The organism is Jejuia spongiicola (assembly GCF_023502325.1).
GTDB lineage: Bacteria > Bacteroidota > Bacteroidia > Flavobacteriales > Flavobacteriaceae > Wocania_A > Wocania_A spongiicola.
The window spans coordinates 1-115,343 of sequence record NZ_JAMFLZ010000009.1 but is presented as its reverse complement, the minus strand read 5'-3'; the positions used below and the strand labels follow the sequence as shown (position 1 = coordinate 115,343).

Annotated in this window: 102 protein-coding genes and 6 tRNA genes (1 of these 108 running past the window's edge); 65 read left to right on the top strand and 43 right to left on the bottom strand. The window is 30.9% G+C overall.

Annotation, left to right across the window (positions count from 1 at the left end; translation table 11 throughout):
• The 6 genes from M3P09_RS16195 to M3P09_RS16170 all read left to right on the top strand — a co-directional run.
• Nucleotides 1-1,326 carry the 3' portion of a class I SAM-dependent methyltransferase gene (locus tag M3P09_RS16195; protein ID WP_249973920.1) on the top strand. 63 nt of this gene lie to the left of the window's left edge, so 1,326 of the gene's 1,389 nt are visible here — the last part of the coding sequence; its start codon lies off the left edge, out of view; its stop codon occupies nt 1,324-1,326.
• Nucleotides 1,327-1,564: 238 nt separating this feature from the next.
• On the top strand, nt 1,565-2,809 hold the full coding sequence (locus tag M3P09_RS16190; protein ID WP_249973919.1) for an alkaline phosphatase family protein: 1,245 nt from the start codon (nt 1,565-1,567) through the stop codon (nt 2,807-2,809).
• Nucleotides 2,810-2,968: 159 nt separating this feature from the next.
• Nucleotides 2,969-4,267, top strand: a complete 1,299-nt coding sequence (locus tag M3P09_RS16185) for an O-antigen translocase (protein WP_249973918.1) — start codon at nt 2,969-2,971, stop codon at nt 4,265-4,267.
• A 45-nt stretch (nt 4,268-4,312) separates the two neighbouring features.
• Entirely contained in the window at nt 4,313-5,611 is a 1,299-nt protein-coding gene (locus M3P09_RS16180; RefSeq protein WP_249973917.1) for an O-antigen translocase, read from the top strand.
• Between the two features lie 151 nt (nt 5,612-5,762).
• Nucleotides 5,763-7,223, top strand: coding sequence for a phosphoethanolamine transferase (locus M3P09_RS16175; protein WP_249973916.1), 1,461 nt, complete (start codon nt 5,763-5,765; stop codon nt 7,221-7,223).
• 6 nt (nt 7,224-7,229) lie between these two features.
• Nucleotides 7,230-8,324: a glycosyltransferase gene (locus M3P09_RS16170; RefSeq protein WP_249973915.1), complete on the top strand. Its 1,095-nt coding sequence runs from the start codon at nt 7,230-7,232 to the stop codon at nt 8,322-8,324.
• Here M3P09_RS16170 and M3P09_RS16165 read toward each other — a convergent pair.
• Both M3P09_RS16165 and M3P09_RS16160 read right to left on the bottom strand, forming a co-directional pair.
• Nucleotides 8,317-9,258 carry a glycosyltransferase family 2 protein gene (locus M3P09_RS16165; RefSeq protein ID WP_249973914.1) on the bottom strand — a complete coding sequence of 314 codons (942 nt, stop codon included), beginning with the start codon at nt 9,256-9,258 and terminating at the stop codon, nt 8,317-8,319. The two genes, M3P09_RS16170 and M3P09_RS16165, sit on opposite strands and share 8 nt — an antisense overlap.
• Before the next feature lie 24 nt (nt 9,259-9,282).
• Nucleotides 9,283-9,966 (bottom strand): cell division ATP-binding protein FtsE, encoded by a 684-nt coding sequence (locus M3P09_RS16160; protein ID WP_249973913.1) that lies wholly within the window; start codon nt 9,964-9,966, stop codon nt 9,283-9,285.
• A gap of 227 nt (nt 9,967-10,193) precedes the next feature.
• Here M3P09_RS16160 and M3P09_RS16155 point away from each other — a divergent pair, with 227 nt between their 5' ends.
• The 5 genes from M3P09_RS16155 (at nt 10,194) to M3P09_RS16135 (ending at nt 17,773) form a co-directional block, all read left to right on the top strand.
• The gene (locus M3P09_RS16155; RefSeq protein ID WP_249973912.1) at nt 10,194-13,235 is read left to right on the top strand and encodes a tetratricopeptide repeat protein; all 3,042 of its coding nucleotides are present in this window, start codon (nt 10,194-10,196) and stop codon (nt 13,233-13,235) included.
• A gap of 26 nt (nt 13,236-13,261) precedes the next feature.
• The gene (locus M3P09_RS16150) at nt 13,262-14,998 is read left to right on the top strand and encodes a TonB-dependent receptor (protein ID WP_249973911.1); all 1,737 of its coding nucleotides are present in this window, start codon (nt 13,262-13,264) and stop codon (nt 14,996-14,998) included.
• Between the two features lie 44 nt (nt 14,999-15,042).
• The gene (locus tag M3P09_RS16145) at nt 15,043-15,621 is read left to right on the top strand and encodes a DUF1287 domain-containing protein (protein ID WP_099562939.1); all 579 of its coding nucleotides are present in this window, start codon (nt 15,043-15,045) and stop codon (nt 15,619-15,621) included.
• A gap of 67 nt (nt 15,622-15,688) precedes the next feature.
• Nucleotides 15,689-17,302: an amidohydrolase gene (locus M3P09_RS16140; protein WP_249973910.1), complete on the top strand. Its 1,614-nt coding sequence runs from the start codon at nt 15,689-15,691 to the stop codon at nt 17,300-17,302.
• A 3-nt stretch (nt 17,303-17,305) separates the two neighbouring features.
• Entirely contained in the window at nt 17,306-17,773 is a 468-nt protein-coding gene (locus M3P09_RS16135; protein ID WP_099562937.1) for an arsenate reductase/protein-tyrosine-phosphatase family protein, read from the top strand.
• 3 nt (nt 17,774-17,776) lie between these two features.
• Here the strand turns inward: M3P09_RS16135 and M3P09_RS16130 are convergent, their stop codons facing one another.
• Complete coding sequence (locus M3P09_RS16130; RefSeq protein WP_249973935.1) at nt 17,777-18,475, bottom strand: class I SAM-dependent methyltransferase; 699 nt, start codon at nt 18,473-18,475, stop codon at nt 17,777-17,779.
• Nucleotides 18,476-18,535: 60 nt separating this feature from the next.
• Between M3P09_RS16130 and M3P09_RS16125 the strand changes: the two genes are divergently transcribed.
• Genes M3P09_RS16125 through M3P09_RS16115 form a run of 3 tightly spaced genes read left to right on the top strand, consistent with a single transcriptional unit; the run spans nt 18,536 to nt 20,790 of the window.
• A complete protein-coding gene (locus tag M3P09_RS16125) occupies nt 18,536-19,030 on the top strand; it encodes a YkgJ family cysteine cluster protein (protein WP_099562936.1) in 495 nt (164 codons plus the stop codon).
• Between the two features lie 42 nt (nt 19,031-19,072).
• Complete coding sequence (locus tag M3P09_RS16120; RefSeq protein WP_249973909.1) at nt 19,073-19,909, top strand: sterol desaturase family protein; 837 nt, start codon at nt 19,073-19,075, stop codon at nt 19,907-19,909.
• Entirely contained in the window at nt 19,909-20,790 is an 882-nt protein-coding gene (locus tag M3P09_RS16115; protein WP_249973908.1) for a glycerophosphodiester phosphodiesterase family protein, read from the top strand. The genes M3P09_RS16120 and M3P09_RS16115 overlap by 1 nt, the downstream gene beginning before the upstream one ends.
• A 49-nt stretch (nt 20,791-20,839) precedes the next feature.
• On the opposite strand, the gene M3P09_RS16110 is transcribed toward M3P09_RS16115, so the two are convergent.
• The gene (locus M3P09_RS16110) at nt 20,840-22,036 is read right to left on the bottom strand and encodes an exo-beta-N-acetylmuramidase NamZ family protein (protein WP_249973934.1); all 1,197 of its coding nucleotides are present in this window, start codon (nt 22,034-22,036) and stop codon (nt 20,840-20,842) included.
• Nucleotides 22,037-22,176: 140 nt separating this feature from the next.
• On the opposite strand from M3P09_RS16110, the gene M3P09_RS16105 reads away from it, so the two are divergent.
• Nucleotides 22,177-23,412, top strand: a complete 1,236-nt coding sequence (locus tag M3P09_RS16105) for an ABC transporter permease (RefSeq protein ID WP_249973907.1) — start codon at nt 22,177-22,179, stop codon at nt 23,410-23,412.
• Nucleotides 23,413-23,451: 39 nt separating this feature from the next.
• On the opposite strand, the gene M3P09_RS16100 is transcribed toward M3P09_RS16105, so the two are convergent.
• The gene (locus M3P09_RS16100; protein ID WP_099562932.1) at nt 23,452-23,655 is read right to left on the bottom strand and encodes a hypothetical protein; all 204 of its coding nucleotides are present in this window, start codon (nt 23,653-23,655) and stop codon (nt 23,452-23,454) included.
• Between the two features lie 213 nt (nt 23,656-23,868).
• On the opposite strand from M3P09_RS16100, the gene M3P09_RS16095 reads away from it, so the two are divergent.
• Nucleotides 23,869-25,227, top strand: coding sequence for a pyridoxal-phosphate dependent enzyme (locus M3P09_RS16095; protein ID WP_249973906.1), 1,359 nt, complete (start codon nt 23,869-23,871; stop codon nt 25,225-25,227).
• A 90-nt stretch (nt 25,228-25,317) separates the two neighbouring features.
• Here M3P09_RS16095 and M3P09_RS16090 read toward each other — a convergent pair whose 3' ends face one another.
• The 3 genes from M3P09_RS16090 to M3P09_RS16080 all read right to left on the bottom strand — a co-directional run bounded on the left by M3P09_RS16090 (nt 25,318) and on the right by M3P09_RS16080 (nt 27,234).
• On the bottom strand, nt 25,318-25,869 hold the full coding sequence (locus M3P09_RS16090) for a hypothetical protein (protein WP_249973905.1): 552 nt from the start codon (nt 25,867-25,869) through the stop codon (nt 25,318-25,320).
• 56 nt (nt 25,870-25,925) lie between these two features.
• Nucleotides 25,926-26,321, bottom strand: a complete 396-nt coding sequence (locus M3P09_RS16085) for a DUF2721 domain-containing protein (protein ID WP_249973904.1) — start codon at nt 26,319-26,321, stop codon at nt 25,926-25,928.
• Between the two features lie 82 nt (nt 26,322-26,403).
• Nucleotides 26,404-27,234, bottom strand: a complete 831-nt coding sequence (locus M3P09_RS16080) for a cyclase family protein (protein WP_099562928.1) — start codon at nt 27,232-27,234, stop codon at nt 26,404-26,406.
• 99 nt (nt 27,235-27,333) lie between these two features.
• Between M3P09_RS16080 and M3P09_RS16075 the strand changes: the two genes are divergently transcribed.
• The 24 genes from M3P09_RS16075 to M3P09_RS15960 all read left to right on the top strand — a co-directional run bounded on the left by M3P09_RS16075 (nt 27,334) and on the right by M3P09_RS15960 (nt 49,075).
• The gene (locus tag M3P09_RS16075; RefSeq protein ID WP_249973903.1) at nt 27,334-28,605 is read left to right on the top strand and encodes a DUF2851 family protein; all 1,272 of its coding nucleotides are present in this window, start codon (nt 27,334-27,336) and stop codon (nt 28,603-28,605) included.
• Nucleotides 28,606-28,621: 16 nt separating this feature from the next.
• Nucleotides 28,622-28,849 carry a PspC domain-containing protein gene (locus M3P09_RS16070; RefSeq protein WP_099562926.1) on the top strand — a complete coding sequence of 76 codons (228 nt, stop codon included), beginning with the start codon at nt 28,622-28,624 and terminating at the stop codon, nt 28,847-28,849.
• The gene (locus tag M3P09_RS16065) at nt 28,846-29,859 is read left to right on the top strand and encodes a potassium channel family protein (RefSeq protein ID WP_099562925.1); all 1,014 of its coding nucleotides are present in this window, start codon (nt 28,846-28,848) and stop codon (nt 29,857-29,859) included. The genes M3P09_RS16070 and M3P09_RS16065 overlap by 4 nt, the downstream gene beginning before the upstream one ends.
• 109 nt (nt 29,860-29,968) lie before the next feature.
• Nucleotides 29,969-31,615 (top strand): alanine/glycine:cation symporter family protein, encoded by a 1,647-nt coding sequence (locus M3P09_RS16060; protein WP_099562924.1) that lies wholly within the window; start codon nt 29,969-29,971, stop codon nt 31,613-31,615.
• Nucleotides 31,616-31,631: 16 nt separating this feature from the next.
• The gene (locus M3P09_RS16055) at nt 31,632-32,501 is read left to right on the top strand and encodes a ComEA family DNA-binding protein (protein WP_249973902.1); all 870 of its coding nucleotides are present in this window, start codon (nt 31,632-31,634) and stop codon (nt 32,499-32,501) included.
• A 29-nt stretch (nt 32,502-32,530) separates the two neighbouring features.
• On the top strand, nt 32,531-33,697 hold the full coding sequence (locus tag M3P09_RS16050; RefSeq protein ID WP_249973901.1) for an acyl-CoA dehydrogenase family protein: 1,167 nt from the start codon (nt 32,531-32,533) through the stop codon (nt 33,695-33,697).
• Between the two features lie 85 nt (nt 33,698-33,782).
• On the top strand, nt 33,783-33,977 hold the full coding sequence (rpsU, locus tag M3P09_RS16045; RefSeq protein WP_249973900.1) for a 30S ribosomal protein S21: 195 nt from the start codon (nt 33,783-33,785) through the stop codon (nt 33,975-33,977).
• A 153-nt stretch (nt 33,978-34,130) separates the two neighbouring features.
• Complete coding sequence (locus M3P09_RS16040) at nt 34,131-35,021, top strand: tyrosine-type recombinase/integrase (protein ID WP_249973899.1); 891 nt, start codon at nt 34,131-34,133, stop codon at nt 35,019-35,021.
• A 37-nt stretch (nt 35,022-35,058) separates the two neighbouring features.
• Complete coding sequence (hpf, locus tag M3P09_RS16035; protein ID WP_099562920.1) at nt 35,059-35,361, top strand: ribosome hibernation-promoting factor, HPF/YfiA family; 303 nt, start codon at nt 35,059-35,061, stop codon at nt 35,359-35,361.
• 100 nt (nt 35,362-35,461) lie between these two features.
• Nucleotides 35,462-35,535 (top strand) — tRNA-Thr (locus M3P09_RS16030).
• Between the two features lie 34 nt (nt 35,536-35,569).
• Nucleotides 35,570-35,651 (top strand) — tRNA-Tyr (locus tag M3P09_RS16025).
• A 63-nt stretch (nt 35,652-35,714) separates the two neighbouring features.
• Nucleotides 35,715-35,787 (top strand) — tRNA-Gly (locus tag M3P09_RS16020).
• A gap of 91 nt (nt 35,788-35,878) precedes the next feature.
• Nucleotides 35,879-35,950: transfer RNA gene (locus tag M3P09_RS16015), tRNA-Thr, on the top strand.
• 72 nt (nt 35,951-36,022) lie between these two features.
• On the top strand, nt 36,023-37,210 hold the full coding sequence (gene tuf / locus M3P09_RS16010) for an elongation factor Tu (RefSeq protein ID WP_099562919.1): 1,188 nt from the start codon (nt 36,023-36,025) through the stop codon (nt 37,208-37,210).
• A 66-nt stretch (nt 37,211-37,276) separates the two neighbouring features.
• Nucleotides 37,277-37,349: transfer RNA gene (locus M3P09_RS16005), tRNA-Trp, on the top strand.
• A gap of 20 nt (nt 37,350-37,369) precedes the next feature.
• Complete coding sequence (gene secE, locus M3P09_RS16000; RefSeq protein ID WP_099562918.1) at nt 37,370-37,567, top strand: preprotein translocase subunit SecE; 198 nt, start codon at nt 37,370-37,372, stop codon at nt 37,565-37,567.
• Between the two features lie 10 nt (nt 37,568-37,577).
• Nucleotides 37,578-38,132 (top strand): transcription termination/antitermination protein NusG, encoded by a 555-nt coding sequence (nusG, locus tag M3P09_RS15995; protein ID WP_099562917.1) that lies wholly within the window; start codon nt 37,578-37,580, stop codon nt 38,130-38,132.
• A gap of 71 nt (nt 38,133-38,203) precedes the next feature.
• On the top strand, nt 38,204-38,641 hold the full coding sequence (gene rplK / locus M3P09_RS15990; RefSeq protein WP_099562916.1) for a 50S ribosomal protein L11: 438 nt from the start codon (nt 38,204-38,206) through the stop codon (nt 38,639-38,641).
• A 20-nt stretch (nt 38,642-38,661) separates the two neighbouring features.
• Entirely contained in the window at nt 38,662-39,351 is a 690-nt protein-coding gene (gene rplA / locus M3P09_RS15985; protein ID WP_099562915.1) for a 50S ribosomal protein L1, read from the top strand.
• 20 nt (nt 39,352-39,371) lie between these two features.
• A complete protein-coding gene (gene rplJ, locus M3P09_RS15980) occupies nt 39,372-39,893 on the top strand; it encodes a 50S ribosomal protein L10 (protein ID WP_099562914.1) in 522 nt (173 codons plus the stop codon).
• 62 nt (nt 39,894-39,955) lie between these two features.
• Complete coding sequence (rplL, locus tag M3P09_RS15975) at nt 39,956-40,330, top strand: 50S ribosomal protein L7/L12 (RefSeq protein WP_099562913.1); 375 nt, start codon at nt 39,956-39,958, stop codon at nt 40,328-40,330.
• Between the two features lie 190 nt (nt 40,331-40,520).
• Nucleotides 40,521-44,333 carry a DNA-directed RNA polymerase subunit beta gene (gene rpoB, locus M3P09_RS15970; protein ID WP_099562912.1) on the top strand — a complete coding sequence of 1,271 codons (3,813 nt, stop codon included), beginning with the start codon at nt 40,521-40,523 and terminating at the stop codon, nt 44,331-44,333.
• Nucleotides 44,334-44,364: 31 nt separating this feature from the next.
• Complete coding sequence (gene rpoC / locus M3P09_RS15965; RefSeq protein ID WP_099562911.1) at nt 44,365-48,666, top strand: DNA-directed RNA polymerase subunit beta'; 4,302 nt, start codon at nt 44,365-44,367, stop codon at nt 48,664-48,666.
• A 91-nt stretch (nt 48,667-48,757) separates the two neighbouring features.
• Entirely contained in the window at nt 48,758-49,075 is a 318-nt protein-coding gene (locus tag M3P09_RS15960) for a DUF3467 domain-containing protein (RefSeq protein ID WP_099562910.1), read from the top strand.
• Between the two features lie 81 nt (nt 49,076-49,156).
• On the opposite strand, the gene M3P09_RS15955 is transcribed toward M3P09_RS15960, so the two are convergent.
• Both M3P09_RS15955 and M3P09_RS15950 read right to left on the bottom strand, forming a co-directional pair.
• Nucleotides 49,157-49,384: a (4Fe-4S)-binding protein gene (locus M3P09_RS15955; protein WP_249973898.1), complete on the bottom strand. Its 228-nt coding sequence runs from the start codon at nt 49,382-49,384 to the stop codon at nt 49,157-49,159.
• A gap of 144 nt (nt 49,385-49,528) precedes the next feature.
• Nucleotides 49,529-51,118, bottom strand: a complete 1,590-nt coding sequence (locus M3P09_RS15950) for a peptide chain release factor 3 (protein ID WP_249973897.1) — start codon at nt 51,116-51,118, stop codon at nt 49,529-49,531.
• Between the two features lie 127 nt (nt 51,119-51,245).
• Here M3P09_RS15950 and idi point away from each other — a divergent pair, with 127 nt between their 5' ends.
• The 4 genes from idi to M3P09_RS15930 all read left to right on the top strand — a co-directional run bounded on the left by idi (nt 51,246) and on the right by M3P09_RS15930 (nt 52,716).
• Complete coding sequence (idi, locus tag M3P09_RS15945; protein WP_249973896.1) at nt 51,246-51,785, top strand: isopentenyl-diphosphate Delta-isomerase; 540 nt, start codon at nt 51,246-51,248, stop codon at nt 51,783-51,785.
• On the top strand, nt 51,769-52,176 hold the full coding sequence (locus tag M3P09_RS15940) for a 6-pyruvoyl trahydropterin synthase family protein (protein WP_099562906.1): 408 nt from the start codon (nt 51,769-51,771) through the stop codon (nt 52,174-52,176). The genes idi and M3P09_RS15940 overlap by 17 nt, the downstream gene beginning before the upstream one ends.
• Nucleotides 52,177-52,313: 137 nt before the next feature.
• Nucleotides 52,314-52,583, top strand: coding sequence for a hypothetical protein (locus M3P09_RS15935; RefSeq protein ID WP_099562905.1), 270 nt, complete (start codon nt 52,314-52,316; stop codon nt 52,581-52,583).
• Nucleotides 52,584-52,642: 59 nt separating this feature from the next.
• Nucleotides 52,643-52,716, top strand: a tRNA-Thr gene (locus M3P09_RS15930).
• Between the two features lie 56 nt (nt 52,717-52,772).
• On the opposite strand, the gene M3P09_RS15925 is transcribed toward M3P09_RS15930, so the two are convergent.
• Entirely contained in the window at nt 52,773-53,477 is a 705-nt protein-coding gene (locus M3P09_RS15925) for a DUF4369 domain-containing protein (RefSeq protein ID WP_249973895.1), read from the bottom strand.
• Between the two features lie 597 nt (nt 53,478-54,074).
• Here M3P09_RS15925 and M3P09_RS15920 point away from each other — a divergent pair.
• Nucleotides 54,075-54,740: a M15 family metallopeptidase gene (locus tag M3P09_RS15920; RefSeq protein ID WP_249973894.1), complete on the top strand. Its 666-nt coding sequence runs from the start codon at nt 54,075-54,077 to the stop codon at nt 54,738-54,740.
• A 56-nt stretch (nt 54,741-54,796) separates the two neighbouring features.
• Here the strand turns inward: M3P09_RS15920 and M3P09_RS15915 are convergent, their stop codons facing one another.
• A complete protein-coding gene (locus M3P09_RS15915; RefSeq protein ID WP_099562902.1) occupies nt 54,797-55,144 on the bottom strand; it encodes a DUF6249 domain-containing protein in 348 nt (115 codons plus the stop codon).
• A 155-nt stretch (nt 55,145-55,299) separates the two neighbouring features.
• Between M3P09_RS15915 and M3P09_RS15910 the strand changes: the two genes are divergently transcribed.
• The gene (locus tag M3P09_RS15910) at nt 55,300-55,890 is read left to right on the top strand and encodes an RNA polymerase sigma factor (protein WP_249973893.1); all 591 of its coding nucleotides are present in this window, start codon (nt 55,300-55,302) and stop codon (nt 55,888-55,890) included.
• Nucleotides 55,871-56,269, top strand: coding sequence for a hypothetical protein (locus tag M3P09_RS15905; protein ID WP_249973892.1), 399 nt, complete (start codon nt 55,871-55,873; stop codon nt 56,267-56,269). The genes M3P09_RS15910 and M3P09_RS15905 overlap by 20 nt, the downstream gene beginning before the upstream one ends.
• Before the next feature lie 5 nt (nt 56,270-56,274).
• Here M3P09_RS15905 and M3P09_RS15900 read toward each other — a convergent pair whose 3' ends face one another.
• From M3P09_RS15900 to M3P09_RS15865, 8 genes are all read right to left on the bottom strand, one after another.
• Complete coding sequence (locus M3P09_RS15900; RefSeq protein ID WP_249973891.1) at nt 56,275-56,778, bottom strand: cupin domain-containing protein; 504 nt, start codon at nt 56,776-56,778, stop codon at nt 56,275-56,277.
• A gap of 10 nt (nt 56,779-56,788) precedes the next feature.
• Nucleotides 56,789-58,030 carry a DEAD/DEAH box helicase gene (locus M3P09_RS15895; RefSeq protein WP_249973890.1) on the bottom strand — a complete coding sequence of 414 codons (1,242 nt, stop codon included), beginning with the start codon at nt 58,028-58,030 and terminating at the stop codon, nt 56,789-56,791.
• Nucleotides 58,031-58,072: 42 nt separating this feature from the next.
• Nucleotides 58,073-58,486, bottom strand: coding sequence for a DUF4440 domain-containing protein (locus M3P09_RS15890; RefSeq protein WP_099562897.1), 414 nt, complete (start codon nt 58,484-58,486; stop codon nt 58,073-58,075).
• A gap of 23 nt (nt 58,487-58,509) precedes the next feature.
• Entirely contained in the window at nt 58,510-59,145 is a 636-nt protein-coding gene (locus M3P09_RS15885) for an MOSC domain-containing protein (RefSeq protein WP_249973889.1), read from the bottom strand.
• Nucleotides 59,146-59,193: 48 nt separating this feature from the next.
• Nucleotides 59,194-59,886: a helix-turn-helix transcriptional regulator gene (locus M3P09_RS15880; protein ID WP_099562895.1), complete on the bottom strand. Its 693-nt coding sequence runs from the start codon at nt 59,884-59,886 to the stop codon at nt 59,194-59,196.
• A gap of 57 nt (nt 59,887-59,943) precedes the next feature.
• Nucleotides 59,944-60,321 carry a VOC family protein gene (locus M3P09_RS15875; protein ID WP_099562894.1) on the bottom strand — a complete coding sequence of 126 codons (378 nt, stop codon included), beginning with the start codon at nt 60,319-60,321 and terminating at the stop codon, nt 59,944-59,946.
• A 75-nt stretch (nt 60,322-60,396) separates the two neighbouring features.
• Nucleotides 60,397-61,179, bottom strand: a complete 783-nt coding sequence (locus M3P09_RS15870) for a class I SAM-dependent methyltransferase (protein WP_249973888.1) — start codon at nt 61,177-61,179, stop codon at nt 60,397-60,399.
• A gap of 1 nt (nt 61,180) precedes the next feature.
• Nucleotides 61,181-61,417, bottom strand: coding sequence for a hypothetical protein (locus tag M3P09_RS15865; RefSeq protein ID WP_249973887.1), 237 nt, complete (start codon nt 61,415-61,417; stop codon nt 61,181-61,183).
• A 148-nt stretch (nt 61,418-61,565) separates the two neighbouring features.
• On the opposite strand from M3P09_RS15865, the gene M3P09_RS15860 reads away from it, so the two are divergent.
• Genes M3P09_RS15860 through M3P09_RS15845 form a run of 4 tightly spaced genes read left to right on the top strand, consistent with a single transcriptional unit; the run spans nt 61,566 to nt 66,751 of the window.
• Nucleotides 61,566-63,518: a peptidylprolyl isomerase gene (locus M3P09_RS15860; protein WP_249973886.1), complete on the top strand. Its 1,953-nt coding sequence runs from the start codon at nt 61,566-61,568 to the stop codon at nt 63,516-63,518.
• A 3-nt stretch (nt 63,519-63,521) separates the two neighbouring features.
• Entirely contained in the window at nt 63,522-64,376 is an 855-nt protein-coding gene (locus M3P09_RS15855; protein WP_233192419.1) for a peptidyl-prolyl cis-trans isomerase, read from the top strand.
• On the top strand, nt 64,339-65,793 hold the full coding sequence (locus M3P09_RS15850; RefSeq protein ID WP_249973885.1) for a peptidylprolyl isomerase: 1,455 nt from the start codon (nt 64,339-64,341) through the stop codon (nt 65,791-65,793). The genes M3P09_RS15855 and M3P09_RS15850 overlap by 38 nt, the downstream gene beginning before the upstream one ends.
• A 4-nt stretch (nt 65,794-65,797) precedes the next feature.
• Nucleotides 65,798-66,751, top strand: a complete 954-nt coding sequence (locus M3P09_RS15845) for an AAA family ATPase (protein WP_099562889.1) — start codon at nt 65,798-65,800, stop codon at nt 66,749-66,751.
• 13 nt (nt 66,752-66,764) lie between these two features.
• On the opposite strand, the gene M3P09_RS15840 is transcribed toward M3P09_RS15845, so the two are convergent.
• Nucleotides 66,765-68,450, bottom strand: coding sequence for a DUF8201 family protein (locus M3P09_RS15840; protein WP_249973884.1), 1,686 nt, complete (start codon nt 68,448-68,450; stop codon nt 66,765-66,767).
• A 293-nt stretch (nt 68,451-68,743) separates the two neighbouring features.
• On the opposite strand from M3P09_RS15840, the gene M3P09_RS15835 reads away from it, so the two are divergent.
• A complete protein-coding gene (locus M3P09_RS15835; protein ID WP_099562887.1) occupies nt 68,744-71,011 on the top strand; it encodes an aconitate hydratase in 2,268 nt (755 codons plus the stop codon).
• 132 nt (nt 71,012-71,143) lie between these two features.
• Here M3P09_RS15835 and M3P09_RS15830 read toward each other — a convergent pair whose 3' ends face one another.
• Complete coding sequence (locus M3P09_RS15830; RefSeq protein ID WP_249973883.1) at nt 71,144-72,016, bottom strand: LamG domain-containing protein; 873 nt, start codon at nt 72,014-72,016, stop codon at nt 71,144-71,146.
• Nucleotides 72,017-72,323: 307 nt separating this feature from the next.
• Here M3P09_RS15830 and mazG point away from each other — a divergent pair, with 307 nt between their 5' ends.
• A complete protein-coding gene (gene mazG, locus M3P09_RS15825) occupies nt 72,324-73,100 on the top strand; it encodes a nucleoside triphosphate pyrophosphohydrolase (protein ID WP_249973882.1) in 777 nt (258 codons plus the stop codon).
• A gap of 67 nt (nt 73,101-73,167) precedes the next feature.
• On the opposite strand, the gene M3P09_RS15820 is transcribed toward mazG, so the two are convergent.
• The 15 genes from M3P09_RS15820 to M3P09_RS15750 all read right to left on the bottom strand — a co-directional run bounded on the left by M3P09_RS15820 (nt 73,168) and on the right by M3P09_RS15750 (nt 91,390).
• Entirely contained in the window at nt 73,168-75,186 is a 2,019-nt protein-coding gene (locus tag M3P09_RS15820) for a DUF349 domain-containing protein (RefSeq protein ID WP_249973881.1), read from the bottom strand.
• Between the two features lie 108 nt (nt 75,187-75,294).
• The gene (locus M3P09_RS15815) at nt 75,295-76,032 is read right to left on the bottom strand and encodes a shikimate dehydrogenase family protein (RefSeq protein ID WP_099562883.1); all 738 of its coding nucleotides are present in this window, start codon (nt 76,030-76,032) and stop codon (nt 75,295-75,297) included.
• Nucleotides 76,029-77,045 carry a DUF368 domain-containing protein gene (locus M3P09_RS15810; protein ID WP_249973880.1) on the bottom strand — a complete coding sequence of 339 codons (1,017 nt, stop codon included), beginning with the start codon at nt 77,043-77,045 and terminating at the stop codon, nt 76,029-76,031. The genes M3P09_RS15815 and M3P09_RS15810 overlap by 4 nt, the downstream gene beginning before the upstream one ends.
• On the bottom strand, nt 77,045-77,965 hold the full coding sequence (locus tag M3P09_RS15805; protein ID WP_249973879.1) for a polyprenyl-phosphate transporter: 921 nt from the start codon (nt 77,963-77,965) through the stop codon (nt 77,045-77,047). The genes M3P09_RS15810 and M3P09_RS15805 overlap by 1 nt, the downstream gene beginning before the upstream one ends.
• A 53-nt stretch (nt 77,966-78,018) precedes the next feature.
• Nucleotides 78,019-79,407, bottom strand: coding sequence for a tetratricopeptide repeat protein (locus M3P09_RS15800; protein ID WP_099562880.1), 1,389 nt, complete (start codon nt 79,405-79,407; stop codon nt 78,019-78,021).
• A 151-nt stretch (nt 79,408-79,558) separates the two neighbouring features.
• Nucleotides 79,559-80,746 carry an aspartate aminotransferase family protein gene (locus tag M3P09_RS15795; protein WP_249973878.1) on the bottom strand — a complete coding sequence of 396 codons (1,188 nt, stop codon included), beginning with the start codon at nt 80,744-80,746 and terminating at the stop codon, nt 79,559-79,561.
• The gene (locus M3P09_RS15790) at nt 80,747-82,564 is read right to left on the bottom strand and encodes an OstA-like protein (RefSeq protein ID WP_249973877.1); all 1,818 of its coding nucleotides are present in this window, start codon (nt 82,562-82,564) and stop codon (nt 80,747-80,749) included.
• Between the two features lie 83 nt (nt 82,565-82,647).
• Nucleotides 82,648-83,583 (bottom strand): M28 family peptidase, encoded by a 936-nt coding sequence (locus M3P09_RS15785; RefSeq protein ID WP_249973876.1) that lies wholly within the window; start codon nt 83,581-83,583, stop codon nt 82,648-82,650.
• A 99-nt stretch (nt 83,584-83,682) separates the two neighbouring features.
• Nucleotides 83,683-84,087: a hypothetical protein gene (locus M3P09_RS15780; protein ID WP_249973875.1), complete on the bottom strand. Its 405-nt coding sequence runs from the start codon at nt 84,085-84,087 to the stop codon at nt 83,683-83,685.
• Between the two features lie 48 nt (nt 84,088-84,135).
• A complete protein-coding gene (locus M3P09_RS15775) occupies nt 84,136-85,464 on the bottom strand; it encodes a hypothetical protein (protein ID WP_249973874.1) in 1,329 nt (442 codons plus the stop codon).
• 75 nt (nt 85,465-85,539) lie between these two features.
• The gene (locus M3P09_RS15770) at nt 85,540-86,682 is read right to left on the bottom strand and encodes a helix-turn-helix domain-containing protein (RefSeq protein ID WP_249973873.1); all 1,143 of its coding nucleotides are present in this window, start codon (nt 86,680-86,682) and stop codon (nt 85,540-85,542) included.
• Nucleotides 86,683-86,754: 72 nt separating this feature from the next.
• Nucleotides 86,755-88,041, bottom strand: a complete 1,287-nt coding sequence (locus M3P09_RS15765) for an adenylosuccinate synthase (protein WP_249973872.1) — start codon at nt 88,039-88,041, stop codon at nt 86,755-86,757.
• Nucleotides 88,042-88,053: 12 nt separating this feature from the next.
• Complete coding sequence (locus M3P09_RS15760) at nt 88,054-88,506, bottom strand: Fur family transcriptional regulator (protein WP_249973871.1); 453 nt, start codon at nt 88,504-88,506, stop codon at nt 88,054-88,056.
• Between the two features lie 26 nt (nt 88,507-88,532).
• Nucleotides 88,533-90,746 (bottom strand): RelA/SpoT family protein, encoded by a 2,214-nt coding sequence (locus M3P09_RS15755; RefSeq protein WP_099562874.1) that lies wholly within the window; start codon nt 90,744-90,746, stop codon nt 88,533-88,535.
• Between the two features lie 71 nt (nt 90,747-90,817).
• Entirely contained in the window at nt 90,818-91,390 is a 573-nt protein-coding gene (locus M3P09_RS15750; RefSeq protein WP_249973870.1) for a non-canonical purine NTP diphosphatase, read from the bottom strand.
• 103 nt (nt 91,391-91,493) lie between these two features.
• Here M3P09_RS15750 and M3P09_RS15745 point away from each other — a divergent pair, with 103 nt between their 5' ends.
• The 3 genes from M3P09_RS15745 (at nt 91,494) to M3P09_RS15735 (ending at nt 93,886) form a co-directional block, all read left to right on the top strand.
• The gene (locus M3P09_RS15745; protein ID WP_249973869.1) at nt 91,494-93,134 is read left to right on the top strand and encodes an AMP-binding protein; all 1,641 of its coding nucleotides are present in this window, start codon (nt 91,494-91,496) and stop codon (nt 93,132-93,134) included.
• A 91-nt stretch (nt 93,135-93,225) separates the two neighbouring features.
• Nucleotides 93,226-93,525 (top strand): ribosome hibernation-promoting factor, HPF/YfiA family, encoded by a 300-nt coding sequence (gene hpf / locus M3P09_RS15740; protein WP_099562871.1) that lies wholly within the window; start codon nt 93,226-93,228, stop codon nt 93,523-93,525.
• Between the two features lies 1 nt (nt 93,526).
• Nucleotides 93,527-93,886 (top strand): MmcQ/YjbR family DNA-binding protein, encoded by a 360-nt coding sequence (locus M3P09_RS15735; RefSeq protein ID WP_249973868.1) that lies wholly within the window; start codon nt 93,527-93,529, stop codon nt 93,884-93,886.
• A gap of 13 nt (nt 93,887-93,899) precedes the next feature.
• Here the strand turns inward: M3P09_RS15735 and M3P09_RS15730 are convergent, their stop codons facing one another.
• Nucleotides 93,900-95,165, bottom strand: coding sequence for a hypothetical protein (locus tag M3P09_RS15730; RefSeq protein ID WP_249973867.1), 1,266 nt, complete (start codon nt 95,163-95,165; stop codon nt 93,900-93,902).
• 115 nt (nt 95,166-95,280) lie between these two features.
• Between M3P09_RS15730 and M3P09_RS15725 the strand changes: the two genes are divergently transcribed.
• On the top strand, nt 95,281-96,381 hold the full coding sequence (locus M3P09_RS15725; protein WP_249973866.1) for a hypothetical protein: 1,101 nt from the start codon (nt 95,281-95,283) through the stop codon (nt 96,379-96,381).
• Nucleotides 96,382-96,383: 2 nt separating this feature from the next.
• On the opposite strand, the gene rlmH is transcribed toward M3P09_RS15725, so the two are convergent.
• A complete protein-coding gene (rlmH, locus tag M3P09_RS15720; protein WP_099562867.1) occupies nt 96,384-96,857 on the bottom strand; it encodes a 23S rRNA (pseudouridine(1915)-N(3))-methyltransferase RlmH in 474 nt (157 codons plus the stop codon).
• Nucleotides 96,858-96,975: 118 nt separating this feature from the next.
• Here rlmH and nadC point away from each other — a divergent pair, with 118 nt between their 5' ends.
• The 3 genes from nadC to priA all read left to right on the top strand — a co-directional run bounded on the left by nadC (nt 96,976) and on the right by priA (nt 101,293).
• Nucleotides 96,976-97,836 (top strand): carboxylating nicotinate-nucleotide diphosphorylase, encoded by an 861-nt coding sequence (nadC, locus tag M3P09_RS15715; protein ID WP_099562866.1) that lies wholly within the window; start codon nt 96,976-96,978, stop codon nt 97,834-97,836.
• A 61-nt stretch (nt 97,837-97,897) separates the two neighbouring features.
• On the top strand, nt 97,898-98,839 hold the full coding sequence (locus M3P09_RS15710) for a YihY/virulence factor BrkB family protein (protein WP_099562865.1): 942 nt from the start codon (nt 97,898-97,900) through the stop codon (nt 98,837-98,839).
• 3 nt (nt 98,840-98,842) lie between these two features.
• Nucleotides 98,843-101,293, top strand: a complete 2,451-nt coding sequence (gene priA / locus M3P09_RS15705; protein WP_249973865.1) for a replication restart helicase PriA — start codon at nt 98,843-98,845, stop codon at nt 101,291-101,293.
• 26 nt (nt 101,294-101,319) lie between these two features.
• Here the strand turns inward: priA and M3P09_RS15700 are convergent, their stop codons facing one another.
• The gene (locus tag M3P09_RS15700; RefSeq protein WP_099562863.1) at nt 101,320-102,015 is read right to left on the bottom strand and encodes a LytR/AlgR family response regulator transcription factor; all 696 of its coding nucleotides are present in this window, start codon (nt 102,013-102,015) and stop codon (nt 101,320-101,322) included.
• 233 nt (nt 102,016-102,248) lie between these two features.
• On the opposite strand from M3P09_RS15700, the gene rpsF reads away from it, so the two are divergent.
• The 5 genes from rpsF to hisS all read left to right on the top strand — a co-directional run bounded on the left by rpsF (nt 102,249) and on the right by hisS (nt 105,448).
• Complete coding sequence (rpsF, locus tag M3P09_RS15695) at nt 102,249-102,587, top strand: 30S ribosomal protein S6 (RefSeq protein WP_099562862.1); 339 nt, start codon at nt 102,249-102,251, stop codon at nt 102,585-102,587.
• Nucleotides 102,587-102,886 (top strand): 30S ribosomal protein S18, encoded by a 300-nt coding sequence (gene rpsR, locus M3P09_RS15690; RefSeq protein ID WP_199099626.1) that lies wholly within the window; start codon nt 102,587-102,589, stop codon nt 102,884-102,886. Before rpsF ends, rpsR begins: the two co-directional genes overlap by 1 nt.
• A gap of 13 nt (nt 102,887-102,899) precedes the next feature.
• Nucleotides 102,900-103,346, top strand: a complete 447-nt coding sequence (gene rplI / locus M3P09_RS15685; protein ID WP_099562860.1) for a 50S ribosomal protein L9 — start codon at nt 102,900-102,902, stop codon at nt 103,344-103,346.
• 83 nt (nt 103,347-103,429) lie between these two features.
• Nucleotides 103,430-103,897, top strand: a complete 468-nt coding sequence (locus M3P09_RS15680; protein ID WP_099562859.1) for a DUF6495 family protein — start codon at nt 103,430-103,432, stop codon at nt 103,895-103,897.
• Between the two features lie 180 nt (nt 103,898-104,077).
• Nucleotides 104,078-105,448, top strand: coding sequence for a histidine--tRNA ligase (hisS, locus tag M3P09_RS15675; RefSeq protein ID WP_249973864.1), 1,371 nt, complete (start codon nt 104,078-104,080; stop codon nt 105,446-105,448).
• A gap of 94 nt (nt 105,449-105,542) precedes the next feature.
• On the opposite strand, the gene M3P09_RS15670 is transcribed toward hisS, so the two are convergent.
• The 3 genes from M3P09_RS15670 to M3P09_RS15660 all read right to left on the bottom strand — a co-directional run.
• Complete coding sequence (locus tag M3P09_RS15670) at nt 105,543-108,800, bottom strand: LamG-like jellyroll fold domain-containing protein (protein ID WP_249973863.1); 3,258 nt, start codon at nt 108,798-108,800, stop codon at nt 105,543-105,545.
• 207 nt (nt 108,801-109,007) lie between these two features.
• Complete coding sequence (locus M3P09_RS15665) at nt 109,008-114,539, bottom strand: DUF8202 domain-containing protein (protein WP_249973862.1); 5,532 nt, start codon at nt 114,537-114,539, stop codon at nt 109,008-109,010.
• Between the two features lie 256 nt (nt 114,540-114,795).
• Nucleotides 114,796-115,343, bottom strand: a 548-nt coding sequence (locus tag M3P09_RS15660; protein ID WP_249973861.1) for a putative metal-binding motif-containing protein, incomplete at its 5' end; no start/stop codon positions are given.

Sequence of the window (115,343 nt, the reverse complement as noted above, 5' to 3'; positions counted from 1 at the left end):
GAGGGTGTTGTTAAAAGAGTTATAAAACCTATTTATTACAAACAATATTCTGCCCTTACGGATTCTGGTTTTTTTGCTAAATTATTTAGTAGTAGAGCGTTAATTCCTCATAAAGAGTTATCAAATTCTTCAACAGAAATTATTATTCAACCAGAACAAATTTCTTTTGTTACATATCCGTACGAATGGAGTTTTAACCAATATAAAGAAGCAGCGTTATTAACACTTAGGTTACAAAAATACAGTTTAGAGAAAGGATTTTCTTTAAAAGATGCTTCTGCTTTTAATGTGACTTTTCACGAAGGAAAAGCTATTTTCATAGATACACTTTCATTTGATTTTTATGTTGAAAACAAGCCTTGGAGAGCCTATAAGCAATTTATAAATCATTTTTTAGGACCGTTAGTTCTAGCGCGTTACCATGGTGCAGAATCCCTTAAGTTAATGAGTGAGTTTTTAGATGGTTTGCCATTAAAAATGCTAGCATCTATTTTGCCTTCTAAATCGAAGTTAAGCCCTGTCCTTTACACAAATATTCATTTATTGGCTAAATTTGAAGATAAATATAAAGAAGATTATAATGGGGAGACTAAGCAGAGTTCATTATCAAAAACAGCTCAACTTAACATCATAAAAAGCCTATATAATTATATAAAAAAACTAAAGCTTAAAGAAGATTCTGAATGGGGAAACTACTATAACAAAATAAATTATAGTGATGAGGCTTTCAATTTAAAGTCTAAAACTATTAATTCGTGGATTATTAATTTAAAGCCACAAAAGATAATAGACGTTGGTGGAAATGATGGAGCTTTTGTAAGGCGAATTTCTTATAAACTACAGCAGGCTTTAGTATGCGATATAGATAATAATGCAGTAGATTTTAATTACATTAAGGCAAAAGAAAATAAAGAAAATTACATAACTCCTTTTGTATTAAATGTACTTAATCCATCTTCAGCAATAGGATTTAATAATAAGGAGCGCTTTTCGTTTTTAGAACGTATACAAAAGTTTGGACCAGACATTACTTTGGCTTTGGCTTTAATACATCATATAACTTTATCCGGTAATGTGACTTTTAATATGTCTGCTAGTTTTTTTGCTTCTTTTTCAAGATACTTAATTATAGAGTTCCCTAAGAGAAGAGACTCTTGGGTTGAGCATTTGTTAAACTCAAAAGCAGAATTTAAAAATCATTTTAGTTTCTATTCCTTAGAAAATTTTGAAAAATCTTACGTTAAATTTTTTGATATTATAGAAAAAAAAGAAATTAATGAAACTAAGAGGGTGTTATTTTTATTAAAAAAGAAAGACGATGCTTAAGTTGAGAAACCAGATAATTAAATTTATAAATAGTAAAAAACAACACCCAGTTATTGCTGCAATAGCTGCTGGATTATATCCTTTGCTATTTTATTATAATGCTAATTTTACATTGGTTAATTCTTGGACGCAATTTATTTTTTTTCTCATCTGTTTTATTATACTCCCTATTATATTATTTGCCTCAACATACATTTTATTTAAAAGGTTAGTAAAGATCAATAAATACATTTGCTATTTGATTCCTATTCTAAATTTAACAGTATTTACTTTTTTTGTAATACTATCTACTTATGGTTTTAAAAACAAATTGCTTGTTTTGTTTATTTTGGCGTCTTTTTTTTTAGCCATTATTGTTAAAAACCAAATCAATAAAATAATTGTATTTCAATACCTATTAGCGTTATTTGTTTTTATAAAACTTTTTCCAGATTTTTATAAGGCAGTAACATATTCTACTAAATGGCAAGAGCAACCAGATGATATCGAAGATGTTGTATTTAAGAAAACACCAAATATATACATAATTCAACCAGACGGGTATGCAGGTTTTTCTGAGTTAAAAAAGGGGTACTATAATTATGATAATAGTGAGTTTGAAAATTTTTTGATAGAAGAAAATTTTAAACTTTATAATGATTATAGAAGCAATTATGTATCTACGTTAAGCTCTAATAGTTCAATGTTTTCTATGAAGCATCATTACTATAATAATACGAAAGCTAATAATAAAGAATTATATAATGCCAGAGAAGTTATAGCTGGTAATAATTCTGTAATTTCAATTCTTAAAAAAAATAAATACAAAAGTTTTTTATTACTAGAAAGGCCATATTTACTAGTTAATAGACCTGATATTTACTATGATTATTGTAATATTGATTTTAAAGAAATCTCATTTTTAGCTAGAGGCTTTGAAATTGAAAAAGAAGTTGTAAGCGAATTAGAACAATCAATATCTGAAAATATTTCTGCCAATAATTTTTACTTTATTGGCTTGATGAGACCAAGCCATATATCAGTAAATAAAAATGAATCTAAAGGAATAAAAAAAGAACGAGAAGGTTATTTAATAGATTTAGAAAAGGCTAACCAATCTTTAAAAGAAATTGTAAAAATAATTAAAGAAAAAGATAATAATAGTTTAATAGTTATAGTAGCAGACCATGGAGGTTTTATAGGATTAAATTATAGTCTTGAAACTGGAATAAAACAAATAGATAGAGATTTAATATATTCTATCTATACTTCAGCATTAGCTATTAAATGGCCAGATGATGTACCACCATATTTTGATAATAAACTAAGCACATCTGTAAATTTGTTTAGGATTTTATTTTCATATTTAAGTAAAAACGAATCATATTTGAATTATTTAGAAGAAAATAAAAGCTTCGCATTAATAAAGGAAGGAGCGCCTTATGGCGTTTATGAATATATTGATGAAAAAGGTAGCATTGTATTTAATAAAAAAGGAAAATAAGCGTTAAATAACCTATTTGTAATGCAAATATGTCATTAAAGGATTTTGTATATTTGGTTCATTCAAAAAAAACACAGAAAGTTAACCACTATTTTCTTTTTTTTATCAAAAAATTGCAATAAAAAATTAACCTTTTAAGAAAAAGTAAATTCATATTAATTGAAAAAATTAATTGATTATATAAATAACAATGTTTTAATAAAAGTTACTTCGTTAAAAACCGCTGCAATTTTAACGAGAATGATAGCAGGTATATTAACTTCTAAAGCCATTGCTGTTTTTATTGGAGCAGAAGGATTGGCTTTAATAGGTAATTTACGCAATTTTGTTAGTTCTATTCAATCTGTTGCAATACTTGGTTTCTATAAAGGGGCGGTAAAATATATAGCTGATTACAAAGAAAATATTGTTAGGTTAAGTAGAACCATTTCTACCGTTTATTATATAGGGTTTGTCTCTTCAATTTTAGTGTCACTTTTGTGTTATTTTAATGCAGAAAATATTAACAATATTATATTCCCAAATTATAATAGCTACGCCTATGTAATTAAAATCTTTGCTATAGTATTACCTTTTTATTCTTTGAATATGTTTTCGTTTTCAATAATGAATGGCTTTTCTAAGTATAAAATACTTATAATAATAAATATTATTGGACAAATTTTAGGGGTTTCTATTACACTACTTTTAATTTTTCAAAGGAAGCTAGAAGGCGCATTAATATCTGTTGTTATAGCGGAGTCATTAATATTTTTAATCACCTTAGTAGGTATTATAAACCGCCGTAGTTTAACACCACTTATACAGGTAAAATATGTTAGTTTTAGTTATTTTAAACGTTTGAGTTCCTATTCTGTAATGGCATTGTTTTCGGCAGTTTTGTTACCAATAGTAGCTTTGGCTATTCGGTCACATATCATTGAAAATATAGGCTATAAAGACGCAGGTTTTTGGGAAGCTATGACAAGAATTTCTAAATACTATTTAATGCTGGTTAGCTCTTTAATGGCTTTATACATTTTACCGCGGTTGTCGGAAATTAACACAGCTAAGGCTTTTAAAAAAGAGGTTTTTGGATTTTATAAAATAGTAATACCAATAATGCTAATTGGATTTTTATTAATCTATTTATTAAAACCATATATAGTTGCTATTGTTTTTTCGGAAGAGTTTAAGCCAGTTGAAGGATTGTTTTTATGGCAACTATTAGGAGACTTTTTTAAAGTTTTATCTATGGTGATTGCCTATCAATTTTTAGCAAAGAAAATGTTTTGGCATTATGTAGTAACAGAAGCTTTTTTAATCATAATATTATATGCAACAAGTATTTATTTTATTAAAATATTTGATGTAGAAGGAGCCGTTATTGGGCATTTTGTTAGCTACTTAATGTATTACGGTGTCATTTTATTAATATTTAGAAGTTCCCTTTTTGGCATAGCGGGTGAAAAGAAATAGTTTTAGCAATTAGAATTATACCAAATTAATTATAGTTATATCTAAATGTTTAAAAAAATAAAAGAGGGATATAAAAAAAACTTGTTATTAAGAGTAGCATCCTTCAATTCTTTAAGCGTTTTTTTTAAGCTAATCACTGGTTTTGTAGTATCAAAAGTAATGGCTATTTTTATTGGTCCTGCTGGTTTAGCTATTACTGGTAATTTGTCAAACTTTATGCAATCTGTAGAAAGTTTGTCTTCTTTAGGAGTTAAGCACGGTGTCATAAAATATGTGGCAGAATATAGAGAAGATGAGCTACAATTAAAACGTATAATTTCATCTGCTTTTTTTGTTTCTCTTTGCATATCTATTATGTTGTTTTTTGGTATTTTTTTGTTCTCTAATACTATTAGCCAAATAGTATTTAATAGCAAGGATTTTTCTTTTTTATTTAAGGTGTCTGCCATAATGATTCCTTTTTATTCTATTCATATTTTTTATATTTCTATATTAAATGGATTAAAAAGAATTAAGCAGTTAATACAAGTAAATATTGTAGGCTATATATTTACTACCATCTTAATAGTTGTATTAATTGTTTATAATAAGTTAGAAGGAGCGTTATATGCAATTGTAATATCGCCGTTTTTATTGTTTTCTTCTCTTTTATATAGGTTTAAGATGCTAAAAGAAATAAGTAAAAGCATTAAATTTACTTTAATATCAAAAGTTTTTTTTAAAAAGATAACTTCTTTTTTTTCAATGACTTTGTTTTCTGGAATAATGTTTCCAGTTATTTTTCTATTGATAAGAAACCATATTATTGACACAGTGGGAATAACTGATGCAGGTTATTGGGAGGCTACTAGAAAAATATCTAACTATTATATGTTGTTTGTTTATACACTATTCAATATGTATTTATTACCAGTTTTGTCTGAAGATATTAATAACACAAAGTTTAAAACTACAATTATAAATTTTTATCAAAACATATTGCCAATTGTTTTGTTGGGCTTTATTATGATTTACTTTTTTCGGTATTTTATAATACGTGTAGTTTTTACTTCAGACTTCTTAAGTATGCAAGAATTATTTGGTTGGCAATTAATTGGAGATTTTTTTAGAATAGTATCGCTTACAGTATCATACCAATTTTTTGCAAAGAAAATGATATTAAAATATTTAATATGTGAAACATCATTGATGTTATTTGTTTATTTATTAAGTATTTATTTAATAAATCATTTAAATGTTATTGGAGCAATTAAAGCTCATGCTTATAGTTATATGTTTTATACATTACTCATGTTTTTTATTTTTAGAAATGAATTATTTAAAAGAGATGCAATTAAACAATAAGAAGACTATAATTTATAATAAAGGTAACTTACTCTTGCTTTTTTTGTTACCTGTTGCATTAGCTTTTCTTTTTGAACTAATATTTACTAGTCTATATGTAGAAAGGGTCTATAACTTTTTTGAGAATATTTTTTTCTCAACTTTAATTGTTATGCCAGCAATAATAATTAAGAATCTAATCATAAAAACTTATTATTTAAAAATAGCCTATGTCTTTCTAATTTTAATGTTGATTTTTGAAACAGGCCATTATTTTATTTTTAATACCAAATTTACACCTTCATCTATTTTTATTGTTTCGGAAACTAATTTAACTGAGGCTAAAGAGTTTCTATTATTTTATTTAGATTTTAAATTATTTGTATTGCTATCAGTTTTAATAACATTAACAATCTATTCTTTAATTAAAATTCAAAAATGGGATATTAAAATTTTTCATACAAACAAAAAAATTTCAACTATACTACTTTTTACTTTTTTTTCAAGTTTACTTTTATTATTAAACCATACAAGGCGTCAAAACCTCCTATTTCTTATGGTGAAATCTTATTATGATTTAAATAGAGATAGTTATTTCAATAATTCAGAAGTTTATGGACACGTTTTTGGGCCATTTGAAAATAAGGGCGTAAATAAAGCTGATAGTGAAGAAACATTTATAGTAGTTATAGGTGAATCAACTACAAAGCAAAATTTAAATCTTTATGGTTACGAAAGAAACACCACTCCTTTATTAAATAAAGTTAAGGGAGAACTTTTAATATATAAAAATGTGATTAGTGCAAATGCATCAACTACAAAAGCTTTAAAAAAGGCTTTTACTATTAATACTAATGAAGCAGAAGGATCTATAATTCAACTTATAAACAATTCAGGATTTACAACCTATTGGTTATCAAATCAAAACCCTATTGGGTTTCATGAAAGTCTGGTATCCAAAATAGCAAAAGCCAGTAGTAAAAGAGTATTCTTAACAGCTGCGAACTCTGAAGAAAATAAAATTTATGATCATCACTTACTAAAGGAATTAGATAAAGCATTAAATGATAATAAAAAGCATAAAGTAATATTTATTCATTTACAAGGAACTCATTTAAATTATTATAACAGATACCCAGAAACTTATAGCTTTTTTAATGATATACCACCAGGCTCTAAATATAGTAGTGACAAAATTCATAAAATCATTAATACTTACGATAATGCTATTTTATACAATGATTTTGTTTTAAGTTCAATTATTGAAAAAGTAAAAGAAAAAAAAACGTCTAGTTCTGTGCTCTATTTCTCAGACCATGGCGAAGAGGTTTATAATACAATTAAGTTTGTAGGACATAGTGATGACGTTGGAACTTTACCCATGTTTCAAATCCCTTTTTTATTGTGGCAATCTGAAGATCGTAGACTTAACAATTCAATAGAAGTTGATTTAGATAGACCTTATATGACAGATGATTTGTTTCATAGCATTGCTCATTTATGCGGAATTAATAACGAATATGTAAATTTAGAGAAAAGTATTTTTAGCAAAACCTTTCAAAATAGAAAAAGAATTATTTTAAATAATAAAGATTATGATTCAATATTAGCTATTAAAAGAAATAATAATTAAAGCTATATGAAGATATGTATTGTAACAACATCATTGGGATTAGGGGGAGCAGAGAAGGCTTCAGCAAATCAATCTATTATGTTATCAAGATTGGGTTACGAAGTACATATTGTACTAATTTCAAATATTATTTCCTTTGAATATAAAGGAACTATTTATAACCTAGGGGAATTAAAAGAAAGGAGTAACTCTTTATTTGACAAACTTCATAGAACGTATCTTTTAAGAAGATACTTAAAAGATAATAAGTTTGACACTATTATAGATAATAGATTAAGAACAAATGGGCTGCTTAATGAGGTAGGTATATGTAAGTATGTATATAGAAAATTTAAAGTTATATATGTAATACATAGTGCTTCTTATAAAAAGGAGATACTAGAAAATAAATTTAAAGAAAAATGGATATTAAATAAAGCCTTTAAAATAATAACAGTTAGTGAAGCATTATTAACCGTTTTAAAACAGTTTTATAATAAAAATAAATTAGCATGTATTCAAAATGCTGTCAATACTTATGCTGTAAATGACATGTCTAACCAGCCTTTTGAAACGTCGTATAAGTATATTTTATTTTGCGGTAGATTTGATGAAAAATCTAAAAATATTAAATTATTAATAAATGCATATAAGAAATCTAAGGTTTACAATAAAGATATCAAATTATTGCTTTTAGGAGAAGGTCATGACGAAAAAATATATGAGGAATTATTAACTAATTTAAAGATAGCAGAGCATGTTGTATTTAAGCCATTTACAGTCAACCCTTACATTTATATGAAGCATGCAATAGTAACTGTTTTGACAAGTTTTTATGAAGGGTTTCCAATGGTTTTAGTAGAATCTTTAGCGTGCGGAACACCAGTCGTAGCTATTAATTGTGAAACTGGCCCCTCAGAAATAGTAGTAAATAATGTTAATGGATTATTATTAGAAACATATAGTGAGGATAAATTATCTTTTGCTTTACAAAAAATTACAAGTGAGAAGGAAACTTTAAATAATTTTAAAACAAGTGCCGTACAAAGTATTCAGAAATTTAATTTTGAGAATATTTCAAAAAAATGGCAAGATATAATTGAAAGCACAACAACTACTTAGGTTTAAAAATAAATAATGGATTCAATTTAAATTTGGTTTTAATATTAAATAAAAAACGGACTATATTATTTGGTAAATAAATCAATATGCGTTGTAACTTATTTAAATTGTTCAAATCTATATCTTTAATAAGAATTTTTTCTAATTCTTTGTTAGAAGATAATTTGAAAAATATAAGCGTAGAAAATCTATTTAAGTCTAAATATTTTTTTAAATAATAGTCTGTAGACTCTATGTTTTTATATGTATATAATAGCTTAGGAATTGTTTTCTTTTGAGAGAAATTGGACATGTTATCATCCATTGTTCTATTATAAATTGCACTAACAGAGCTGTCATCTAAAGCTACTTCATATTTAAGTGCAATTCTAATATACAGGTCGGTATCTTGTTCAGAGAAAATTTCTGGATCAAAATTTCCAATATCATTAAAGACATTTTTTGGAATACAAATAGATCCAACCCAAGCTATACAATTCTGTAAAGAACATTTGAAAAAATTTGGAACAATTCCTTTAAAGTTTTCGGGTAAATTATTAAATTTAGCCCTATGGACTATGTGCTTAGATTTTTGTAATGTATAGCCTGTCGAGTATAATCCAGCCTTTGGATACTGTTTAATTAAGTGGAATAATTGATTTAAATGATGAGGAAGCCAAAAGTCATCTGCATCTATCAATGCAATATACCTCCCTACTGATTTTTCTATACCGTTATTTCTTGCCCAAGAAAGACCTTGATTTTGTTGATTGAAAACCTTAATTCGAGAGTCATCTATTTTTTTAACTTCATTAATGCTATTATCTGTACTTCCATCATTTATTATAATTATCTCGAAGTCATTAAATGTTTGATTAATTACAGTTTTAAGGGTTTTTTGAATGTATTTTTCTTTGTTGTATAAAGGAATTATAATTGAAAAAAAAGGTGTCATTTCTAAATTATTAATTATGTATAATTACCCCTTCCTCTGCACAACTTCATATACCGCATTGTCATCACATTTTAAGGTTTTGCTGGGGTATTTAAGCAATAAAGCATAATCATGAGTAGCCATTAAAATGGTATTACCATTTTTATTAATGTCTTGTAAAACTTCCATGACTTCAACACTAGTTTGTGGGTCTAAATTACCCGTTGGTTCATCAGCAAGAATAAGTTCAGGATTGTTAAGTAAGGCTCTAGCAATAGCAACACGTTGCTGTTCACCACCAGAAAGCTCGTGTGGAAATTTAAATCCTTTTGTTTTCATATCTACTTTGGTCAAAACTTCTTCAACTCGCGTTTCCATGTCGCCTTTATCTTTCCAACCTGTAGCCTTTAAAACAAACAATAAATTATCGTTTATAGTTCTATCAGTTAATAATTTGAAATCTTGAAATACAACACCTAATTTTCGTCTTAAAAAAGGTATTTCTTTTTCTTTTAGAGTTTTTAAATTATAATCTACAATATGGCCTTCACCTTCTGTTAAGGGTAAATCTCCATAAAGGGTTTTCATAAAACTACTTTTGCCAGTTCCTGTTTTACCAATTAAGTATACAAAATCCCCTTTGTTAACTTCTACGTTTACATTTGAAAGCACTAAGCTGTCACCTTGAAAAATGGAAGCTTCTTTTAATTGTAATATTGGGTTCGACATAAAAACAGATATAAATTTTAAGTATTGTAAATGTATTATTAATAAGTTAAAAGTTAAAAGTTAAACAAGAAAAGTTTAAAATGATTGCTAAAAAAAATTCCAACTTCTGTCTCTCAACTTTTAGCTTTTTTAACATTTAATAAGTCAGTTTATAATTATGGCACGATTATTACGTTATAAGATTTATATTGAATTATCTTTGATTTTTAATTAAAAACAAATCGTTAATGACTAAAAATAATATTGTTTCCCTCTTGGTAGCCATAAGTTTTAGTTTCCAAATCATGGCGCAACAGTCGGCAACTTACACCAGTAACTTAGTAGACTATCAAAAAGCCCTTTCACTATTTAATAATCAACAATATCTTGCTGCACAATCTTTATTTAGAAGTGTTGAGAAAAATGCTAAAGAAGAAATTTTGCAGTCTGATTGTGCTTATTACATAGCTAATTGTGCCGTACGACTCAATCAACAAGCAGCAGATCAATTAGTAGAAGATTTTGTAAAAGACTACCCTACAAGCACAAAACGAAATACTGCCTTTGTTGATGTTGCCGATTATTATTTTGAAAACTCAAAATATCCTCATGCTAGAAAATGGTATGATAAAGTAAACGAAGATGCTTTAGCTAAAAAGGAAAAAGAAAAATTTAATTTTAATAATGGATATTCTGCTTTTTCGGTTAAACAGTATAAGGTTGCAAAAAAATATTTGTCGCGCGTTGAAAACTCTCAAGAATATGGATCGCAAGCTAAATATTATCTTGGTTTTATGGCTTATGAAGGTGATGATTATGATGAGGCTAATGAATATTTTGATCAGGTTAGTGACCAAGAACGCTATAAAGAAAAACTGTCGTATTATCAAGCAGATCTTCATTTTAAGCTAGGTAAATTTGAAAAAGCCATCGAGTTGGCAAAAGACAGACTAGATACAAGTGATGAAGCCGAAGTATCTGAATTATCAAAAATTATTGGAGAAAGTTACTTCAATTTAAAAAAGTACGCCGAAGCGATACCTTATTTAACCGAATATAAAGGTAAAAAAGGAAAAAGAGATAGAACAGCAAAGTGGAATAATACTGATTTTTATCAATTAGGATATGCGTATTATAAACAAAAGGATTACGAAAAAGCCATCTCAGAATTCAATAAAATTGTTGGAGGTAATAATTCTATTGCTCAAAATGCGTATTATCATTTAGGAGAAAGTTATATTCATTTAGATAAAAAGCAAGAAGCTTTAAATGCTTTTAGAAATGCATCACAAATGAGTTTCGATTTAAAAATTCAGGAAGATGCTTGGCTAAATTATGCAAAAATTAGTTACGAAATTGGTAATCCATATCAATCAGCACCACAGGTTTTAGCTGGCTATTTAGATAAATATCCAGATACCAGTTACAAAGAAGAAATTGAAACACTCTTAATTGATTCATATATTACATCCAAAAATTACAAAGAAGCACTTAAACTTTTAGAAGGAAAAAAGAGCTTTGAAAATAAAGTCGCTTACCAAAAAGTAGCTTTTTATAGAGGGATTGAGTTGTATAACGACACTCAATATTTAGAAGCTGAAACGCTTTTTGATCAATCTTTAGAAGAACCAAGAGATCCTAAATATACAGCTAGAGCCACCTTTTGGAAAGCCGAAGCTGACTATAATTTAACAAATTATGATGATGCTTTAGTTGGGTTTAAACAGTTTCAGCAACAAAATTCGTCAACATCAACTTCAGAGATAGATAACATAGATTATAATTTGGCTTATACATATTTTAAGCAAAAAAACTATCCGCAAGCCACTACGTATTTCAATCAATTTATTTCAAATAAGAAAGACGATAAAGTAAGGTTGAACGATGCATATTTACGATTAGGTGACGGACATTTCGTTTCTAGCGAATATAGAAAAGCTATAAGTGCTTACGAGAAAGCTATTGAAATGAATGAAATTGACTCTGATTATCCTTTTTTTCAAAAAGCAATAAGTGTGGGTTACATTGGGCAATCTTCAAGTAAAATGAAAGAATTAGAACAATTTATTGAATCCTATCCTAAATCTAAATTACGAGATGATGCAATGTACGAATTAGGAAATTCTTATGTTAAAGCAAATGAAAAAGATAAAGCGATGCAAATTTATAATCGTTTAAGTAGTGAGTATAGAATGAGTTCTTTCGTTCCAAAAGCCTTATTACGTCAAGGGTTAGTTTATTATAATAGTAGTGAGAACGAACAAGCTTTAAGCAAATTTAAAAAAGTTGCTGCGGATTACCCAGGAACACCAGAAGCGGTTCAGTCGGTTGCAACAGCTCGATTAATTTATATAGATTTAGGTAGAGTTGACGATTATGCTAGATGGGTAAAAACTTTAGATTATGTAGAAGTTACCGATGCAGATTTAGATAATACCACATACGAAGCTGCCGAAAAGCAATATTTAGATAATAACACAGATAAAGCCATTAAACAATTTAATGGATATTTAAATGAGTTTCCTAATGGGATACATGCATTACAAGCTCATTTTTATATTGCACAGTTATACTACAAAAAAGATTTATTGGCTAATGCAGCACCTCATTATAAATATATAGTAGAGACATCGCAAAGTGAATATACTGAAGAAGCTCTGTCGAGATTATCACAATATTATTTAGAAAATAAAAGCTGGAATAAAGCCATACCATTATTGTTACGATTGGAAGAAGAGGCAAACTTTCCTCAAAATGTAGTCTTTGCTCAATCTAATTTGATGAAAACTAATTATCAATTAGAAAATTATAGTGATGCAGTGTCTTATGCAGAAAAGGTCCTTACAAATTCTAAAATTGATAATAAGATTAAAAGTGATGCTCATATTATTATTGCGCGATCAGCTATTAAAACAGGAGATGAGGACAGAGCTAAAACGGCTTATGCTAAAGTAGAAAAAGTCGCCACAGGAGAAATGGCAGCTGAGGCATTGTATTACAATGCTTATTTTAAAAATAAAGAAGGTAAACATGCCGCATCAAATAAATCTGTTCAAAAATTGGCCAAAGATTTTTCAGGGTATAAATATTATAGCGCCAAAGGATTAGTGCTCATGGCTAAGAATTATTATGCTTTAAAGGATGCATTTCAAGCTACTTATATTTTAGAAAGCGTTATTGAGAATTTTGCTGAATTTGATGATGTTGTAGAAGAGGCAAAAACTGAATTGCGCCAAATAAAAGCTGAAGAAGCTAAAACAAATTCGTCAATAGAAACAGAAGAAAATTAAAAAACATCAATCGTAAATCTAAACATATGCGAAAGCACACAAAATATTTTTTATTAGCTATTGTAACGTTAAGTATAACGTCAGTTTTCTCTCAAAATCGGAAAAATGATACTATTAATACAGGTGTTATTGATGTAGTTAAACCATATACCCCATCAATTTCTGATGCTTTTAAGGTTAAAGAAATTCCTTCATTAGATGATGAGGAAACTGCAACAAAAAAGGAGATTAAGTATAATATATTTTCGTTTCCAGTAGCATCAACATTTACACCAGCAAAAGGAAAAGCTGCTGTGGTAGAAAAAGCAAAACCTGTTAAACTATATGATAATTATGCAACTTTAGGTGTTGGAACTTACACTACTATTTTAGGCGAAGTATATTTAAATCATGCTATTAGTAGAACCGAAAGTGTTGGTGGCTATGTAAGCCATCATTCTTCCCAAGGAGGTATTGATGGGTTGGCTTTTGATGATAATTTTTCAACAACAAAAATAAATGCTAATTATTCTAGTCGATTAAGAGATTTAGCTTGGAATGTCGAAGGTGGTTTTCAGCAACAAATGTACAATTGGTATGGAGTAGAAGAAGGTTTAATTTCTTTAGCGCAGTCAAGTAATATTGATGAGGAGCATTCGTTTTATAGCGCACATTTTGGTGGTGATATTTCATTTGAAAATACATATATAAATTCAGGAAGTTTCTTTTTCAGACGTTTTGGAGATAATCAAGGTTCTGGAGAAAATAGATTTATAGCTAAGGCTAAAATAGATATACCAATTAATGGCGAGGAAATATCAACCGATTTTAAATTTGATTATATAAACGGAACATTTGATAGAAGTAACACTTCTAATAACGAATTAAGGCACGGTAATTTCCAAATCAGTGTTTCTCCAACATATCAATTGAAAGAAGACGATTTAACGGTTAATTTAGGTGTTTCAGTTTCATATTTGAGAGATTCAGAAACTAAGGATAATAATATCTATTTATATCCAAATATTACCGCAACATATAGATTGGTTAATGATGTATTGATTGCTTATGGAGGTATTCAAGGCGAGCTAATACAGAACTCATATCATGATTTTGCTACCGAAAATTCTTTTGTGTCTCCAACTTTAGCTGTCATGCCAACAGACCAACAATATAATGCGTATATAGGTTTAAAAGGAAAATTGTCAAGTAATATGAGCTATAATATTAGTGGACGTTATTTAGCAGATAGGAGTAAAGCTTTGTTTAGACATAATACTACTTTTTTCGATTTTACTAATGCTGAAAATTATCAATATGGTAACTCTTTTGGAATAGTGTATGACGATGTTGATACTTTTGGAGTAGCAGGTGAAATTAATGTAGATGTTAACCGAAACTTCAAATTAGGCTTAAAAGCCGAATATTTTAAATACACAACAGATACTGAAGCTGAAGCTTGGAATTTGCCCGATGTAAAAGGTTCGTTGTTTTTAGATTATCAAATAAACGAGCATTGGTTTGCTGGTGCTAACCTTATTTATGTGGGAGAGCGTAAAGACTTGTTAAGTATTATTGATCCTTTTACAGGGCCAGCAAGTACATTAATTACTCTAGATAGTTACTTTGATGCCAATGCACATTTAGGATATCATATTAACGATAAAATTTCGGTATTTGCAAAAGCTAATAATATATCTAATAAGGCTTATGAACGTTGGTTTAACTACCCAGTACAAAGCATTCAGTTTTTAGCAGGAGCTACTTTTAAGTTTGATTTCTAGTTATCTCTAAAAGATGTATCTCATAAAATGAAATTCATATTTTCATGAAAAAGCTTTTTTTCATATTCCTTTTCGTTTGTAATATTTGTATTTCACAAAGTAATGTACAAGTATTAAACCTTTCGAAAGCTGCTTTAGAATTAACAAATCAAAAAGTTATATATGACCCGAGTTATTTTTCAATTGACTACCCTAACGGAGATGTGCCAAGAGATAAAGGAGTATGTACCGATGTAGTAATTAGAGCATATAGAAAGCTGGGTATTGATTTACAAAAGGAAGTTCATGAAGATATGAGGGCTAATTTTAATATATATCCAAAAATATGGGGACTAAAAACTACTGACAAAAATATTGATCATCGCAGGGTCCCTAATTTGATGACCTATTTTAAACGTCAGGGGGCAGAAAAACCAATTACCCAAAACGCAAATGATTATTTCCCAGGAGATGTGGTTTGTTGGAATTTAAGAGGAGCGATAACGCATATTGGAATTGTAGTTAATAAAAAATCTAAAGATGGTAAACGAAACTTAATAGTCCATAATATTGGCGCAGGTCAAGTTTTAGAAGATTGTCTTTTTGATTTTAAAATTATTGGACATTACCGGTTTATAGATTAGTATAAATAATAGTTTACAAAAGCGTTCGTTTAAGAACGCTTTTTTTATTTTTATAAAAAATACCATCATGCAAAAATTAAGTATTCTTTTATTAACCTTAATTACAATTAGTTGTTCAACAAAGCATCAAGTTGATTTAATAGTTACAAACGCTAATATTTACACAGTAAATAATGATTTTGAAACGGCAACAACTTTTGCAATTAAAGACGGAAAATTTATAGAAGTTGGAAATGTAGAAGATTTGTCTTCAAAATATGAAGCCTTAAAAACAATAGATGCAGAAGGGAAAACTATAGTGCCAGGTTTTATTGATGCGCATTGTCATTTTTTAGGGTTAGGATTTAATCAGCAAGCAGTAGATTTGGTTGGCACAACTAGTTTTGATGAGGTTGTACAACGCGTTGTAGATTTTCAAAAGAAACATAATCTGAAATTTATTAAAGGTAGAGGATGGGACCAAAACGATTGGAGCGTTAAAGAGTATCCTAATAAAAAACAATTAGATGAATTATTTCCAAATATTCCAATCATTTTAACAAGAATAGATGGTCATGCAATATTATGTAACCAGGCTGCTTTAAATTTAGGAAACGTTACTGAAAATAGCATGATAGATGGAGGCGAAATTGTTCTTGAAAAAGGAGAATTAACAGGAGTTTTAGTTGATAACGCTGAAGGATTAGTAATGAATTATTGGCCAAAGCCAACAAAAAAAGATATAGCAAATGCTTTATTAGAGGCACAAAAAATCTGTTTAGGATATGGGTTAACTACGGTTGACGATGCTGGTTTAGGAATTGAAGCTATTGAAATTATTGATAGTTTGCAACAAGCAGGCGATTTAAAAATGCGTGTTTACGCTATGGTTTCCGCATCAAAGAAAAATTTAGACTATTATTTAAGTAAAGGCGTTATAAAAACCGAAAGACTAAATGTAAGATCCTTCAAATTTTATGCTGATGGTGCTTTAGGTTCAAGGGGGGCATTGTTACGCAAGCCTTATAGTGATAAACCAGAGCATTTAGGTTTACCAGTTACAGATTTAGAAACTTTCAAAGCATCAGCTAAAGCAATTGCAAATTCTGAATACCAAATGAATACCCATGCTATTGGCGACTCCGCAAATCATGCTGTTTTACAAATTTATAAAGAGGTATTACATAAAAAGTCTAATAGACGCTGGCGTATTGAACACGCACAAGTTATTTCACCAGAAGATTTTGATTTGTTTGATGATATTATTCCATCAGTACAACCAACTCACGCTACAAGCGATATGTATTGGGCAGAAGATAGACTTGGTAGCAAACGTATTAAAGGAGCTTATGCTTATAAAAACTTATTAAATAAATATGGAAAAGTGGCTTTAGGAACTGATTTTCCTGTGGAGTATGTAAGTCCATTTTACACATTTTATGCTGCAGTTGCAAGACAAGATTTAAAGGGATACCCAGAAGAAGGGTATCAAATAGAAAATGCTTTAAGTAGGGAAGAAACTTTAAAGGGTATGACGATTTGGGGGGCTTATTCAAATTTTGAAGAAGACGAAAAAGGCAGTATTGAAGCTGGTAAATTTGCTGATTTTATCATTTTAGATAAGGATATTATGACGGTTGAAGTTTCTGAAATTCCTAATATAAAAGTGATTAATACGTTTATTAATGGGGTAACTCTTTAAATTATGTTAAAAAAAATAATTATTATTTTTTTTGTATTAGGGGTTTTGTTTAACTGTAAACAAGAAGAAGCTTCTAAGGAAATTTTGTTTGTTTGTACTCATGGGGCCGCCAGAAGCCCTATTGCAGCAGCATATTTTAATAAATTATCTAAAGAACAAAATTTAAAGTATCATGCTGTTTTTAGGGGAACAGAGCCTGATAGTCTTTTAACTAAAGAAACGATTTTAGGTTTAAAGAATGATGGCTTTGATGTAGAAGCTTGGAAACCAAAAAAAGTTGATTTATACGATATTAAAAAAGCCTACAAAACAGTAACTTTTGATTGTAATTTACCAACAAATAATGATTCTAATCAACTAAGTGATGAACAATGGAATGGCACGCCATCAATAAGTAAAGATTATAATGTAGCAAAAGATGCTATAAAAGAGAAAGTAGAAAAACTAATAGAGTCTTTACCTAAAAACTAAACCTCAGTTTGTTATTCTCGCCAAATAATCAAAATGCTCGCCTTCTAAAACCAGTTCACATTTAAGCCCAACAGAAATGCAAGCTGTCAATAGAGTATTAAAATCTAAATACAACCATTTCATTGGCACTTCTTTTTCGCCTTTATATGACAAGAAATAATCGAGTTCACCATAATAATTTGCATTAGTATCTATCCAGAAACCACCATCTTTGTCTTCAAACATATATTTAATGTCAGAAGAATCAATTAAAATTTGTCCATTTGTTTTAAGTAGATTTTTTAAATGTAATAAATGCTTTGAGACCATAGACATTTGTTGAAATATTCCAGTGCCATTCATTAATAATAAAATGGTGTCAAATGTTCCAGATTCATCTAAAATACCTCTTTCTACAGCATTTATAACCCCACGTTGTTTGCTAACTTCTGTTGCTCCTTTTGAAATATCAATAGCTTTTACTTTGAACCCTTTTTCTTGTAAATATAAACTATGACTTCCTGCTCCACAACCCACATCTAAAATCAAACCTTTTGCCAATTTTAAAGCTTTCTTCTCGAGTTTTGGCATGTCTTCAAAATCGCGAAACAAGTAGGGAAGGGGCAATACATCTTCATCAGAAATACTAGTTGATGTAATAATATCCTCGGTATAATTTCCGTTTTGATAATCTAATATAGCGTTTCCAAAAAGGTCTTTCATAATTAATTTTGTCATGCTGAACTTGTTTCAGCATCTCATAAATTATAGTATTTTTACACCATGCAAGACACCATAAATAATCTTCCAAAGCTCGCCAAAGATAAGCATAACGAAAACAAAAAATTCTTTGCGAAGCTTAAAAAGAAACCACCTAAGAATTTAGATTATGTGATGCAAGAACTACACGATGAAGAGTTTGAGAAAACGGATTGTTTAGCTTGTGCAAATTGTTGCAAAACTACTGGGCCATTATTTACAGATAAAGATATTAATAGAATATCGAAGCATTTTAAGCAAAAACCACAACAGTTTATAAATCAATTTTTACGAGTTGATGAGGATAACGATTATGTGCTACAAAAAGTGCCATGTACTTTTTTAGGGGCTGATAACTACTGCTCTATTTACGAGGTAAGACCCAAGGCTTGCAGAGAATTCCCCCATACTGACAGAAAAAAGTTTCAACAGATTTCTAATCTCACTTTAAAAAATGTTGCTATGTGCCCTGCAGCTTATAATATTGTTGAAGAAATGAAAAAAAGAGTTAAGCTTTAACTTCTAAGTTTTCATTATATTTAGTATCTAAATTTTTTTCTATTGGAAACTTTATTGCAATATTTTGAATCTATTCCGCCGCTTCATCGTGGTATTATTATCGTAGGAGGTTTAACTTTTTTCTGGCTTTTAGAAGGTGCAATGCCTTTGTTTAATTTTAATTATAAAAAATGGAAACATGCTGTTCCTAACATATTTTTTACAATAACAACTATACTTGTTAATTTGCCTATGGCATTTCTTTTATTAATGTCTTCTGATTGGGCAATTGCCAGTAATTTTGGAATTTTAAATTGGTTACCAGAGATGTCGTTAGGTTTATATGTTGTTATTGGCGTTTTTTTAATGGACTTTTTTGGAGCTTATTTACCACATTTAATAGAGCATAAAGTCCCACCGTTATGGATGGTACATTTAGTACATCATTCTGATCATAAAGTTGACGCTACTACAGCTAACAGGCATCACCCTATTGAGAGTGTTATTCGTTATACATTTACATTAATTGGAGTTATTGTTATTGGTGCTCCAATAGGTATTGTTATGCTTTACCAATCATTATCAATTGTTGCAACACAGTTTAGTCATTCAAACATTAAGCTGCCCAAAAGGGTTGATAAATTAATAAGCTACGTATTGGTATCTCCAGATATGCACAAGGTGCATCATCATTATAAAATGCCATATACAGATTCTAACTACGGAAATATTTTTTCGGTTTGGGATAGGTTATTTGGCACATACATGGAATTAGATACTGATAAAATTGTATATGGTGTTGATGTTTTCCCAGATGAAAAAGAAAATAGTAATATTAAAGATTTATTGAAACAGCCTTTTCAGAAATACAGAAAACCAACTGAAACTGTAGATCATTAATGATGAATAATAAGTTAAAACTAATCTTCTTTTACTTCCTTTTATTTTTCGTTATGGAATGCGAATCAACAAAAATTATAGAAATTCAAGGACATAGAGGTTGTCGTGGTTTGATGCCTGAAAACACGCTTGAAGCTTTTAAGAAAGCCATAGAATTAGGTGTCCATACTATTGAGTTGGATGTTGCAATTTCTAAAGATAATATTGTTGTGGTATCTCATGAGCCTTTTATGAGTAGAACCACTTGTTTAGATATGAATGGATTTGAAATAGCTGAAGATTATGACAAAAAATATAACTTATATCAAATGACTTTTGATAGTATTAAGCAGTTTGATTGTGGTACAAAATTTCATCCAAGATTTACAAAGCAACAAAAGCTTAAAACATATAAACCATCTTTAGATGAGGTAATAAAAACCTCTAAAAAACTAAACCCAAAAATCAAGTTCAACATTGAAGTTAAATCTAAACCTAGTTTCGATGGAATATTTACACCAAGTCCAAAAGATTTTGTTGCTCTGGTTTTGAGAGTGGTAAATGACAACCAAGTTTTTAAAACTACTAATATTCAAAGCTTTGATTTAAGAGTTTTAGAAGAAACTAAAAAACAATCTCCAAAAATGAAAGTTGCCCTTTTAATTGGAGCTAATGAAGATGTTTTTGGGAAGCTCTCTTCGATGAGTTTTTTGCCAGAAATTATAAGCCCAGATTATAAACTTTTAAATGATAAGCTGGTAAGGGATTTAAAAACTAAAAATTTTCAAGTGATTCCATGGACGGTTAATTCAGTTGAGGATTTAAAGAAAGTTATTGAGCTTAATGTAGATGGAATTATTACAGACTATCCAGATAGGTTGATAAATTTGCTTTACAAATAAGATGTTATTTCAAACACAATGTACCTAGTATTATAGAAGCGTAGATTTGTTAATCATAAATTAAATATTTTTCACGAATTTTTTTAAACGCATTTAAATCTTCTTGCCACGTTTCTTTAATAGCTTTTTCACTCCACCCAGCTTCAATTTGTTTTTGTAATTTGTCTGAGCCAGCATGTTTTGTGAAACCTTCAGTAAGGAAAAACAAAGATTTATCAGTTGAATTTTTATAAGCTTTAATAATCCATTTTAAGGTCATAACTCCTTCAACATCTTCATCTTTTAAATCTTCACCATAGCAAAGTTTATTTTTATGTTTTGGGTGTTTTGCTCCAAAATTAGGAATAGGTGTATAGGTAAAATTAAGATTTTCTTTATCTAAAAAAGGAGCACCATAACGTTGAAATTGAAACTCTGTACCACGTCCAGCATTTACATTTGTACCTTCAAAAAGCCCTAAACTTGGGTACAGTTTTATAGATTGATCGTTTGGTAAATTAGGAGAAGGCCTAATAGGTAAGCTATAAAATGTATTGTGTGTATAATGCTTAACAGGTATGACAGTGATATTACATTTTAATTGATCTGTTAGCCACCCTTCCCCATTTAGCATATGAGCATATTCGCCGATAGTCATACCATGTACTAATGGAATAGTATGCATTCCAAGGAAGCTTTTATTTTCAATTTCTAAAGTTGGACCATCAACATAATGCCCATTTGGATTTGGTCTATCAAAAATTAACAACGGAATTTTTGCTTCAGCACAGGCCTCCATAATATAATGCAAAGTAGATATATAGGTATAAAAGCGAGCGCCAACGTCTTGTATGTCAAAAATCATAATATCAATATCAGCTAGCTGTTCTTTTGATGGTTTTCTGCTTTTGCCATGTAGTGAAAGTATAGGTAAATTAGTTTTAGTATCAACACCATCTTTTATCTTTTCACCAGCATCTGCAGTACCACGGAACCCATGTTCTGGAGCAAATACTTTTTTAATGTCTACGTTCAAAGTTATTAATGAATCTACTAAATGAGTGTAACTTCCACCTTCTGCCTTAAATATAACAGAAGTTTGATTTGCAACAATACCTATACGTTTTCCGTTTATTAGCGGTAAATAAGTTTCAGTTTGGTTTGCACCAACTATAATAGCTTTTTCATTCTCAACTGATTTTAAGATGTGATCGTTTGTTATACTTGAAATGTCTTTTGATTTAGACTTACTTCCGCAAGAAATCATTACTAAAACAAATAATAAAACTGTATTTTTGAAAGCCCATAATAGGTATTTAACAAAAAACCTAGTAATAGTATTAAGTTCTCTTAATATAGGTGTATTAAATTTAAAACTGAAGAAACCTTTAAATAGCATAATATAAATTGAATTACGAGTTTTTTATAGCTAAACGCATTATTGGTAGTAAAGCGTATAAAAGTAGTATTTCGGCACCAATAATAAAAATTGGAATAGCTGCAATTGCTGTAGGCATGGTTGTAATGATGGTTGCTATTGCGACAGGAATTGGTTTGCAACAAAAAATTCGCGATAAAGTTGTAGCCTTTAATGGGCATGTAAATATTACATATTACGATAGTAATAACTCGCAAGAAAGCGTATTTCCTATATCAAAAAATCAAGAGTTTTATCCAGAGTTTAAATCGGTTGAAGGTATAAGTCATATTCAAGTTGTAGCTACAAAGTTTGGTGTTATACGTACAGAAACCGATTTTGAAGGTGCCATTTTAAAAGGTGTTGGGGCAGATTATAACTGGAGCTATTTCAAAGATTTTTTAGTTGAAGGTAAGCTTCCAGATTATAACGGTAAACGAAACGAAGAGGTTTTAATATCTAAGTATTTAGCAAATCGACTGCAATTTAAATTGGGAGACAAATTTCAAATGATTTTTAAGAAGGAAGATCCTAATAAGCTACCAAATATTATTACATATACAATTACAGGTATTTATAACTCGGGGTTTCAAGATTTTGATGCTACTTATTTAATAGGAGACATTCGTCATTTACAGCGCATCAATAAATGGAAAGAAGACGAAATAGGAGGCTTTGAGGTTTTTATAAATGATTACAGCGAACTACAAAGAAAAGGTATAGAAATCTACCAAAACACGCCTTCAACATTAAACACGCAAACAATAGCAGATAAATATTACTCTATTTTAGAGTGGATTAAAATTTTTGATAAAAATATTTACGGTATCATTGGTATTATGATACTTGTAGCTGGTATTAACATGATAACTGCATTGCTAGTTTTAATATTAGAGCGTACTCAAATGATTGGTGTTTTAAAAGCTTTAGGTAGTAATAATTTTAGCATTCGCAAACTATTTATTTACAATGCGTCGTATCTTATTTTTCTAGGATTGTTATGGGGGAATATTTTAGGATTAGGATTATTATTTGCACAAAAATATTTTAAGTTAATAGAGCTTCCAGTAGAAACGTATTACGTTACTGAAGCACCAGTTTTTATAAGTTTAGGTTATATTGTGGCTTTAAACATAGGAACACTAATGTTATGTTTACTAATGCTTTTAGTACCTTCATACATTATTACAAAAATATCGCCAGTAAAAGCAATAAGGTTTGAATAAAAAAAGGCTTTGAATTAATTCAAAGCCTTTTTTTATTCTTTATTTACTACTTTCTTCTCCAGAGCTACAATTTCCTAGCGAATCTCCAGAATGTTGAATTAAGTGCATAACTGCTGCTGGTAATGCAATATTAATTACATGTGGATTATTATCCACATTGTGGCATACATCTACTTTAATAGCAGAGCTTCCGGCTAATAAACCAGCAGTTAACATAAGGGTAACAAAAATTTTAGTTTTCATAATATTGTATTTTTGGGTTGAGTGCCAAATTAATTTTTTGTTTTTTAAATAATTGATAATCAGGTGGTTTTTAGACAAAGAGATTGTTAAAATAGATGAAACTCAATAGTAAAAAGATGAAATAATTAAAAAATACGATGAATGAAACATAGTTTATTAAAATAATTATAACTAATTCTTCTTTTTTAAAACACTTATGTATTTTTGCAAGCTATGGAATATGCAAAAAATATATTAGAAACTATTGGTAATACACCATTGGTAAAATTGAATTCTTTAACAAAAGGTTTACCATGTTTAGTTTTATCAAAATATGAAACCTTTAACCCAGGCAATTCTACAAAAGATAGAATGGCGCTTAAAATGATTGAAGATGCCGAAGCTGATGGTCGTTTAAAACCAGGAGGTACAATTATTGAAGGAACATCTGGTAATACAGGCATGGGACTAGCTTTAGCGGCGATTGTAAAAGGTTACAAATGTGTTTTTGTAATTAGCGACAAGCAATCCAAAGAAAAAATGGATATTTTAAGAGCTGTAGGAGCAAAAGTTGTGGTATGCCCAACAAATGTAGAACCTACAGACCCTAGAAGTTATTATTCAGTTTCTAAACGATTAAGTGAGGAAACACCAAACTCATGGTATGTAAATCAATACGACAACCCAAGTAATGCCAAAGCACATTACGAAAGCACAGGCCCAGAAATTTGGAAACAAACCGATGGTAAGATTACGCATTTTGTGGTAGGAGTTGGTACTGGTGGTACTATTTCTGGTGTTGGAAAATATTTAAAAGAACAAAACCCTAATATTAAAATTTGGGGTGTAGATACTTATGGCTCTGTATTTAAAAAATATCATGAAACAGGAGAGTTTGATGAAAATGAAATTTATCCTTATATAACCGAAGGCATTGGTGAAGATATTTTGCCGGAAAATGTAGATTTTAGCCTTATTGATGGATTTACTAAAGTAACAGATAAAGACGCAGCAATTTACACGCAAAAACTGGCCAAAGAAGAAGGTATGTTTTTAGGCAATTCTGCAGGTTCTGCAATTAAAGGCTTATTACAATTAGAAAAAGAGTTTACAAAAGATGATATTGTAGTAGTTTTGTTTCATGACCATGGAAGCCGATATGTTGGCAAAATGTTTAATGACGAATGGATGCGAGAACGTGGTTTTATTGAAGATGAAAATACAACAGCCGAAGATCTTGTAAAAAACACTGAAAATCAAACTTTGATAACGGTAAAAACTGAAGAATTAGTTTCTCATGCCATCGAGCGTATGAAAAAGTATAAAATATCTCAAATTCCTGTTGAAGACTCTACAGGATTTGTTGGGGCTATTGATGAAGCCGATTTGTTACGCATGTATATTGAGAATAAAGATATTTCAGATTTACCAATAAAGGATGTGATGCATAAACCATTTCCTGTGGTTAGTAAAAATACAGACATTGAAGATATTTCTAAACTATTTGATAGAGATAATAATGCTGTTTTAGTAAAGTTTGAAGATGGTACACATCAAATTATTACTAAGTACGATATTATTAGTGCGTTGTAGTTTTGAAACTGAATGAAAAATAAGCAGGGATTTTCGTAAATAAGCTTATATATGAAATTGATTTTATATTTTACTAAGTGCTTTTTAGACTTATCTGCACTTTGAGTTGTAAAATCTCACTATTTTTTTCACATCTTTTTTTGCAAACCCTTTTTTTGATTCTGATATATTCTTAACTAGAGTTGGGCAATCTTTTAAGTATTCAGCAGATTCTTTCTTGAAATTATCCCAAACAGTTCCCCCTCCTAACATTACAACATTTGATTCATTATCACGTTTTAAGTAATAATGTGTACTTTCAAATGCACCGTACCCTGTTGAATTTATAAAAGATTTACTGTATAAATTCATGTTTCCATCGATTACTAATTGTAAATAAGAAATAAGGTCGTCTTCGTTATCTTTAAAGAAATAGAAAGTTGTAGACTTCCCTTTCTTCTTATAAATAATTTTACTTATCCTCTCAATATCTATTTTTTGCGATTTAACTTTTTGTACTTTTTTAATTTTTACAAACTTTCTTTTTAGAACGCCAGAGCCTTTTATAATCTTATCGTTCTTTAAGATAACTGTGATTGAATTTTGAGAAAACCCAAAAGCACAAGTAAGAATTAGTATAAGGGTAAAATAGTTGTTTTTCATTTGTTTTATTAAAATAAAGAAATTAGGACTTTATAATAGAATGTTTTAATGTGTCATCAATTATTCTCAATATCACTAATATGATGTTCTAAAGCTTTTACTGAAATTTGAATTTCGATTATTAAAAGACTTAACGAAATAATTAATAATAAAAGAGCAAAACCAAAAACCCAAATAGCAATATTATGCAGCTGTACATAAATTAAAAACATAGTTAAAACACAAAGTAGCAAACTACTTATGCCAAAGATTTGCATAGATCGTGTTAAATACAAGCGTTGTTTTATGTTTTTTATTTGAGCGATTAATATGGAGTCTTTTTCCTGTTTATATTTATCATGTAGGTTCCTTATTATAGCTGCATAAGCCAAAAACCTATTGGTATAAGCGAGCATGATTAATGATATGGCTGAGAATAAAAGTGCAGGTGTAGTTAAAGTAAGTTGTTCCATATATAAGGCTTTTTACAAATTTATTCATTTATTAAAGAATAATGTTTCTCAATTATTTATTAATGGCTTTTAAATAAATATTCTAATTCAATAAAGCCACTATTCTTAAGGGTGCGCCAGATCCACCTTTAATTTTCATGGGTAATGCTACAATATAAAAACCGGTATTTGGCAACTCATTAAGATTTGTTAAGTTTTCAAAGGCCGAAATGTTTTGAGACATTAAGTTTACATGGCTTCCAAAATGTTGTGATTGTCCATAATCAATGCTGGCTGTATCAATGCCAATGGCATGTATATTTCTATTTTTCACCAACCATTCTGATGCTTCGGGAGAAAGCCCTGGGAAATGTAAAAGTTTCACTGCATCTTCACCACGCTGGTCTGTTCCTAAATATTTAATTGGATTAGGATAAAAGTTTGAAAAACCAGTTTGCAATAAAACAATACTACCATTTGGTATTTGCATTTGCTGTTCTGTTTCCCAGTTTGTTAAGTCTTCAACACTAATTTGATAATCAGGGTTACTTATAGCCTTTTTAGAAACATCAATTTTTATAGCCTGTCCTATTAAATTTTTTAAAGGAATTTGATCTACAGTTTCACTATTTTCTGAAAAATGAATGGGAGCATCAATGTGTGTGCCACCATGTTCGGCAGTAGAGAAATTATAGGCAGAATAAAAGAAACCTTTGTCAGTATGGCCATTAAAAACGGTATCTAATTTAAACTTTTTAGCTGTTACCCAATAGACAGTTTCTTCAGAAAATTCGTGGGTTAAATCAATTATTTTTGAATATTTAAACTCGTTTTCCGAAGTTTGAACTGCTTCAGATTCTTTCAGAGGGGGTTTTTTATTACAGCTAGTTAGTAAAAAAAGTATGATTAAAAAATAAGTTAAAAGGAGTTTCATAATTTTAAGTTTAGTTGATATCTACTAAATTAATTAATTTAGATTAGAATAAACTCTTTTTGATTTGGTGCTTATACATTGTAATTTTATATTTATTGCATGCAAGAAGATTTTCTCCACTATACGTGGAAACATAAAAAAATTGATGTTACAAATTTAAAAACTACAAATAACGAAGTAATTACAATACTGTCTGTTGGCCAGCATAATTTAAATGCAGGTCCAGATTTTTTTAATGCACAACTAAAAATCGATAACCAATTGTGGGTAGGAAATTTAGAAGTTCACATCAAATCATCTGATTGGTTTTTGCATAATCACGAACAAGATAAAGCTTACGATAATGTAATTCTTCATGTAGTTTGGGAACACGACACAAATGTTTACAGAAAGGATAATACAACAATCCCTACTTTAGAGCTAAAAGAGTATATATCAAGAACAGCTTTAAATAATTACCAGCAATTATTTTCCAAAACTAATAAATGGATTAATTGCGAACAAGACTTTGCAAACATTGATGATTTTATGATGCAAAATTGGTTGGAACGTTTATATTTTGAACGCTTAGAGAGGAAAGCTGAGAGCATAAATCAACTTTTAAAAATATCGAAAAACGATTGGGAAGCAGTTTTGTTTAAAATGCTTGCTAAAAATTTTGGACTTAAAGTAAATGCAGATGCCTTTTTGAGTATGGCAAATACTATAGATTTTTCAATCATTAGAAAATTACAAAACAATCAAACCAGTTTGGAGGCTTTATTTTTTGGTCAAGCTGACTTGTTAAGTGGAGATATTCAAGATTCTTATTTTCAAAATTTAATTAAGGAACACCAATTTTTAAAGCAAAAATTCAGCTTATTTAATGAAAACATAACACCGATTAAGTTTTTTAGATTACGACCATCAAATTTTCCCACCATTCGATTATCACAACTGGCAGGTCTGTATAATAAAGAGCAAAACTTGTTTTCTAAAATTAATGAAATACTTACCATCAAAGATTTCTATACGCTCTTTTCAATTGAGACTTCTCCCTTTTGGGAATCACATTATACTTTTGATAAGGATTCTAAAAAATCAAAAAAGCGACTTAGCAAGGCGTTTATAGATTTATTAATAATTAATACTATTATTCCAATAAAGTTTACTTATGCCATATATCAAGGGAAACAAATAGAAGAAGACATTGTAAAATTAATACAACAAATAGTTTCTGAAAAAAATAATATTACCCAAAAGTTTAATTCATTAAAAAAAGTGTCAAACTCTGCGCTGCAATCTCAAGCTTTACTACAATTAAAGAATGAATATTGTAATAAAAATAAATGTTTACAATGTACAATAGGGAATAGCTTATTAACTAAATAAATTGTTAAATTGCAGCATGAATATTATCTACAAATCTCTGTTATATTTTCAAAAGCATGGTTACTATGTGTGTCAGCGAATTGCTGATAGATTGGGTATTAGAGCAAAGGTAGTACGTACCTCGTTTATGTATTTAACTTTTGTAACCTTAGGTTTTGGTTTTGCACTTTACTTATTTATGGCTTTTTGGATGCGTATAAAAGATATAGTATATACAAAACGCTCATCTGTTTTTGATTTATGAACCAGCTAATAAAAATTTTTAGAACAAAAATTTATACAGCAGTTATTCTGTTGATTCTATTGTTGTTTATTGGTGTTGTTGGTTTTAAATCTATGTCTAATTATACATGGATTGATGCGCTATATATGACAGTAATAACTGTTACTACAGTTGGTTTTAAAGAAGTACACCCGTTAGACGATGCTACTAAAGTTTTTACTATATCTTTAATTTTAACTAGTGTTTTTATTTTAGGATATGCCTTGTCTGTAATTACTGAATATATTTTAAGCAAAAATAATTTTGAAGAATTAAAACAAAAAAAGATGCAGAAAAAGATTGATAAATTAAAAGGGCACATTATTATTTGTGGCTATGGAAGAAATGGGAGACAAGCTGCAACTAAGTTATTGGCTTATAATAAACCATTTGTTATTATTGAAAAAGATAAGGAATTGGTTGATAAAATTGAAAATGAACTCATGCCGTTTGTTTTAGGTAATGCTAGTGAAGACGAAGTGCTATTACAAGCTGGTGTAGATAGAGCTTCCTGCTTAATATCGGCCTTACCAAATGATGCAGATAATTTATTTATAGTGCTTTCTACAAGACAAATAAATAAAAATATAAATATTATAAGTAGAGCTTCTCAAGAAACATCGTATCAAAAGTTAAAACTCGCAGGTGCTAATAATGTTATTTTACCAGATAAAATAGGAGGTGATCACATGGCATCTTTAGTTGTAGTTCCTGGGTTAATGGAATTTGTAGATAACCTTTCTATTGTTGGAAAATCAAATATAAATATTGAAGAAATTGCTATTGAAAAATTAACCAAAGAAATTAAAACTATTAAAGATTTAGATTTAAGAAAAGTAACAGGTTGTACTGTAATTGGTTATAAAAATGAAAATGGAGAATACATAGTAAACCCTGAAGCAGATTTAGACTTAGCACCAAATTCAAAGATTATAGTTTTGGGTCGACCAGAACAAATAGATGTACTTAATTCTGTATATAATATAAATTAATGGATTCGCATTTTAACAATCAATTGTTTTAAAAAATCATTTTTTTTTAGCATCTTGCTAGCTTTTAAATGCATATTATTTAATAAAACTAACTAACAACAAATTTATTATGAAGAAGTATCTTCTTTCAATTTTCACATTAATATTACCATTTTTAACATTTGCACAAGAAGCAGAAAAAGGCCTAGATGAAAGGGTTAATGATGCATTTATGCCGGTGGCAACTTGGTGGGAAGGCTTTGTACTTACTACAATTCCTATAGGGGAGTATAATGTCCCATTTGTAGTAATTTTATTGGTAGCGGGAGCAACATTTTTTACAGTTTATTTTAGATTTCCAAGTGTTACAAAATTTGGATTAGCTATAAATACAGTAAGAGGTAAGTATGATGAAATAGATCATCATGAAGCTATTGATGGAGCAGATGACGAAGCAGGATTAGCTGTAGATGGAGATGTTATTGGTACTATTAAAGATGAAAGTCAAGAAGGAGAGGTTTCTCATTTTCAGGCGCTTGCAACGGCTGTTTCTGGAACTGTAGGTTTAGGTAATATAGCAGGCGTAGCTGTAGCTATAGCACTTGGTGGTCCAGGCGCGACATTTTGGATGATTGTTTGTGGGTTAATAGGAATGGCTACAAAATTTGTTGAATGTACTCTTGGAGTAAAATATAGAGATGTTGGAGACGATGGAACCGTTTATGGAGGTCCTATGTATTACCTTTCTAAAGGATTAAAAGAAAGAGGTTTTGCAGGAATAGGAAAGGTATTGGCTGCTCTTTTTGCGATACTTTGTGTAGGAGCATCATTTGGAGGAGGTAATGCTTTTCAGTCTAATCAAGCGGCAGTTCAATTAAGTTCATTGTTTGGTTTACAAGGAGGAGCTACAGGACTGATAATAGGTTTTATTCTAGCAGTTCTTGTAGGAATAGTGATTATTGGTGGTATTAAAAGAATTGCTAAAATAACAGAGAAAATAGTGCCATTTATGGCTGGAATATATGTATTAGCTGCTTTAGTAATAATTTTTGCAAACATTAATTACGTAGGAAAAGCATTTGGATTAATTTTTGAAGGAGCATTTACTCCAATGGCAGGCCTTGGTGGTTTGGTAGGAGTCCTTATTGTTGGTTTTCAAAGAGCAGCATTTTCTAACGAAGCTGGAGCTGGTTCAGCTGCCATTGCTCACTCAGCAGTAAAAACAAAATATCCAGCCTCGGAAGGGGTTGTAGCGCTTTTAGAACCGTTTATTGATACTGTTGTTATTTGTACTATGACTGCGCTAGTAATTATCTTTTTTAATATAGATGGTACCAATATGCAAAGTGTTTTTCAATATGGTGCTGCAGGCGACTCGAGTAGTAGTGTATTATTAAATGTAGATGGAAGTTCTGTAGGAGGTGTAGACTTAACCTCTATGGCTTTTGATTCTGTAATTCCTGGCTTCTCATATATATTAACAATAGCTATAGTTTTATTCGCATTTTCTACCATGATTTCTTGGTCATATTATGGCTTACAATCATGGAAATATTTATTTGGTAAAGGGAAAAGAGCTGATATGGTTTATAAGATTTTATTTTTACTATTTGTTATAATTGGAGCTGCTGCAACTTTGGATGCTGTTATTAAATTTTCTGATGCCATGATTCTAGCATTAGTGTTTCCAAATATGATAGGGTTATTCTTCTTATTCCCTAAAGTAAGAGAGGAAATGAGTAAGTATGTAGGCGCAATAAAATCTAGTAAAGAATAATATAAAATACATTAATATGAAATCCCATTTCACGTTTTCTAAAAAACAGCGAAATGGGATTTTTTTATTAATACTGTTTATAATAATATTGCAATGCGCTTATTTTTTTATTGATGCACCTTCAGAAGAAATAATAGTAAATCAAAAAGAACTTGAAAAATTTCAGAATGAAATAGATTCGTTAAAATTAGTAGAACTTGAAAGAAGGAAACCAAAGACATTCCCATTTAACCCCAATTATATAACTGATTTTAAAGGGGCTTCGTTAGGCATGTCAAATGAAGAGATTGACAGACTACATGCATATAGAAAGCAAAATAAGTGGATAAATTCAGTAAAAGAATTTCAAGAGATAACCAAAGTGTCTGATTCTCTTTTAAATGCAATATCGCCGTATTTTAAATTTCCAGATTGGGTAACCAAGCCAAAGCAAAGAGTCAATTCAGTAGTCTATTATAATAGTACTCCTAAAACATTTGCTCAAAAACAAGATTTAAACACAGTAACAGCAAAACAACTGCAAAAAGTGAATGGTGTAGGTGAGGTTTTATCAATGCGTATTATAAAATTTAGAAACAAATTTGTTGGTGGTTTTATTGGCGATGTACAACTTCAAGATGTTTACGGATTAACACCTGAATTAATTAACAAAATCACAAATCAATTTACTGTTAAAACCCCAAAGAGCATTAAAAAGATAAGTATAAACAAAGCAGAAATAGAAGACCTTGTTAATATTCAGCATATCGATTATGATTTGGCACATGATATTGTCGAACAAAGAAAATTAAGGGAGGGATTTAAATCATTAGATGAATTATTAAAAGTAAAGGGCTTTCCAATAAATAAAATCGAGATAATTAAATTATATTTGTCGCTTGATTAATACCGTAATATCGGAAGAAAAAAATGCTAATGAATACTATGTACTTCACAGAAGAACATCAACTTTTTAGAGAAAGTTTGCAAGATTTTTTAAACAAAGAAGTCGTTCCATATATTGATAAGTGGGAAAGCACAGGGAATATTGAGCGCTTTATTTGGAAAAAATTTGGAGATATGGGTTTCTTCGGTATCAATTATCCTGAAGCTTATGGCGGCTTAAATTTAGATCTTTTCTATACCGTTATACTTCTTGAAGAACTTCAAAAAATAAATTCTGGAGGTTTTGCTGCTGCAATTTGGGCACATTGTTATTTAGCAATGACACACCTTAATGCAGAAGGTAATCATGATATAAAAGAGCGTTATTTAGCTCCAAGTATTTCAGGTGATAAAATAGGATGTTTATGTATTACTGAACCTTTTGGAGGTAGCGATGTAGCAGGAATGAGAACAACAGCAGTTAGGAATGGAAATGATTATATTATAAACGGATCAAAAACTTTTATAACTAACGGAGTGGTAAGTGATTATTTGGTTGTTGCCGCAAAAACTAACCCAGAATTGGGTAATAAAGGTATTAGTATTTTTGTTATAGATAGAGAAACTCCAGGTGTATCAGCAACCAAATTGGATAAGTTAGGTTGGAGAGCGTCTGATACAGGCGAAATAGCTTTTGACAATGTAAAAGTTCCAGCAAGTAATTTAATGGGTGAGGAGAACAAAGGCTTTCCATACATAATGCAACATTTCTCTTTAGAACGCTTAGTTATGGGAGTTAATGCACATGCAAGAGCAGAATATGCTTTAGAGTATGCGCTGCAATACATGTCTGAGCGTATGGCATTTGGTAAATCTATCGATAAATTTCAGGCTTTAAGACACTCAGTTGCAGAATTATATACAGATATGGAAATTTGTAAAGAGTTTAATTATTCTGTTGCTTACCGATTAAATAAAGGTGAATATGTGGTAAAAGAAGCTACAATGTCTAAGTTGAAATCTACAAAAATGGCAGATGAGGTTATCTATCAATGCTTGCAATTTTTAGGTGGCTACGGTTATATGGAAGATTATCCAATGGCAAGACTTTTGCGCGATAGCAGACTGGGACCAATAGGAGGAGGGACTTCAGAGATACTTAAAGAAATTTTAGCAAAAATTATTATTGATAAAAAGGAGTATAAACCTGCAACATAAAATAATTTAAAATTTAAAATTTAGAATTCGTAATTATTTATATATTTGCACCCACAAAATTTAAAAGAGAGGAGGTTAAGACACTATGTTAATAATACCTGTAAAAGAAGGAGAAAATATAGATAGAGCGTTAAAGCGTTACAAACGTAAGTTTGTTAAAACAACTATTAAGAATCAGTTGCAAGAGCGTAAGCAGTTTAAAAAACCTTCAATAGTTCGTAGAGCACAAATACAAAAAGCTCAATACATACAAAGATTAAGAGATGCAGAAGAAGTATAGTTTATAATGAATTCTTTTATGAATTGCGGCAAAGCTTCATTTTAAGCTTTCATCTTTTAAAAGCAAAAATCTCTAAAACAATATTAAATCCCACCTCAAGTGGGATTTTTTTGTTTTAACTTAATTAAAACTTTGTATCTTGAACATTAAAAAATGTTATTCAAATCATTTACAGATTATTTATCGCTCGAAAAAAACTATTCAGTATTAACTGTAAATGCATACAAAAAAGACTTAGAATTTTTTTCAGAGTTCATAAAAAACGAATACGAAGCTAATACCATTAATAATGTTAACTATTCTCAAATAAGAAGTTGGATAGTTTCAATGGTAGAAAATGAAATTTCTAATAGAAGTATAAATAGAAAAGTCTCAGCATTAAACACATATTATAAGTTCCTTTTAAAAATTGGTGATATTGAAACCAACCCTCTTTCTAAACACAAAGCATTAAAAACGAGTAAAAAAGTTCAGGTTCCTTTTTCAGAAAACGAAATAATGACTGTTTTGAACGACATACATTTTGGAAACGATTTTGAGAGCACTCGAAACAAATTAATAATAGAATTATTTTACTCAACTGGGATAAGGAGGATTGAGTTAGTTGAGCTAAAGTTAATAAATGTTAACTTAGATAATAAAACGTTAAAAGTACTTGGAAAGAGAAATAAAGAACGTATTGTTCCGTTATTAGAACCTGTTGTGCAAACAATAAGTAGTTATTTAAGTTTTAGAAATAAATTAGAAAGTATTAAAGATGTTGATATTTTATTTTTAACGAAAAAAGGAGTTAAAATATACGAAACACTTGTTTACAGAATAATAAATGAGTATTTTAGTTTAGCATCTAGTAAAGTAAAAAAGAGTCCTCATATATTAAGACACTCTTTTGCTACTCATTTACTTAACCAAGGTGCAGATTTAAATGCTGTCAAAGAGCTCTTGGGGCATTCAAGTTTAGCGGCAACACAAGTTTATACACATAATAGTATAGCCGAACTTAAAAAAGTGCATGTAAAAGCACATCCAAGGAGCGAAAAATAGAAAGCAAAGTTTTATTGTCTAACCAAAAAACAAAAGTATGAAAGTAAACACGCAATCAGTCAATTTTAATGCTGACCAAAAGTTAATAGATTTTATTCAAAAGCGAATGGATAAGTTAGATATGTTTTATGATAAAGTTATAAAATCTGATGTTTATTTAAAGTTAGAAAACACAAGCGACAAAGAAAATAAAATTTTCGAAGCCAGAGTAAGTGTTCCAGGTGATAGTTTTGTAGTAAAAAAACAATGCAAAAGCTTTGAAGAAGGTGCTGATATGGCTGTATCATCACTAGAAAGACAACTTAAAAAAAGAAAAGAAAAATTAAGAGCACATTTATAATAAAATTTTTCAAAAAATGTTTTGAATAAAAAAATAAATCTATACATTTGCAGTCCGTTAGAAATAGCGGGCTTTTTTTATGCGTAAAAAGTGTAAAAAAGCCGATGTAGCTCAGCTGGCTAGAGCAGCTGATTTGTAATCAGCAGGTCGTGGGTTCGAGTCCCTCCATCGGCTCAAGTTCTTAAAAAGATTGAAAAATAAGTTAATTGGGGAGATACTCAAGCGGCCAACGAGGGCAGACTGTAAATCTGCTGACTACGTCTTCGCAGGTTCGAATCCTGCTCTCCCCACAACTTTTTTAAGATTTTTATTTGAAATTTTGAATCCAAACAAGTTTTTAGCTTGTTAAAATTGCGAGAGTAGCTCAGTTGGTAGAGCGTCAGCCTTCCAAGCTGAATGTCGCCGGTTCGAACCCGGTCTCTCGCTCTAAAATTCCTGCGAAGGCAGGAATCTCTTCTTTCATTTAATGTAACCTTTAACAGAGGTTATTTGAGAGAATAGGAAATAAAAACTTTACGCCGGTGTAGCTCAGGGGTAGAGCGTTTCCTTGGTAAGGAAGAGGTCACGAGTTCAAATCTCGTCATTGGCTCTAATTATAGAGTATAAAAAAACAGAATACACTAATATTATTATATAACTAAGATTAAAATTATTTAAAAACATGGCAAAGGCAACTTTCGATCGTTCAAAACCACACTTAAATATTGGTACAATTGGACACGTAGATCACGGTAAAACAACTTTAACTGCTGCTATTACTAAAGTATTAGCTGATGCAGGTTTGTCAGAAGCAAAAGATTTCGATCAAATCGATAACGCTCCTGAAGAAAAAGAAAGAGGTATAACAATTAATACATCTCACGTAGAATATGCAACAGCAAATCGTCATTACGCTCACGTTGACTGTCCAGGTCACGCCGATTACGTAAAGAACATGGTTACTGGTGCTGCTCAAATGGATGGTGCTATTTTAGTAGTAGCTGCCACTGATGGTCCTATGCCACAAACTCGTGAGCACATCTTATTAGGTCGTCAAGTAGGTATTCCTCGTATCGTTGTATTCATGAATAAAGTGGATATGGTTGATGATGAAGAGTTACTAGAATTAGTAGATATGGAAATCAGAGATTTATTATCTTTCTATGAGTACGATGGAGATAATGGACCTGTAATTGCTGGTTCTGCTTTAGGTGCACTTAACGGTGAGCAAAAGTGGGTTGATACAGTAATGGAATTAATGGAAGCTTGTGATACTTGGATTGAAGAGCCATTAAGAGAAGTTGATAAAGATTTCTTAATGCCAATTGAAGATGTATTCTCTATTACTGGTCGTGGTACTGTTGCTACTGGTCGTATTGAAACTGGTATTGCTAACACAGGAGATCCTGTAGAGATTATTGGTATGGGAGCTGAGAAATTAACTTCTACAATTACTGGTATCGAGATGTTCCGTCAAATATTAGATAGAGGTGAAGCTGGAGATAACGCTGGTATCTTATTAAGAGGTATTGAGAAATCTCAAATCTCTAGAGGAATGGTAATCTGTAAACCAGGTTCTGTAACTCCTCACGCTAAATTCAAAGCTGAGGTTTATATCCTTAAAAAAGAAGAAGGTGGACGTCACACTCCATTCCATAATAACTACCGTCCTCAGTTTTACGTTCGTACAACTGATGTAACTGGAAACATTGCGCTTCCTGATGGAGTTGAAATGGTAATGCCTGGAGATAACTTAACTATTACTGTTGAGTTAATTAACACAATTGCAATGAACGTAGGATTACGTTTCGCTATCCGTGAAGGTGGTAGAACAGTTGGTGCAGGTCAGGTAACTGAAATTTTAGACTAAATAAAAGTTTAATAAATATAGAGTCAAGGTATCACGTATTAACGTGATGCCTTTTGACTTATATTTACGGGTTTAGCTCAGTTGGTAGAGCACTGGTCTCCAAAACCAGGTGTCGGGAGTTCGAGTCTCTCAACCCGTGCTAATAAAGAATAAAAATAAATGGCTGGAATTGTAAATTATATAAAGGAATCATTTGGAGAACTAAAGAACAATGTAACATGGCCTACATGGGCTGAGGCACAAAGTTTAACAGTTCTAGTTGCGGTATTTTCAATTATATTCTCTCTTGCAATATGGGGAGTAGATACAGTATTCAGCAAAGCCATAACATTTTACTTTGATTGGATTAACGGTTAAAAACAAATTTATGTCTGAAGTAAGCGAAAAAAAATGGTATGTTGTTAGGGCTGTAAGTGGTCAGGAAAACAAAATTAAAACCTATATCGAAAATGAAATTGCTCGTTTAGGTTTACAAGATTATGTTGACCAAGTACTAGTACCTACAGAAAGAGTTATCCAGATTCGTAACGGAAAAAAAATTCATAAGGAAAAAGTTTTTTTTCCAGGATATATAATGGTTCAAGCCAACTTAACAGGAGAAGTTCCTCATATTATTAGATCTGTTACAAATGTAATTGGGTTTTTAGGAGAAACAAAAGGAGGAGACCCTGTGCCATTAAGACAATCTGAAGTAAACAGAATGTTAGGTAAAGTTGATGAATTGGCAGTAGAAGAAAATGCCAATGTTGCTATACCTTTTACTAAAGGAGAAACTGTGAAAGTTATTGATGGTCCTTTTAATGGATTTGATGGTACGATAGAAAAAATAAATGAAGAAAAGCGTAAACTTGAAGTTATGGTTAAAATTTTCGGAAGAAAAACACCATTAGAATTAAGTTATATGCAAGTAGAAAAAGTATAATAGTGTTACATTAAGATAGATGAATCTTTCGCTTCCAAAAGAAAGATAACATCAAAATTAAATTATTAAAAATGGCAAAAGAATTAGGTAAAGTAGTTAAGTTACAAGTTCGGGGAGGTGCTGCGAATCCATCGCCACCGGTTGGACCCGCTTTAGGAGCTGCAGGTGTTAACATCATGGAGTTCTGTAAGCAATTCAATGCCAGAACCCAAGATAAGCCAGGTAAAGTATTACCAGTGGTTATATCTGTTTACAAAGACAAATCATTTGACTTTGTAATCAAAACTCCACCAGCAGCTGTACAATTATTAGAAGCAGCTAAGGTGAAGAAAGGTTCTGGAGAGCCAAACCGAAAAAAAGTAGCTAAAGTATCTTGGGATCAGGTTAAAACTATTGCAGAAGACAAAATGGTAGATTTAAATGCATTTACTACAGAGTCTGCTATGAGAATGGTTGCTGGTACAGCAAGATCGATGGGAATAACCGTAACAGGAAAATTTCCTTCTTAATCTATAAAAGACATTAGAAAATGGCAAGATTAACAAAAAAGCAAAAAGAGGCTTTAGCAAAAATTGAAAAAGGTAAAATTTATTCTGTTGATGAAGCATCAGCATTAATAAAGGAAATTACCAATACTAAGTTCGACTCATCAATTGATTTAGCAGTGCGTTTAGGAGTAGATCCTCGTAAAGCAAATCAGATGGTAAGAGGAGTGGTTTCACTTCCACACGGAACAGGTAAGGATATAAAAGTATTAGCATTAGTAACACCAGATAAAGAAGCCGAAGCTAAAGAAGCTGGAGCAGATTACGTTGGTTTAGATGAGTATCTTGATAAAATCAAGAGTGGTTGGACAGACGTTGATGTTATTATTACTATGCCAAGTGTTATGGGTAAATTAGGTCCTTTAGGACGTGTTTTAGGCCCTCGTGGTTTAATGCCAAACCCAAAAACAGGTACAGTAACTATGGATGTTGCTAAAGCTGTAACAGAAGTAAAAGCTGGTAAAATTGACTTTAAAGTTGATAAAACAGGTATTGTACACGCTGCTATAGGAAAAGCATCATTTAGTGCTGATAAAATTGCAGGTAATGCAAATGAATTATTAACAACATTAATGAAACTAAAACCAACAACTGCAAAAGGTACATATGTAAAAAGCATATTTATGTCTTCTACAATGAGCCCAAGTATAGCTGTTGATCCAAAAATTGGTTAATTAAGTTAAAACTTTAAATTATGACAAGAGAAGAAAAATCACAAGTAATTGAGGACTTAACTGCAGAATTAGCTAATAATGCAAATATCTATTTAACAGATATTTCAGGATTAAATGCAGTTACAACTTCAAATTTACGTCGTGCTTGTTTTAAAGCCAACGTAAAATTAGCAGTAGTTAAAAATACATTACTTGAAAAAGCAATGGAAGCGTCAGATAGAGAATTTGGTGAACTTCCAACAGTTTTAAAAGGAAATACATCAGTGATGTATTCTGAAACTGGTAATGTACCAGCTAAGTTAATAAAAACCTTCCGTAAAAAATCAGATAAACCTTTATTAAAAGGAGCATTTATTGAGGAAGCAGTTTATATTGGCGATGAGCAATTAGACATGTTAGTAGATATCAAATCTAAAGAAGAATTGATAGGAGAGATTGTTACATTATTACAATCGCCTGCTAAAAATGTTATTTCAGCGCTTCAATCAAGTGGTGGGAAATTAGCTGGAATTATTAAAACACTATCTGAAAAAGAAGGATAGTATTAAATAGTACGCACTTTATTACAAACATATTATTACAAAATTATTAAAACGATAGAAAAATGGCAGATTTAAAAGATTTCGCAGAACAATTAGTTAACTTATCAGTAAAAGAAGTAAATGAGTTAGCAACTATATTAAAAGATGAGTATGGTATCGAGCCTGCTGCTGCTGCTGCAGTTGCTGTTGCTGGTCCTGCTGCTGGAGGTGGAGAAGAAGAAGCTCAAACTGAATTTGATGTTATTTTAAAAGCAGCTGGTGGTTCTAAATTAGCAGTTGTAAAATTAGTTAAAGAATTAACTGGTTTAGGATTAAAAGAAGCTAAAGGTTTAGTTGATGATGCACCAAGTGCTATCAAAGAAGCTGTAACTAAAGATGAAGCTGAAGCATTAAAAGCATCTTTAGAAGAGGCTGGAGCTGAGGTTGAGCTTAAGTAAGCTTACCTACTCAAAAACACAAAGGTTTAGGTCTGAAGCATAGTCTTCAAGACCTAAACCATTTTGCGTATATAATGATATACCAAATAAAATTACAAAACAGCTACATAAATAAGTAAAACTGTTTAAGCTGTTTAATCAGTGTTTAAAAGCACTATCACTATTTTTTTAATCATAATTCCGTCCATTGATGTTATCAACACAAGCTGAAAGATTAAATTTCTCGTCTATTGTAAATAGAACAGAGTATCCAGATTTTTTGGATATTCAGATAAAATCCTTTCAGGATTTTTTCCAATTAGAAACTAAATCAGAAGAAAGAGGTGATGAAGGTCTTTACAACACCTTTATGGAAAACTTTCCAATCACAGATTCACGTAATCAATTTGTTTTAGAATTTTTAGATTACTTTGTAGATCCGCCAAGATACGCTATTGAAGAGTGTATTGAAAGAGGTCTTACTTATAGCGTTCCGCTAAAGGCAAGGTTAAAGTTATATTGTACAGACCCTGAACATGAAGATTTCGAAACCATTGTTCAAGATGTGTACTTAGGAACTATACCTTACATGACGCCTTCAGGTACATTTTGTATTAATGGTGCAGAACGTGTAGTAGTATCTCAATTACACCGTTCACCAGGAGTTTTCTTTGGTCAATCCTTCCATGCTAATGGTACAAAATTGTATTCTGCAAGAGTAATTCCATTTAAAGGTTCTTGGATCGAATTTGCTACAGATATCAATCAGGTAATGTATGCTTACATTGATAGAAAGAAAAAGTTACCTGTAACAACATTATTTAGAGCTATCGGTTTTGAGCGCGATAAAGATATTTTAGAGATTTTTGATTTAGCTGAAGAAGTAAAAGTTTCTAAATCTGGATTAAAAAAGTATCTAGGACGAAAATTGGCTGCTCGTGTACTTAATACATGGCATGAAGATTTTGTTGATGAAGACACAGGAGAAGTAGTATCTATCGAGCGTAACGAAATTGTGCTAGATCGTGATACAGTTCTTGATAAAGAAAATATTGAAGAAATTCTTGAAGTTGAAGTAAAAACAATTCTTTTACATAAAGAAACTTCTGAGCAAGGTGATTATGCTATTATTCATAATACACTTCAAAAAGATCCAACAAATTCTGAAAAAGAAGCAGTTGAACATATCTATAGACAATTACGTAATGCTGAGCCGCCAGATGAGGAAACAGCACGTGGTATTATTGATAAATTATTCTTCTCTGACCAACGTTATTCTTTAGGTGAAGTTGGACGTTATAGAATGAATAAAAAATTACAGTTAGATATCGGAATGGATAAGCAAGTGCTTACCAAAGAAGATATTATAACTATTATAAAATACTTAATCGAGCTTATTAACTCTAAAGCAGAGATTGATGATATTGATCACTTATCTAACCGTCGTGTACGTACAGTTGGAGAGCAATTATCATCTCAATTTGGAGTTGGTTTAGCACGTATGGCACGTACTATTCGTGAGCGTATGAACGTTCGTGACAATGAGGTATTTACACCAATTGATTTAATTAACGCTAAGACGTTATCGTCTGTTATTAATTCTTTCTTTGGAACAAATCAGTTATCTCAATTTATGGATCAAACAAATCCATTAGCAGAGATAACACACAAACGTCGTTTATCAGCATTAGGACCTGGAGGCTTATCTAGAGAAAGAGCAGGATTCGAGGTTCGTGATGTTCACTATACACACTACGGGCGTTTATGCCCTATTGAAACTCCAGAGGGACCAAACATTGGTTTAATATCATCACTTTCAGTGTTTGCTAAAGTTAATTCTATGGGATTCATTGAAACACCTTATAGAAAAGTAACTGACGGTGTTGTAGATATTAAAAACGCACCAACGTATTTAAGTGCTGAAGAGGAAGAAGAAAAATTAATTGCCCAAGCAACTGTTGAAGTTGATGACAATGGAAAGATTTTACACGATAAGGTAATTGCTAGAATGGAAGGAGACTTCCCAGTAATTGAGCCAACTGCTGTAAACTACACAGACGTTGCACCAAATCAAATTTCATCTATATCGGCATCTTTAATTCCATTCCTAGAACATGATGATGCAAATAGAGCATTAATGGGATCTAACATGATGCGTCAAGCAGTACCATTATTATTGCCACAAGCACCAATAGTAGGAACAGGTTTAGAACGTCAAGTTGCTTCAGACTCTAGAGTATTAGTTAATGCCGAAGGAAATGGAGAAGTACTATATGTTGATGCTAATGAAATTAAAATTAAATACGATCGTACTGAAGATGAAGCTAAAGTAAGCTTTGATAGTGATATTAAAACATACCAATTAGTAAAATTTAGAAAGACAAACCAAGGGACTTCTATCAACTTAAAACCAATTGTTGTTAAAGGTGATAAAGTTACTAAGGGACAAGTTTTATGTGAAGGTTATGCGACTCAAAAAGGAGAATTAGCTTTAGGTAGAAATATGAAAGTAGCCTTTATGCCTTGGAAAGGGTATAACTTTGAGGATGCTATTGTAATTTCTGAAAAAGTGGTTCGTGAAGATATTTTCACATCAATTCATATAGATGAATACTCTTTAGAAGTTAGAGATACTAAATTAGGAAACGAAGAGTTGACTAATGATATTCCTAACGTTTCAGAGGAAGCTACTAAGGATTTAGATGAGCATGGAATGATTCGTGTTGGAGCCGAAGTTAAACCAGGCGATATTCTTATTGGTAAAATTACACCAAAAGGAGAATCTGATCCAACTCCAGAAGAAAAATTACTACGCGCTATCTTTGGAGATAAAGCAGGCGATGTTAAAGACGCTTCCTTAAAAGCTTCGCCATCTTTAAATGGTGTTGTAATTGAAAAGAAGTTATTTGCTAGAGCAGTAAAAGATAAGCGTAAAAGAGCTCAGGATAAAGATGATATTTTACAATTAGAAGGTATCTATGATGCTAAATTTGATGCATTGAAAGACACTTTAATTGAAAAACTTTTTACAATTGTAAATGGTAAAACGGCTCAAGGTATTTTTAATGATTTAGGAGAAGAAGTACTACCAAAAGGTAAAAAATTCACTCTAAAAATGTTAAATGCTGTTGATGATTATGCGCATTTAGTATCTGGAAAATGGACTACTGATACTCATACAAATCAATTAGTTGCTGATTTAATTCACAACTATAAAATTAAAGAAAATGATTTGCAAGGATCGTTACGTCGTGAGAAGTTTACTATTTCTGTAGGTGATGAGTTACCAGCAGGAATTATCAAATTAGCTAAAGTTTATATTGCTAAAAAGCGTAAACTTAAGGTAGGAGATAAAATGGCAGGACGACACGGTAACAAAGGTATTGTTGCTCGTATTGTTCGTCAAGAAGATATGCCATTCTTAGAAGATGGAACTCCTGTTGACATCGTATTGAATCCGCTTGGTGTACCATCTCGTATGAACATTGGTCAGATTTATGAAACTGTTTTAGGATGGGCAGGTCAAAAATTAGATCGTAAATATGCAACACCAATTTTTGATGGGGCTACAATCGATCAAATTAATGGATTCACAGACGAAGCTGGAATTCCAAGATATGGTCATACATATTTATATGATGGCGGAACAGGACAGCGTTTCGACCAGCCAGCAACTGTGGGTGTCATCTATATGTTGAAATTAGGGCATATGGTTGATGATAAAATGCACGCACGTTCTATTGGACCTTACTCATTAATTACACAACAACCTCTTGGTGGTAAAGCACAGTTTGGAGGACAACGTTTTGGTGAGATGGAAGTATGGGCACTTGAGGCATATGGAGCTTCAAGTACTTTAAGAGAAATCTTAACTGTAAAATCTGATGATGTTATTGGTAGAGCTAAAACATACGAAAGTATTGTAAAAGGTGAACCAATGCCAGATCCGGGCTTACCAGAATCATTCAATGTATTAATGCATGAATTGAAAGGTTTAGGTCTAGATATCAGATTAGAGGAGTAGTTAATTAATAAATTCATTTCAACCATATATTATGGCAAGAAAACAAGATAAGAATACAGTAAAGAGATTTAATAAAATCTCAATTGGTTTAGCATCACCAGAATCTATTTTAGCAGAATCTAGAGGTGAAGTTTTAAAGCCAGAAACTATCAATTATCGAACTCACAAACCAGAACGTGATGGTTTGTTCTGTGAGCGTATTTTTGGTCCTGTAAAGGATTATGAGTGTGCTTGTGGTAAATATAAAAGAATACGTTATAAAGGTATTGTTTGTGACCGTTGTGGTGTAGAGGTTACCGAAAAGAAAGTACGTAGAGATAGAGTAGGACACATAAACTTAGTGGTTCCTGTAGCTCATATTTGGTACTTCCGTTCGTTACCAAACAAAATTGGTTATTTACTTGGTTTACCATCTAAGAAATTGGATATGATTATTTACTACGAACGTTACGTAGTTATTCAACCAGGTGGTGCTAAAAATGAAGAAGGAGAACCATTACAAAAAATGGATTTCCTAACTGAAGAGGAATACTTAAATATTCTTGAAGCACTTCCTCAGGAAAATCAATATTTAGATGATACTGATCCTGAGAAATTCATTGCTAAAATGGGGGCTGAGTGCTTAATTGAATTATTAGCAAGAATTGATTTAGAATCTTTATCATACGAATTACGTCATAAAGCAAATACTGAAACGTCTAAACAACGTAAAACTGAAGCTTTAAAACGTTTGCAAGTTGTTGAAGCTTTACGTGAATCAAATAACAATAGAGAAAATCGTCCAGAATGGATGATTATGAAAGTTGTGCCAATTATTCCGCCAGAATTACGTCCGTTAGTGCCGTTAGATGGTGGTCGTTTTGCAACGTCTGATTTAAATGATTTATACCGTCGTGTAATTATCCGTAACAACCGTTTAAAAAGATTGGTTGAGATAAAAGCACCAGAAGTAATTTTACGTAATGAGAAACGTATGTTACAAGAATCTGTAGATTCATTATTTGATAACACACGTAAGTCATCAGCAGTAAAAACAGATTCTAACAGACCATTAAAATCATTATCAGATTCACTTAAAGGTAAGCAAGGGCGTTTCCGTCAAAACTTATTAGGTAAACGTGTTGATTACTCTGCACGTTCTGTAATTGTTGTTGGACCAGAATTAAAATTATTTGAATGTGGATTGCCAAAAAACATGGCAGCTGAATTATACAAACCTTTTGTAATTAGAAAGTTAATTGAAAGAGGTATTGTTAAGACAGTTAAATCTGCAAAGAAAATTATAGATAAAAGAGAGCCAGTGGTTTGGGATATTTTGGAAAATGTTCTTAAAGGACACCCAGTATTACTAAACCGTGCGCCTACGTTACATAGATTGGGTATACAAGCTTTTCAACCAAAATTAATTGAAGGGAAGGCTATCCAATTACACCCATTAGTATGTACTGCATTTAACGCCGATTTTGATGGAGATCAAATGGCGGTGCACCTACCATTAGGACCAGAAGCTATTTTAGAATGTCAATTATTAATGTTGGCATCACATAATATCTTAAACCCTGCTAATGGTTCACCAGTAACGGTACCATCTCAGGATATGGTTCTTGGGTTGTATTATATGACTAAATTACGTAAGTCTACACCAGAATTGCCAATTAAAGGAGAAGGTTTAACTTTCTATTCTCCAGAAGAAGTAGTTATTGCTTTTAACGAGAAAAGAGTTGATTTAAATGCTGGTATAAAAGTAAGAACTATTGATCTTAACGAAGACGGTAAACTTGATAAAATGATTGTTGACACTACTGTTGGTAGAGTATTATTTAATCAACATGTACCACAGGCTGCAGGTTATATTAATCAAGTACTTACCAAAAAATCGTTAAGAGATATTATTGGAGATATTCTTAAAGTAACATCTGTTCCTGAAACTGCAGATTTCCTTGATGCTATTAGAACATTAGGATTTAAGTTTGCATTTCAAGGCGGATTATCATTTAGTTTAGGTGATATTATTATTCCACCAGAAAAGCAAGGAATGATTGATAAAGCTAATGGTTTAGTTGACGGAATTACTGGCAACTATAACATGGGACTTATCACTAATAATGAACGTTATAACCAAGTTATTGATATTTGGACTTCTACAAATGCTGAATTGACTGAATTGTCTATGAAGCGTATTCGTGAAGATCAACAAGGGTTCAACTCAGTGTTTATGATGCTTGATTCTGGAGCAAGGGGATCTAAAGAACAGATTCGTCAGCTTACAGGTATGCGTGGATTAATGGCTAAGCCTAAAAAATCTAACGCAGGTGGAGGAGAAATTATTGAAAACCCAATTCTTTCTAACTTTAAAGAAGGACTTTCAATTTTAGAATACTTTATTTCTACTCACGGTGCGCGTAAAGGACTTGCAGATACGGCTCTTAAAACTGCCGATGCAGGGTATTTAACACGTCGTTTAGTAGATGTATCTCAAGATGTTATAATAAATACTGAAGATTGTGGTACTTTAAGAGGTGTTGAAGTTGAACCGTTAAAGAAAAATGATGAAGTTGTAGAAACTTTAGAAGAAAGAATTGTAGGACGTGTTTCTTTAAACGATGTTTATAATCCTTTAACTGATGAATTATTAGTATCTGCAGGACAATTAATTGAAGATGACATAGCTAAAACTATTCAAGCATCACCAATTGAAACTATAGAAGTGCGTTCGGCATTAACATGTGAAGCTTTAAAAGGAATTTGCGCAAAATGTTACGGACGTAATTTAGCTACTGGTAAAATGGTACAACGTGGCGAAGCTGTAGGTGTTGTAGCTGCACAGTCTATTGGAGAACCTGGTACGCAGTTAACATTACGTACATTCCACGTAGGTGGTATTGCAGGTAACATTTCTGAAGATAACAAACTTGCTGTTAAATTTGATGGAGTTGCAGAAATTGAAGATTTAAAAACTGTAAAAGGACAGGACAATGAAGGTAATGATGTTGATATTGTTATTTCTCGTACCTCTGAACTTAAATTAACAGATAAGAAAACTGGTATAGTTTTAAGCACAAATAATATTCCTTATGGGTCTACTATTTATGTTAAAAATGGCCAAACCCTAAGTAAAGGTGATGTGGTTTGTTCTTGGGACCCTTATAATGGTGTTATTATTTCAGAATTCGCTGGAAAAGTGAAATATGAAAATATAGAACAAGGAGTTACCTATCAAGTTGAAATTGATGAACAAACTGGTTTCCAAGAAAAGGTTATTTCAGAATCAAGAAATAAGAAATTAATCCCGACGCTTCATATTGAAGACTCTAAAGGAGAAACTATCCGTTCATACAATTTACCAGTTGGAGCACACTTAATGATTGATGATGGAGAGAAAATTAATATTGGTAAAATATTAGTTAAAATACCTCGTAAGTCAGCAAAAGCAGGTGATATTACTGGAGGTTTACCTCGTGTAACCGAGTTATTCGAAGCACGTAACCCATCTAATCCAGCTGTAGTTAGTGCTATTGATGGTGTAGTATCTTTTGGAAAAATTAAGAGAGGTAACCGTGAGATTATTGTAGAATCTAAAACAGGTGATATTAAGAAGTACTTAGTGAAATTATCTAATCAAATTCTTGTACAAGAAAACGATTATGTAAAAGCTGGTATGCCTTTATCTGATGGATCGATTACACCTAATGATATTTTAAATATTAAAGGACCATCTGCTGTACAACAATACTTAGTTAACGAAGTACAAGAAGTATATCGTTTACAAGGTGTAAAAATTAACGATAAGCACTTTGAGGTTGTAGTTAGACAAATGATGCGTAAAGTTAGAATTATTGATTCTGGTGATACTATCTTCTTAGAAGATCAATTAGCTCATAAAGCAGATTTCATTAAAGAAAACGATGAGATTTTCGGAATGAAAGTTATTGAAGATGCTGGAGATTCAGCAAACTTAAAAGCGGGTCAAATTATTTCACCTCGTGAGTTAAGAGATGAAAATTCAATTTTGCGACGAGAAGATAAAAATCTTGTAGTGGCAAGAGATGCACAACCAGCTACAGCAACACCTATATTACAAGGTATTACTAGAGCATCGCTTCAAACTAAATCATTTATATCTGCGGCATCTTTCCAAGAGACCACTAAGGTTCTTAACGAAGCAGCTGTGGCAGGTAAAGTAGATTCTTTAGAAGGACTTAAAGAGAATGTAATTGTTGGACACAGAATTCCAGCAGGTACAGGTATGCGTAACTATACGGATATCATTGTGGGTTCTAAAGAAGAATTTGATGAGATGATGCAAGTGAAAAAAGAATTAAATTATAATTAATTTTTATTCCTGCGAAGGCAGGAATCATTAAAAAATAAAAGCCTTCATGTATATAAACTTGGAGGCTTTTTATATTTAAAAACATAAGATTATGGCAGAAGAAAAAGATAAGCAGAAACAAGGTCAAATTAATATTGAGCTAGATGAAAGTGTTGCTGAAGGAATATATTCTAATTTAGCAATTATTAATCACTCAGTATCTGAATTTGTAGTAGACTTTGTAAATATAATGCCAGGTGTACCTAAAAATAAAGTGAAAGCTAGAATTATTTTAACGCCTCAGCATGCTAAACGACTGTTAAAAGCACTAGGAGATAATGTAGCCAGATTTGAAAATGCTCATGGCGAAATTAAAGATTATGAGCAACCACCAATTCCATTAAATTTCGGACCAACTGGTCAAGCATAAAGAAAGTAAAAGTCTTAAAGTTTATTTAGGGCTTTTTTGTTTTTGATATATTTATTCAAAAATGTAGAAAATTTTACTTTTTTAAGCGACTTCCTTATTTACATAGAATTGTAATGCACCAGAAGGACATTTTTTAATTTGCTTTATAATTACTTTTGTAGAAGCTCCGTCCAAGTCTATCCATGGAATAACAGAGTTTCTAAAAACATTTGAAAGGCCTTTTGCACAACGCTCAGCATTAATGCATACGCAGGGTTTGTAAGTTACAGTAATATCGGAATTACTGAAAACGTTTGGATTTGTTTCCATAAGTAGGTCATATTTGGGGTTATGATTCTGTTTTAAAAGTATGCATCTATAAAATTTAAAATTAAAAATAATCGTTTAAATGTATAAAAAATACGATTAAATACTGTTGTTTTTTAAAATAATCGACGAAATGCATAGTAAAAGTTACTCAAATTCTGATGTGAAATGAAATTTAATACTAGGATATTTTTGTTGAGTCATCTGTAAAGAGAAAGCAGAGTCTGCTAAAAAAACAAGTTGATTTTGCTTATCCTTTGCAAGGAAACGCTGTTTAACTCTAATAAATTCTTTATATTCATCATTCTTGTCATCTTCTGGATCAACCCAACAAGCTTTAAAAACATTTAAGTTTTCGTAAGTACATTTTGCACCATATTCGTGCTCCAGTCTGTATTGAATAACTTCATATTGCAAGGCACCAACGGTTCCAATTACTTTTCTCCCATTGAGTTCTAAAGTGAATAACTGAGCTACACCTTCATCCATTAATTGATCTATGCCTTTAAAAAGCTGTTTAGATTTTAAAGGATCGGCATTATTAATATATCTAAAGTGTTCTGGAGAAAAACTTGGAACACCTTTGTAGTTTAGTGTTTCTCCTTCAGTTAAAGTGTCTCCAATTTTAAAATTCCCCGTATCCTGTAAACCAACAATGTCACCAGGGTAAGATATGTCTACAATCTCCTTTTTTTCAGCAAAAAATGCATTTGGACTAGAAAATTTTACTTTTTTATTGTTTCTAACATGTAAATACGGTGCATTACGTTTAAACTCGCCAGAAACAATCTTTATAAAGGCTAATCGATTTCTGTGATTTGGATCCATATTGGCATGAATTTTAAAAACAAAACCGCTAAATTTATTTTCGTTAGGTTGCACCAAGCGTTCCTCACTTTGTTTTGGTCTTGGTGTCGGAGCTATTTCTACAAAACAGTCTAGTAGCTCTCTAACCCCAAAATTATTTAAAGCTGAACCAAAAAATACAGGTTGTAAATTTCCGTTAAGGTATTTTTCTTTATCAAATTCTGGATATATGCCTTCAACAAGTTCAATTTCTTCTCGTAAAGTATTTGCAGCTTCACTACCAACTAACGTATCTAATTCTTGAGATGCTAAATCTGAAATCTCTATAGTTTCTTCAATATCTTTTCTACTATCACCACTAAAAAGGTTTACGTTTTTCTCCCATATATTGTATATACCTTTAAAATCATACCCCATACCAATTGGAAAACTTAAGGGAGTTACTTTTAATCCTAATTTCTGCTCAACTTCATCTAGTAAATCAAAAGCATCTTTTCCTTCTCTATCCATTTTATTAATGAATACAATCATAGGGATATTACGCATACGACAAACCTCTACCAGTTTTTCAGTTTGCTCTTCAACACCTTTTGCAACATCAATAACCACAATGACACTATCTACAGCAGTTAACGTTCTAAACGTATCTTCAGCAAAATCTTTGTGCCCAGGTGTATCAAGAATATTAATTTTTATGCCATTATATTCAAATGCTAAAACAGAAGTAGCTACAGAGATACCACGTTGGCGCTCAATTTCCATAAAATCACTCGTAGCCCCTTTTTTAATTTTATTACTTTTTACGGCGCCAGCTTCTTGAATGGCACCACCAAATAATAGTAGTTTTTCTGTTAGTGTTGTTTTACCAGCATCTGGGTGCGATATAATTCCAAAGGTACGCCTACGTTCTATTTCTTTTAAAAAACTCATATATTATATAAATGGGTTGCAAATATACTATTTATAGTACCAAAAAAAATAATAGCCATGCACCTCTTTTTATTTTTATGATAAGATTAATGTCTTTTAAAAAATTACTTGGTATTTTTGTAAAACTATGAAAGAAGAACAAGTAATTCTTGTAAACGAAAAAGATGAGAAAATTGGCTTAATGTCAAAAATGGAGGCTCATGAAAAGGCCTTATTACATCGAGCATTTTCAGTTTTTATATTTAATGATAATAGTGAATTGATGTTGCAACAACGAGCATTAGATAAGTATCACTCTCCTGGTTTATGGACCAACACGTGTTGTAGCCATCAGAGGGACGGAGAAACTAATATTGAAGCAGGTAGACGTCGTTTACAGGAAGAAATGGGATTTGATGTAGAACTTAAGGAATCTATTTCATTTATTTATAAAGCTCCTTTTGATAATGGCCTAACCGAGCATGAATATGATCATGTTTTATTGGGTAATTATAACGAATCACCAATAATTAATGAAGATGAAGTTTCAAACTGGAAATGGATGTCATTAGAGGATATTGAAGTTGATATTTCATTACATCCTGAGTTTTACACTGAATGGTTTAAAGTGATTTTTGATAAATTCTACGAACATATAAACTTAGCTACAAATGAAAGTAACAGTTAGTAGAAAGGCTCATTTTAATGCGGCTCATAGATTGTATAGAAAAGATTGGACTGATGAAAAAAACAGCTTGATTTTTGGTAAATGCAGTAACCCCAATTTTCATGGTCATAATTATGAGCTTATAGTAAGCGTTACAGGTACTATAGATAAAGAAACAGGCTATGTTATAGATATTAAAACTTTAAAAGATATTATTAAAGAAAAGATTGAGGACGCTTTCGATCATAAAAATTTAAATGTAGAAGTTCCTGAATTTAGGGAGTTAAATCCCACAGCAGAAAATATTGTTGTAGTTATTTATGATAAAATTAAGCCTGAATTAAAACCAGAATTGGAATTAGAAATTACACTTTTTGAAACACCAAGGAATTTTGTGAGTTATTCTGGTTAGTAATACTATAAAAAGCAAATACTCTTTTTTTAGCATGAGTAAATTTTTAGCATTAAATTTCTTCTAATAATGCTACGTTAATAAAGCTTTATGTTTAATTATTTACTTATTTTTGCACCTAAATTAAATTAGAAATTATGGCGAATGTTAGAAACCTAAAGAAAGACATAAACTATGTTTTAGGAGATATTATTGGAGTAGTTTGTAGTTGGCAAAACGCAAATGAAGATAAAGACGCAAAAAAGAGTGAAGCAATTATTGATGAAGCAATTGAAACGTTTGACGCTTTAATAGCTAAAGTAAACGCTAGAGATGTAGAAAACCCTAAAACTCATTTTAAGGCTATTAATGCAGAGTTAGAAGAAAAAGGACGAGCACTAATAGAAAAAATTAATAAACTAGGATAATTTTTTGACGGACTGCTTGTATATTATTTTTTTGCTATTATATTTGCATCCGTTAAAACGCCGATGTAGCTCAGCTGGCTAGAGCAGCTGATTTGTAATCAGCAGGTCGTGGGTTCGAGTCCCTCCATCGGCTCTAAAAACAAAAAGCCTTTCAATATTGAAAGGCTTTTTGTTTTTTAATAATTTGGCTTATTTATTTTTATCAGCCTCTTTTATTTCGTCAATAAACACTTGTAATTTTTTTCCATATTTTGATGCTTTAACTTTAGGTGTTAAAGAGTTATTTATAGTGTCTAATAAATTAATTCGAGCGTTATAAACTTCAGTTAAAGCAAGGTAAGGAGCTACTTCACTATCTTTATTATTTATTGCAAAATTTACAGCATATAAATATTTACGTTTTAATAAACCATTGTACTCGTTTTCAATTGAACTAAGTTTTGATGTATCAGAATCTTTTTGAGCTTCAAATTGTTCTTTTATCAATTCTAAGTTTCTATTATTTAATTTTGAAATCATGGTTTGATATTCTTCCCATGTTTCTTGTTGTTTAGAGCCTTTAATCTTTGCATCAAAGACAAAGTTTTTTAATGTAGTACTAATTTCTGTAATACCTTTATCTGCAAAAAATGCTATAGCATCGTCTTGGTTGGTGTTTTTATTTAAATATAAATAGAACACTTCTGGAGATTCTATATCGCTATGCAATTCAAATGTAGGATTCCCATTGATCAATATAGAATCTATAGTAATTAGAACTGTGTCTTTTGCCTTTTTAAGATAAACAGTACCTTTTTTTAAACCTTTAATATTAGCTTTAACAATTAAATCGGGTTGCTCTTTTGCACAAGAAACTATTAACATAAGTAAAACAAATAGCGATAATTTTTTCATAATCTATTTTAGAATTTTTGGAATGACAAATATCCTATAATTATATTTTAAATACTAGTCGCATAGAATAATTTATAAACCTTATATGTGTATTAAAATTATGTTAATTGAATTAACCATATTTGAGTTTGGCACAGATATTGTGTAATAATAAATGATTACATTCTAATAAAAGGTTTATTGAGTGGTTACTTTAAACTTAAAAAATGTAATTCATATTTTTGGTTGGTTAGTTAGTAAAAAGGCACCTTAATTTAAGGTGCTTTTTTTATTTACAAAGTGTATTTTATCGATGAAATGCATGTTTTTATCTACAAATGTTAAAATTATATGTATTTCATCGATTTATTATGTTTTTTATCGTTAGTATATTTTTATTAATTATATATTTGGTGTGTACTAAATAACATACTTTTTAGTTCAATGGATTAATTAATTAATATTTGCATTATGTTGTTGGTATAGAGACCCTAAATCTACATCGTAATAAAAAAAGCAAATTGAAAAGAAACCGAGTTTGAGGGAACTCGGTTTTTTTGTACTTCAATTTTAAGGATTACATTTATTTTATATAAATTAGCTTATAACCGTTTACTTATGAAATTTTTTTCAATCTTTTTTTTATTGCTTATTAGCTCTTTGTCTTTTGCGCAATTACCTGAAGGTTTTACTTATGTAGAAGATGTTATCCCAGATTTGGATGTAGAGCTAAGGTATAATACATCAAATAATTTTGTTGGAAAAACCATAGATGGTTATCACTCCAATAAACTTATTTTAACAAAGCAAACGGCACAAGCTTTAAAATTGGTACACGAAGATTTGCAGAATTTAAATTTATGTTTAAAAGTATACGATGGGTATAGACCACAACAAGCAGTAAACCATTTTGTACGTTGGGCAAAAGTTTTAAATGATACTATAAATAAATCTGTTTTTTATCCTAATGTAAAAAAAAGAAACTTATTTAATGAGGGGTATATTGCAAGTAAATCAGGGCACAGCAGAGGGAGTACCGTAGATTTAACTATAATTGATGGAAATACAGGAAAACCTATAGATATGGGTAGTGCATATGACTTTTTTGGGCAAGAATCATGGGTTAATTTTGATGCTATTACCAAAAAGCAAAGAGAAAATAGGCAGCTGTTACAAACCGTAATGTTAAAACATGGGTTTAGAAACTATCCAAAAGAATGGTGGCATTTTACTTTGCGAAACGAACCTTTCCCGAATACTTATTTTGATTTTTTAATTGAATAAAAAAAGCGATTCTCATAATAGAAAATCGCTTTAATAATTTGATTGATGTTGTTTTTTTATTCTTTATCTAAATTTTTAGTCATATTAAACCCTATAAATAAGCCAACACCAGCCATAAAGAAAATAGTTCCAGGCTCAGCTACATTGTCATCCATACCCATCATAACTAGTAAGGCAGAAATAAATACTCCTAGACCAATCCCCATTAATAGTAAGGCTAAGTTTAGGATTAAAACCTTCCAAATTGGAGCGGTGTGGCTTCTTCCTTTCATAAAGATACTAGCGTCTGCTCCTTTTTCTATAAGAGCTAGTCTTTCTTTGTTTCTTGTAGATAAGTATAAATAAACTATTCCGAAAATAGCTAAGAACATACTTATTGGGATAATTGCTTCTGATGCATGCATAATGTTTCGTTTTTAATTGATTAATTTTAATTGATTAATTTTAATGTGTTCATAGCTTATGACGATGTGCTTTTAGTTTTGGTTACACTTTTTTTTAAAAAATATTTTTCTAGATATATGTAACCTTTAATAAAGCATAGTCGTCTTACTTAAAAATGACCACCAACAACGATCAATATTATATCAACCAAATTATTGATGGCGACACTAATGCATTTTCAGTATTAGTAGATCGTTATAAAGATTTGGTGTTTACTTTAGCGTTGAGAATGTTAAAGAATAGGGAAGAAGCCGAAGAAGTATCACAAGATACTTTTATTAAAACATATAAATCGTTGCATAAGTTTAAAGGTGATTCTAAATTTTCTACATGGATTTATAGAGTAGCATATAATACATGTTTAGATAGATTAAAGAAGAATAAAAAACATTTTAATGATGTTGCAATTGATGAGTTTGCAGAGCATCAAATAAAAACAATAGATAATGCTTTAGACAAAATGGAACAGGAAGAGCATAATCAAGCCATAAAAGATTGCTTAACTTTGTTACCTAATGATGATAGTTTTTTACTAACGTTATACTATTTTGAAGAACGTTCTTTAGAAGAGATTTCTAAAATTATTGGTATTAAAGCCAATAATGTAAAAGTGAAAATATTTAGAAGTCGAAAAAAATTAGCGACTATATTAAAGCACAGATTAGAACCAGAAATAATTGAACATTATGAAAGAGAACGAAGATAAATATCTTGATGATTTTACAAAAAAAATTATTAAAAAGGCTTCTTTAGAAAGCCCTTCAATTCATTTTACTTCAGAAATAATGTCTCAAGTAAAAGCATTAAATAAAAGTAAAGTTATTGCTTATAAGCCTTTAATCTCAAAACAAACTTGGGTTTTAATTGCTTTAAGCTTTATTGGACTTTGTATTTACTTAATTTTTGGTACGGAAACACATCAAAGCAGTTGGTTAGATTCTTTAGATTTTAGCAAATTCACCAATGTTTTATCTGGGTTTACTATATCTAAAACCTTGATGTATGCTATTGCCTTTTTCGGATTAATGCTATGTATTCAAATTCCAGTTCTTAAGAATCATTTTGATAAGCAATACGAAGTTTAATTTAATCAATGATTTGTTAGTCTGTTAATTTCTGATTGGTATTGGGGAAACTTTGATACTAGCTGGTTTCTTTTCGGAAGTTCAAAATCATTAAAATCAAAACCAGGAGCTACTGTACAACCTACTAAAGTAAAATCATTAATATTAATTACTTCGGCAGCAAAATATTGTTTAGCTTTAACTACATATTGAGGTAATTCTCCTCTCTCTAAATTATTTCCGATAATAATTTTTTTGTAAATCCCTTCTTCAGAAATTACATGAAGTTTTATTGGCGAACCTTTATAAAAATGCCAAATTTCGTCTTGTTTAATTCTGTGAAATGCTGAAAAATTATCAGAAGTTAAAAGAAAATAAATACATGTTGAATAATTTCTTTTTTCTGAAAAATCTTCTCCAAGTGAATCTACATTTATAGTTCCTTGGCTTCTATAAGTTTCTTTAAAAAAGCCACCTTCCGGGTGTGGCTGTAATTGAAGGCTTTTAATTATTTTTTCAGCTTCAGTCATATTATTATTTTTAATACCAACGCTTCTTTTTCTTTTTAGAAGCCTCACTTTTGCGTCCTTTTTTGTGTTTACTTCCCTTTTTCTTAGACTTATGAATTATAGGTTTTGCTTTTGGATCTAATGGATAAGGGTGATTTTCTTCAATAGGAATTTGCACATTTATTAGCTGCTGGATAGTTTTAATATATGCTTTTTCATCAGCTGAGCATAAAGAGTAAGATATGCCTGTCTGTCCAGCACGACCAGTTCTTCCTATTCTATGAACGTAGGTTTCTGGTACGTTTGGCATATCAAAATTTACAACAGCGTCTAATTCGTTTATATCAATACCACGGGCAGCAACATCTGTAGCTACTAAAATATTTACATATCCGTTTTTAAATTTTTTTAAAGCATCTTGTCTTAAGTTTTGGGTTTTGTCTCCATGTATAGTTTCAACCTTATATCCATTTTTTATAAGAGTTTGCTCTAATTTGTCAACTCCAAATTTTGTTCTTCTAAAAATAAGAATATTGCCTTTAATAGTGTTTCGTAATAAATGTAAGCACAATTCAATTTTATTGCGTTTTGGCACATAATATAATACCTGACTTACATTTTTTGCAGCAGAAGAGGTTGGAGATACTTCAACACGTTCAGGAGATTTTAAAATAGTATTAGCAAGCTGTTCTACCTTGTAGGGCATAGTGGCAGAGAATAGCAATGTTTGTTTACTATCAGGACACAAACGTTCAATTTTTTTAACATCATCAATAAAACCAAGATCTAACATTAAGTCGGCTTCATCTAGTACTAGCGTTTCAACATAATCTAAATTGATATTATCTTGCTTGTGTAAATCGAGTAACCTGCCAGGTGTTGCAATAAGAATATCGACACCTTTATTTAAAACATCTTTTTGCGATTCTATTGAGGTTCCACCAAAAATTACTGTTGACCGTAAATTGGTGTTTTTGCCATAAACTTTAAAGTTTTCATTAATTTGAATGGCCAACTCTCTTGTAGGGCTTACAATAAGAGCTTTAATTTTTTTACCCTTTTTTGGAGCATCTTGCTTATCAAATAGCAGTTGTAAAATTGGTAAAGCAAAAGCAGCCGTTTTTCCTGTTCCTGTTTGAGCTGATGTAATAACATCTTTTTTTTCTAAAACGAGAGGAATAGTTCGTTCTTGTACTAAGGTTGGAGCATCATAACCAGCATCGGCAATAGCTCTTAAAATAGGCTTATTAAGTTGTAAGTCTTTAAACGACATCTATTAGTAATTTAGGCAAAGATAGTTTAAATAGTATAGTTTTTATGATTCGTCACACCATGCAACAGATGAGAGTTTCCAATGGTTAGCTACTTTTATAAATTGTAACGTTTTTATACCTTTACTTTTAAAATACTTACCATTTAATTCTCCTGATTTCTCATAATTACAAAACCGATGAGCTATAGTATTATAAATTTCTGTTTTGTGTGATACTTCATATTCAGAGAAATTTAAGAGTGTGCCATTAGTCAACATTTCTATTCTTGGAGCTATAAAACTACCTATACTATATACTATTGTATTTCCATTTGTGTTACTAATAATAATACCTTCTGGAATGAACATTTCCTTAAGAGCAGAAACATTTGGAGTTCTATTATTGCTATTTGTAAATACATCAAAAAATTGAGATGTAAGATTGTTAATTAAATCCAAATCGTTGTTTGAGGGCATAAGTTATAGTTTGTATATCAGATTTATTTAATGAACCTGTTTAACTTTTTTCTTTTTTTAATAGGAAGGGCTTCAATTTTTAAAGCGATATTAAGGTGGTCTTGATTTTTTTCTTCTGAAAAAAGTAGGTTAAAAAACTGAGCAATTGTAAGACTGTTTTTTGCTTGTTCTATTAACTTAAATGAATCTCCTTTTTTTACAAATCCTTCTTCTAAAACACGCACATATGTTCCAGGTAATCCACTATCTATAAACTGTTTTAAAGCGTTTTGTGTTCCTAGTTTTATTCCAAATTTAAAACAAGGTTCTCTAGGTTGTGTAATTTGCACTAGGGCTTCACCTATTTTATAAATACTTCCGATATGAATTTTTGTTTCATCTAAATCCTTTACTGTTAAGTTTTCACCTAACATACCGTAATCCCAACTTAAATTAGGATATAAGCTTTTCCAATATGCATATTGATTGGCTGAAAATAAATAACAGGCTTTATAAACACCACCATGAACACTTCTATTTGAAATTTCATCTCCTCTAACTGCTTCTTTTTCTAAATAAATAGGAGCATTGGTAGCTGTTTTATATATACCAGTTGTTGTTTCTTTCCCATTCCAAATAATTGTTGTTGGTTTTGCAATATTTGTTGAAATAATTTCCATGCCTTAAAAGTAATGAAAAAACAAAATGCTTCTTTTTAAAAAAGACTATTATTTATCATCAAAAGGGCAAGTTTTAAAATACTCTTGAAGATTAAATTTTCTATCTTGAAATGTTTCGTTTAATATTTTAAAATGATGAATCCTGTCAATTCTAAATGCACGATAGGTGTTACGTAAATAGCACCACGAGATTAAAATCCATTTATTGTTTGTAGAAAATAAAGCATAAGGTTCAATTTTTCTAAAAGTAATATTTGGGTCATTGGCTTTACGGTAATTAATTTCAACATAATTAAAATTTGTAATTGCTAATTGTATTTCTGATAGAGCATTACTAGATATCTTTTCATTATAAGAATCAAAAACAAAAATTTTGCTATTCAATAACTCGCTTTTTTCTTGAATAGAAGTCCTAAATACGGATTTAATTTTAGTTAGAGCTTCTTCAAAATTGGTTACAAAAGATGAGTCATTAGTTTGACTAACCAAATGTTGAGCTGTAATTAAAGCGTTAGCTTGTTTTTCAGTAAACTGAACAGGGGCAACCGTGTAGCCATCCATTAAAGAATAACCTCTACCTTCAATTGTAGTAACAGGTATACCAGCTTGTTCTAATTTTCTTATATCACGATATATAGTTCTAACACTAACCTCAAACCTTTGAGCAAGTTCTGTGGCTGTTAAAAGACGTTTCGATTTTAACAGTGTAAGTATAGATATAAGTCTAGATAATTGAGACATATTAACAAAGATAGTGAACCGACTTGCAATTCACTATCTTGGATTTTAGTTAAAAAATTACATCATAGAATGTAAAGCAACTCTATTGCCTTCTGTATCTAAAAATTGAGCAATAAAACCATTTTCTTCAATATTAGTTTTTGGCATTAAAATTTGGCCACCACATCTTTCAACTCTAGATAGAGGTAAGCCTAAATCTTCTCCACCATTTAAGTAAATAGTAGAACCATCTGTAGTGGGGTTTTGTCCTTCTGCTTCAATAATAGCACCGCCAATTCCTTGATCTTTTTCGTCGTGTTTAAAAATGCCATATTTCATGTTCTGTTCTGGCATTGGGAAATCTGATATTTCAGTTCCTAAAACGGTAGCATAAAATTGCTTTGCTCTGTTGTAATCTTTCACTGGAATTTCAAACCAGTTTACTGCATTTTTCATTTTTTAAATTGATTTAATTGTTAAACTTAAATGCAAATTTATTAGAGCTTGTGTCGAAACATGTCAGGGGTGTTTTTATTTTTTTGCAATGATAAAAAGATAATCACCTAAATCGTTTTCATAAGATTTTATAATATCATTGATTTTTCGAGTAGCGATATCATCTTTTAATTGAATCATGCCAGTTTCTACTTCTTTAGCGTTAGCAAGTGAAGAAAAAGAAGATATACCATGTCTTACTTTTGGGTTTAAATATAAAATTGGATTATGCTTACCACTATATAGAAACAAATCTTTTAAATCTGGTTTAATATTGTATAATTCTGTTTTAATTGAACGGAAACCTGTTTGTTTTATAATTTTTTTGATGGCTTTTAGAGCTGGCATCTGCAACATAGAGTCTTTCATCATTTTAGGAAAATAATGATTTAACCAATATCCAGTCATTTGTTTTGGTGTAGAAGTAAAAATCACCAAATTACTATCGTTTTTTAATACACGATGTAATTCTTTAAACCCTTTTTCTAAATCTTTCCAATGATGAATGGTTAAACTACCTATAATTCCATCAATGCTTTCAGAATTTAAGTTTAAGTATTCAGCTTGTCCAAGCTTCCAATCGATGTTTGGATTATTTAGCTTTGCTTTTTCAAGCATTTCTGTTGAAGGATCAACACCAATAAAGTTAAACCCATTTTCTTGCAATTTAATAGTGTAATTACCAGTGCCACAACCGATATCTAAATATAGTCCATAGGATTTAGGGTTTAAATTAGCCAATAATCGTTTAACAAGATAGTCATCTGCTTTTCTTGTAGCATTATAATTTACTCCTATATCATCGTACTTTGCATTCATTTTATTCCATATAAATTTGCCCACGATGAGGTTTCAAAGCATCTCTAATGGGTTTCATAATATCTTCTGGAACAACCATAAAGGCAATGGCGTGTGCGTCTGTAATTGACTCAAAACCAGTAGTATTAAGCTCTAATTTTTCTAAGTGAATAAAGTCTTTTAAATGAATTTCGTGATGTTCAGCAATTTTTAAAGCATCTGGACCTCGAAAATCCCAAATAAGTTTTAGTTTACGCATTATTTATTAAAATAAAAACTGAGGTTAAATGTAAAGATATATTATATAAATATGAGTAATATTTTTACTTTTTAAACGTTTGTTAAAGCAACTTGTATTATAGGTTTATATTAGTATTTTTGTATCCACTTTGAATAATTTTTTCTTCATGCAGTTAAAACATTTTTTTACTTTATTATTTACTGTAATAATGCTATGCATTAATGCGCAAACAAAAACAAATGAAGTCCTTTTTACGGTAGATAAAACTCCAGTTTACGTTTCAGAATTTTTAAGAGTATATAATAAAAACCTTGATTTAGTACAAGATGAATCCCAGAAAGATGTAGATGAATACTTATCACTTTTTACTACTTATAAGTTAAAATTAAAAGAAGCAAAAGCTTTAGAACTTGACAAAAAACCTTCATATTTAAGAGAGTTAAATACCTATAGGAAGCAATTAGCCAAAAACTTTATTTATGATAATAAAGTTACAGATGAATTGGTTGAAGAAGCTTATGATAGAATCTCGTACGAAATAAAAGCAAACCATATTTTAATTAAAATACCTGAAAATGCAAATCCACAAGATACTTTGGTAGCATTTAATACAATTAGTAAGCTAAGAGAAAGAGCTTTAAGCGAAGGTTTTGAAACGATTAGAAAAGAAGTACACAATGGCAAATCTGTTTTTGGTGAAGAACTAGGGTATTTTTCTGGATTTAGAATGGTTTATAAGTTCGAAAACGAGGCTTTTAACACTAATGTTGATGAAATTTCTCAGCCTTTTAGAACGCGTTTTGGCTACCATATAGTTAAGGTCTTTGATAAACGTAAATCTAGAGGCGAACGTACTGTAGCTCATATTATGGTTAATATTAAAGAAAATGATACATTAGGAGAGAAACCGGAAAATAGAATACAAGATATTTATAAAAAACTGAATCAAGGTGATGCTTTTGAAGACTTAGCTAAACAATTTTCAGATGACAGAAATTCGGCTTCTAAAGGAGGTTTATTGTCGGCTTTTTCAAGTGGGCAATTAAGTTCGCCAGAATTTGAAGATGTTGCTTTTAGTTTAGAGAATATCGGCGATGTATCTCAGCCATTTAAAACCAAATATGGGTGGCATATTGTTAAACTACATGCTAAAAAGTTAATACCCCCGTTTCAAGACATAAAGCCAGAGCTGGAAGCCAAGGTAAAGCGTGATGAACGCTCTAAATTAATTGATGATGCTTTAACAACTAAACTTAAAGCTAAATATAATGTAAGCGATAACCAGCCAGCTTTATCATATTTTGTTTCGCTATTAAATGATGATTATTTAAAAGGAACATGGAAGCTTCCTAAAGATTTTAAAAGTGATTCACCATTAATTAAAATAGAAAACCTCCAATTTACTTTTAAAGAATTTGGTATTTATTTACAAAAAACACAACGAGGAGTTAACCCTAAGTCTACGTTTAAGTCTATAGTATCAGAAAAATACAATACGTTTTTAAATAAAAGACTAATCCAATATCAAGAAAATCATTTAGAAGAAGAAAATGAAGAGTTCGCTAATATAGTTAACGAGTATAGAGATGGTTTGTTATTGTTTGATTTAATGGAAACGACAATTTGGAACACAGCAAAAGCAGATTCTTTAGAAATCCAAAATTATTATAGTAAAAACAAAGAAAAATACATGTTACCAGAACGTGTTGATGCCATAGTTGCATCAGCGACCAAACAAAAAACTTTAAAACGAGTTGCAAAGTTATTGCAACAAGACATGAGTTTAGAAGATATTAAAAAACTGGTAAACAACAATGGCGAAGTGCATGTGGTTTTTACATCAGGTATTATGGATGCAACGCATCAAGCATTTCCTAATAAATTTGAATTTAAAAAAGGAATCTCTAAAATTTATAAACATAATAAAGCATTTATTATGGCTAAAGTAAAAGAGGTTTTGCCTGAAAAAATTAAAACCTTTGAAGAAACAAAAGGTTTAATTATTAGTGATTATCAGGCTTATAAAGAAAAAAAATGGGTTGAACAATTAAAAGAAAAATATAAAATAGTTGTTAACCAAGAAGCCTTGAATAAGGTGAAAAATCAAATTAAAAATTAGCCGTTGAAGTTTAATAAAATCATATTTACATTAATAGTTATAATAACTACGTCATGTACTTTTTTTAAAAAGACAGAAGAAGGTATACCTATCGCGAGGGTAAACGAAACTTATTTGTATTATGATGATATAAAAGACTTAACAACAGAAACTACAACAAAAGAAGATAGTATTTTGGTTGTTCAAAACTTTATTAATCGTTGGGCAACACAGCAACTTTTTGTAGATGGTGCTATGCTTAATTTAAGTGAAGAAAAGCAAGAAACATTTAATAAGCTTATTGATCAATATAAAAATGATTTATATACCAAAGCTTATATTGAAGGCTTGGTTAGAAAAAATATAGACACTACTGTTACAAATAACGAAGTTGAGGTATATTATGAAAAAAATAAAGAAGCATTCAAACTAAACGAAGAGCTTATAAAGTTTCGTTATGTTCATGTAGATGAAAATATAATCAACTTAAAATCTATTGAAGAAAAGTTTAAACGCTTTAATTTAAAAGATAAAAAAGAGCTGGATTCTATGTCAATTCAATTTAAATCCTTTTCATTAAATGATTCAATTTGGATAAAAGTTAATCAAGTTATTGATAAAATTTCAGTCTTAAATCCAGAAAATAAAAAACAACTGTTAAAAAAATCTAATTTTTTACAGCTCAAAGATTCATTAGGAGTATATTTGATGCAAATTAATAACGTTTTGTTACGTAACGAAACTGCACCATTAGAATATGTTAAACCAACAATAAGACAAATAGTTATTAATAAAAGGAAGTTAGAGCTTATTAGAGAATTAGAAAAAGATATTACAAAAGATGCTATTAAAAACAAACAATTTGAAATTTATAAATAATTTAAAACATATATTAGTTTTAAGTATAACTTTACTTGTGGTAAATGTTATGTATGCGCAGGAAATTATTGAAGATGAAGTTAAAGAAACGACTAAGAAAGTTGATACTATAAAAAGCTCTTTTAATGCTAAAAAAGTAGATGGAGTAGCTGCTGTAGTTGGTGATTATATTATTTTAGATTCGGATTTAGATAAAGCTTATTTACAATTACAAGCTCAGGGCGTAAATACTAAAGATATTGAACCATGTAGTTTATTTGGAAAATTATTAGAAGATAAACTTTATGCACATCATGCTATTCAAGATAGTATTCAAGTATCAGATGCTGAGATTCGTCAACAAGTGGATTACCAAGTCCAGCAGTTTTTACAGCAAACCGGTGGTTCTATGGATAAACTTTTAGAATTTTATAAAAAAGATGACGAAAAAAGTTTTAGAGATGAAATGTTCGAAATTAATAAAAGCAATCAATTAGCGGCTAGAATGCAAGCTAAAATTGTAGAAGAGGTTGATGTAACTCCAGACGAAGTTAGAATATTTTTTAATAAAATCCCTGAAGATAAAAGGCCAACTTTTGGTATTGAACTTAAAGTAGCACAAATAGTTGTAGAGCCAATAGTCTCTGAAGCCGAGAAGCAAAAAATAATTGATCGCTTAAAAGGCTTTAAAGCTGATGTAGTAGAAAATGGAGCAAGTTTCAGATCAAAGGTGGTATTATATGGGCAAGATCCAGGAATGAAACAATCTGGGTATATTTATACTTTGGATAGGAATAAACCCCGTTTTGCAAAAGAATTTAGAGATGTAGCTTTTTCATTATTGGAAGGAGAGGTTTCAGATCCTTTTGAGACTGAATTTGGATTTCACATTATTAAGCTTGAAAAAATAAGAGGACAATTATACGATGTAAGTCATGTTTTGTTGATTGCTCAAGTATCTGATACAGCTATTAAAGAGGCTAAGGAACGTCTTGAAAAAGTTAGAAAGAGTATTGTAGCTGGCGATATTACTTTTGCCGAAGCTGCAAGAGAATCTAGTGACGAAAAAGAAACAAAATTTGATGGTGGGCAATTAATTAATCCACAAACTCAAGACTATAATTTTGAATTGACTAGAATGGATCCAGAATTATATGCGCAGATTCAAAATTTAAAGGATAATGATATTAGCCCAGTTTTAAGAGAAGAAGACAGAACAAGAAATGTTAAATTCAAAATTTTAACTGTTACAGACAGAATAGAGGAACATAAGGCTGATTATGCACGAGACTATTTAAAAATTAAGGAGCAAGCTTTAAACGAGAAAAAAGTAATAGCTATTGAAAAGTGGCAAAAAGAAAAAATAATAGATACTTATATTAAAATTAGTGGAAAACATAGAGAATGCGATTTTTCTAGTAACTGGTTAAAACAATAAATATATGTCGGATGTAGCTGCCGTAGAACAATTTGTAAAGCGATATAAAGATTTAAAAACAGAAATAGCCAAAATAATTGTTGGTCAAGATGAGGTTGTAAATCAAATTTTAATTTCCATTTTTTCTGGCGGGCATTCTTTACTTATTGGTGTTCCTGGTTTAGCAAAAACATTAATGGTTAATACCATTGCACAAGCTTTAGGGCTTGATTTTAAGCGTATTCAATTTACTCCAGATTTAATGCCAAGTGATATTCTTGGTAGTGAAATATTAGATGAGGACAGGCATTTTAAATTTATAAAAGGGCCTATTTTTGCTAATATTATTTTAGCAGACGAAATTAACAGAACACCTCCAAAAACGCAAGCAGCTTTATTAGAAGCTATGCAAGAACGTGCCGTTACTGTAGCAGGGCATCATTATAAATTAAGCTTACCGTATTTTGTTTTAGCAACCCAAAATCCTATTGAGCAAGAAGGTACATATCCATTACCAGAAGCACAATTAGACCGCTTTATGTTTGCTATCAATTTAGATTACCCGTCTTTTGAAGAAGAAGTACAAGTGGTAAAGGCAACAACTACAGATAAACAAGCAAAAGTAAATGCATTGTTTTCTGCACAAGAAATAATAGACTTCCAACAACTTATCCGTCGTATGCCGGTTGCCGATAATGTTATTGAATATGCAGTGGCTATGGTTGGTAAAACAAGACCAAATGCTGATGCTGCTAACGATTTAGTAAAAACATATATAGATTGGGGAGCAGGACCAAGAGCTTCTCAAAACTTAATTTTAGCAGCCAAAACTCATGCAGCTATACACGGTAAGTTTTCTCCAGATATAGAAAATGTTCAAGCTGTAGCTAATAGCATTTTAAGACACCGTATTATTAAAAACTACAAAGCAGAAGCTGAAGGTGTTACTGAAGATCAAGTTATTAAGAGCCTTTTCTAATACGCTAATCAAATTACTTTTCAATTAAAACAGATTTAAACCCATTTTTTAAATCGTTAGTTCGTAATTGAGGAATATAATTATAGTAATACTTTATATAATCTATTTGTTTTTTGTTTACACAAGGTAATTCGCCATTTCCAGTAGCCCAAAAAAATATATCTTCGCTTGGTGAATAAAACTCAAAGCCATCAATATAGAATTTAGCGAATTCTGTTTTAATTTTTGTGTTTTCCTCAGGAACAATAATGTTTTTTATTTTAAAAGTATTTAGTTCCATTGCAAAATTATTATTTGTAAAAGCATTCAAGTTTACAGTTATCAAAACAGGAATAGCACTTAAAATGATTGATAACATAACTAGATAAAATCCAATCTTTTTATTTTTTATGATAGATGAAAATACTTGGATAGCTAAAAAAGAAACAAATACAAAAAAGAACCTGTATTGAGGAGAAGTAAACCATAATATAGCAAGCTGAATAATAGCTAATAAATATATTATTAATAGGCTAGATTTATCTTTATTTTTATAAATAAACCAGGGAAAAATAATTAATAGTAGAACAAAAATCTTATTAAAAAGACCATCTAATTTTGGTAGAGTGAGCCATACTTTTATTTTTTTTAATAAGCCTAATTGAGAAACATCAATATTACTCATGCCCTCTATAGTATTTGGTTCGTAAAATTCTAAAAGCTCTTTCGGTACTTTCCAATCAAAACTTAGAATATCTATTTGTGCTATAGGATAAAATAAATAGCCAGAAACTATAGCATTTTTAACAATAAACAACCCCAAAATAATTATACTTAAAAACAAGTATTGCAATAATTTTCCTTTTAAAACTTTGAAATTATTTATAAAAAGTATGACTACTAAAACTGATAAAACTATTATCGTCACTTTAACAAAGCATAAAAAAAGAACTAAACTTAAAATTATTTTAAAGTCATTGATAGTGGTGTTTTTATATTTACTAATGAACAGGTAAAAGATATAAGGGGTTATTAAAAAAATAATCAAATCTGGAGATGGTGCATTAACAAATTGCATTAAAAAAAGAGAAAATAATAGTACTAATCCTAAATTAAAACTTTGAATGTTTTCACGATTATTATAATTATTTAATTTTTCTATAGCCCAAAGCCCAAATATTGTAAATAAAAACCCATTTAAATCATTATAAAAATTGGATAAAAAAGGAAAATTAAACCCAGCTTGTAATGCATGCCATGAAGAATTTTGACCCAGAAACATATGTAAATTTGCTAACCCCTTTACATATCCAAATTCGTTAATCCATTTTATAGTTTGAATGTAATAAGTCTCATTGTCAATCAAATAAGGCTTAGTGCTGCTTTGCGCTAGTACAATAAGAAATAGAAATAAGTAAAGAAATTTATAATGTTTTTTTAACTTCTTAAACAACAATATTAAAGCGTTAGAGTGTGTTTTGAAATCATTTCTATTACTATAAATAAGAATAACGTTTAGTACTAAAATGAATACGTAATACTCCACATTAATCCTGAAAAAGAAAGCAAAAAAACTAGTAACAATAGTATAAGATAAAAGCCCCAAAATTTGAAGAGTAATAGGATGGCAGTCTCTTATACCTAAAACTTTTGTAAATAGAATTCCAAAGTTTTTAGTTGTAATAAAAATGTATATCCAACTTAAAAAAATAAGTAGCATGCAGTTATTATTTGTTACAAACTTAAGATTATTAAAAATATAAATAGAAGGTTGTTATACTGATATTGCTTTTTTCGATGAATCGAAAACTAACTATGAAGCATCCTTTTTTTGTTAATTTGTAAATTTTGATATAGTTATTTTATTGAATCATTATATTTTATAGTTAATAGTTCATTATAATTGAGAATTATTTAAAATTATAATAGATTTGATTAGATTTTTTTAATACATGCGATTATTCGTATTTTTGCAAGACTTTCAAAAACAGAATAAATTTAAATAGATAAAATATGGCATTTGACATCAATATGATAAAAGGTGTTTACACCAAAATGGCTGAACGTGTTGACAAAGCGCGTGAGATTGTAGGTAAACCATTAACTCTATCTGAAAAGATATTGTATTCTCATCTATGGGATGGAAATCCTACTAAAGCTTTTACCAGAGGAAAGGATTATGTGGATTTTGCACCAGATAGGATTGCTTGTCAAGATGCTACTGCTCAAATGGCTTTATTACAGTTTATGCAAGCTGGAAAAAGTAAGGTTGCTGTACCAACAACGGTACATTGTGATCACTTAATTCAAGCTAAAGAAGGAGCAACAGCTGACTTAAAGCACGCAAATAATGTAAGTAGTGAAGTTTTTAATTTCTTAGAATCTGTTTCAAATAAATATGGCATAGGTTTTTGGAAACCAGGTGCAGGAATTATTCATCAAGTTGTTTTAGAAAATTATGCATTTCCTGGAGGGATGATGATTGGCACTGATTCACATACAGTAAATGCAGGTGGATTAGGTATGGTAGCTATAGGTGTTGGAGGAGCAGATGCTGTAGATGTTATGGCTGGTATGGCTTGGGAACTTAAATTTCCTAAATTAATAGGAGTTAGATTAACAGGAAAATTATCTGGTTGGACTGCCCCTAAAGATGTTATCTTAAAAGTAGCCGAGATTCTTACTGTAAAAGGAGGAACAGGAGCTATTGTAGAATATTTTGGACCTGGTGCAATAGCTATGTCTTGTACAGGTAAGGGTACTATATGTAATATGGGCGCCGAAATAGGTGCAACAACATCTACTTTTGGGTATGATGAATCTATGGAGCGTTATTTACGTGCTACAGATAGAGCAGATGTTGCTGATGCAGCTAATGCAGTTAAAGAACATCTAACCGCCGATGTCGAAGTTTATGAAAATCCAGAAAACTATTTTGATCAGGTTATTGACATTAATTTATCAGAATTAGGGCCATTATTAAATGGACCTTTTACTCCAGATTTATCTACAGAGGTAGGTTCAGATATGACTGAAAAGGCTAAAACTAATGATTGGCCAATTAAGGTAGAGTGGGGATTAATTGGATCTTGTACTAACTCATCTTACGAGGACTTATCACGTGCTTCATCAATTGCGCAGCAAGCTTTGGATAAAGGCTTAAAAATGAAAGCAGAATTAGGAATTAATCCTGGTTCAGAGCAAGTACGTTATACTGCAGAGCGCGATGGTATTTTGGAAGTTTTTGAAAACTTAGACGCTAAAATATTTACAAATGCTTGTGGCCCATGTATCGGACAATGGGCAAGATATAGCGACCCTAAAAATGCACCAAAAAATAGTATAGTACATTCTTTTAATAGAAACTTTGCAAAACGCGCAGATGGAAATCCTAATACGCATGCTTTTGTGGCGTCTCCAGAATTAACAGCTGCAATTGCAGTTGCAGGGCGTTTAGACTTTAACCCATTAACAGATAAGTTAATAAATGAAAGTGGTGAAGAAGTTATGTTCGAAGAACCAACAGGGTGGGAGTTACCTCCAAAAGGTTTTGCTGTAGATGATAACGGTTATTTAGAGCCTGAAGCTGATGGAAGCCACGTACAGGTTTCTGTAAAAGATGACTCAGAACGTTTACAATTATTAACACCTTTTACACCTATTGGCAATTCAATTACAGGAGCTAAATTACTAATTAAAGCCTTTGGAAAATGTACTACTGATCACATTTCTATGGCAGGACCATGGTTACGTTTTAGAGGACATTTAGATAATATTGCGAATAATACTTTAATAGGAGCAGTCAATGCTTTTAATAAAAAAACAAACTTTGTTAAAAACCAATTAACGGGCGATTACGGTGGCGTTCCAGATGTGCAGCGCGAATACAAAAAAGCAGATATTAAAACTATTGTAGTTGGTGATCATAACTATGGAGAAGGTTCATCTAGAGAGCACGCTGCAATGCAACCAAGACATTTAGGAGTTGCCGCAGTTATTGTAAAATCGTTTGCACGTATCCATGAAACAAACCTTAAAAAGCAAGGAATGTTGGGGTTAACATTTGCAAATGAAAGCGATTACGATTTAATTCAAGAGAATGACACTTTTAATTTTGTAGATTTAAACGAATTTGCACCAGGTAAACAATTAACACTTGAAGCTGTTCATGAAGATGGATCAAAAGATGTTATTAAATTGAATCATACATACAATGATGCACAAATTACATGGTACAACGAAGGCTCTGCGCTTAATTTAATTAAGAAGCAAAACGCATAGTTTTTAAGATTATATATTTAAAAATCCAGCTTTATAGCTGGATTTTTTAGTTTAATAGATTGTTTTTATTTAGAAACTCTTCGTATTTTTTTAGTGATAAAATATCAGAGAACTTTTCGATTAATTAAAGAATCAAAGAATTGATTTGAGACCCCCTTTTAATTGATAAAGTTCCATCACTTCATCGTCTGTCAGAGATTTGTTAAAAATTGATAATTCATCCATTAAGCCAGTAAAATTCAATCCAAGGAAAATATTTGATTCCTCCAACTCCCATGAAAAAGGATCATCTATTCCGCTTATTTTTCCAGTTTTTTTACCATTTAAGTAAAGACTTGCTAAACTGTTTGCTGTACCCAAACCATCATAAGTTATAAGGACATGAGTCCATATTCTTTTTGAAAATGGTGGTTTTTTAACGCTGACAAGTCTTTTTTCAAATTCTACCAAGAAGGGTGAATTTAGTGTGTCCAAGGTCCAAACTTTTTTATCACCAATAACACCCAATCTGAAATCTGGAGGGTTTTCATCTGTAAAATCTACCCATATTGATGCATCATTGTAATTTGTATCTGTGATTTGTATTGGGTCAGTATACCCATCAAGATCTGTTGAAGGATCAAGGCTTAACCAAAATGAAATAGTACCAGACCAATTTTGTTTATTGTAGGCAATATTATCTTTACTTTTATAAAAAATGACTGTATCACTTTTTTTACCAAACTCAAATGCACTACCAAATTGACCTTTTCCTTCGATAATTCGATGGTCAGCGTTATTCATGCCAACCTGAACCCCTTCCAAATGTCTTTTTGAATTAACATATGTAGAATTAGCCGTATATATATTAGAGTCTCCCAATGCAAAATCTGCTGTAGTTCCGTTATCAAAAGAAACATAAAAAGTTATGGTATTTTTAAATTCTGTAGATGAATTATATTGGCAAGAAAAAAGTTGAAGAAGTAATACTCCAATTATAATAATGTTGATATTAGACTTTTTCATGTTTTATGTTTTTTATTTAATTGGATAAATCACTAATTTTTAGTGTTCAAAGTTGGAAAAGTTTAATGAAATAGTACAATGTTATAAATGAGGATTTTTGAATACGGTCATGAATTTTTTTCATCTATAGTATTTTCATTGTCATACATTGATACTAATGTCAAGTATATAAAATCGTTTCTATTATTGAAGCAAGTTAATTACTATTAATTTATATGTAATTTTAAACTAAAAAACTAAATGAATTATTGAAAGAATTATTTCAAATTCAGAAAATCAAAATTGTATTTTTACAAAAATTTCAAAAATGAATTCCAGAGCAAATCAACTTAAAGCTTTTGATAGATTATTAACCATTATGGATGAGTTACGAGAGCAATGCCCTTGGGATAAAAAACAAACCATGGAAACTTTACGACATCTAACAATAGAAGAAACCTATGAACTTGGTGATGCTATTTTAGATAATGATTTGGATGAAGTTAAAAAGGAACTGGGCGATGTTTTGCTTCATATTGTATTTTACTCAAAAATTGGTAGCGAAACCAAAGATTTTGATATTGCTGATGTATGTAATAGTATTTGTGATAAATTGATAAGCAGACACCCTCATATTTACAGTGATGTTAAAGTTGAAAACGAAGACGATGTTAAACGAAACTGGGAAAGCCTAAAATTAAAGGAAGGCAAAACAAGCGTTTTAGAAGGAGTGCCTAACAGTTTGCCAGCTTTGGTAAAAGCTAATAGAATACAAGAAAAAGTTGCAGGTGTTGGTTTTGATTGGGAAGAACCAAACCAGGTTTGGGAAAAGGTTGAAGAGGAATTAACTGAATTTAGAACTGAGGTAAATTTAGGAAATAAAGATACTATGGAAAGCGAGTTTGGGGATGTCTTGTTTTCAATGGTAAACTATGCACGGTTTTTAAACATAAACCCCGAAAATGCTTTAGAACGTACTAATAAAAAGTTTTCAAAACGATTTCAATATCTTGAAGCTAAAGCAAAAAGCTTAAATAAGCCCTTAAAAGATATGACGCTTGCAGAAATGGATGTGTTTTGGGAGCAAGCTAAACAATTGCCTTAAATAAACTATTAAAAAAATGCAATAAAAAAGCCAACTATTTAGTTGGCTTTTTGGATTTATATTACTTTTAGTAAAGCTCTTTTATTTTGCTAAGCTTTGTTTTCCATAGTGTTAAAGCTTGTTTGTGTGTTTTAATATTATTATGAACTTCTTTTACTAGAGGATTATCATCATCTACATTTGTAAAAAATTGTAAATTATTTTCTAATTGATTAATCTGACTTTTTACCTCGTCTATTTTTTTCCTAATAAAAGAACGCTCATTATCTAAATTTCTATTGTCATCATCAGTTCTATTTAAATTTTCTAATTTGTTTTCATATTTAATCATTTCAACTTCATTCTTGTCCATTTTTAAATTAGAAAATAAGCCATCTAAAGACTTATTAAATTTACCTTCAATATATCGCTTGTCATTTGGTACTCTGCCAATGTTTTTCCATTTTTCAATTTGCTCTTTAATGGTTGACAAATCTTTGTCTTTCTCTCCTGATAAACTTAACTCTTTTAAGGAGCTTAAAAGCTCTTGTTTTTTGTTATAAGCATCAACTTGCTCATGGTTTGCTGCGTTTCTTTTAGAATGCAGTCTGTCAAAATAATAATTACATGCGGTTTTAAATTGTTTCCATATTTTGTCACTGTCTTTACGTGGTACATGGCCAATTTTTTTCCAATCACTTTGAATTTTTTTCATTAAAGCCGTAGTAACCTGTACATCTTCACTGTCTTTGTTGTCTTCAGCAATTTTTATGAGTTCAAGTTTTTTCTTAAGATTTTCAAATTGCTCTTTCTTTAAGCCTTTGTAAAACGCATTTTTTTTCTTGTTAAATGTTCTTACAGAATCTTTAAATTTTGCCCAAGTAGCTTCATTAACTTTTATGGGCACTTTTCCAGCATTAAAGAAGTCATTACGTAATGCTTCAATTTCTTTTATTTTTTTTTGCCAAGAGCTATGGGAACTATTTTCTTGAGTATTGATTGCATCTATACTAGCTATAATTTTAAGTTTGTTTTCAAGATTTTTTTCATAAACCTTATCTATCTCTTTGTAATAAACTTGACGTTTATCATTGATTATTTTTGTAGCTACTTTAAACCTTTCCCAAATACCTTCTCTATGTTCTCTTGCGACAGGACCAAGTTCTTCTTTCCACATTTTATGAAGCTCTTGCAATTCTCTAAAAGAGCGCATTATATTATCATCTTGTGCTAATTCTTCAGCACGCTCGATAATTTTTAATTTTTTATCTAAATTGTGTTTAAAGTCTAAGTCACGTAAATCTCTATTTAAGTGTAAAAAGTCGTAAAATCTTTCTACATGATGATGGTAAGAATTCCAAGCATTATTGTATTTATCTCTAGGTATTGGCCCAGTATTTCTCCACTTTTCTTGTAATTCTTTAAAATGCTTATATGTGGTATTTATATTTTCTTCTACACTAAGTAATCCTTTTAGCTCTTCTATAATTTCAAGCTTATCTGCCAGATTTTGTTTCAGGTTTTTTTCTAAGCTTTTGTAATGATCGTTAAGTTTATTTCTATATTCCTTATACGCTGTTTTAAATCGTTTTTGAATAGGAGAGGAGTAATAAAAATCTATTTCATTCCCACCATCATTTAAGAACTCTGTTTTTTTCTCATCTAATAAAGCTTGGAATTTTGTTTTAAATTCATTGTTTATATCATTTACAGGAGCCTTTATGGCCTGAATTTTTTCATTCTTTAATAATTTTTCTAACTCAATTGCCAAAGACTCTAACGACATTTTATCGTATTCTTTTACTTCAATAGTATGGCGTTCTTTATTACCTTCATCTTCTGCATCTTCAGCATTTGATTCTTCAATTTCATTTATAACATCCTCCTTTTCTGAAGCGTCACTTTCTTCAGTTTTTTCCTCAGGGCTATCTTCATTTACAGGTTCAGTTACTTCAACAGGTGTTTCATCACTATTTATTTGTGAAATCTCAACAGGTGTAGTTTCATTAATTTCTGATGATGTATTTTCAGTAGTATCATCATTATTAATGATTGATTTATTTTCCTCTATTCCGTCTGCTTTTTGCAGGTTATCTATCTCAGACATTTTAAAAAATGTTTAGGTTCGTTTAATACTTTAAAGTTTAAAGATAATAACAACTCTAGTATTTACAAAGAGGAAGCGGTGCTTTTAACGCTTTGAGTAATTATTTTACTACAAATTCCAAATAGACCATGCTTTTTCAGCTTGAAATTTTAACATATCTAACCCGTTAATTATAGTAGCTCCATTAATTTTACCCAAATTAAGAAATTTGGTTTCTTCAGGATTATATATTAAATCGAATAAAACATGCTTATTAGTTATGGCTTTATATGGAATTTTTGGACAATCATTTACGTCCGGGAATGTGCCCAAAGGTGTACAGTTTATTATAATTGTATGTTTTTTGATAGCTTCTTCTGATAGAGTCTCGTAAGTAAAATGAACTTTATCTGAAGCTGTTCTTGAAACATAGCTATATTCAATATTTAGTTGCTTTAAACTAAAAGCAATTGCTTTACTTGCACCGCCAGTGCCAAGAATTATTGCTTTTTTATGATGTGGTTTTAAAAAGGGTTTTATTGATTTTTTAAAACCATAACAATCGGTATTGTAACCTACTAGATTTCCTTTTTTTGTAATTTTTATGGTGTTTACAGCCCCAATAGCTTTTGCTTTTTTATTTACCTTATCAAGAAACGGAATAACTTGTTCTTTATATGGGATAGTAACATTTAATCCTTTTAAGTCTGCAGTGTTTTTTATTAGTGATGGAAAAGAATCAATAGAGTCAATATCAAAATTTTGGTAAGTGACATTATTAATTTTTTCATCTTCAAATTTTTTTTTAAAATATGTTTTTGAAAATGAGTACGATATATTTTTTCCTAAAAGCCCTAATTTGTTCATTTAATTTTTCTTGTTTTTTTACCATAAAACTCTAAAGCTAAAACTATAACGATGCCCAAAATAATAAATGCTATGGCATATAAAGTTTCTGAGTTTAACTCTGGCATAAAGCGTTTGTAATTTTCAATTATTTTTTCTCCGGTTGAATCTAATATAAAACTGCCATTGTTGTTTATTTGATAAATTGTTTTTTTCCAAGGCCATACTACTCCTAAAGATCCAACAATAAAGCCAATAATAGCAGAAAGTGTGATGCTCTTAAAATGCTTTAAAATATAGCTTAATAGGTGTGAAAATGTGACTAGGCCTGTTACTGACCCTAATGTAAAGACACCAAGAACTTTTAGCATTCTTATACGCTCTGGGTTTTCAATAAAACTAAAGTCGCCTTTTAGAATATCAAAAAATGAATCGTATAAAGCGTTAACAGAATCAACTAAAAGTAATACGTAATTCCCTAAAAGAATAAGAATAAACGAGCCAGAAAAACCAGGAAGTGTCATACCAGAAACACTAATTATACCACAAAAAAACACAAACCAAAGATTATCATTTTCTTTGGCCGGATTTAAAAAGCTAATACTTAAACCTACAATAATACCTATGGCTAATGATAGGTATGTTTTATAATTCCAGTCTTCAAAATCTTTATATATATAATAAATAGAACCGATTATCATTCCAAAGAAAACGCTCCAAACAAATAATTCATAATGCTTTATTAAATAGTCAAGAATTTTTGAAACACTAAAGTAGCTAACTATCATTCCTAAGAAAAGTAAACCTAAAAACCTTCCATTTATGTATTGAAAAAAGCTTTTAAAACGCCCGTTAATAAGCAATTTGAATGCTTTACTATTTACTTTTTGAAGTGAATAAATAAATTCTTCATAGAAACCAGCAACAAAAGCAACTACTCCTCCTGAAACACCAGGAACTTTATTTGCAGCACCCATACCTAGTCCCTTTAGAATAAGAAATAATTTATCAGTAAAAGTTCTGGTGCTTTGCATTATTGTTTTTTCGAACCTAGTTTTTCAAGAATAAAAATAGTTAAAAAACCAAGAATCATTAAAATAATTGCAACTGTGATTTGGTTTTCACCCTCAAAAGAAAAAGGCGAAATACTTTCTTCTAATAGAGGTGTTTTTATTCCCTTTGAGTTTCTATGCCATGTTAAAGTTTTTTTCCAAGGCCAAACTTTATTTAAAGACCCGAATATAAATCCAGTAAGCAGTGCTAATGTTATATTATGATGATGTTTAAACAACCATTTTAAAATACGGCTAAAACTAAGTAAGCCTACAAGAGCACCTATTGAGAAAACAGCTATTTTTTTTATATCGAAGTCATGTAAAGCATTACTTAATGTTTTATAAGCGCCAAGAATTATTAAAATAAAAGAACCTGAAATACCAGGAAGTATCATAGCACAAATAGCAATAGCTCCAGCTAAAAATAAGAACCACGAATTGTCATTATTTGCTAGAGCAGGAAGTGTAGTAATATAAAAAGCAATGCATGCTCCAATAATTAAGGATATTATCACAGCGATATTCCACTTGGTAATTTGTTTACCAACAAAATAAATACTAGCCACTATTAAACCAAAAAAGAACGACCAGATTAAAATAGGGTGGTATTCTAGTAAATATTTTGCAAGCCTCATAAATGATACAAAACTTACAATAATACCTAATAGAAGCGCTGTTAAAAAGTTTCCGTTGGCTTGCTGCCAAAATGCTTTTAAGCCTTTAGAAAAAAGTGTTTTAAATAATGAAAGATTGACATTACTAATAGTTGAAATTAATTCTTCGTAAATACCGGAAATAAAAGCAATAGTACCACCAGAAACCCCAGGAACAGCATCGGCAGCACCCATGGCAATTCCTTTTAAAGAAATAATTAGATAATCTATAAAACGTCTTTGCATACTTTGTTAATTTTTGCTTAAACCAAAGGTATGCATTTTAGTGAAACGTTTACTTATAGATTTGTTTTTAGTAAGTTTTTTACAAAGATTTTATTAGAAACTTCAGGAAAAAGTTCTTCAATTATAAAGTTGTATTCTTCGTTATGCTTTAATCCATTTTTTAAATAAAAAGTGCCTTTGCTTTTTTCATTTAAAGAAAAATAAAGTCCGGCTAATCTGAATTCTATTTCAGCATTTTCTGGATAAAACTCAATAGCTTGTTCAAAATTATATATTGCAGCTTGGGGCTCACCCAATTTAATTAACAAATCTCCTCGAGATAACCATGTGTTTAGTTCGTAATTGCCTAATTCTAAAGTTTTTTTGTATCCGCGTTCTGCTTCTTCATATAGCTTTAAACGTTGATTGATTTGCGAATATAACTTCCAATACATTACATTCTCTGTATCAATATTAATAGCTTTATTAATATAATATAACGCTTTTTGGTAGTTTCTTTTTTTATTATAAAACTTAGTAATAGCAATCCATCCTTTATCTAATAAAGGGTCTTCATGCACAGTTCTGTAGTAATATTGAACTGCTAAGTCGTCATTCTTTAATTTCTCGTAACAATTACCAACTCGTAATAGTGCAAAAGAGGTTGGCTCATCTAATTGAAGAGAGATATTATAATTTTCAATTGCATCTTCGTAGCGCTTTAACTCTTCAAGAACTTTTCCGCGCTCCAAATACGCACCAACAAATGTGTCGTCAGAAATAATAGCAAAATCATAAGCTGCTAACGCTTTTTTATATTTTTTTAAAATTACATATTGCTTTCCTAATTGATGCCATGCAACTTCGCAATATGGGTTTTTATCTAAAAATACATTTAAATAGGATATTGCATCCTCGTTTTGGTTAAGAAATTCAAAGCAATAAATAACATTATATAGAGCAGAGTAATCATCTAAATCTTGCTCTAAACATTTCATGAAGTATGTTTTGGCATCTTCAAATCTATCTAAAAACAGATACTCCATTCCTATTAAGGAATACAGGTCTACAACATCATCTGTAAGCTTTAGTGCTTTTTTTAAAACCTCAATAGCTTTTAAATGCTCATCTTTTTTTGATAAAACATTTGCTTTCTGAATATAAATTTCTTCGTTTAGAGGACTTAAAGAGTAAAGCTCATTTAGCAAAGCATCGGCATCAGCTAATTTGTCTTCAAAAACATAAATCTCTACTTTAAAAAGTTTTAAATTAATTGAAGTTGGGTGCTGATCTAAACCTAATTTAATGGCTTTTTTTGCTAAAGCAATTTTACCCTGATTAAGATAGTGGTGAATGATGTTTTCAAATTCTTCTGAATCGAAGAATAAAACATGATTAGTTTTTAACATCGATTCAAACTTTGTAAGAGGCAAATTGTTGTTGTCATTATGACTAAACTCCATAAGCACATTGTAAGTTTCTTCGTTAATAAATTTAAGGCTCTATTCTAATTCTTAAAGCTTATATCCCAAATGTTTTTAACAAAGTAATCAACAGTTGTGCTAAGAATGTGGTTTTGAATACGGTTTTGTTTGATTTTCAACAGATTGAAAATTAATTTTCTTGCTGAATAGTATTCAAAATATTAATAATAATAGAGCATCCTTTAGCAATTTCTTCATTTGAGATGGTAAGAGGGGGTGTAATTCTTACTGCTTTAGGCTCAAAAAGAAGCCAAAAAAGTATTAAACCAGCATCTTGACATTTAAGAATTAGCGAATTTGTAATAGCATCAGAAGGTGTAATTATGGCAAGCATTAATCCTTTACCACGTATTTCTTGAATTAAGGGATGCACTAAAAGTTTTCGGAATAGTTGCTCTTTTTCTAAAGCTTGTTGCATTAAATTACTTTGGATTACCTCTTGTAAAGTTGCTAAAGCTGAAGCTGCAATAACTGGATGCCCTCCAAAGGTTGTTATATGACCCAACTTGGGTTTATTGCTTAGTAAATCCATGAGCTTGCTAGAAGCTGTAAATGCGCCAATTGGCATTCCTCCTCCTAAACCTTTTCCTGTAACCAAAATATCTGGAATGCAATTATAATGCTGAAAACCAAAAAGCTTGCCTGTTCTACCTATCCCAGGTTGGATTTCATCTAAAATCAATAAGGCTCCAACTTCATTACAACGACTTCTAACTTTTTTTAAATAATCATTTTCTGGTTCGATAAAACCTGCACCACCTTGAATGGTTTCTAAAATAACACAAGCGGTTTTAGTAGTAATATGCTTTAAGTCTGCTTCTTTATTAAAATCAATGAACCTAACCCCTGGCAGCAATGGACGAAAGGCTTGTTTACGTTCTTCATAGCCCATAACACTCATTGACCCCATGGTATTACCATGATACCCTTTATTTGCAGCTATAATTTCGATTCGTCCTGTAGCTCGTTTTGCTAATTTTAATGCGCCTTCAATAGCTTCGGTTCCAGAGTTTGTTAAATAGGTTTTTTCTAAAGATTGTGGGAGTTGTTCTGCCAATAGTTTTGTGAGCTCTACTGCTGGTTTTTGAATATATTCTCCATAAACCATAACATGCATATACTTATCTAATTGAGATTTTATGGCATTAACTACTTTTGGGTAGTTATGCCCTAGTGTACATGCAGAAACCCCAGCTACAAAATCCAGATGGGCTTTATTATTAATATCATAAATGTATGAACCATTAGCATGAAAAATTTCCATGGCTAAAGGATGAGGAGAGGTTTGTGCTTGATATTTAAAAAAATCGGATGTCATTTATTGTTGCTCTTTTGAGACACCACTGGCATTATTTAACTTCTTTTTATCTGCCTCCGTTAGCTTGGGTGGAATAATTTTCTTTTTAGTTGGTTTAGGCAAATTCCTTGAAGCTTTAGATTTTTCTTTTGAAGCTGATTTAGCTTCTTTTTCTGCTTTTTTAACACGTTCCAGTACATCTTCATCTACATAATCTTTTTGAGGTACATAATCTTCCAAACCTTTTATAACTGGCAAAACTAGAGGAGGATCATCTGCGAATAGGTCTTTAACACTATTAGGACGTTCATCTTCTCTCCAATCAAAACCTTTTAAAAGCTTTTCGTTTTTTGGATACTTAGATTCTGGGTAAATATCGCCATCTATTTGATTAATCTTCCTTACTTCCTCAATGTCCCGATTTACTATAGAAATTTTAATGCTTCCAGATTTTGATTTATCTATACCAATAAGTTCGTTTAGGTCATTTCTAAAATAGTAAATAGATTGTGCATTTTTTAAAATATCTACTTGATATAACTCATTATCATCATCAAATAAGCCCACTAGCTTTTTACCATTTATTTGATTGTAACCTGCATCCAAAGTGTCTTTACTAATAATAAAGGCATTGTCAAATACAATAAGCGAATCTAATTTTTCGGTTTCAGGATTAGATTTTAAATGAATAGTATCACCAGTCATTTGATTTTTAATATTCCAAAGGATAGGTTTTCGTTTTACAGAAAAGGCATCATCATTATCAAAACGCGAAATATTTATAAGTTTTGTTAAGCCAGTTTCTTGATTCGAATGTATAGAATCTGCTTTAGCACTCATGTCCGATTTAAAAAGGCGAGCATTTCTAAAGGCTCTAGTTATTCTTTTTTCAGGCTTGCCTGTAACCATAAGAGTATCGGCATGTATATAAATAGAATCTTTTTGTTGTTCAGTAATAGCTAAAGCACGTTTTGTTATAAACATAGAATCTTTTTGCTTGTATACTTCAGCATAATGCCCTTTTATAATGCTTTTGTTTATTGTGTCAGTTACAGTAATATTATTGGTAGCAGATGCAAAACTAGTATTGTTGTCAAAATATAAGCTATCACCTTCTATGGTTCTGCTTTCATAATCTATTTTTGCTTTTTTTACTGCATATCCTATTTTAGTTTCGGTATCGTAAAAGCCCTTTTCACAATAGGTTTTGCTTTCGGGTGTAGTTATGGTTGAAGGGCCAAAGAGGTAGGCATGACCAGTTTCATCATAAAAGTCAAAGTAATTGGAATTTACTACTGTACTATCATTAGTTAAAACTACATCTTCTACAAACTTATACTTTTTTGCATCCATGTAATAGCGCCCAATTTTACTGGTAATAGTTCCTGAAGAGTCAATTTCTACATTACCACCGTTTCTATAAAACGCTTGTTGTTTTACACGATCAAAATATAATGTGTCAGATGAAATTTTTGAATCAGGGTTTTCTAAAACCACATCGCCACTGGCAAATGCTAATTGTGTTATACCACTATATTCAACATATTTTGACATCATAGTTATGGTATCTCCCTGTTTTATAATTACATTACCATAAGCTTCAATAAAATCTTCTTTACCATAATGGATGGCTCTATCGCACCACATATTAATATCTTCATGGATAATATGTACCTGTTCTGAATCATCTCGGGTTAAAATTTTTGCTCCAGGATATTTAAGTTCATCAAAGTTTAAAAAACCTGAGTACTCAATTTTGATTTTTTTTTGAGCTTGACTAAATTGGGGTTGCCCTAAAACAATAAAAAGTAGGATATAAAAAAGATAAGATAGTCTCAAAGTAAAATTTGTTTGTAGCAAAAATAACGATAATAATAATGTTTAATTATCTGTTGTGTTTTTTTTATGATTTTAAAGCGTGATTATTTTAAATTTTTAATGGTTAAATATAATTGCTTTATAACAGCTCTCATTTTATCAATATCTAAAGTTTCGATAGTATCGTCTTTAGTGTGATAATTTTTATTTCTATAAAAAGCGGTATTTGTAATCATTACAGCAGGGTAGTCAAAATTCCAATAGTTTAAATGGTCAGAGTAATCTACACCTGCAACCAAACTAGAGCCTTTAAAAGAGTTAGTTTTAATTACATGCTGTTGTTTCATTAGTAGTTCAATTTGCTTCCCAAACGCACCACTTTTTTCACTTTGTACTACGGTAATAAAATCGGCAATAGTGCCATATTCTATAGCCATTTCTTGTATTGGATAATTTTGAGACCCTTTTTTTTGACTGTAATACCCAATCATTTCTAAACAAATCATACCTTTTACAGGAATGTTGTTTGTGTGTAAATAGTTGGCATGAACATAGCTTCCCATTTGTTTGGTTCTAAAAAATGGAGGTTCTTCTAAGGTGTAGGCTACAAAATCTATTCTGTATTTTAATTGCTCTTTTGAAAGCAAGCGTGCTAGTTCAAGTAATCCTACAACGCCACTAGCATTATCATCTGCCCCTTGCTGATTGCCGCATACATCATAATGTGCCCCAATAATAATACGCTTTTTGTGCTCCATACCAATGGAACCGATAACATTTTTATAAATGGCTCCGTTTACTTTGTATGGTTGGAAAATAACGGAATCGCAAGCCTTGATTAATTCAGATTTTATATAATCTGCTACAGTATTTAAGGATTTTATATTTTGATAATTTCTACTTTTCGGAGTTTGGGTTATTTTAAGTAAATCGACTTCAATTCTGGTTTTATTTGTAAGCTCTAAAGAATCTATAGAGTTGTTTTGGGAATAAACGCAAATTGAGAATACTAGAAGGCAGATGTGGAATATTTTTTTCATTTGGAATGTTTTTTATTATAGTTCGCTATTTTGTAAATACCTAAAAACACTTCAAAATTGTTTGAAGTGTTTTATATTTGTTATTATAATAAATCAACACTATTTTAATTTAACTATCTTAAAAGATTTAACAATAATATAAATTGATAAAGTTATGTAACTAATAGTGGTAATGAAAAAATAAATTTCTTTATCTATTCTTTCCCATAAATTCTTGTCTAATAACATATCTATTAAAATTATATATGTTAGAAAATAACCAATAATTAAAATATTTTTTTTGTTTTTTATAAATGAAAATAAAACCAAAATCACTCCAACAGATGCTAGTATTGGCATTATAGTATGTTCAAATTCTGTAAAAGTATAAATCAAAGATGTTATTAATACTAAGAGCATTGGTATGAGAGCATGTGGATTGTTTCTAGTAATTATTAAAAAAATAATAATTGAAAGAACTTTAAGATAGTTTAGCTGTTTAAATGAGTTTAATTTTGTTTTCATCTTAATTAGATTAGGAATAATTTAAGTTAATATCCATTTGATAAATAATCAATTATTACAATTTCCTGATTGAGCAGGCCCATTTGCTATAGTCGTATTTATTGAATAATTATCGCTTTCAGGTAAACCCCGAATATATTGCCCTAAAACAGAAGGGCTTGAACCACCATTACCTATACCTGGATATATAGCGAAACAATTAGGTAAATTCAAACTAGTAAAATTTGAAATATCTATTACATAATCAGTGCAATTATAGAGATTAATATTGTAGCTAGTAGGAATTGTATTAGCAAAATTTAATATTTCAGATAAGATTGAACCAGATATATTAATAGTAATGCTTGCGTCATATTCATGGTTTTGATTATTTCCTATTGCTCCATCTGCTGCACCAAATGATTTAGCTTTTTGATCTGGATAGAACCCAAAAGAAACTGTGTTTCCATTCTGTGTTATGGATACAAAGGCGTGACCAGGGTCTCCAGAACTACTTATGGGTAGAGAAGAATTATTAACAGGCTGGTCAGCATAAATTGTAAGTTCAGCGTTTTGCGTAGAGTCAAAACAATTTAAGAATTTTTTCATATCCGTTATTGGGTTGTCTGGAGCTACAACTACAACTGTAGCTACACAATTCCCATTACCATCTTTAATATAACCTTCAGAGCAACCTGTACTACCAGTGCTTCCACCACCAGATATTGGACTCCAAGTATTATTGATACTACCACCGCCTCCACCTAGGTACAAAATTTCTAACGGGATATAATTGATATTTTTAGGTTTGGTTGCATTTATAACGACTTCCTCGCCTTCCATACCGCAAGCAATACCCCAACAATCTTCTTCATCTTCATCTCCTTTAGAAGTTGTTAGGCTTTTTGAGGATTTTGATTCTATTGATGTAGGTTTTAGAAACCTCGATACCAATATGTCATCAACAACTTTAAAGGCATTAATGTAGTTGCCATCTAAATCTGTGATATAGAGCTTTCCTGAAAATTGTTCAGTACTTGAATTTTCATCTCTTACCATGCTGAAAATTACAGATTCGATAGAATCTTCTATTTTTAGTAATAAAATTCGGCTATAAACATTTTGGTAATTGGTATACGCAGGTATTATAGTTAGCAATTCTTCACTATCAGTAATTTCTTCGTGAGAAATGAAGTCTAGGTTTGGAATAGCGTACGGCTCATTTTTTTGTTTTGAATTTTTTGAAAATTCGTCAATACTAAATAAATTTTGAACTTCAGTAATGCTTACGGTTTCAATATTGCCTTGTTGTTCTGTAGTTATTTCTTCTTTATCACAGTTTGTAAACACTATGGTAATGAATAGTAAAAGAATTGCTTTTAAAAATGTTTGCTTCATGTTATTTTATTTTTGTTAATAGATGAAACAATATTAGTGTTGTATTATCATATAAAGTCCAGTTTCTATATGAAGTTAAGGATTCCGGACATCTTTTTTATACTCCATTGGTGTTTTTCCTGTATGCTTTTTAAACGCTGAATAAAAACTGGATTTTGAATTAAAACCTGATTCTAAACCAATAGCGACTATGGTATAATTATTATAATCGGGATTAGCTAGCATTTCTTTTGATTCTCCAATTCTTAATAAATTTATATAGTCATTAAAGTTCGAGTCAGTATTTTTGTTTATTAATTGTGACAGATACCCTTCGCTTAGACTAAGCTCTTTTGATATTGCCTTTAAAGTTAAATTAGGGTTTAAATACTTTTTCTCTCCTTTTATATAGATTTCTAGTTTATAAAACCCTTTAGAGTTTTCTTGTAGATTTGGCACTAGCTTACTTTTTTTTAAAATTGAGATCCTTTTTTTTCTTAACTCAATTCTTTTTTTTAAATCTTTGGATTTATTTATGCCTACATAACCAATCCAATAGACTAGCACAGAAATTCCAATCCACATCGGATAGAATATATATGATTTATTCAAATTATAAATAACAACAATTATTAAAGCACAAAACCAGCAAAAACATACAATTACCCCTGTATAGATTAATTTTTTTAACCAGTTAGTTTCAGATTTCACCCATGTAATATCATAGCTTTTGTCTCTTTCATGTTTTAAAATCATTCTATATACAAAAACCATGATTAGGATATTAAAAATAAAAGATAAAAATTCTATATATACATATATTCCTCTTTGAAAATGTGAAGCAATTTTGTTTATACTATCTGATGAATGCGTTAATAAGATGTATGTAATATGGATTAATAAAACTATAAAAAAGGGTAATATTAGAATCAATTTGATTTTATAATTGAGTTTTTTACGACCAATAAATTTGTGTACATATAAATAAAACATGGGTAAAACTAACCAATGCCAAGGAATGTAAATTAACTTTATAAATGAATAGACGTTTGCTAGTTGAGTGTCTAAAAACCAATATTGTAAGTTGCTTAGTGATAAGAAAAGAACTACTAAACCTAAATAAATAGTGTTATTGGTAATATATTTTTTTTGAGTTAAAACTATAAGACTAAATATAAATCCTTGTATAACTCCTGAGATTATAGTGATGTTGTAAATATTAAAATTTAAATCATTCATAAATCAAATATAAAGAAAAAGACTACTTAGAAAGTAGTCTTTAATTTTTATTTAAAATATTTGTTTAAGCTTTTAAGAAACCAATTGTTGCCTAAAAATAGTTTGTTTTCTATCTGGACCAACAGAAACAATGGTAATTGGAATTTCCAGCTCTTTTTCTAAAAACTCTATATACTCATTTAATGCTTTTGGTAATTGAGAAGCCTCAGACATTTCAGTTAAATCTTCGCTCCAACCACAAAATTCAGAGTAAATAGGCTCTACATTTTCTGGCTCGATATTGTAAGGGAAATGTTTTATAACTTCTCCTTTATATTTATATGCTGTACATACTTTTAAGGTTTTAAAACCAGAAAGTACGTCGCCTTTCATCATCATTAATTGTGTTACACCGTTTACTTGACATGCATATTTTAAGGCAATTAAATCTAACCAGCCACAACGTCTAGGTCTTCCTGTTGTTGCACCAAATTCGTTACCAACTTTTGCCATAGTTGCTCCATCTTCATCAAACAATTCGGTAGGGAATGGGCCAGAACCCACACGGGTTGTATAGGCTTTAAAAATTCCAAAAACATCACCGATTTGATTAGGCGATACACCTAAACCTGTACAAGCACCAGCTGCTGTAGTGTTACTTGATGTTACAAAAGGATACGTACCAAAATCAATATCGAGTAATGAACCTTGAGCACCTTCGGCTAAAATAGTTTGTCCAGATTTTTGTGCTTGATAAATATATTCTTCAGAATCAATAAATTTTAAAGATTTTAAAACTTTTACAGCTTCAAAAAACTCTTTTTCTAATTCGGTTAAATCGTATTGAACATCAACATTATAAAAAGAAATCATTGATTCATGCTTATTTGCTAAAGCTCTATAGCGTGTCTTCCAATCGCTTAACTCTAAATCGCCAACACGAATACCATTACGACCAGTTTTATCCATATAAGTTGGACCGATACCTTTAAGTGTAGACCCAATTTTAGCTTTTCCTTTTGAGGCTTCACTAGCAGCATCTAACAAACGATGGGTAGGTAAAATAATATGAGCTTTGCGAGAAATAAGAAGCGATTTTCTATAATCTACATCTTGTTCTTCTAATTTATCTAGTTCTTTTTTAAAGATAACAGGGTCAATAACTACCCCATTTCCTACTAAATTTGTTGCATCGTCATGAAAAATCCCAGACGGAATGGTATGTAAAACATGTTTTCTTCCGTTAAAAACTAGGGTATGTCCTGCATTTGGACCACCTTGAAAACGAGCAATAATATTGTAGTTGGATGTTAGTACGTCAACAATTTTTCCTTTGCCTTCGTCTCCCCATTGTAATCCTAGTAGTAAATCTACTGCCATTGTAAAAATTAGTTATTTAGTTGATTTTCTATTTCCGTAAAAATAAAGTGAGTGGTTATTAATTTCGATATCAAAAACTTCTTCGATGGTTTTTTTTATGGATTGAATTCGCGGATCGCAAAACTCAATAACTTCACCGGTATCTGTAAGTATAACATGATCGTGTTGTCTATCGAAATATGACTTTTCGTAATGCGCTTGGTTTTGTCCAAATTGATGTTTTCTAACTAAACCACATTCTAAAAGTAATTCAATAGTGTTGTAAAGTGTAGCACGAGAAACACGATATTTCTTGTTTTTCATATTAAGGTATAAAGACTCAATATCGAAGTGTTCGGTGCTATTATAAATTTCTTGTAGTATAGCGTATCGCTCTGGAGTTTTTCTATGCCCGTTACTTTCTAAAAAGCTAGTAAATACGCTTTTAACTATGTCTTGATTTTTTGTATCTGCTTTTGCATTCATAATTTCGTCGCAAATTTACACTTTTTTTACACTCTAGTAACCTTATCTATGCCATTAATTTTTTTAAGTTTTTCCAATAGCTTTTTTATAATGGTATTATTCTTTACAACAACATTAATTTTCCCAGAGAATAACCCATCATCACTTTCAAAACTAATGCTTTTCATGTTTACATGCATATTTTCTGAAATAATATTTGTTATGTCGTTTACCAAACCAATATGATCAATTCCAGTAATAACAATTTTTACCAAAAATTCTTGCTGAGATGAATCTACCCATTTAGCAGGCATAATTCGGTACGCGTAATTAGATTGCAAGCTTAGCGCATTTGGGCAGTTTTTTTTATGAACCTTAATACCTTCATTAACTGTTAAAAACCCAAAGACATCATCACCGGGAATAGGGTTACAGCAGTTTGATAATTTATAGTCTAGTTTTTCTTCTTCTTTACCAAAAACAAGCGAATCATATTTAGCGGTAACTTCTTCTTTTTCTAAATCTTCTTTCTTTATGGTTTGCTTTCTAGATATTTTATTTTTTATAAAACTCATTAAAGCATTGCTTCTAGAGGCAGCATAATCTTTAAGCATTGGATTATCTATAGTACCAATACCCACTCTATAAAATAAATCGAGACTTGTTTTTAATTTAAAATAGTTAACTAATTCATTTATTGAAGATTCGTTAAGCGTTATTTTAAGTTGCTTTAATTTCCGTCGCAATATTTCTTTGCCTTCTTCTCCAATACGTTTTTTGTCTTCTTTTAAAGCCGATTTAATTTTGCTTCTGGCTCTTGCTGTGGTTGAATAATCTAACCAATTGGCATTGGGTTTTGCACTTTCGGATGTTAAAATATCTACTTGATCACCACTTTGTAATTCGTGACTTAAAGGCACTAATTTACCGTTTACTTTTGCGCCACGAGTTTTCATACCAACTTCAGTATGGATACTAAAAGCAAAATCTAGAGAAGTAGCTCCTTTAGGTAATGATTTTAATTCTCCTGTTGGTGTAAAAACAAAAATTTCTTTTGAATATAAGTTTAACTTGAATTGCTCAACAAAATCAACAGCATTAGTATCAGGATTCTCTAAAGCTTCCTGGAGTTTGTTTATCCAAGTTTCTAAACTGTCTTCTTTTTCGTTAGTTTGCTTGTATTTATAGTGAGCTGCATAGCCTTTTTCGGCAATTTCATTCATACGCTCGCTACGTATTTGTACTTCTACCCATCGGCCTTTAGGTCCCATTACAGTTATATGCAATGCTTCGTAACCTGTTCCTTTTGGTGATGAAATCCAATCGCGAAGGCGTACAGGGTTTGGTCTAAAATGATCGGTTACAATTGAATATATTTTCCAAGCAAAAAACTTTTCATTTTCTTCATCACCTTTATAAATAATTCTAATGGCAAATTTGTCGTAAACTTCATCAAACGAAACGCCTTGTTTTTGCATTTTTCTGCGAATAGAAAAAATAGATTTTGGTCGTCCTTTAATAGTGTAATCCATTAATTCTTTATCTAAAGAATTTTTTATTACTTGACTAAAGGCTTCTATATATTTATCTTGCTCTTCTTTGCTTTCTTTTATTTTGTTTAAAATATCATTATAAACTTCTGGCTCAGTATATTTTAAACCTAAATCTTCAAGCTCAGTTTTAATATTATATAACCCAATTCTATGAGCTAAAGGCGCGTATATGTATAAGGTTTCTGATGCTATTTTGACTTGCTTATCTGCCCGCATAGAATCCATAGTTTGCATATTATGAAGTCTATCGGCAATTTTTATAATAATAACTCTTACATCATCATTTAATGTAAGGAGCATTTTACGAAAATTCTCAGCTTGAAGCGATATATCCATATCTTTTTTAAGCGAAGATATTTTTGTAAGCCCGTTTACAATCTTTGCAACAGTTTCTCCAAATAGCCCTTCTATATCTGATATTGAGTAGTCTTCGCTGTCTTCAACAACATCGTGTAGTAATGCCGCTGCAATAGATGTGGCATCCAAACCAATTTCTTGAGCTACAATTTTAGCGACTGCTAAAGGATGAAAAATGTAAGCTTCTCCAGATTTTCTACGCTGATCTTTATGTGCATCAAGTGCAACATCAAAAGCACTGCGTATTAATTTTTTGTCTTCTTTTGAGAGTGTACGATAGCTAACCTTTAATAATTCTTTATAGGCTTTGGTAATGGCAATATTTTCTTTTTCTAAGGCTTCCTCTGTCATAAATTAAAAGTAGCATAAAGAAAATTAACAGCCAACTAGAATTTAACTTTTTGTGGTTAAAATCTCAAGTTTTATGAATTTAAAAAATTCACAAGTAAATTCACGGCTTTTCCACGGTGCCCAATACTATTTTTTAGGCTTAAATTCATTTCAGCAAAAGTTTGGTTGTAACCTCTAGGTTTAAAAATAGGGTCGTAACCAAACCCTTTTTCTCCATGTTTAGTTGAGGTAATTTCTCCTTTGCAAATACCAGTAAATGTTTGCTGTTTGTTGTTAAGTTGCAAAACTATTACTGTTTTAAATTGTGCATTTCGGTTATTTTTATGGTTTAATTCTGCAAGTAATTTATCCATATTATCATTTGCATTACGTTGTTCTCCTGCGTAACGCGCAGAATATACTCCAGGTGCACCATTTAAAGCGTCTACTTCTAGACCCGTATCATCAGCAAAACAATCAAAACCATAATGCTGTTTTATATATTCTGCTTTTTGGGTAGCATTACCTTCTATAGTACTTTGGGTTTCAGGAATATCTTCAAAACAGCCAATATCTTTTAAACTTAAAAGTTTAATATGTGAAGGGATTAAAGCTTGTACTTCTTTTAATTTATTAAGGTTATTGGTTGCGAATACGAGTTGCATGAAATGATATGTTTAGTTAATCAAAAATAATACTATATATGTCTAATTAAAAGAATAATATTTAAAGCTTTTTTATATCTTTAATATCTAACTGAAACCAAATATGACTACATTTAACTCACCTCTCGAAGCTTTTATGCATTGGGAAAAAGAAACCCCAAACCGTATTTTTTTGAAGCAACCTGTTAACGGAACGATTGTTACCTATACATTTAGAGAAGCCAAAGAAACCGTTTGTAAAATAGCTTCAAAACTAAAAAGCTATAATTTACCAGAACGAAGTCATATTGCTTTACTTTCAAAAAATTGTGCCCATTGGTTACTTTCAGATTTAGCCATTATGATGGCCGGTTATGTGTCTATTCCTATTTATCCAACTTTAAATGGGGCATCGATTAATCAGATTTTAGAACATAGTGAATCTAAAGCGATCATAATTGGAAAGTTAGACAACTTTGAGTCTCAAAAATCTGGAATTCCAGATATTCATAAAATTAGTATTGGTTTGTTTGGTGAAAATGAAGGTGATTTATGGGAAGACATAATTAAATCTGAAAAACCTTTGGAAGTAATGCCAAAAATTGATACTAACGATTTACATACTATTATTTACACATCAGGAACCACTGGTACACCAAAAGGAGTAATGCATTCTGTTGGTAATATTATGGAAAGTATGCGTGTTATAAAGTCTGTAATTAAGTTATCTCCTTTACCGCGATTGTTTTCATATTTGCCTTTAGCACATGTAGCCGAACGAGTTGGTATTGGAACACACGGAATAGTTATTGGGGCAGAGTTTTCGTTTCCAGAATCTTTAGAAACTTTTGCTTCAGATCTTGAGAAATGTCAACCGCATTTGTTTTTAGCAGTACCTAGGATTTGGGCTAAGTTTCAAGAAAAAATTCTAGAAAACCTTCCTCAGAAGAAGTTAAATATTTTATTAAACATTCCTTTTGTTAATCGATTGATTAAAAATAAACTAAAGCAAAAACTAGGGCTTAGAAGCGCCGAATATATTGTTTCTGGAGCAGCACCGCTGTCTGCTAGTTTAATGCATTGGTTTAAAAAAATTGACGTTACTATTTTTCAAGTTTATGGCATGACCGAAGATTGTATTATATCTCATGCCACAAGACCTGAAGCTGATAAAATAGGAACTGTTGGTAAAGCTCTAGAAGGAGTACAAATCAAGTTTACTCCTGAAGGCGAAATTTTAATAAAAAATAATTGTTTAATGAAAGGCTATTTTAAGGCACCAGATATTACAGCAAGTGTTTTTGATAATGGTTATTTTAAAACGGGAGATAAAGGCGAGTACGATCATGATGGGTATTTAACTATTACGGGGCGTGCAAAGGATGAGTTTAAAACAGATAAAGGCAAATATATTTCTCCTTCGCATATTGAAATGTTATTGTCAAAAAACACAGATATTGAACAAATATGCATTGTTGGTACCGGAATTCCACAACCTATAGCTTTAATTACATTATCAGAGCTTGGTAGAGCAAAACCCAAAGAAGATCTATCTAAAGGGTTAATTGAAACGGTAGCTGCTATAAACCCTAGTTTAGAAAAACATGAAAAGGTTGAAAAAGTAATTATTATGAAGGAAGATTGGACTGTAGACAACAATTTAGTTACACCATCATTAAAAGTAAAACGGAATAGTATAGAAAAAATACATCAGCAGTTTTATAAAGAATGGTTTGCAAAGGATGATAAGGTGATTTTTGAATAATGTAATAATATTTATGATTTTATTATGACAAAAATCATCTTTAAAAAAAGAAATCTATAGTAACTTTGAGTAAATATTTAAAAGAGAAATTATGACAATAAATATTCAATATGTTCATATAGGAACGAGTGAAACAATGAGCGCTTATGTAACAGATAAATTAGAAAGACTTCATAAAAAATATGATTGGATTATTAAGGCTGAAGTTCATTTTCAAGTAGAGCACAATGCAAAAGAAAAAGGGAAAATATGTAAAATAGAATTAAGTGTTCCTGGACCAAGAATATTTGCAAGTTCTGATGAAGATAATTACGAAGATGCAGTAAAACGAACGATTAAAGATTTAGAAATTCAGCTTAAAAAAAGAAAACAAGTGTTTAATCCACATTAGTATGGATATTGAAGCTTATAGGTTATATTGTTTGTCTAAAAAAGGTGTTACTGAATCCATACCATTTCCTAAACTTCAAGATGTTTTAGTGTTTAAAGTTAAGGGAAAAATGTTTACAGCTACAAATATAGATACGTTTGATAGCTTTAGTATAAAGTGCGTTCCAGAAACTATCGAAGAATTAAGAGCTCAATATAGTGCTTTACAAGAACCATCTTATTTCAGCAAAAAGCATTGGAGTAGTGTCGTTGTGGATGGTACAATTTCTGATCATATATTATTTGAATGGTTAGATATATCCTATAATCTTGTAGTTTCAAAACTTACTAAAAAGCAAAAATTAGAGTTAGAACTAGAATAAAGTTATGATAACCTCATAATTGAAAATTATCTTTTAAAACAGTATCTCCTGTAGCGCTTAAAAGTTTAATATGCTTTACCTCTCCAGCGCCTAAAAATTTATAGCGAAGCCCAACAAGTTCTCCTATACTTTTATTATATCTTGCTGAAAACGTTTCGTTATCATCTATAAACACTTTCAATTGTTTTTTTATAACACTAATCTTGATGTTTTTAAAAGAAGAAAGATTAAGCCCAAATGGAGATAAATCTTGCTCCTTTCCATTCATATAAACATCATTTAGCATAACGTTAATATTTGATATGCAACCAGAGATAGTAAATGGAATAATTAAAGCACCTTTTGTGCCTATTATATATATTCGAGTAGTTTGGCATACTGCCCATTTTTCGTTGAAATTATTTTTAAGACTTGTTTCTAAACTAAAATTATCTCCAGAAATGTTTCCTAAATCGTTAATAAAATGATAGGTAGTGACTATAGGTGTTTTTAATGATTTTATTTCTGAAAGAACATCATCATCAAGCTTAAGTCCATCATCAACAAATTGCTTAGGGTTCAAATATTTTGGAATTGGGTCATAATCTATGGAAGCTGACCAACCATTAGATTTGATAAACAAATCATGCTCTTTTATAACATTACCATCAACAACAAGTTTTGCTCTAAAATAACCAGGAAAGTAGTATATACCTGTAGCTTGTTTTTGCTTGTTGTTTACTTTTATAGTTTTAGTTTCATCCCAATACTGCTGAATAAATATACTATCAGATTTTATATTAGATAAATCAAAATCAAAAACTACAGAATTTGGCATACTATTAGTTATTGTTCTGCTTGAAAATTTAATTTTTGAAATATCTTCTGTTGTGAGTTCATTTTTATTAGAACTAATGGTAGAGAAAAGAGATATAAATAATAAGGCTAAAAAAGCGGCCAACGAAAAAACAATAGGCATATTAACTAATGTTTTTTTAATTGATTTATTACTAGACTTATTATTATGTTGATTGTTTTTATAATCCCTCCAATTAGAATATCCAATAAACTGAGATAAAGTATTTAGTGTACTAATACTTGGCGAACTATTATAATTTACTTTTCCCCAAACACGTTTTAAAGTAGTAGGGCTAAGTAATATTTTGGTTTGTTTCTGTATGGTTTCGCTTAATTCTATAAAAACTTCGCTATGCCAGTTTGATGATTCTCCCCAGCCCAGTTTTTCTTCAATTTGAAGAATGCACTTGTTAATTAATTCGTGTTCTTTTTGTGTATTCATAGATTATTACAAAAATCGCTTTTTTTTTGATGTTGTACAATATTGAATGGATTTGAACGAACTTGTTTGAGTAGATATGAGTATTAATTTTCAATTTTATAGAAAATCTTTAGTCATGAAAAAAATTATAACACTATTTACATTAATTATTACAGCACCTAGTTTTTCTCAAAATATAATTCCTTTAGATACAGTACATTGGAATGTTAGAGCACAATCCTTTGTTGTTGAAAAATATAAAGGAAAAGAGGCTGTATACATTCAAGGAGGGTCTATTATTCTTAAAGACGCTGCATTTTTAAATGGAACAATTGAGTTTGACGTTTATTTAAAAGAAGAACAAGCGTTTCCTGGTGTTGAGTTTAGAACAGTAGAGGCAAATAGTGAAATGTTTTTTTTAAGACCACACCTATCAGGAAAAGCTGATGCTAATCAAGCTGCACCTAGAGTTAACGGAGTAACACCATTTCAACTTAATTTTGGACCCAAATACTCTTTCCCTTATAACTACAAGTATGATGATTGGACGCATGTAAAAGTGGTTGTAAATAATGATAAAGCACAAGTGTTTTTAGATTATGCCGATACCGCTAATTTATCTTGGAACCTTTCCCATAAACCAATTGTTGGGGGCGTTACAATAAGAGGAGGAAGGTTTACTGGAATGCATGTAGCCGATATAAAAGTTGATAAAAATGCAACAACTCTAGTTAATTTTAATCCAGTTGAAAGAGAACCGATAGAAGGACTCGTTCCTCAATGGGAAATCTCAGATATGTTTGAAGAAAAACTGTTAAATAGTCCAAGTAGTTTAAATGAGTTGATAAAAAATAGAAATTGGCAAGGCAAAGTGAAAGTTGAAGAAGGAACGGCAGCAAACATTTCTAGAATTCAATTATTAAGAAATGGTAAGCCAGGAAATACTGTATTCGCAAAAATTGTTATTAACTCAAATAAAGACCAATTAAAGCTTTTTGAATTTGGTTATAGTGATAGAGTTGTAGCTGTTTTAAATGGAAACCCAATTTATAGAGGTACAAATAGATGGCGCTCTAGAGATTATCGCTACTTAGGAACTGTTGGATTATTTGATGGTATTTATCTTAATTTAAAGAAAGGAAAAAATGAATTACTAATGGCAGTTTCAGAAGACTTTGGTGGTTGGTTAATTACAGGGAAATTTAAAAACAAGGATGGAATTAAAATTGATTATTAAAATCAACGGTGATGATAAGGCTCATTCCTTAAAATAGTAAAACCTCTATAAAGCTGTTCAACAACAAATAGACGTACCATTTGATGGGAAAATGTCATTTTTGATAATGATATTTTCCCATTTGCTTTTTTATAAACTTCTTCAGAAAAACCATAAGGGCCACCTATAACAAAAACCAATTGCTTAATACCAGAATTCATATGTTTTTGTAAATATTTAGAAAAGTCTACAGAATCTAATTGCTTTCCATTTTCATCTAATAAAATCAAAGCATCGGTACTTTTAACTTTTCCAAGAATTAACTCGCCTTCTTTTTGCTTTTGTTGAATTTCACTTAAGCTTTTCGAGTTTTTAATATCTGGAATAATATCTAACGAAAACTTAATATAAAACCCGAGTCGTTTGGTGTATTCATTAATTAAAGATTGAAGCTCTTTATTATCTGTTTTACCTATGGCGAGTAGTTTTATGGTCATGTAGCAAAATTAATGTTTACTCTAGCAAATAAATACTTTTTATAGAATAATTAGTTTTAAAATATTTCTTTACAATAGTAAATCAATTTCTTATTTTAGCACAAACTATTCTAAAAACATGATTACACAAGACCAATTTGATTCAGAGTTAAAGTATATAATTTCTAATGCTATAAGGGAAGATGTAGGTGATGGAGATCATAGCTCATTGGCATGTATTCCTGAAAACGCTAGGGGGAAAGCTAAGCTTTTAGTAAAGGATAAAGGTATTATAGGCGGTGTTAATTTTGCAAAAAAAGTATTTGCTTACGTCGATAAAAATTTAAAGTTAGATGTACTTATAGAAGATGGTACTAAAGTTACCTACGGCGATATTGTTATGTATGTTGAAGGGTCTTCTCAATCTATTTTAAAAGCTGAACGCACAGTTTTAAATGCCATGCAACGTATGAGTGCTATTGCAACAAAAACAAAAACCTTTGTAGATTTATTAGAAGGAACAAATACTAAAATTTTAGATACACGTAAAACGACTCCAGGTATTCGAGTTTTGGAAAAATGGGCAGTAAAGTTAGGTGGAGGTGAAAATCATAGATTTGCTTTATACGATATGATTATGCTAAAAGATAATCATATAGATTTTGCTGGAGGTATTACTAAGGCTATAGAAATGACAAAAGAATATCTTAATGAAACTGGGAAGGATTTAGATATTATGGTAGAAGCTAGAAACTTAACCGAGGTAGAGGAAATTTTAAAGAATGAAGGTATTTACAGAATAATGCTGGATAACTTTGATTACGAGGATACTCGAGAGGCCGTAAAAATGATTGGTAATACATGCCTAACAGAATCATCTGGAAACATAAACGAAACTACAGTAAGGCATTATGCAGAGTGTGGTGTAAATTATATTTCATGCGGTGCTTTAACGCACTCAGTACACAATATGGATTTAAGCCTTAAAGCCGTAAATTAGTCTAGGTATTTAGAGATTGCCCATTTGGTAATGGCTTAAAAAACGACTAAACTATATAAATGTGAGCGAATCCATTGAAGATAAACTTGATAAAATTCCAATAATTAATATATTGGTTCGCTTTTTTAAGCAAATAAAATTACCAGGATTTGAAGGGCTTTCTGTTTACGATCTTTTAGAAATGTATATTGTTGGAATCGTCGAGGGTGCTTTGACGACGCGTGCAAGTGCTATTGCTTTTAGTTTTTTTACAGCTATTTTCCCCTTTTTATTGTTTGTTATAATAATTATACCAGTATTGCCTTTTGGAAATTTCCAAGAACAATTTTTAACTTTTTTAGATTCTTTTTTACCTCCTCAAACATCCGATTTTTTTAATGATAATATTTTTAACAATATAAGTACAACTAGTCAAGGTAGTTTGCTTTCTTCTGTATTTATTTTATCTATAATATTAATGACTAACGGTGTAAACGCTGTGTTTTCGGGATTTGAACATTCTTACCACGAACAATTAACACGTAATGTTTTTAAACAGTGGTTGTACGCTTTAGGAGTTGCCATTATTTTAGCTTTATTGTTAATTATTACGGTAGGAGTATTTGGTTATTTTCAAATTTATGTCATTACACCTTTATATGAAGGTATTAGTGGAAAGCTTATTGACGAATCTGATTCAGGAATAGCGTGGGTATTGTTCTCAAAATATGCATTTTTTGTTTTCATGGTATATATTGCAACAGCTACTCTGTACTATTTTGGTACAAAAGAAGGAAGACATTCTAAATTTTTTTCAATAGGAGCATTATTTACAACCATACTTATTATTTTAACATCTTATTTGTTTGGAATTTATATTGAGAATTTTGGACAGTATAATAAGCTTTACGGATCTATTGGTGCACTTTTAATTTTATTATTTTATTTGTGGCTTAATGCAAATATCTTATTGTTAGGTTACGAATTAAATGCATCTTTGAATAAACTACGAAAACGATGTTAGTTTATGCAACACTTTATTGATGTTATTATTCCAATTCCGCTTCCAAAACTATTTACATATAGTATAACAGCTTCTGAAGCTGGGTTTTTAAGTGTTGGAATGCGAGTTTCTGTGCCTTTTGGAAAATCAAAAATATATACAGGAATTGTTTCTAAAATTCATAACGAAGCACCAACTGTTTATGAAGCCAAAGAAATCCATCAAATTTTGGATGACGCACCAATTGTAAATGAAAAGCAATTGCAATTGTGGCAATGGATTGCAAGTTACTATATGTGCACATTAGGTGATGTGATGCGTGCTGCTTTACCAAGTGCTTTTATTTTAGAAAGCGAAACGGTAATAACAAAAAACAAACAAACTATCGATGAATCTATTTTAAAAGATGATGAGTTTTTGGTTTATGAAGCTTTACATCATCAATCATCGTTAAAAATCCACGATGTTTCTAATATTTTAGATAAAAAAAATGTATTGCCAGTAATTAAAAGGTTGATTGAAAAAGAAGCCATTACAGTTGAAGAAGAAGTTTACGAAAAGTATAAGCCTAAATTAGTACGTTATGTTAAACTACATGCTAATTTTTCTTCTGAAACCGCATTACAAAAATTATTAGATGATTTAAGTCGAGCTCCTAAACAGCGAGATGTTGTTTTAACCCTATTTTCTATTTCTGCCAAAACAAAGAAACCTATAAAAGTTTCAGATTTATCAGAAGAAAGCAATGCTTCAGTATCTATAATAAAAACCTTAATTGATAAAGGTGTTTTTGAAGAATATCATATTCAAACGGACCGTGTTCAATATTCTGGAGATGATAATGAGGATTCTAAAAACCTTAATAGTTATCAAAAATCCGCTTTAAGTGATATAAAAGCATCTTTTGAAACACATGCTGTAACACTGCTTCACGGAGTTACATCATCTGGAAAAACTGAAGTTTATGTAAAACTTATTGAAGATGCTATTAACAATGGGAAACAGGTATTGTATTTATTACCAGAAATTGCATTAACTACACAGCTAGTAACCCGTTTACAGAACTATTTTGGCAAGCAAGTGGCTATTTTTCATTCTAAATATTCTGCACACGAACGTGTTGAGGTTTGGAATAACGTTTTGAAAAATTCCGCGAAAGCTCAAATTGTTTTAGGAGCGCGATCATCAATATTTTTACCGTTTAGCAATTTAGAACTAATAGTTGTTGATGAAGAGCACGAGCAGTCGTTTAAGCAATTTGACCCAGCTCCACGTTATCATGCACGAGATACGGCTATTGTATTAGGAAATATGCATAGCGCAAAGGTGTTATTAGGATCAGCCACACCAAGTTTAGAAAGCTATTTTAATGCGAAACAAAATAAGTACGGTTTAGTTGAATTAATGCAACGTTACAACGATGTGATGATGCCAGAAATTGAGTTGGTGGATATTCAAGAAAAACTAAAGAAGAAACGTATGAAAGGGCATTTTAGCGATCGATTGATTGAAGAAATATCTGAAACTTTGAAAGCGGGACAACAAGTTATATTGTTTCAAAATCGCCGTGGATTTTCACCTATAGTAGAATGTAAAACTTGTGGACATTCACCTCAATGTCCAAATTGTGATGTGAGTTTAACCTATCATCAATACCGTAATCAATTGCGTTGTCATTATTGTGGTTATGTTATGGCGATGTTACAAGATTGCATGGCATGCGGTAGCCAAGATATAGATAATAAGGGTTTTGGAACCGAGCAAATTGAAGAAGAAGTGAAACAACTCTTTCCAGATTATAAAGTGGCGAGAATGGATTTAGATACAACTCGAGGTAAATATGGTTATGAAAAGATAATTACAGCATTAGAACAACAACAAATAGATATTTTAGTAGGCACACAAATGCTAACCAAAGGGCTAGATTTTAGAAATGTGAGGCTTGTAGGTATTATGAATGCTGATAATATGTTGAATTTTCCAGATTTTAGAGCGCACGAGCGTAGTTTTCAGTTAATGTTACAGGTATCGGGTAGAGCAGGGAGAACGGATGAAAGAGGTAAGGTTTTAATTCAAACCTATAATCCGCATCATAATATTTTACAGCAGGTTTCTACCAATAGTTATATTGAAATGTTTAATGAGCAAATGGACGACAGATATAATTATAAATATCCGCCAGTTTATAAGCAAATTAAAATTACTTTAAAGCATAAAGATTATAATAGGGTAGATGTAGCATCAATTTGGTTAGCTAAATCTTTAAGGCAAATTTTTGCTGATAATGTTTTAGGGCCAGAATCGCCACCAATTGCCAGAATTAGAAACCAGTTTCACAAAAATATTTTAGTTAAAATACCTAAGCAACAAAGTTTATTAAAAACAAAAGAAGCCATTATTAAGATAAATAACAGCTTCTTTAGTATTAAAGATTTTCGGTCGGTTAAAGTAATTTTAAATGTCGATAACTTTTAATTTAGTATTGTTTTTTAACTAAGCTTTTAAATATTATTTAAAGCGTCAACAAGTTGTGTCTTCTTATTTCTACTTAAAGGAATCTCGTAAGCACCAACTTCAACATTTTTACTGTTAAATCTATCTATTTTATCAAGATTAACAATATAAGATTTGTGAATTCTTAAAAATTTATTTTCCGGTAATTCTTTTTCAAAAGATTTCATAGTAGATAATACTACTAAGCTAGTTTCTTCTGTAACTAGTTTTACGTAATCACCAAGAGCTTCAATCCATTTAATGTCCTTAATATAAACTTTACGCTTTTTAAGGTTACTTTTTACAAAAATGTGCTCGCCATCTTCTTCATTAAAATCTAAAGTCAACTTATGTTGCTCTAAGGCTTTATCTACAGATGTGTTAAAGCGTTCTCTGGTAATTGGTTTGTGTAAGTAATCGGTTGCATCGTAATTAAAAGCTTTAAAAGCATATTCGGTTTTACCGGTTACAAAAATAATTTGGGGTTTGTTGTTTAATACGTCTAAAAGTTCAAATCCATTTAACACTGGCATTTCAATGTCAAGGAAAATTAAATCTACTTGATGCGTATTTAAACCATTTTTAGTTTCTAAAGCACTACTGTACTCTGCAATTAAGTTAAGAGATGGGTGATTCTCGACTAACTTAACTATAGAGAGACGTTGTATTGCTGAATCGTCTACTACTACACAGTTTAAAGTCATAACATTTTATATTATTTCGGTTAAGATATCGACAATAGTACAAAAAATTCGGTTAAAAACCAAAAAACATCGTTAAAACGCTCATTTTAACATAATTTTAACATTTCAAAAACAATAAATCTTAACAATTTTAAAACCATGTTTTTTGTCAAAAAAATAGGAAGAATATAGTTGTGTAATATAAGGAAATTATTTATTTTTGCACCCAATTTTTAACAATAAAAACGATTTTTATGAATCATTACGAAACTGTTTTCATCTTAAATCCCGTTTTATCTGAAGATCAGATAAAGGAAACAGTAAAGAAATACGAAGATTTTCTTGTTTCTAACGGAGCTAAGATGGTATCAAAAGAAGATTGGGGGCTAAAAAAGTTAGCTTATCCAATACAAAACAAAAAAAGTGGATTTTACCACTTATTTGAGTACCAAGTTGCTGGAGAAGTAATTAACCCTTTAGAAGTAGAGTTTAAGCGTGACGAGCGTTTTATGCGTTACTTAACTGTAGCATTAGATAAACACGCTGTGTCTTGGGCAGAGAGAAGAAGAGATAAACTTAAAGTAAAAGCTTAATTATGTCATCAATAGAACAACAATCTAAAGGAAAAAAAGACGGAGAAATTAGATATTTAACTCCTCTTAATATCGATACAAACAAGACTAAGAAATATTGTATGTTTCAAAAGTCTGGAATCAAGTATGTTGATTATAAAGATCCAGATTTTTTAATGCGATTTATAAACGAGCAAGGTAAAATTTTACCAAGACGTTTAACAGGAACATCTTTAAAGTATCAAAGAAAGGTAGCCGTGGCTGTAAAAAGAGCACGTCACTTAGCATTGATGCCTTACGTAGCTGATTTATTAAAATAAAATACCAATAACAATGGAACTTATATTAAAACAAGACGTTGAGAATTTAGGATTTAAAGACGATATTGTAACAGTTAAGAACGGTTATGGTAGAAATTTTTTAATTCCTCAAAAGCAAGCTATTTTAGCTACAGTTTCTGCTAAAAAAGTATTGGCAGAAAACTTAAAGCAAAGAGCTTTTAAAGAAAAGAAAATAGTTGATGATGCTAATAAAATTGCTGAAGCACTAAAAGCTTTAGAAATTAAAATACCAGCTAAAGTAGGTACAGGCGATAAATTATTTGGATCTGTAAATAACATCGATGTTGCTACTGCTTTAGAAAAAGAAGGACAATCAATTGATAAAAAGTTTATTACTGTAACTACGGTAAAAAGACTAGGTAAATATACTGCTGTAGTACGTTTACACAGAGAAGTATCTGTTGATTTAGATTTTGAAGTTATTGCACAAGCAAAATAATTTCAAATTATAAATATTGACTAAACCGTTTAGATACTTTCTAAACGGTTTTTTTATTGAAAACTAATTTTATAATTAATAGAATGAAGTACTCAAGACTTACAAAAGAACAATTTGAAGAGTTACACCAAGAGTTTATAAATTTTTTGGCTACGCAATCTGTTACTGCTGATGAGTGGGAAAACCTAAAAGTAAACAAGCCAGAACTTGCAGAAACAGAGCTAGATGTTTTTAGCGATTTAATTTGGGAAGGCGCTTTAAATAAAGCTGAATACTTAGAGCATTTTTCACCACAACATATGTACTTATTTCACTTGGATGTGGATAATATGCATGCTATTGTTGTTAATGTTAAGAATGATAAAGACATTACAACTCAAGAAGGTTATGATTGGTTACGTGAAAATTTAATGGATGAAAATGTTGAATTTTTACAAGCCGATAAGGAATATACTGAGGATAAAAACTTGGACAAATTTAAAATGATTGAACAAGGTGCCGTAATTACAAAGGGCGATTTATATAGGTATTTTGATAAGCTTATAAATTAAATTTGAATTTAAGAGATTACAAGCTTTTTTTATAAAAAAGCTCGTAATGACGTTTTCATTAATTATTTTTGTTCAAACAATGTTTTAATCGTTGTTTTGTCATTCCGTATTTGATGCGGAATCCACATGAAAAAGTGTTTAATAATTTTAAAGAGATACCTGCTTTTGTAGGTAGTAAATATGGCTCAAAAACCAAGTATTCCAAAAGGCACCAGAGATTTTAATCCAGAGCAAGTAGCAAAACGTAATTATATTTTTGATACCATTCGTGGGGCTTTTGAAACTTATGGATTTCAGCCTATTGAAACTCCAAGCTTTGAAAACTCTGATACGCTAATGGGGAAATATGGTGAAGAAGGGGATCGGTTGATTTTTAAAATTTTAAATTCTGGAGATTATTTAGCAAAAGCTAATGAGAAAGCTTATTCTGAAAAAGACTCAAATAAACTAACATCATCAATTTCTGAAAAAGCACTCCGTTACGACTTAACTGTGCCTTTCGCTCGTTATGTTGTACAACACCAAAACGAGATTGAATTTCCGTTTAAGCGATACCAAATTCAACCCGTTTGGCGTGCAGATAGACCGCAAAAAGGGCGTTTTAGAGAGTTTTTTCAATGTGATGCCGATGTAGTTGGAAGTAAAAGCCTTTGGCAAGAAGTGGAGTTTATTCAGCTTTATGATGCTGTTTTTACAGCACTTAAATTAGGAGGTATTACAATTAAAATTAACAATAGAAAAATACTTTCTGGAATTGCCGAAGTTATTGGTGCTAGTGATAAGTTAATTGATTTCACGGTCGCTCTTGATAAATTAGATAAAATAGGAGAAGAGAAGGTAAAAGAAGAGATGTTAGGCAAAGGTATTTCTGAGGAGGGCATTTCTAAATTGCAACCACTGTTTACGCTTTCTGGTTCTTTTGAATCTCAAATACATAGTTTAGAAAGTATTCTTAATGCTTCTGAAGAAGGTAAAAAAGGGATTGAAGAATTAGCATTTATTAATAAGGCGATAAAAGAACTTGGTTTGCAAACAGCGGCTTTACAGCTTGATGTAACTTTAGCACGCGGACTAAACTATTATACAGGTGCTATTTTTGAAGTTTCGGCTCCCGAAAAAGTGAAAATGGGTTCTATTGGTGGCGGCGGTCGTTATGACGATTTAACTGGCATTTTTGGGATGAAGAATATTAGTGGAGTTGGTATAAGTTTTGGTTTAGATAGAATTTATTTGGTTATAGAGGAGCTAGGTTTATTCCCAGAAACGGTAACCAAAAATATAGAAGTTTTATTTATCAACTTTGGAGATGATGAGGCTTTATTTAGTTTAAAAGCTATTAAGCAATTGCGTTTACAAGGTATTAATGCCGAATTGTATCCTGATGCTGCTAAAATGAAAAAACAAATGAATCATGCTAATAAGCGTGAGATTCCGTTTGTGGTTTTGGTAGGTGATGAAGAAATGAAGTCAAATACTTTTACTTTAAAGAACATGAATTCTGGCGAGCAATTTAAATTATCGCTTCAAGAATTAATTAATCATATAAAATAAAAAAGAGTCCTAAATATTTAGGACTCTTTAATAAAGTACAATCTAGTAAATGGTTGATTTGGTTTTTTATTCCAGACTATACTTATCGACTAACTCAATTTATTAATACTTTTTTGGAAAGCTTTCCATATTCTGTTTCTATCTTCAAAATATAAGCTCCAGTTTTCATTTGTGAAGCTTTATATTTTAAATAATCGTCGTTTGATTTTATTTTAAATTTGAATAGAGATTGCCCTAGGATGTTAATCATTTCAACAGATTCTATAAGTTGAGAGTTTGGGTTGTGTATTACAACATTCATCTCATCATTAGAAAAATAAACTTCAATTGGGTTTTTGTTTGCCTCATCTGTACTTAATGACTCTGATGCTTTAGAGAAGGTTAACTCAAAACGGTTTAAGTATTCGCCAGCTGCTAAATGTATATCGTATTTGTTTTCTTTTAAATCATGATATATATTCAATTCTTTATCGTGTAGATAAATAGCTTTATCACTGTCTATATTTTCTAACTCATCAATTTTTATAGTAGCTAAACCTTCCTGATTAATTTTTACTCCTAAAGGAAGTATTTGATTATCATCAAAATTATTAACCGCTTGAATAACAAAGTTTTTGTTATTAAATATCCAAAATAAGTCTTCAACGTTATTTTCAATTAAAGGAGCATCATAGCCTTTATCAATATTATTTGTTGCATAAGGGTCAACACCAACTAATAATTGGCGATGATAGCCTTTGGGCGAATCTAGCATCAATCTAATTTTCTGTCTATCATCTGTATCTGTTTTGGCTGTGTTTGATTTTTCTTTTTTCCCTTTTAAAAATAATGAAGGATCTGAAGTTTCTGTTTTAAAAGCTCGTTGACTGTTTTTAAAGCTTACAGTTCCACCAGCATCGGCTGTTACAAAGAACCCTTGACTAACTGGGATATATTGTTGCGGAACTTTTGTTCCTATTTGTCCAGAAGCATTAATTCTTGCATCTGTTGAAACAGCTTTAATCCCCCCCATTAAGGTATAGGTTGCATACCCGCCTTGGTATTCTCTTAAAACATGAGTATTACCAGCAAAGTGATCCCAGAAGTAAAGCGTACCATCAATAATATTTGTTGTTGCTCTACCAGCCCCATCGTTAATATTATCTAGGATAAACTCATTACCGTCTATTGCAGATGCATAGGGGTTACCTACTAAATAATCATTTCCTGCTGATAATGTTAATGTTATATCTCCATTATGTGGTTTTCCATTGAACACATAATTTTGTTCTTCGGTAAACGATGTCGCGCTATTATCAACGCCTTTCATGGTGTAACCTTCTCCAGCGAATAACGTTCCAGAGTTCCTAACGTGTTGCCAAGATGCATAATCATCAGTTAATTTATTGGCGTATTTCCAAATCCAATAACTAGCAATACCAACTGGAGTTGTTCCAGGTGTACCAGATGTACCATTATAACCAGATACAAATGCAATTGGTAATGGAGTGTTTGCTATAGTACCATCGCTTAATACATCAGGAAGAGTATAACTATTATTGTTGCTTGTTGTATTGCTAACGCCTACTGGAGAAGACCAATAATTATAAGTATAAAAATCTTTGGTGCCCTGTTGATCTCGCTCTAAGGTTCCTGCACTTGTAATATCTAACGTGCTTTCTGCCTCTTGTACTAACTGAGATTCACCTTGTAAATCTATATCTCCATCTAATTTTAAATACCATGAGTTAAATAGCCCTGAGTCTCCATTTACTTCTAACTTACTACCATTGTCTAGAATTAGTCCAACCATAGAATGATTTGTGCTAGTTTCCATGTTACCTTGAATATGCACAATAGCACATTCTGGATGACTACCTGTAATATCCCATACGTCTCCATGAGTCCAGTTATTTGTATTTGACCAATCTCCAGAGCAAGAAAGTGTTGTAGTGTAAGGTAATGGAGCAGTTCTTTCTTGATAGGTTCTCATGTTATTTAAGTGCCCATCAACGTTTGAATTTGATTCATCTGGCGTGTAGCCAGTTTCAATAATTCCCATTTTATAGTACAGTTCTAAATCATTCCATTGCAAGCCTTCTATATCCTTTGGAATTACAGTTCCTCTTACATTTCCTGCATTATCTTCAATTTCTTGATTTATTTGCCTGTGTAATTGATTTAATGTTAAGGCTTTATTGTAAACACGGGTTTCGTAAATAGAACCTTCAAAATAATTATTATCTAGTTCTGTATTTCTTCCTATTTCAAAATCATGATCAGAATTCCAAGCGGCATCGTTATTAAGTGTTGTGCCTGTTAATGATGAATTAGGATAATTCCATACACTACTTCCGTTTAAGTAAAGATCAATAACACCTGTGTTCCCATCAAATTTTAAAGCAGCATGATACCAAAGGTTTTCTGAAAGGGTGACTGTATCTGGAGAATCAATATTTGATCCAGCGCTAGTTTTTATAAATGCTTTTAATCTTTTATTAGAATCTACATAAAGTCTAAAGTTACGTTGCCCCATAATTTCACCACCATTAAACCCATTATCAAGTTTAAACCAAGTCATCATTGTTGCTTCTGATTTTCCACCTAAGAAAGCTGTTCTGTCTATGTAATCGTTTACACCATCAAAATCTAAAGTTTGTGGGATGCAAAAACTAAAATTACCTAAACCAGACCCATGTGTTACATTTGGGGAGCATGTTGAACAGTTTTGCCATAAAAAGGTAACGCTAGTTATATAATCGTTGTCTAAAAAATTAACACCTACAATAGCGTCTGTGCCACTAGTGGAGGATGCGTTAGCATCGACTACTCCTGTTGCATTATTAGCAGTATAAGATGGAGTAGCTGAACTAGTGAATGTTGGATATATTGTACCCCCACTAGTTGTAGTTGCGGTGATTGTATACATGTCTCCATTTGTTCCATTAGAATTTACGTGAGACAAATCAAAAGACAAAGCATAAATTGGCGTGCTAAATGTTATGGTGCATGTTATTCCTGTTGAAGAAAACCCACTTGTTTTTAGATCTAAGTTTTCATAAGAAGGTGTTGCAGAGAAGCCAACTTTTGGTGTTTGCGAACCATCCCAAATATCAAAAGTTCCAGTTTCTCCAGTAAAAGTTACTGTAAAATCTATTCCAGAATTATCAACATTAGAAAAAGTATTAGTTAATGCACCTTGAGTTAACCAATTAAATTCATTAGAAGCGATAGGTGTTGATGACCAATCTAAAGTAAAATTTTCTCCGCAAGATGGAGGAGAATGTAGTTGCGCATGTAAAATATTACCAAATAAAATAAAAAGTAGTATAAAGAATACTCCCTTTTTAAGGCTTTGTATAATTGTTCTCATAAGTTGGTTAATTTAGTTTGGGGCTAAATCTTTAACTATCAATAGCTTGTTAAAACAAATGTAAGAAATTATTTTTAAAAACATCGATAAAAAGCAGAAAAAGTCGTTTAAATGACTTTTTTAAATAAAAAAAGAGTCCCGAAAGTTAATTCAGGACTCAAACAAAGCATAGTTAAGTAAAAACTAGATTTGGGGTCTACACTTCAACTATTTTATTAATATTTTTTTAGAAAGTATAGCATTGTCTGTTTTCATTTTTACAATATAAACTCCGGCTGCAATACTTTTTGTTTTATGCGTTATATGGTTTTCGTGAGATTTAGTACTAAACTCATAAATAGATTGTCCTAGTAAGTTGTATACGCTCACAGTTTCTACAAATTTTAAATCTGGATTATGTATAATGAAGCTTTCTTTTTCGTTTGAAAAATACACTTCTAAATTTGTATTTTCTATATCATCAGTTCCTAAAGAATTTTTTGATGCGTCAGAGAATGCAATTACAAAACGATCAGAATATTCGCCAGTTGTTGATAAATAAACTTCGTAATTACTCTGTTTTAAATCATGATAAATATCTAACTCCTTATCGTGTAGATAAATATTTGTATTTGAGCCTATATTTTCTAAGGCATCAATTTTTATGGTTGCAAATCCTTCTTTATTAATTTTAACACCTAAAGGAAGTATTTGGTCTTCACCAAAATTATTTACTGCTTGAATGATAAGTTTTAAATTATCATTAAACTGCCAATACATATCTTCTTTATTTGTTTCTGCAAGAGGAGCATCGTAACCTATATCAAAATTGTTTGAAGCTTTAGTATCTGCTCCAACAAGTAGCTGACGATGATATCCATCTGGAGAATCAAACATTAATCTAATCTTTTGTCTTGAATCTACTTTCTTTTTTGCAGTGCTTGCAGTAGAAGATTTTCCTTTTACGTTAGATTTCAAGAATTGAGATGAGCTTACATTTTCTTTTTGGAATACTCTATGACTATTTTTGAAGGTAATTGTACCCCCATTAATAGGTAAAACAATGCCTGGATCATTAGGATCTGGACTACTGCCATCATTATTTAAATCAGTATCTAATATGGCAGACACAAAAAATCCTTGACCAACAGGAATATATTGTTGAGGTGTTAAGGTTCCTGTTTGCCCAGAAGCATTAATCAATGCATCATTAGAAATGGCTACTGCACCTCCCATTAATGTATAAGTGGCATAACCTCCTTCATATTCAGCTAAAGCATGCGTATTATTTGAAAAATGATCCCAGAAATAGAGTGTTCCGTTAATAACATTTTCTGTTGTATTTGGATGATTACCACCATTATTTACACTAATATGATCTCTAAGAAATGCATCAGCATCTATAGCAGAAGGGTAAGGGTTACCTACTAAATATTCATTGTCGTCACTTAATGTTAAAGATATATCTCCATTATTTGGTTGACCAGATAATATGTAATTTTGATCTGGGGTAACTGTACCTGGACCTTTCATTGTGAATCCTTCACCAGCCGAAATAGAACCACTACTTCTTACGTGTTCCCATTGTGAGTATTGATTGGCAGCGTTATTTGCATATTTCCAAATCCAATAGTCAGCATTAGCAGGAGATGTATTTCCATTATAACCAGATGTTAAAAAGCTAACATTGGTAAATACGTCATTGGTTGTATAATCTGCATTACTAGTAGTTGATACAGGAGAAGACCAATAATTATATATATAAGTATTTGAATTACCTTGTTGGTCTCTTTCTAAAGTACCAGCACTTGTTGTATCGAAATCACTATCAGTAGTTTGAATTAATTGAGACTCGCCTTCTAAATCAATAGTTCCATCAATTTTTAAATAATGGGTTACAGTTAAACCTATGCCATCATTTGATGCTGTATTTCCATTAACTTGTAAATCGCCACTATTTATTATTAAGGCTTGTGTTGAGCAATCTCTAGTTCTAACACCAGTTGGTGTTGCTCCTAAATAGACATCGTTGTTAATTTCAACAATGTTCCAGTCAATAGGTATTGAGCCATCAATAACAGAAAAGGCATTAGGTAATGTTTGTACTGTATTATTTAACCAAGTTGCATCAGCATCCCAAGAACCCGCTGCTTGAGATTCGTAAGGTAGAGGAGCAGTTTGCCAGTCAACAGTATCTAAATTTCTTAAAGCACCTTGATGATTATTTCCAGACATATCGTTTGTGTTTGTATACGTATATACAGACATAGGGTAATAACCTGCTAAATCACCCAAACCTATAGGAGCAATTTCATTATTTGTAATTGTGGTTGGAATTATATCACCTTCAATTAATGTTGGTGTAGGTACTATTGAAGCATCTATAATTTCTTGGTTCATTATATAGCGTAACTGATCTACAGAAAGCGCAATATCCCATACTCTTACTTCATCAATGTTTCCTATAAAATAATCAGTTGTATCTGGATCATAACCATCAGCCGCAGCAATTAAGAATTTTCGTGATGTAGGTACTGGAGCTGCTAATGATGTTGCAATTGTAGTAGTGTCTGGTACGCCATCAATGTATAAGGTTGCTGTACCATTATCATAAATTACAGCAACTTGATGCCATTCATTTTCAGGTATAGCAACTGAAGATGTAATTTCTGGAAGACCACCATTAAGATTGAATTCCAATTCTCCTGAGCCATTAATTCTAAAATCGTAACCTTCAGTATTGGCTGCATCTCTTTTTGAAACTATTGAAGCATTTATAGTTCCTGTATCACGTTTAATCCATGCAGAAATAGTAAATGTACTAGTGTTTAAATCTAAGTGATCTTCAACATCTATATAGTCACCTCGCATAGTCATAGGGTTATATCCTTCAAAATGAACAGAGCGTTCTCTAATAACTTGTTCAGCATAACCAAAAGTCACATATTTAGTAGCGTTAAAATTGTAATCAGTTAATAGATTACCAGAACCATCTGAATACATAACTCTATAGTCTGACGTTGGGTCAAAAGTTGGTGTATCAGAAATAAACATTAAGTAACTTCCTGGAGGGGTAATATATCTAATTGCACTTTGAGGTATTTTTACTTTACAAGAAGGTATATCCCCTCCGTTCTCTACAACTTTCCAAGTACGATTTATTGCTTGAAAAGAAACTGGAGTAGTTAACGAGACATCTCCAATTCCAATACTCATATCAACACTAACTGTAAAAGTAGTGGTTGCAGCTGAGCCTGTATCAATTGAAGCACCATTATTTCCCCATACTAAAAACTCTTTATCGTTTGCAAATGTGCTTGGATTTAAATTATTTGTATCATAAATATCTGATAAACCTATAGTTAATATACCCTCAGTAGGTCCAGTTCCATCAGCAGCATTATTAATACTACTAGATTGTTTTTGATTTAATTCTGATTTATCATCACGACCAATACCTGCTATATCATGGTTGTATCCTGCATTAGCAGACTCATCCCAAATTACAGTTCCATCACTATCTACATAATCTTGTGTTGTAGCTTCAAAGTTTGTTCCCGCTGTAGCATCTGGAGCTAAAGTGATACCATATTTAATGGCCAAGTACGATTGAATTCTATTTCGTGCATCAGTAGCATCTACATCACTTTTACGAGACGAATATGTAATAACTTCTGCTATTCTAGCATCTGTAGTTGCTTCCCAACCTTCACTACGTCCAATCCAATACCTTGAATTGTTAACATTAGCAAAATCAGGTACATCATTTTGTACAGTTTCAATGTCAGTTGCATTATAATACAATTCTTGCTGGGTAGCACCACTATTATTTCTAACATTAATAATACCTGCATTGCTATAAGTGTTTCCAGTGCTGGTTTCTGCAACACCATAACCTAATCCTCCACTAGTGGTACCATGCGCATATGATATAATTTCCCCAGTGAAACGAACAGAGTAAGCACCTAAGCCAATACCTGTTGCATCAGTTTCATTTGTAGCTAAATCTTCATCCCCACAAAAAACATCCATACTTCCAAATGTATCATTTACAGTTACATTTGGTAGTAATACGACAAATACATCTTGAGAATAGTATCCGCCAGTACCTTGTAAAAATTCTGTTGTGGTATCATCAAAAGAAAAATCTCCATCTAAACTAAATGCTGATGAATCGTTATTGAAGTCTACAATTGGGTTAAAGTTAATGTTATAAGCAGGATCATCTCGATATGTAGGTTCCACACCAACTACTGGAGCTGTTGCATCATAGCCATTACTAGTTTGATCTTGCCATGTAGTAACAAGTTGACCTGATGTATAACTTAAACCAGCATTACCTTTTAGCCATAGCTCTAAATTTGTATCGACTCCACCAGGAGCTTGAACAAGAACGCCAGTACCTCGAATGTTAAAAGTGTATGGGTTTTCTCCTCCAGTTGGGTCGTTATTAGCTATAGTTACTGTTGCGTTTTTTGTTCCTACTGTTGTAGGGTCAAAAGTTATTATAAAAGTGGTATTACTGCTTGCAGTAATAGGAGTAGATGGAGCAGTGGTTACTGTAAAGTCTGCAGCATCAGTACCTCCAATACTTACTAAAGGTCCTCCGGTTAAATTTAAGCTATTAACTGTACCTAAGTTGTTAATGGTAAATGTGTTGGCATTTGTACTCCCTGTTATGTTAACATTCCCAAAATCAGTATCATTTGTAACTGATGGAATATTAGTTAATGGAGCATCATGCGGTATACTATTACTATTTCCTGTAATATCTATTTCTTGAGTTGTAGTTGTACCTGTACCTTGTATATTAAAAGTATAAGGTGCTTCATCTGAATCATCATTTGCAATAGATACTTGTGCAGTTCGTAAACCTGTTACTGTTGGATTAAAAGTTATTGTAAACGTAGTACTTCCAGAAGCTGCTACAGGTGTTGTTGGTATTGCTGGACCTAATGATAATGTAAAATCTCCAGTATCACCAGTAATTACAACATATGGGCTCCCGCCAGTTAAGTTAAGTGGTGCGGAACCTGTATTTTGAATAGTGAAAACATTTACATTAGAACCTACAGTTATATCGTGACTTCCAAAGTCGGTATCGTTAGTTACAGATGGTGTATTTGTTAGTGGAGCATCATGTACAATATTGTTTCCTGCACCTTGAATGTTTATTTCTGGCGAAGCAGGTAAGTTGCCTTCAATCAAAATTTCATCAAGGTGTACACGCTCAGCATTAGAGTTTGCATCAGCTCTAAATCTAAACCTAGAAGTAGTTGTGAATGTATATGTAACACCATCGGTTATACTTACAGTTTGATTTGTATATGTAATAGCGTCTGTAAAATTCACTCCTTCAATATAATGTAAAATTGGAGTAGCATGCCATGTACTACCACCATCTCCAGAGAATTCTAAAAAAAAGTCGTAGCCCGAGTATGCTTCTGAAACAAAATCGAAGGTAATGTCTACAGAAGTATAGGGTGTTAAGTCTATATTGTTAGTGTCCGAGAATGAGGAGGTACTATTGTCTCTTATTCTTAAGGTATTAATACCTGATAGAAAAGATCCTGCGTTAATGGCACAATCTCCACCTCCGTCATTCCATTGCGTTGCTGGTGGACCAGTAAAAAGAACAGGAAAAGTTGTGCCAGATTCAAAATCTTCAGAATTAATCGTGACTTGAGAGAAGCCATTAGTTGAGAGTAGTATACCTAATATAAGTATACTAGACCTTAATAAAAAAGTAATTTTTTTCATAAGAGGTTAAATTTTAGCTTGGGACTAATTATTTTAAAGCCCAAACATACACTATAACTCCATGAAATGCAAAATTAATCGATGAAATGCACAACAAAATATTTAAACTATTGATTGTCAGTGTTTTAAATATTTTGTTATTGTAATATTTTTATTGCTTTTTTTATAGATGTTAAGTTATTGATAGACATAGACATAAAAAAGGGTTGATTTTAGCGAATCAACCCTTTTACAGTTATATTGAATATGTGTTTGATTAATACTTTATTAGTCTTTTAACTACACTTCTTCCAGTTTCTTTATTAATAACTTTTAATAAGTATGGCGCTTGTTCTAGCCTGTTTAAGTTCGTAACATTTATTGTTCCGTTAATACTTGAGTATTGTTTACTAAAAACAAGTCTTCCATTTAAATCAAATATTTTGATATTAAACTCATCGTTATTATAACTAAGCGGTAGCTTAATATTAAGAATGCTACTAAAAGGATTCGGTGTTATAAGTAGGTTATTAAGATTAAAATCATCTTCAATATCTAAAGCACCATCTGGTGTTGCAGCATTACAATCATCATCAATACCATTACCTGGTATTTCAGTAACTCCTGGATTGATATTGAAATTAGTATCATCACAATCCGTTATAGGCAATACAGTAGTTGTATATCCAGCCCCTGGTGATGCACATTGGGTCATTGTTGACTCTGCATAATTGTCACCATCAGCATCTAAGTACCATACAGGCATAGCCGTTACTGTTAAGTTCAGTACATCAGCAGCAGTACATCCATCATTAGTTATTGTTA

What these genes read in the sequence shown, in the direction of transcription:
- M3P09_RS16180 (WP_249973917.1), top strand. Translation starts at nt 4,313, where the DNA reads ATGTTTAAAAAAATAAAAGAGGGATATAAAAAAAACTTGTTATTAAGA.
- M3P09_RS16175 (WP_249973916.1), top strand. Translation starts at nt 5,763, where the DNA reads ATGCCAGCAATAATAATTAAGAATCTAATCATAAAAACTTATTATTTA.
- M3P09_RS16170 (WP_249973915.1), top strand. Translation starts at nt 7,230, where the DNA reads ATGAAGATATGTATTGTAACAACATCATTGGGATTAGGGGGAGCAGAG.
- M3P09_RS16165 (WP_249973914.1), bottom strand. Translation starts at nt 9,258, where the DNA reads ATGACACCTTTTTTTTCAATTATAATTCCTTTATACAACAAAGAAAAA.
- M3P09_RS16160 (WP_249973913.1), bottom strand. Translation starts at nt 9,966, where the DNA reads ATGTCGAACCCAATATTACAATTAAAAGAAGCTTCCATTTTTCAAGGT.
- M3P09_RS16155 (WP_249973912.1), top strand. Translation starts at nt 10,194, where the DNA reads ATGACTAAAAATAATATTGTTTCCCTCTTGGTAGCCATAAGTTTTAGT.
- M3P09_RS16150 (WP_249973911.1), top strand. Translation starts at nt 13,262, where the DNA reads ATGCGAAAGCACACAAAATATTTTTTATTAGCTATTGTAACGTTAAGT.
- M3P09_RS16145 (WP_099562939.1), top strand. Translation starts at nt 15,043, where the DNA reads ATGAAAAAGCTTTTTTTCATATTCCTTTTCGTTTGTAATATTTGTATT.
- M3P09_RS16140 (WP_249973910.1), top strand. Translation starts at nt 15,689, where the DNA reads ATGCAAAAATTAAGTATTCTTTTATTAACCTTAATTACAATTAGTTGT.
- M3P09_RS16135 (WP_099562937.1), top strand. Translation starts at nt 17,306, where the DNA reads ATGTTAAAAAAAATAATTATTATTTTTTTTGTATTAGGGGTTTTGTTT.
- M3P09_RS16130 (WP_249973935.1), bottom strand. Translation starts at nt 18,475, where the DNA reads ATGAAAGACCTTTTTGGAAACGCTATATTAGATTATCAAAACGGAAAT.
- M3P09_RS16125 (WP_099562936.1), top strand. Translation starts at nt 18,536, where the DNA reads ATGCAAGACACCATAAATAATCTTCCAAAGCTCGCCAAAGATAAGCAT.
- M3P09_RS16115 (WP_249973908.1), top strand. Translation starts at nt 19,909, where the DNA reads ATGATGAATAATAAGTTAAAACTAATCTTCTTTTACTTCCTTTTATTT.
- M3P09_RS16110 (WP_249973934.1), bottom strand. Translation starts at nt 22,036, where the DNA reads ATGATTTCTTGCGGAAGTAAGTCTAAATCAAAAGACATTTCAAGTATA.
- M3P09_RS16100 (WP_099562932.1), bottom strand. Translation starts at nt 23,655, where the DNA reads ATGAAAACTAAAATTTTTGTTACCCTTATGTTAACTGCTGGTTTATTA.
- M3P09_RS16095 (WP_249973906.1), top strand. Translation starts at nt 23,869, where the DNA reads ATGGAATATGCAAAAAATATATTAGAAACTATTGGTAATACACCATTG.
- M3P09_RS16090 (WP_249973905.1), bottom strand. Translation starts at nt 25,869, where the DNA reads ATGAAAAACAACTATTTTACCCTTATACTAATTCTTACTTGTGCTTTT.
- M3P09_RS16085 (WP_249973904.1), bottom strand. Translation starts at nt 26,321, where the DNA reads ATGGAACAACTTACTTTAACTACACCTGCACTTTTATTCTCAGCCATA.
- M3P09_RS16080 (WP_099562928.1), bottom strand. Translation starts at nt 27,234, where the DNA reads ATGAAACTCCTTTTAACTTATTTTTTAATCATACTTTTTTTACTAACT.
- M3P09_RS16075 (WP_249973903.1), top strand. Translation starts at nt 27,334, where the DNA reads ATGCAAGAAGATTTTCTCCACTATACGTGGAAACATAAAAAAATTGAT.
- M3P09_RS16070 (WP_099562926.1), top strand. Translation starts at nt 28,622, where the DNA reads ATGAATATTATCTACAAATCTCTGTTATATTTTCAAAAGCATGGTTAC.
- M3P09_RS16065 (WP_099562925.1), top strand. Translation starts at nt 28,846, where the DNA reads ATGAACCAGCTAATAAAAATTTTTAGAACAAAAATTTATACAGCAGTT.
- M3P09_RS16060 (WP_099562924.1), top strand. Translation starts at nt 29,969, where the DNA reads ATGAAGAAGTATCTTCTTTCAATTTTCACATTAATATTACCATTTTTA.
- M3P09_RS16055 (WP_249973902.1), top strand. Translation starts at nt 31,632, where the DNA reads ATGAAATCCCATTTCACGTTTTCTAAAAAACAGCGAAATGGGATTTTT.
- M3P09_RS16050 (WP_249973901.1), top strand. Translation starts at nt 32,531, where the DNA reads ATGAATACTATGTACTTCACAGAAGAACATCAACTTTTTAGAGAAAGT.
- rpsU (WP_249973900.1), top strand. Translation starts at nt 33,783, where the DNA reads ATGTTAATAATACCTGTAAAAGAAGGAGAAAATATAGATAGAGCGTTA.
- M3P09_RS16040 (WP_249973899.1), top strand. Translation starts at nt 34,131, where the DNA reads ATGTTATTCAAATCATTTACAGATTATTTATCGCTCGAAAAAAACTAT.
- hpf (WP_099562920.1), top strand. Translation starts at nt 35,059, where the DNA reads ATGAAAGTAAACACGCAATCAGTCAATTTTAATGCTGACCAAAAGTTA.
- tuf (WP_099562919.1), top strand. Translation starts at nt 36,023, where the DNA reads ATGGCAAAGGCAACTTTCGATCGTTCAAAACCACACTTAAATATTGGT.
- secE (WP_099562918.1), top strand. Translation starts at nt 37,370, where the DNA reads ATGGCTGGAATTGTAAATTATATAAAGGAATCATTTGGAGAACTAAAG.
- nusG (WP_099562917.1), top strand. Translation starts at nt 37,578, where the DNA reads ATGTCTGAAGTAAGCGAAAAAAAATGGTATGTTGTTAGGGCTGTAAGT.
- rplK (WP_099562916.1), top strand. Translation starts at nt 38,204, where the DNA reads ATGGCAAAAGAATTAGGTAAAGTAGTTAAGTTACAAGTTCGGGGAGGT.
- rplA (WP_099562915.1), top strand. Translation starts at nt 38,662, where the DNA reads ATGGCAAGATTAACAAAAAAGCAAAAAGAGGCTTTAGCAAAAATTGAA.
- rplJ (WP_099562914.1), top strand. Translation starts at nt 39,372, where the DNA reads ATGACAAGAGAAGAAAAATCACAAGTAATTGAGGACTTAACTGCAGAA.
- rplL (WP_099562913.1), top strand. Translation starts at nt 39,956, where the DNA reads ATGGCAGATTTAAAAGATTTCGCAGAACAATTAGTTAACTTATCAGTA.
- rpoB (WP_099562912.1), top strand. Translation starts at nt 40,521, where the DNA reads ATGTTATCAACACAAGCTGAAAGATTAAATTTCTCGTCTATTGTAAAT.
- rpoC (WP_099562911.1), top strand. Translation starts at nt 44,365, where the DNA reads ATGGCAAGAAAACAAGATAAGAATACAGTAAAGAGATTTAATAAAATC.
- M3P09_RS15960 (WP_099562910.1), top strand. Translation starts at nt 48,758, where the DNA reads ATGGCAGAAGAAAAAGATAAGCAGAAACAAGGTCAAATTAATATTGAG.
- M3P09_RS15955 (WP_249973898.1), bottom strand. Translation starts at nt 49,384, where the DNA reads ATGGAAACAAATCCAAACGTTTTCAGTAATTCCGATATTACTGTAACT.
- M3P09_RS15950 (WP_249973897.1), bottom strand. Translation starts at nt 51,118, where the DNA reads ATGAGTTTTTTAAAAGAAATAGAACGTAGGCGTACCTTTGGAATTATA.
- idi (WP_249973896.1), top strand. Translation starts at nt 51,246, where the DNA reads ATGAAAGAAGAACAAGTAATTCTTGTAAACGAAAAAGATGAGAAAATT.
- M3P09_RS15940 (WP_099562906.1), top strand. Translation starts at nt 51,769, where the DNA reads ATGAAAGTAACAGTTAGTAGAAAGGCTCATTTTAATGCGGCTCATAGA.
- M3P09_RS15935 (WP_099562905.1), top strand. Translation starts at nt 52,314, where the DNA reads ATGGCGAATGTTAGAAACCTAAAGAAAGACATAAACTATGTTTTAGGA.
- M3P09_RS15925 (WP_249973895.1), bottom strand. Translation starts at nt 53,477, where the DNA reads ATGAAAAAATTATCGCTATTTGTTTTACTTATGTTAATAGTTTCTTGT.
- M3P09_RS15920 (WP_249973894.1), top strand. Translation starts at nt 54,075, where the DNA reads ATGAAATTTTTTTCAATCTTTTTTTTATTGCTTATTAGCTCTTTGTCT.
- M3P09_RS15915 (WP_099562902.1), bottom strand. Translation starts at nt 55,144, where the DNA reads ATGCATGCATCAGAAGCAATTATCCCAATAAGTATGTTCTTAGCTATT.
- M3P09_RS15910 (WP_249973893.1), top strand. Translation starts at nt 55,300, where the DNA reads ATGACCACCAACAACGATCAATATTATATCAACCAAATTATTGATGGC.
- M3P09_RS15905 (WP_249973892.1), top strand. Translation starts at nt 55,871, where the DNA reads ATGAAAGAGAACGAAGATAAATATCTTGATGATTTTACAAAAAAAATT.
- M3P09_RS15900 (WP_249973891.1), bottom strand. Translation starts at nt 56,778, where the DNA reads ATGACTGAAGCTGAAAAAATAATTAAAAGCCTTCAATTACAGCCACAC.
- M3P09_RS15895 (WP_249973890.1), bottom strand. Translation starts at nt 58,030, where the DNA reads ATGTCGTTTAAAGACTTACAACTTAATAAGCCTATTTTAAGAGCTATT.
- M3P09_RS15890 (WP_099562897.1), bottom strand. Translation starts at nt 58,486, where the DNA reads ATGCCCTCAAACAACGATTTGGATTTAATTAACAATCTTACATCTCAA.
- M3P09_RS15885 (WP_249973889.1), bottom strand. Translation starts at nt 59,145, where the DNA reads ATGGAAATTATTTCAACAAATATTGCAAAACCAACAACAATTATTTGG.
- M3P09_RS15880 (WP_099562895.1), bottom strand. Translation starts at nt 59,886, where the DNA reads ATGTCTCAATTATCTAGACTTATATCTATACTTACACTGTTAAAATCG.
- M3P09_RS15875 (WP_099562894.1), bottom strand. Translation starts at nt 60,321, where the DNA reads ATGAAAAATGCAGTAAACTGGTTTGAAATTCCAGTGAAAGATTACAAC.
- M3P09_RS15870 (WP_249973888.1), bottom strand. Translation starts at nt 61,179, where the DNA reads ATGAATGCAAAGTACGATGATATAGGAGTAAATTATAATGCTACAAGA.
- M3P09_RS15865 (WP_249973887.1), bottom strand. Translation starts at nt 61,417, where the DNA reads ATGCGTAAACTAAAACTTATTTGGGATTTTCGAGGTCCAGATGCTTTA.
- M3P09_RS15860 (WP_249973886.1), top strand. Translation starts at nt 61,566, where the DNA reads ATGCAGTTAAAACATTTTTTTACTTTATTATTTACTGTAATAATGCTA.
- M3P09_RS15850 (WP_249973885.1), top strand. Translation starts at nt 64,339, where the DNA reads ATGCTATTAAAAACAAACAATTTGAAATTTATAAATAATTTAAAACAT.
- M3P09_RS15845 (WP_099562889.1), top strand. Translation starts at nt 65,798, where the DNA reads ATGTCGGATGTAGCTGCCGTAGAACAATTTGTAAAGCGATATAAAGAT.
- M3P09_RS15840 (WP_249973884.1), bottom strand. Translation starts at nt 68,450, where the DNA reads ATGCTACTTATTTTTTTAAGTTGGATATACATTTTTATTACAACTAAA.
- M3P09_RS15835 (WP_099562887.1), top strand. Translation starts at nt 68,744, where the DNA reads ATGGCATTTGACATCAATATGATAAAAGGTGTTTACACCAAAATGGCT.
- M3P09_RS15830 (WP_249973883.1), bottom strand. Translation starts at nt 72,016, where the DNA reads ATGAAAAAGTCTAATATCAACATTATTATAATTGGAGTATTACTTCTT.
- mazG (WP_249973882.1), top strand. Translation starts at nt 72,324, where the DNA reads ATGAATTCCAGAGCAAATCAACTTAAAGCTTTTGATAGATTATTAACC.
- M3P09_RS15820 (WP_249973881.1), bottom strand. Translation starts at nt 75,186, where the DNA reads ATGTCTGAGATAGATAACCTGCAAAAAGCAGACGGAATAGAGGAAAAT.
- M3P09_RS15815 (WP_099562883.1), bottom strand. Translation starts at nt 76,032, where the DNA reads ATGAACAAATTAGGGCTTTTAGGAAAAAATATATCGTACTCATTTTCA.
- M3P09_RS15810 (WP_249973880.1), bottom strand. Translation starts at nt 77,045, where the DNA reads ATGCAAAGCACCAGAACTTTTACTGATAAATTATTTCTTATTCTAAAG.
- M3P09_RS15805 (WP_249973879.1), bottom strand. Translation starts at nt 77,965, where the DNA reads ATGCAAAGACGTTTTATAGATTATCTAATTATTTCTTTAAAAGGAATT.
- M3P09_RS15800 (WP_099562880.1), bottom strand. Translation starts at nt 79,407, where the DNA reads ATGGAGTTTAGTCATAATGACAACAACAATTTGCCTCTTACAAAGTTT.
- M3P09_RS15795 (WP_249973878.1), bottom strand. Translation starts at nt 80,746, where the DNA reads ATGACATCCGATTTTTTTAAATATCAAGCACAAACCTCTCCTCATCCT.
- M3P09_RS15785 (WP_249973876.1), bottom strand. Translation starts at nt 83,583, where the DNA reads ATGAAAAAAATATTCCACATCTGCCTTCTAGTATTCTCAATTTGCGTT.
- M3P09_RS15780 (WP_249973875.1), bottom strand. Translation starts at nt 84,087, where the DNA reads ATGAAAACAAAATTAAACTCATTTAAACAGCTAAACTATCTTAAAGTT.
- M3P09_RS15775 (WP_249973874.1), bottom strand. Translation starts at nt 85,464, where the DNA reads ATGAAGCAAACATTTTTAAAAGCAATTCTTTTACTATTCATTACCATA.
- M3P09_RS15770 (WP_249973873.1), bottom strand. Translation starts at nt 86,682, where the DNA reads ATGAATGATTTAAATTTTAATATTTACAACATCACTATAATCTCAGGA.
- M3P09_RS15765 (WP_249973872.1), bottom strand. Translation starts at nt 88,041, where the DNA reads ATGGCAGTAGATTTACTACTAGGATTACAATGGGGAGACGAAGGCAAA.
- M3P09_RS15760 (WP_249973871.1), bottom strand. Translation starts at nt 88,506, where the DNA reads ATGAATGCAAAAGCAGATACAAAAAATCAAGACATAGTTAAAAGCGTA.
- M3P09_RS15755 (WP_099562874.1), bottom strand. Translation starts at nt 90,746, where the DNA reads ATGACAGAGGAAGCCTTAGAAAAAGAAAATATTGCCATTACCAAAGCC.
- M3P09_RS15750 (WP_249973870.1), bottom strand. Translation starts at nt 91,390, where the DNA reads ATGCAACTCGTATTCGCAACCAATAACCTTAATAAATTAAAAGAAGTA.
- M3P09_RS15745 (WP_249973869.1), top strand. Translation starts at nt 91,494, where the DNA reads ATGACTACATTTAACTCACCTCTCGAAGCTTTTATGCATTGGGAAAAA.
- hpf (WP_099562871.1), top strand. Translation starts at nt 93,226, where the DNA reads ATGACAATAAATATTCAATATGTTCATATAGGAACGAGTGAAACAATG.
- M3P09_RS15735 (WP_249973868.1), top strand. Translation starts at nt 93,527, where the DNA reads ATGGATATTGAAGCTTATAGGTTATATTGTTTGTCTAAAAAAGGTGTT.
- M3P09_RS15730 (WP_249973867.1), bottom strand. Translation starts at nt 95,165, where the DNA reads ATGAATACACAAAAAGAACACGAATTAATTAACAAGTGCATTCTTCAA.
- M3P09_RS15725 (WP_249973866.1), top strand. Translation starts at nt 95,281, where the DNA reads ATGAAAAAAATTATAACACTATTTACATTAATTATTACAGCACCTAGT.
- rlmH (WP_099562867.1), bottom strand. Translation starts at nt 96,857, where the DNA reads ATGACCATAAAACTACTCGCCATAGGTAAAACAGATAATAAAGAGCTT.
- nadC (WP_099562866.1), top strand. Translation starts at nt 96,976, where the DNA reads ATGATTACACAAGACCAATTTGATTCAGAGTTAAAGTATATAATTTCT.
- priA (WP_249973865.1), top strand. Translation starts at nt 98,843, where the DNA reads ATGCAACACTTTATTGATGTTATTATTCCAATTCCGCTTCCAAAACTA.
- M3P09_RS15700 (WP_099562863.1), bottom strand. Translation starts at nt 102,015, where the DNA reads ATGACTTTAAACTGTGTAGTAGTAGACGATTCAGCAATACAACGTCTC.
- rpsF (WP_099562862.1), top strand. Translation starts at nt 102,249, where the DNA reads ATGAATCATTACGAAACTGTTTTCATCTTAAATCCCGTTTTATCTGAA.
- rplI (WP_099562860.1), top strand. Translation starts at nt 102,900, where the DNA reads ATGGAACTTATATTAAAACAAGACGTTGAGAATTTAGGATTTAAAGAC.
- M3P09_RS15680 (WP_099562859.1), top strand. Translation starts at nt 103,430, where the DNA reads ATGAAGTACTCAAGACTTACAAAAGAACAATTTGAAGAGTTACACCAA.
- hisS (WP_249973864.1), top strand. Translation starts at nt 104,078, where the DNA reads ATGGCTCAAAAACCAAGTATTCCAAAAGGCACCAGAGATTTTAATCCA.
- M3P09_RS15670 (WP_249973863.1), bottom strand. Translation starts at nt 108,800, where the DNA reads ATGAGAACAATTATACAAAGCCTTAAAAAGGGAGTATTCTTTATACTA.
- M3P09_RS15665 (WP_249973862.1), bottom strand. Translation starts at nt 114,539, where the DNA reads ATGAAAAAAATTACTTTTTTATTAAGGTCTAGTATACTTATATTAGGT.